Consider the following 114,670-nt stretch of genomic DNA (forward strand, 5'->3'; position numbering starts at 1 on the left):
GCGGCACGGGCTATGTGGAAGAGGCGCCGCTGGCGCGCCTGTACCGAGAATTGCCCGTCAACTCGATCTGGGAAGGCTCGGGCAACGTCATGTGCCTCGACGTCTTGCGCGCCTTCGGCAAGTCGCCGGCCGCGCGCGACGCCCTGGCGGCCGAGCTGGCGCTGGCCGGCGATGATGACGCTTCCTTTGTGGCCTGCCGCGCGCGCCTGCTGGCCGACCTGGATGGAGCGCAAACGGATGAATTTGGCGCACGGCAATTGTCCGAGCGCATCGTACTGGCCGTGCAGGCGGCCTTGCTGCTGCGCCATGCGCCAACGTTCGTCGCGCAAGCTTTCCTGCAGTCGAGGCTGGTGCAGGCGCCGGGCGGGGCGTATGGCCGCTTGCCGGCGGGCACCGATTGCGCGGCCATCCTGGCGCGCGCGCTGCGCGAGTATTGATTTCAATAAATCCGAATATTTCGAAAATTCCGGCCACAGGCGGGCTGCGGACTGGGATAATGCTGCAATCCATGATTTTATCGACACACAGCGCGCTTGCGGTGCATGCTTGCCGCCGCGCCAGAGAGTAGAGAAAGAAAAACAATATGAAACAAGACCCACGCTTCCCGAATTTGTTCATTACCGATCACCCGTTGATCCAGCACAAACTGAGCCACATGCGTGAGCACGACACATCGACGCGCACCTTTCGCGAATTGCTCAAGGAAATCACTTTGCTGATGGGCTATGAAATCACGCGCGATCTGCCGCTGACCACGCGCGAAATCAAGACCCCGCTGGTGACCATCGATGCGCCCGTCATTGCTGGCAAGAAATTGGCCATCGTGCCCATCCTGCGCGCAGGCATCGGCATGAGCGATGGCTTGCTGAACCTGGTGCCGTCGGCGCGCGTGGGCCATATCGGCGTGTACCGCGACCCGGCCACGCACATGCCCGTGGAATACCTGGTGCGCCTGCCGGACCTGAGCGAGCGTACTTTCATCCTGTGCGACCCGATGGTGGCGACCGGCAATTCGGGCGTGTATGCCGTCGATGTGCTGAAAAAACGGGGCGTAACGGACGAGCAGATCATCTTCCTGGCCCTGGTGGCCGCACCGGAAGGCGTGACCGTGTTCCAGAACGCGCACCCGAACGTCAAGATGTTCTGCGCCGCGCTCGACTCGCACCTGGATGACCACGCCTACATCGTGCCGGGCCTGGGCGACGCCGGCGACCGTATCTTCGGCACCAAGTAAGTCATTCAGGCGAGTATTGAGATGGCAACCTTGATCGATCCGGATTTCCGCACGCGTTTGCGTGCGTTGAACGAAAAGTATGCGGCCAGCGTACCGGCCCTGATGCAGGCGATTGCGCAGGCAAGCGGCCGCTGCGACAGCGAAGGCGCCCGTCTGGAACCGTTGACGGAGCTGCACCGCGCGCTGCACGCGGTGGCCGGCTCGGCCGCCACCTTCGGCTTTGCCGCGCTGGGCCAGGAATGCCGGCGCATCGAACAGCTGGTGCGCGCCATGCTCAATACCCCAGCGCAAGCGGTGGCGGAATGGCCCGCCTTGCGGGCGCAAGTGACGGCGCTACTGGACTGGGCAGAACGTGATGCGGGCGCCACCCATTTCACCGCGTGAGCGACAGCACTACAGAGATGTGGTTGCAATGATTCATTTGATGCAACGCAAAGCACCCGCGTCGAAGATTAGGATATAGTGTCTCCATGCCGCTGGTAAAGGGCGCCGCAAGACGGGGATTTGGCTATTAAAGTAGTGTTCGCAAGTTTATTTTGCGAAAGAATGGTTTTTCTCAGTTTTGTTGGTATAATTGGGCATCGTTGGATTCGAGGTAGTAGTGCAGTTTGTCTGTCATTTCTTTCTTGCTTCAAACGATATAACGGGCGCAAGCCCAACTTAACTGAAATAGGAAATTGTAATGGCAACTGGCATCGTAAAATGGTTCAATGATTCGAAGGGTTTCGGCTTTATTACCCCTGACGAAGGCGGCGAAGATCTGTTCGCTCACTTCTCGGCTATCCAGTCGAACGGCTTCAAGTCCCTGCAAGAGAACCAACGCGTTTCTTTTGAAGTGACCGCTGGCCCTAAAGGCAAGCAAGCTTCGAACATTCAGCCAATCTAATACGCTGGATCAAACGAAATAAAGAAATCCTCGGTCTCCGAGGATTTTTTTTCGCCTGAATTTCCGTGAGGTATGGTTTTTGCGCGGGCTGCGCGCTCTTTTGGCGTGCTTGCGTCGCCGTGTAGGTCGGCTTAGCGCTTGCGCGTAAGCCGACAATGGTGGTGCTGGCGAGGTGCATGGGCTGGCGGTGTCGGCTTACGCTGCGCTAAGCCGACTTACGTCGACCTACGCTGACCGATGCCGGCCTGCGTCTGGTACGTCGCGGTGCGCAATCAAGCCGTTGCGAATACCTGTGATTTTTGGCCGGCATGCCTCGCCGGGCAGGCGGGTAGCTGGTAGGTCGGCTTAGCGCTTGCGCGTAAGCCGACAATGGTGGTGCTGGCGAGGTGCATGGGCTGGCGGTGTCGGCTTACGCTGCGCTAAGCCGACCTACGCCGACTTACGTCGACCTACGCTGACCCATGCCGGCCTGCGTCTGGTACGTCGCGGTGCGCAATCAAGCCGTTGCGAACCCCAGTGATTTTTGGCCGGCATGCCTCGCCGGGCAGGCGGGTAGCTGGTAGGTCGGCTTAGCGCTTGCGCGTAAGCCGACAATGGTGGTGCTGGGGAGGTGCATGAGCTGGGGTGTCGGCTTACGCTGCGCTAAGCCGACCTACGCCGACCTTGGCCGACCTACGCACGATCAGGGGGCTGAAGTTGTTCCCTCATGCGTCACGACGGGGGGGCAAAACCGTCGCGCAGCAGTTTGGGTCCGGCATCCTCAGATGGCGCGCTCGCGCCAGTAGTCGGGTTGGGAATATGCATGCCGCAAAAAATCCACAAATGCCCGTATGCGCAGCGGCAAGTGGCGGCGCTGGGCGAAGACGGCATAAATATCGTTGCCCGGCGCGGCGAACTGCTCCAGCACCGTCACCAGCTGGCCCGATTCGATCTCCGCGCCCACTTCCCACATCGAGCGCCACGCCAGGCCCTTGCCTGCCAGGGCCCAGTCGTGCAGCACTTCGCCATCGTTGCACACCATATTACCCGCCACCTTTAAAATCACATTCTTGCCGTTTTCGCGGAAGGTCCAGCCCCGCTGGCTGCCTTCGCTGCTGATCGCCAGGCAATTGTGCTTGGCCAGGTCGGCCGGGATGCGCGGCGTGCCCGCCCGTTTCAGATAGGCGGGCGAGCCGACGAGCACGCGCTGGTTGTCGGCCAGCTTGGTGCTCACGAGCGAGGAATCGGACAGGCTGGCGATGCGGATGGCCACGTCGATGCCTTCGCCGATCAGGTCGACGAGGCGGTCGTTCAGATTCAGCGACACCGTCACGTCGCGGTGCTCGGCGACAAACGAGGGAATCAAAGGCGCCACGTGCTGGCGTCCGAAGCCGGCCGGCGCGGAAATGAGCAGATGGCCGCTGGCTTTGACGCTGCGCTCGGCCACGGCCGCTTCCGCTTCTTCCAGCTCGCCCAGGATGCGCTGGCAATCTTCCAGGAAGGCGGCGCCTTCATTCGTGAGCGCCAGCTTGCGCGTCGTACGTTGCAGCAATTTGACGCCCAGGCGCTGCTCCAGCGCATCGAGGCGGCGGCCTATCATGGCCGGCGCGATGCCTTCCGCGCGTGCGGCGGCCGACAGGCTGCCCTTGGCCACCACTTCCACGAAGGTCGATATTTGTCTGAACTGGCCCATGTGTTGCTCCCGCTATGTCATCACTTGTGATAAAAACGCATAGATGAAGTGATTTTTAATCTCGTTTCCATGCCTTATAGTGCAATACTATAGAACAAACGCGCCGCCTGGCAGAGTGTTTTTGCGCCTCTGTCCAGCTTGCCTGCGCAGTTGTTGCGCTTATACTTGGATCACCAGATTTCCTTTGCTTATATTGACTAAAAACCGGAGAACTTCATGACGCAGAACACGATCGCACTTCCCGATGGCATGCAAATCACGGGTGACATCGCCCCAGGCTACGAACGGATTTTGACGCCGGCCGCGCTGGCGCTGGTGGCCAAGCTGACGCGTGCATTCGAGCCGCGCCGCCAGGAGTTGCTGGCCGTGCGCGTGGAACGGGCCAAGCGCCTCGACGCGGGCGAGCGTCCTGATTTTCTGCCAGAAACCGCGCACATCCGCGACGGCGACTGGAAGATCGCGCCGATTCCGAAGGCGCTGGAATGCCGCCGCGTGGAAATCACCGGTCCCGTCGAGCGCAAGATGGTCATCAACGCCTTCAATTCCGGCGCGGACAGTTACATGACGGACTTCGAGGATTCGAACACGCCGAACTGGGATAACCAGATCACGGGCCAGATCAATATGTATGACGCCGTGCGCAAGACGATTTCGCTCGAGCAAAATGGCAAGTCGTACAAGCTGAACGACAAGATCGCGACCTTGGTTGTGCGTCCGCGCGGCTGGCACCTCGATGAAAAGCACGTGCTGGTCGACGGCAAGCGCATTTCCGGCGGCATTTTTGATTTCGCCCTGTTCATGTTCCATAACGCCAAGGAGCAGCTGGCGCGCGGCGCCGGCCCGTATTTCTACCTGCCGAAGATGGAATCGCACCTGGAAGCGCGCCTGTGGAACGACATCTTCGTCATGACGCAAAACGAACTGGGCTTGCCACAAGGCACGATCAAGGCGACGGTGCTGATCGAAACCATCCTGGCTGCGTTCGAGATGGATGAAATCCTGTACGAACTGAAGGAACACAGCTCGGGCCTGAACGCGGGCCGCTGGGATTACATCTTCTCCTGCATCAAGAAATTCAAGCTGGACAAGGATTTCTGCCTGGCCGACCGCGCGAAAGTCACGATGACGGCGCCGTTCATGCGCGCCTACGCCTTGCTGCTGCTGAAAACCTGCCACAAACGTGGTGCACCGGCCATCGGCGGCATGGCGGCCTTGATCCCGATCAAGAACGATCCGGAAAAGAACGACATCGCCATGGGTGGCGTGCGCAACGACAAGGCGCGCGATGCCACCGACGGCTATGACGGCGGCTGGGTTGCCCATCCGGGTCTGGTGGAACTGGCCATGGGCGAGTTCACGAAAGTATTGGGCGACAAGCCGAACCAGATCGAGAAACAGCGTCCCGACATCGACGTCAAGGCATCGGACTTGCTGAACTTCCAGCCGGAAGCGCCGATTACGGAAGCCGGTTTGCGTTACAACATCAACGTGGGCATCCACTACCTGGGCAGCTGGCTGGCCGGCAACGGTTGTGTGCCCATCCACAACCTGATGGAAGACGCGGCCACGGCCGAGATCAGCCGCTCGCAAGTGTGGCAGTGGATTCGTTCCAGCAAGGGCGTGCTGGAAGACGGCCGCAAGGTGACGGCAGACATGGTGCGCGCCATGATTCCGGAAGAGCTGGCCAAGGTGCAGCGCGATGCGCCGGGCGGCAATGGCCCGACCTATGTGCGCGCCGGCCAGATTTTCGAGGAAATGTCGACGTCGGAATCGTTCGCCGAATTCCTGACCTTGCCGCTGTACGAAGAAATCTGATCCTGATCAAATAACCGTATAAAAAAATCCCGGCGATGCGATCAGCATCTGCCGGGATTTTTTATGGCGAAAGGGTACGTTTAAAAATTATTTTTCCACATCCGCAAAGCTGCAAACGCTTCGACGGGCGAAGCATCGGTGGTCAGCTTGCCTTCCACCTTCAGGCTGCTCAGGATGGCCGGTTCGCGGTAGCGCAGGAAGGGGTTCGTGGCCTTTTCAAGGGCAATGGTCGACGGCACGGTCGCTAAACCCTGCTGGCGCTTTTCCGTGTCGATGGCGATGCGTTCCTGCAAGGCCACATTACCCGGCTCGACGGCGTTAGCGAAGCGCAAATTGGACAAGGTGTACTCATGCGCGCAAAATACCTCGGTATCGTCGGGCAGGGCTGCCAGCTTGCCCAGCGAGTCGGCCATCTGGCCCGGCGTGCCTTCGAACAGGCGGCCGCATCCGCCCGCAAACAGGGTGTCGCCGGAAAACAGCCACGGTGCGCCGCTGCGCTCGTCGCGCTGGCGCACGTAGGCGATATGCCCCTTCGTATGGCCAGGCACGTCGATGACGGTCATTTGCAAGCCCAGTTCGGGCACGTAAGCGACATCGCCTTCGGCAAGCGGTTCCGTGATGGCTGTGATAGCCTCATTGCGAGGGCCGAAGACGGGGACGGCGAAATGCTGCAACAATTCAGGCACGCCACCCGTGTGGTCGGCGTGGTGATGCGTGAGTAAAATGGCGGACAAGGTCAACTGATGGGCTTTGAGCGCATCGAGGATGGCCATCGCATCGCCGGGGTCGACCACGGCGGCGTGGCGGCCGTCATGGATCAGCCACAGGTAATTGTCGGCAAAAGCGGGCACGGCAAGTACCGATAAAGCGTGTTCAGGGGAGTGTGTCATGAGCAAAAGAGAAAACTGAATGGACAGTGTGGCATCCGAAAAATCCATTATAGCGCTTGACGGCTGGCTGCAGACGCCGGCCGGTGTGTACGTGCGCGCCTGGGAACAGCAATGTCTCGACAGTCTGACCGTCGACATCTTCGGTTTTAATGCCGTGCAGATAGGTTTGCCCCAGCTCGACGCACTGGCCGCCAACCGCATGCCGAACAAATGGCTGCTCGATTCGCGCCTGCCATCGCGTCCGCCGCAGGACAGCCGCCTCACCCTCGTGTCGGCTTTTGACGAGCTGCCGTTCGACTCGCAAAGCCTGGACCTCGTGGTCTTGCCGCACGTGCTTGAATTTGCCGCCGAGCCGCACCAGGTCTTGCGCGAAGTCGAGCGCGTGCTGATCCCCGAGGGGCGCGTGATCGTCTGCGGCTTCAATCCGGCCAGCCTGTGGGGCGTGCGCCAGGGGCTGGGGCGGGTCACGGGACGCCACTACCTGCCGCAGGCGGGCGAGCTGATCTCTATGCCGCGCATGAAAGACTGGTTAAAATTGCTGAACATGGGCGTCAGCCAAAGCTACTTCGGCTGCTACGCACCTGCCTGCAGGACAGAAAAATGGCTGCGCCGCAACGCTTTCATGGACAAGGCGGGCGCGCGCTGGTGGCCATATCTGGGCGCAGTGTATATAGTGCAGGCGATCAAGCGCGTCAAAGGGATGCGTTTGATCGGTCCGGCGTGGACCAAGAAACCGGCGACGGCGCCCGCAGGCGCACCGGTCACGAATAAAAGGCGGGAACAGCAAGATGGATAAGGTAGAGATTTACGCCGATGGCGCATGCAAGGGCAATCCCGGCACGGGCGGTTGGGGCGCGCTGATGGTAGCCGATGGCGCCAAGAAAGAAATTTACGGCGGGGAACTCAATACGACGAATAACCGCATGGAATTGAAGGCCGTGATCGAAGCCTTGACGGCGCTCAAACGTCCGTGCCAGGTGGTGCTGTATACCGATAGCCAGTATGTCCAGAAGGGCATCAGCGAATGGATCCACGGCTGGAAGGCGCGCGGCTGGAAAACGGCGGCCAAGGCGCCCGTGAAAAACGTCGACCTGTGGCAGGCGCTCGATACGGCCCAGGCCGTGCATGAAGTGGAATGGCGCTGGGTGCGCGGCCACAATGGCCATCCTGGCAATGAGCGGGCCGATCAGCTGGCCAACCTGGGCGTGGAAACCGTGCGCGCCTAAGAACGCCCAACCCAACCTACTGCGCGGCGCGCTTTGCGGCCTGTGATGCTCACCGTACTAGAGTACGGTTGCGCTTCTCGGCCACAAATCACTGCAGCTCGCTACGGTTTTGTTGGGCGTTCGAACATGTCTGGGTGCGATTGCAGCACACAGGTTTGCTATACTGTGCCCTTCGCTTTTTGCTTTTACGAATGAATCCGCCATGCGTCAAATTGTTCTTGATACTGAAACCACCGGCCTCAACCCGCGCACGGGCGACCGCATCCTGGAGATCGGGGCGGTCGAACTGAACAACCGCATGTTGACGGGGAATAATTTCCACCATTACATCAATCCCGAGCGCGATTCGGAAGAGGGCGCGCTGGCCGTCCACGGATTGACGACGGAATTTCTCAGCGACAAACCGAAATTCGCGGAAATCGCCGACGAATTCCGCGCCTACATCGCCGGCGCCGAACTGATCATCCACAACGCCCCGTTCGATATCGGCTTCCTGAACGCGGAATTCAAGCGCCTGAACCTGCCGCCCGTGCATGAACAAGTGGTTGGCGTGATCGATACCCTGGTGCAGGCGAAGGAAATGCATCCGGGCAAGCGCAACTCGCTCGACGCCCTGTGCGACCGCTACGGCGTCTCGAACGCCCACCGCAAGCTGCACGGCGCGCTGCTCGACTCCGAATTGCTGGCCGACGTCTACCTGGCCATGACGCGCGGGCAAAACAGCCTGAGCATGGAAGAAGAGGTGGAAGTGGCCGCCGACGGCGCCGTGCTGGAAATCGTGCCCCTGGCCGAAGTCATCTTCCAGAGCGCCACGGCCGACGAACTCGCCGCCCACGCAGCCACCATCGCCGGCCTCGACAAGGCCGCCAAAGGCCAGTGCATCTGGACCGCCGTCACGTCGCCGCCAGCGGCCGCCTGAGAAAAAAGCGGGGCATGGTAAATTTCCTCTTGCCAGCCCTTGCAGATGCCGCAACACCTATGCGATAATTCGCCTCGCTTCGGGAGGTTAGCTCAGGGGTAGAGCACTGCATTCACACTGCAGGGGTCGCAAGTTCGAAACTTGCACTTCCCACCAAATTTAAGCTTTGAAATCAAGGTCTTGGCGTTCGCCGGCAGGTTTCAAGGCATCGGCGAATGCCGGCTTGATGGTGAAAAATAGGGGAATTCGACAAACGATTCCACCAACGCCAAAGGCCAATCATGGCATCATCCATTCCTCGCGGCATCCGGGTCATTGACTGGAAAAACGCCGACAAAACAAAATCCATACGTTACAGAGTGCGCGTTGAGCGTGGCGACTTCGTTGTCGACCGCTCGTTCGGGCAAGACGAGCTCGAGCGCGCCAAGATATTTTTGGCAGATACCAAGACTCCGCAGGGCCGGCTCCTGATCGCTCAGGGACGTGACCGCGCGACCCTGATGGTCGACGAGGTTCACCGCGCCGGCGTGGAGTTGATCACGGAAGGGCGCTGCACGCTAGGCCACGCCATCGACAGCTACTTGCGCGCCTACGTCAATCCGCTGCTGGATTGCGGCGTCGACAAGGTCCAGCAAACAGCAAAGGCTGCCAGAGCGCGCTTGCAGAACTGCCGCGACATCGAGATCTCCCACATCAAGAGCGGTTTTTACGTTCCGTCAGGGGCGCTTGCGAGCCTGCGAGAGCATGCCAAGGGCTTTGCCAAGAAAAAGATTGGTGATTTTTATATTGACGACCTGACCGAGCAGGATACGACTGAATACATCAATGTCCGATTGCAGCAGGGCCGGGCCAAGAGCACGGTCAAGCGCGAGATCTACGCGCTGCAAGGCGTTGTCAATAAGCTCCGATTCACGGACAACAAGGCCTGGAAGCGCCTCAACGGCCACAATCCCTTTGCGGAAGCCGACAAGGCCAAGGTGAAGGGCGGCGAACGCCGGCGCCGACGGATCATTTCACCGGACGAAGAGGAAGCGCTGCTTACGGAGCTGCGTAAATGCCGGAACAAGGAAATGCCGCTCATTTTTGCCGTCGCCATATCCACGGGCATGAGAAGAGCTGAAATACTTGGCCTGCTATGGTCGCAAATCGATGTCGAGCGCGGAGTCATCAATCTCGATGCGGACCAGACGAAGGCGGACGAGGAGCGCCTGGTTATTTTGCTGCCGGAGGCCGTGGCAGCCTTTAAGGTTATTCCGCGAGTGGACGAGCGAGTCTTTCACTACAAGATCGAGGGCTTCAAGACAGTATTCCGCCGAGTGCTTGAGCGGGCGAAGCTTGATGGCATTCACATGCATGACACTCGTCGCTCCTTCATTTCCAGAGTGCTCAAAGACATCACCTCGTCGCCAGTGGCCATTGCAGACATGATTGGCGCCCGCAGCGTGGCGAATTTGCAGAAGCGGACCATCGAGCGCATCCGGCAAGGCAACATGATCGATGCTGGCTTCATTCAAACGGAGGAGGAGCTGCGTTCAGTTGTTGGGCACAAGGACGGGCAAACGACCGCGCGTTACGCGAACATGGCGCCGGAGAAGAAGGGCTGACAAACCATGATTTGCAGCGCTTTCTCGGCGCGCTAATGACCTCAATCAGCGTGCCTTATGTAGTTAAGAAGAGTGAGTTTATTAACCATTCACATGATCACGTGACAGAAATCTATATTCAGGCCAAGTGTGAAGTGCTCCGGGAGTGGATGGTGAAAATCGAGCACGTGATCTTGGTCACGACGCCCAACGTTTATAACGCTTTGAAGCCGGCAGACTGGCTGATGCTGCCGGCCTCTGAGGCCCATGTCTGCAAGCCACCAAAGCCATGCAGTGGCCGGCCCCGTAAATCAATGTGACAAGGCATGGCAACCACTAGAACATGATGCCATAAATAGCTATCGTGAGTTATTATGCTGGCATCAATTAATGCAGTAGTGTCACTTTAAATAGGAATTGTATGCCTACATTTGCGGACTCCCATTTGCCCAAGCCGCAGGGATGGGATGAGTTTGAAAAGATCGTTTGCTCGGCCGCGAAGATTCGCTGGAATAACCCAGATTTCACTCGCCATGGAAGACAGGGGCAAGCTCAGTATGGTGTGGACGTATATGGTCGAGATCAGAACGGTGCACTGATTGGGCTTCAATGCAAAAACACGATTGGAAAAGTTTCCGAGACCACTATTCGGGCCGAGGTGGCTGAAGCTGCTAAGTTTAAGCCAGCACTGAGCAGACTTTATATTGCCACCACTGCGGATGCCGATGGCCCAACTCAGGCCGTTGCTCGTGAAATCTCAGAGCAGCAGCGTGAAAATGGCATGTTTGAGGTATCGATGCTTTTTTGGGGCGATATTTGGGAGGAGTTGTCGAGAGACGAGTCAAGGCTCTTCCAGCACTACCCGCAATTGAAGCCGATATCTGTGGTGCAGCTTGCCTCCGCTCCTATGGCTGTGGCATCACAGCCGGCCGGCCCAACACATGATCAGATTCTTTTCGAACGATTCAAAAAAGAGCTGCCGTTCGAGCCGTCGATTCGATTGCTCCGCGAGCAGGATTTTGGAGGGTCATTTAAGCGAATGGCTATCCAGCCATTTTTTCGCTTTGTTGAAGAGTGGGACACGCCAGAACATGAATTCGTGGATGCTGAGTTAAATGACGCTCTACAGCGGTTTTATGGCGAGGCTTGCATTATGGCTAGTTGCATTGTTGAGAGAACCGTTCCGATTGGTTCGTTTGACCTGCTGTCGGTCTTTTCAGATCAGCAGCGAGCGATGGGGGAACGGCCGCCGCATGTTATTCGTGAAGCGAAGGAAATGAATCAGGCCGCCGCGAAATTTGTGCCTATGTATGAAGCTTTTCTGCGGCTATGCCGATCGAAGCTAGCTTCTTGATCGTCTCTTAAAAGATAATTTTTCCATGTCAACTGCAATTCAGTTTTCTCTGATTTGACATTGTTGAATGGCGTTATTACTTTCTTAGCGCGGTGGTTCTTACCCGCGTCGAAGCTGCCCTCTTTCTGCATAGTTCGGTCGGTGCTCTTACCAGTTATTTGTAGCCTAAAACCTTCCGTAGAGTCGTGAAAATGTCGAACTAGGAATCAAAAAAATGCCGAAATCACTTGCATACCACGTTGTAGTCAATGCGCTCGAGGGCAAGGCTGGCTGGACGCCGATGACCATGTTCGTCTCCGCGGTGTCGCACGCCATCAGTGGCCACCTGCCGTATCAACGCTACCATGCCGCCGGCCGTGCCAGAACGGCTGAGGGGGCTGGTGCAGGTGTAGTCGAGCGCATGGTTAACGATTTTCTTTCCACCGACATCAACCCTGGATATCTGCTTCTCTCGTCATTCCAGCGCGAAGCCGACGTGCTTATAGCTTTCAACGCCTATAACCAGTCCGCGAATCTTGGAGTGCAGACCAGTCTCGGCGCCAATGGCTACGCGCGCCGGCCAAGCAGCGCATCTCGTAATAGTCCGGCCAACGGCAATGGCAATGATGGCGGAAATGGCGGAAATGGCGGAAATGGAACGCCCACGGCTGGTCGAGACGATCCTGATATCTGCCGCCAAGGCACGCTAGCGATTGTGGAGACCATGATGGCGACCACGCGGCGCAATGCGCAGTTGCCGAGCGGAGCAGAGAGGCGCAGCTTGACCACCACTGCCAAGATCCTGGGTGTGGAGGCGTCTGCTGCCGGCGAAGTGGCTCTGGTGTTTGAAAGCGAGGGGCACCTTCCCATCGCTAGTGTCACCCGCAAGCTTGGTTGTCACCAGCGGACTTTGGAGCGCCGGTTGAGGGAGTCAAATATAACGGCCGAAGCGCTTAGACAAGCGTCGCGCTTGATTCGCGCATCGCATCGCCTTGCATCCTTGGATAGCCTTACGATGATTGCCTTTGACGAAGGATTTTCTGATTTGGCCCACATGACCAGGGCATTTCAAACCGCATCGGGAATGCCTCCTAGTCTCATACGCAAGTTGATGCGCCTTAGCCAAAATTCCTTGCCAGCGCTAAGCCCCAGCCTTTAACTGCCCGTCGTGTTGCTGAGGGTTTCGAAGGCCTTGGGCTTTGATCGCTATTAACGTGGGCTTTGACAGGCGCTAAAGGCCACATCCTTCTTTATTCCCTTCCATTTTCACTTCCACTTTTTCTTGCTGCCGACATAGTTCTATCTGATGGCGTGTAGAGCGCGCGCCAACGTTCGGACGCGAGCGGTGACTCCGCATGCACGGGTTGCCGCGTTTGTTCGCTGGTTTGCCATTTACGTCCGCCTATATCTACCCCGGATTCAACTCGCGAGCATTCGTGGCTCCTCTTGCGCCACGCCTCGCGCTCCGCAGACATCCCATTTCGCAGTCCCTCGCTTGGGATGGCATCTCGCTCTGAGGCCGATCTGAGTTCAACAGCGTCAATTTCAATATCGTCAATATTGCCAATCTGTTTGCTGGTGTCGCATAGATTCAATCTTTTCGACAGCCGTTGCGTTATTTTTCTGGTTGTCGGAGAGCAATGGAATGCTTAATCACCGGCGCTGGAGTTTGCGTTCTCTATTTCGAGATTTTTTTTGTATTTTTCTTCTGCTGCCCCGTTGAGGGAGTGTCGGGGGAAGAAATGGTTGAGCGAAAGCCGTTGTTAGCCCTACCCCTCAGGTAGCCGGCAGTGGCGCGCGCCTGATCGACGACGAATGCTCGGTCCTCTGGGGAAAGGCCGCTGAGATGGGCTTCAATGGCTGCGGCCTGGTCGGTTTTGCGATCGCTGGATGTCAGCAGCAATTCATTCATTCTGCAATCAAAGAGCTCCGCGAGCTCTGACAGGCGCGGGATCGATGGCAAGACGATGCCGCGCTCAAGTCGCGAGATGGCCTCGTTGCCGATTCCCAAGCGCTCGGCAACATCCTCTTGCGTGAGGCCGACTCGGACTCTGTGGCTCGCGATGGCGGCGCCCACTGTTTGGGAAATTTTTTTGAGTCGTTGAGATTCCATGGGGCGTCCTTGTGATGGTTCAACCCGAATGGTGGCTACTAGGCTTATTTGTTTGAAGGACTTAAAAAGTTGAAACACAACTAAAATAGTTTATTATTCGTTCGCTGCATGTTTTTCTCTCATGCAATGTCCCGGAACCCCTAGGTTTGAACAGGCAACAAATTGAAAGGTGTAAGAATGTCTAATTCCCCGAAAAGCTTGCTCGCTAGCATCATATATTTCGCGATCAAAGTTTTGTGTTCGGTGGTAGCGGTAGTGACCACGCCCAAACCTGCGGTGTTAGCTGCGGTGTTTGTTTTCTGGATTTGGCAATTAGTCGCACACTACCGGCGCGGCCTCGTCGCCCTCAAAGCGGCATTGAAGCGGGGTGAAAGTGTGAATCCCAGAGCGGTGTGGTTCAGTAAATTCAAACACAAATTCGTGCTCTCAATCATGGCGTCGGTGGTCTACCCGATGCTTGGGATTCCCGCGGTGATTATTTTCTGGATCGTGGATTTGGCATTCCTCAACCGGCAAAAAGCTGCGGTTCGCGCCGCCGCGCCGCCCACCTACGCAGACAAGGCCGGCATCGCCAGTGGCGACGTGAACGGAGCGGAGTGGGGCTATTCCTGTTCTCGGTTCGATTTAATGATCAATTTCGAGCGCGACGAGGCAAGGTTGGTATCCCATGTCGACAATGTCGGTGTAACTATCCTGGGTATAAAAGCTGACATTTCGACGCGTTTTGATCGCACTTTCCGGCTGTCAGATTTGGCCTGTGCCGTCGAAGAAAATAGCACTAGCATTTACTTTTTTGCATTCTCTCAAGAGGTTGTGGTTGGAACACCTATCAGCGTGAAATGGCGAGGCGACGAGCTTGTCAGAGAAGGCTCTGCCCGTCTTGAACGAAAATGGCATTCCACGCCTGACTTTGGCGCATCCTTCTACGAGATCGGCCCGATGCTGGCGAGCGACTTCAATCGTTACTGGATGCCGATTCAAAAAAGAATATTTTCAATTGGACACGCGAGAGCGGATGCCTATGTCACCGAGCATCAGGATAGCTTGGCTGCGGTGAGGCTTAGCGCACGCGCTGCATGGAAGGCTGAACGCGAAATCAGCATGGCGCGCGTGAGCGAGCTTAAAGAGCTTGCAGGTCTTGGCGAGGCATTTTTAGAAAATGCCCTGCACGACAACGGCTCGCTAGCATGGAGCATTGCTGCCGACAAGAGTGGCCGCGCTGTCGTTGAGTTGAATGGCGACGTGTGGATCGGGTCACTCAAAGACGCTTGCGCGACGGCGAGCTTGGATGAAATTCCCGCAAAAACCGACGGCGCCGCGCCCACCTTTGCGCTGGGAATAGTCGTCAAGGATGACGAGTTTGAGCGCTCGCAGCTCCGCAAGCGCCGCTTCCAGCTCATGGTTGGCTATCCGAAGGCGCAAATTACAACCTGGATCGATCGAATTGAGATCCTTGCTCGATAGCAGGCGCTGGACTAGGACGCTGGGCAAGGCACACGCCTCGCCCAGTGATCGTTGCCGCTGCTGCGGCCACAGCATTCATCTGTTTTAATTAACTTATAGGAAATACTGATGCGTAAAATTTTATCCGCGCCTTTGATTGCGCTCGTCCCATTTGTGCTGTCCGCATGCGCCAACCCCGGAATGCAGGGCGGCTCGAATGTCCAGCTTCAGCAGGCCATCAACACGGTGGGCGCCATGCTTAATGGGACTGTGCCGACTTCGGCAACTGCCACTAACCCAACTAGCCGGCCAGCAGCCCCCACTATCGCTGCCGGTGAAGGCACTCCCAAGGTAATCAGTGGGTCAAGAATTATCATTGACGGTCCTCGCCCGAAAGATCCTCGCTGGGTAGGGAAGTCGATCGAGAGCACTCCGCTTTACAAGCTGTTTGAGCGCTACCCGTTGGAGAGCTATGGGAATTACTGGCCACGCGTGAGTATCCATGTTGATGACTATTCTGAAACACTAGCGTCAAGCGAGCATTCCAGCACCAGAAATTCGCAATTAGCGAAGGAGGCGCGTCCGTTGGAGTGCATCAAATTCACTGCGATGATATGGACCTCTGAGAAGAAATCGCAAAAAATTGAGGGTGTTGTGATTTGCAGCGTGGATATCAAGCCAGATGACCGATATTTGTCCATTGGCGCCATGAACGCTTATCGCGGACTTATGTCTCCTTCAATGTATTCTTCCCGGCAACTCCGAACAGCAGGGCCACGAATTCCGGCGCAACTTTTGCCGCGGTCAACAGGCGAAGACGCTACATTTTATTCCAATGGGGATTACCTTTTTTCCTCCCTATTCGTCAAAATGGGATATCAGGGAGCCATTGATGGGGATGCGCGGCTCTGGTTCGTCAACCTCACTAATGCCAAGTTCTGATAAAAATGGAAGATTAGTGGGGCTGTCTACCCTGCTCCTATGAGAATGGTCGGTTTCGTCGCCATGACTTTCTCAAATAAGAATTGAGGGAGCCCCTCTGTTTGTCCAGATCACATGCGTGACGTGACGCCTCGCACGTTTCAAGTGGCTCATATCCCATTTTCGCCTTTAATCTGACTCGCACTTGATGTGCGATTGGATTTTTGAGATGCTGGAAATATGAAGAACAGCAAAAAAGTCAACAACAGTTACAGGGGCAAGTGCGGGGGCTCGGAGACCGAGGCCAAGCGGCTCGCTCGCTTGGCGAGCTACGCCATAGAACGTGGCCATGCCCACACACTGCGTCGCCATTTAAACTCTGGATTGGCTGCCGACGCCATGTTTTATCACTGGGGATCAGGTCATGGCCCGTGGACTTTGATTGAGACAGCTGCCCGGCGTGGGCAATTGGAATGCTTTAAGGCGTTGGAAGAGGCCGGAGCTTTGATCTCCGAGAATGCGATTTTGAGCGCTGTCGAAGATAAACTCGATCAAGGTGTGCTCGCTCACCTCCTAGCGCATAGGAAGTTCGATCCTCGGGACATCATGCAGGCTGGCTGCTCTTGGAGTGATTACGCCAACCGATGCTCACTCAGAGCCGCGCCGATCCTAGAAAGAGCCATCAGCGAGTTGGAGCGGGACGAATTGAATTCGGTATCCGCTCCTTCAATATCGAGGCGCTCGTGCCGATTCTTGTAATATTGAGGTTTTATCATAGAATAGCCAGATGGCCTCCCCCAAATACAAACGCACTAATCGCTCCTATTCGCCTACAGGAGGAACAGTTCGAGCTGCGTTGGATTTTGCGACGAGTTCGGCTTGTTTCAAGGGTTTTGGCAGCAATTTACAAGGTCTCTCTGTTGATAAGTTGCAAAAAATAGCCATAGAATTATTCGAGGATAGGAAAGTGGTGACAGCCACTTTTTCGACGATACTTCCTAAAGTGGAAACCGCTCGCCAGCCATTCATCATCACGTTCACACCTATGGAGAACGGATGTGCGAGCACGGTGGAAATCGATATCGAGTCGGTGGACGAGCTGCGAGCTAAGGCCAAAATGTATAAAGCTGATGCCACGGCTTACTCGGGAATTCGCAAGCCCAAGATTAAGCTCCGCAACATCGATAAGGCATTGTGAGCGAAGCATAGAGCCACGGGCGTCCGGGGCGATTCGTAAGTCCATTTTATACACCTGACGCACCGTTGGTATATGCTTTTGCTATGAGTGCTGAGATGGACCTCCCAGCACTCTCTAAGTCATATGTAGCCCCGTTTCTGAGCTGGGCTATGAAGGGGATTGCATGATTGATGATTTGACCGGAGAGCGACTGACAATTCAAAATGGCCATTTGATCCTTGCGGCTGCTCAACGCCCGCGCGTAGATTCTATTTTGAAGGAGCATCGTTGTCCTGCGGTCTGGTCCGCGGGCATATCCGCGGTGGAGCGCTATGTGGACACCTCGCCAGACGATATGCGCAATGTGGCTGTTTGGTCGGTGGCGTTTGACGAGAGCATGGACATTGACACGCTTCAGGCCGCGCTTGACGCTGAATAACAGGATTTGAGAGTGTCCAGCACCCCGCTGACGCTATTGGCGATGCCAAGCGAGTTGCTCGCCGAGCCCAGTTGCATTGTTTCTCCGGAAGGTGGCGATATGCCATCCGCCCTGAGCACTTTTTTTGCAAACAAGAGTAATTGGATCGAACGGGGCCTGCGCTATGCCAGCGGCTAGCGCGCATTGCGGGTCCATATTTTCCAGAACCACTCGCATCTCAGCGCCGTCGTCTACAGCGCATCCATCCACGTGCAAGGCCTCAACACTTAGCTCCAAGGCGATCTTGCCTAGGGCGCTGCCATCCGCCCTGGTGGCAATCCAGCAGGCTTGCAGCAACGCCAAGCTATACACTTCTAGGCCACCTTCCGCCATGGGCGAGTCGAGCCACGCGAGAAGTGATGGGGTCTCATATGACAGAATATCTTCTTTCGTTGGCGCAGCCAGGGCAGACTGCATGCCAGGATTGCTGTTGGCGCTTTCTTTTACCATTACTAAGTGATGAATCTGCCCTATGGATTGTTCCTGCCTGTCGATGCGGCCGCAAAGCAAGGAGCGCAGATCGTCAATGTCGCCGGTAGTGTCGAACTCCGTTGCCTTCAATGATCCGCGCGCGCCGTCCTGCGCCTCGTCAAGGTATGCGGCCAGCGCTTTGAGCGGGGAGTCCTCGATTCCTCTTGAGCGGGCAATTTCAAGAAGCCGCGCCTTTCGTTTGGGATTGAGTTGAAGATAGACGCCTCGGCTTTCCCATAGGTTGGGCTTGCTAGGCTGCTCGGATGCTTCCATAGGCATTTTCATATCGTTCATATGCTCCGCATGGTTTGTCACATTTCTCTCGTTCAACGCATCACCCCGTCATTTACACCAGTCATAGCAGTGCTCCTAGCAGCCATTTCGGTCATTTCGCACTTCCCCCCACAAGTAAAATCTCTATCGACTCAGCCCTAAGTCGTGCTCGCCGAGCAGGGTAGCCGGTGGTCTTTTATATGGAACTTGCCCGTGGACCGAGCCCCGAGAGCCAGTGTTGGAGTGCACAGCTAAACCTATGGGGGAAGAGGGCAGCCAGGTGGACAATGGAGAGAAGCGGATAGAGCATGGCGCTGGGGAGATGGCGCCGACATTGGCCATGATATTGGGACTGGCGATGCCGTTGGCAGTGGGGCCGAAAGGCCGGGAGCCCGAACGCATTCGCCGGATTGCCCTCGAAATGAGATTTCGGAACGATGTTGCCCAGCGTGGGGAAGATGCGCTCGCTGGCGCCTTTGGCGACTCATAATCGAGCGTGGTCCCCTTCGCGCGGCTGCGCCTCATGCCAAAGGCCAGGACATCCATCGCCTTGCTTCGTTCGCTTGGCGCTCCGTCCTGCTGTTGATGGGATTCGGGATCTCCAGCTCCCAAGGCGCCAAGGTTTGCGTAAATGGTGGTGGCGAAGCGGGAGCGGCTGGCGGCAACATAGCTCCATTCGCGATCCGCCATGCCTGGATTCACCAGGACATAGGCCGATTCGAATGTGCGCCCTTGGCTCTTGTGATTCGTCAGACAAAAGGCATGGTCAAAGCGCCCAAACGACGCGGGTATGCGAACAATCTTTTCCTGGCGCTCGTTTGGCTCGTCGAGCTCCACCACGAGCATGACGCCGGCCGCGGCGCGCTCAATTGCCGCAATGCTGGCAGCCACGCCATTTGAAATGCCCAGCGACCTGTCATTTTTGGTAAAGACGATGCGATCGCCAGGCGCGAAGCGCTTGATGTCGGTAGTGTCGTCGCGGTGGATGATCTCGGCCTCAATTCCATACGCATCGCGAACTATGCCCCTTTCGACAAGAGCGGCCCGGGCCTTGGCATTGAGCTCCGCAACCTCTGCCCGCGTGCCGGCGATGATCGCCTTCTGCGGCAAGGCCGCATTGTCTTGGTCCCATGCTGCGATCAGCTGGGCAACGGTCGCAGAGTGGCCTGGGACCAGCTTGAGCCGGCCACGCTCATCGAGCATCTCCAATCCGGCGCGAGCCTCGCCGGTGGCGAAGAGCTCCACGGCCTTGCGCATCCATTCGAAATCGTAACGGTCCCTCCATTTTTCAAAAGCCCGCGCCAGCTTTGCGTCGCCCGAGCAAATCGATTCGAGGGCCAGCAGCCGCGCCTCCTCCGGTGCCTCGCGCAAGGCTTGGCCTTGAAGCTTCGACAGGCTTCCGCGAGCGTCGAGCCATGTGAGCAGGGGAGCGAAGTCCGTCCGCTGTCGCTGAATGTTTGAGATTTCGGCCTTGCCGTGACGGATGGCGAGCGCCCGAAAGATCCCGCCCGCGTCGATGGGCTGAAGCTGCTTTGCGTCGCCGACCGAAACTAGCTTCGCGCCGGCCTTGATAGCCTCCGCTTGCAGGAGGCCAAATTCGCGGGAGCCGACCATGCCAGCCTCGTCGAGGATCAAGATGCTCTTGGAGTCGAGTTTCACTCTGCCCTTTTGAAGCGACAAGAGCAGGCTGGCGATCGTGCGCGAAGGTATGTCCGCCTCTCGCGCCAAGTTCAAGCTTGCTGCGGCCGACTGGCAGCAGCCTGAGACGTTGAACCCTGCGGCCGCATACGCGACACCCAAGGCCTTCAGCAGGGTCGTCTTGCCTGTTCCCGCCCAACCCTCAACGAAGGCATGCCGGCCTGTGTCGCAGGCGATGTGCAGGGCCGCGGCGCGCTGTTGGTCCAGGGAGACGTCGACTCCCAGCTTGGCTTTGAGCTCGTGTTCCAGGCGTTCGAACTCATCACCAACGACGGAGCGGGCGACCTGGTGCGCTCGATCCAGGGAGAGCTGCTCCACCGAGGCGCTGATCGAAGCCTCAAGATTCAATGTGGCCTTCGAAGTGAAGATCTCGGTAAGGTGCTCAGTGCGGCCAAGTTGAACGACATTGGAGTGAGCCAGGAACTTTTCAAGCTCTGCCAGGCATTCCTCCGCGTTCCAGCGGCCCATGGCCTTTTCGCAGATGAGGGCGAGGGCATCTTGGGCGGTCGCGCACGACCGGCTCTCCAAAAGTTCGGCCAGCGCTTCGTCGCGATCGATTTCAAAAGGTGCTTCAATGTCTGGATGCACAGTCTTGTCGCGGCCGGTCCGCATCGAGGCGACGGCTTCTGGCGTCAAGCCCAGCTTTGCGGCCATTTCCTTGAATCTTTCAAGTAGAACCGGCAGCGAGGGCTCGGCCTTGGCGGAGCGGGTGTTGAGGGCGGCAATTTCCCGCGCGACAGCGCCATCCGCTTCAAGCATGCCGCATTCGCGCACATATTCTGCAATTTGCTTGGAGCGCGTCGACAGGGCGTCCCGTTGTGCCTGGTCGATTCCGCGAATTGTAAAGTAGGGGCCTGCTGGCTCCACTTCGAAGCCAAGGCCCCGCAGCCGGCTCGCGAGCTCGACGCGAAAGAGAATGCCGGTGGCAATCTTCGCCTCAAACTGGGCGCGGTGCTCCAAAGCGCTCCACTCCGCGCTATTTTTGCGCTTGGCCAAGTTAAAGAAGAAGCCATGGATGTGCAGTTGGGGCTCTCCGGCGCGGCTGCTGAAATGCGTATAGCAGGCTGAGATCGTGGCGCCCGCCTGCTGCTTTACCCTGCCGCCTTGGCCGTGCCTGGTGATTGAGTTGCTTTCCACATGGGCTAGAGCGCTTTTTGCCGAGTCCTGCAAGCAAGCGATGAGCGCATCGCGCGTGGCTTTGTCTGCGCCGGCAAAGATCGCCGAGACATCTTTGACAGCGGAGAAGGTCATGTCGAGCCCCATGACATGATTGTCGCCGGCACCTTTGACCAAGGCCTCGCCTGATAGAGGATGAAATCCCTTCGCCAAGCGCTCTACATGCTCGCGCTCGGCATGGTCAGAAAGCCCGAGCAGTGCGGCGCCGCCACCAGTCCAGAATGGCGGAGGCCCCAAGTCCCCATCAGGTCCCCGAGCATAGTCGTCAAAGTCTCCTCGCTGGCGCGTCGTGTCCATAGGTCCGCCAAGATAATGCAAGTATCCCTTGGAACTGTGGCCTTTTTTAGCTTGGTTCGATGCAGAATTTATTTTCGTGATTGAAAGCAAATGACACCTCCTTATTGAATAGCAAGCTGGCTCGCTTTTGGCGCTTTGCTTTTCAAATTTCCTTGCCTAGAAAGGGGCGAAAACAAGGGGTGGCTGGGAAACCACCCCAAGCCGAGCGTTAGTCCATCCGTTCGGCCAGCTCATCGCCCCTAAGATTTGCGTATCGGACCAGCATGGATACGTCGCTATGGCCGACAATCGCCATGATTTCAAAGACCGACAACTTGCGCTTGTAGAGCACCATCCGACTGATCGCCTCGTGGCGAAGATCATGGAATCTAAAATCAATCAGTCCGGCCCTAGTCACAAATTTATGGAATCCTGAGGAAACACTGAGCGGAAGGCCTAAGAGATGGAAGACCCGGGAGTTGCCAGCGACTGCCTCTTGCTGAAGATTCTGCATGAAGGCTATGGCCTTGAAAGAAAGCGGCACTGCGCGAACCTTTCTTCCCTTGGTTTTTATCGCGGGAATCGTCCATAACCTTCTATCAAGGTCAAACTCATCCCATTCGGCCAAGACAAGTTCCTGCAAGCGAGCGCCAGTCTCAAGCGCCATTTGCATGAGATGGAACCATTGATTCCGAGATGGCGCCTTGCATGCTTTGAGGACCGCCTCCAAGCGTAGCTGCTCTGGTTCGGAAAGGCGTCGCGTGCGCCTATTTTCCCAATGTTTAGGGAAGTGTTTTTTGGAGAAGTTGAGCTGCTGGGCCGGAAGGTTGAGGGTCTCCGCTCGCCACCTGCAGGCCATCGACATAATTTGCAGATGAACCGCGATGGTTGAATAGCTGAATGTAGTGCCAATCCGGGTTTTTTTTGTCAGCATGCGTGCGATGTAATTTTTATTCCACAATGGCGTCACGTCCTTGAGCGTGATATTGCCAATCACGCGCAAAATCGTCGGCGCTGTTTTTTTATGTCGCGGAATAGATTCATCGCTTTCGCAAAAAGCTTGGACAATGTCTCGCAGGCGCTCATCCATCAGGCCGGCGAGCGTAGCTTGTTTTTTGTCGAGGCGCTTCATTTTTTTCGATCGTTCCTCCGCAAGCTTTTTAAGCTTTGCCTCGATAATCTTCGAAAAATCCTCGGCATCGCATCTTTGCTCAAAGGTTTTCACAACTGAGGTTTGGCCCTTGACTCGAATGGTTGCCTGCCAAGTGCTCGGCTTGTTCTTGCGTGGTCGTTCAACGATGGTAGCCATATTTTTCTCCTGGGTTTGGTTTGAAGGTGCACCGCATACTTCCGATGAATGGGCTTTTCTGCCGGCCGCATGTCGGATCTATAAACGGGGTTTTAGCAGCGCTAATGCCGCGCTACATCCACACACAACAAATCCCGTAAACGAGAAGGCAGCGCAAGGCCTTGCGGGTTATGATTTCGGGCGCGTCTACACAAAAAACCTACCTCGCGGAGCACCAAAAACTCTCTCAAACCACTCTAAATACAGTCGTGTAACGACATAAAATTATCTTTTGAGCCACAAAACATTGCGTAATGTGAGTTTTTTGGGGCATATGAAGCAGATGAATTAAATCGGTGCAGCGCAGTGCAGCGGAGAAGTATCCGATGAGCGGTAATTTTGTTGTGTAGAGGGCTTGATTTAAAAGCGGTGTTCGAGGGATGCCGCAGTTTAGAATTCTGGTCGGTCAACGTCGAAGTAGGCGGAAATGCAAATATTTACTTTTGGATGTGAACTGAAAACGTTCTGCGCCGAAACGACGAACCATGCGAGAAGCATGGTTCGCGAAGAAATCCAGTTTGAGATGAAAGCCCATCAGCTTAATGGCGCGCTGCGTTAAGGATGGCTATAGCCGTATAGAGGTTCGAGAAAACGCTCTCACGGCCAGATGATCACGCCTTCATCTGTCGACGCAACGGCACCATGAGATCCTCGGCGAGCTCTGCAGCTTGGAAGAGCAATGCAGCCCGCGGCCGATCGGTGGACGAGGTCGGCGCCTGTTTCCCGCTGGCCATGCGCATTGTTCCGGAATTCGGACTGGCTTCCTGCTCCGCTCGCGTTCGCCAGCCCATATACTCACTCGCCTCGATCGATGCTGCCAATGCGACGTGCGTAATGCGCTGGGTCGGGTCGATTTTGTCTAAAAGCCATGCTCCGAATGCCAAGGCTGCGCTGAGTTCTCGCAATACGTCCTCTTCGATGACGGCAAAGGCGCCGAATCCGCTGCGATTGTCGAGCTCTGTTCGATCTAGGCAGAGGCGGAGTAAAATCGAGCCGTTTTCTTCAAGTTGGATTTTAGCGCCGCGCTCCTGCTCCAACACGAGAGCAGCGCCTTCGATGCCACAGTCAACCCCCTTCGACCTGACAAACAGTTTTGGCTCGATAAAAAGAGCCTGTTGGTGGAGCGCTTCGGCCAGAGCGGGAGCCTCCAACTCGGCTGGCCGCAGAATTTGTTGGATAGGGCCACCAACGATGCTGACCAAGAGGGTCGGGGAGGCATGGCTGTTTTGCCGAGCCTTGGGCAGCAAGCTTAGAGCCGCAGCCGACAGCGCAGCCTTGTCGAGAGGCCCTGCCGTGTTCGCAAGCTGGTAGTCGTGGAGGGCGCGCGTAACAAGGTCCCGGAGTTCGTCGGCAGTTTTAAAGCCTGCGCGAAAATGTCCAGCCTGCCAAGCACCCACCTCGGAGATAAACTTCGCCTGCTGATCGTCTCGCTCAACACCCTCTTGCACAAACATCAAGATAGGTTTGCTTCCCCGAGCTTCGAGATACTCTTCATGAGTAGGAGAGACTCCTGACGAGCCTTGGATATGTCCGTAACGGGAGCCAAGTATGAGGACTACCAAGTCCGCTGACCGCAATCCCTGCAGACACGCGATTTGGGGCGAAGTGGCCTGCGCGCCGAAGTCTTCCGCAACTACGGGTTCGTGGCGCAGGGCGACAATCGCTGACTGCGCTGCCGCTCGGAACTGCTCGAATCCACCGATTAGTGAACTGATGAAAATTTTCATGCAAAGTCTCCAATGTTTGGCCATCAATCTATATTGTAATCGCTCTCACGTTGGGGCTTTTCACGTTTCGATCTTCGGCTTGCGCAAATAACTCTTAGGCCAAGCCGATAATGAAAAGTCATCTATTCTCACAAAGGATAAGGGCCGATTACGACGAGCACGGCATTTCCGCAGATGGCACGGATTGGAATTCCAATAAGTCCGCGGCGGGAGCGCCGCGGAAGCTTCGAGGTTGGCGTAGGGAGTTGGCGCGGCTTGCCCAAAGGCAAAGCCGCGGTCAACGGTCTTCTATTCTATATCTATTAATAATCTATAGATGTAGGCCCTGCGTCCGGTTCAAACCCGAGGAGCTTCCTACTGGAACCCGAGCATCTTTCCTATTAAACCCGAGTTATTTTGGTGAACTTCCCATTTGCACACGAGCAATTTCCTGATTAAACCCGAGCTGGCGAGCATTCCGGAAATTCATCTGCTCCGTTAAACCCGTCAGCCCGTTTTTTTGATGAACAGATCATCCCAAATCAGGTCGGGACGCTCACAGCGCGACCCTGCGAGTCGTCGGATACGACAGGTCGTTTGGTTCGTCGGAGGATTCATACCAAGACGGGGCAGAGTAGGATGGCTGCTCTGGCCCGTGTGTGATGACAACAGTCCAAGAGTCGCTGGACTTCCCGTTTCTGATAATTTCGAAGTCTGCGACAAGCAAGGTTGCAGAGTTTCTCAACTCTGTCAGAGCGGTAAGTATCATCGCTGGAAACGTCCGTTGCTGTCCCTCGAAGCCGCACAGTTCTCGTATATAGCCGATCGTGAGCCCAGGGAAGCTTTTGTGGGTGGATAGAAAATCATGGAGCCACTGAGCGAGCGAGTAAGCTAGCCCATTGCGGCGGCCACAATTAACTTTGAATTGATAGTCTAGGCTCAAGGCCGCGGCCATCCATGGCATGTCCATCTCAATAAAATACTTCTTTTCTTGGCGATAGGCGGCCGCGACCAGCTTCCCTGTCTGGGCATGGCCGTCGTGAAGCGTCACTTCTATGGTCGCGCGCGACAATCGCTCGACGCTTTGCCAGATCCGTCGCAAGGCGCCGCCGCAGTGGTCCGACGACCCCATCAGCGTTGCAATTGCCGCCAGCTCTATGCGGATAGGAACATTATGGGCAGGCGCTCGCTTGACGATGTTCATGACGGCATGCCAGACCTGTTTGTCCCTCATATACAGCCGTTCGCCACAGAGCGTTAACGCGTATTTTCCCTGTGCCTTTACGGGGCCATCGTGGGGTATGCCTAGCACGGTCCGGCCGGAGCTAAATAGGGCGCTTCTTGCCATAAATGCGGGGCATCGATCAGGGTCAAAGAAGCTCGGCAGGCGCAAAGGGTAATTTTTAGCCGCCGGCAGAGCTATTTTCTCAGTTTCCCGCATGTTCTTAACCGGGACAGACTGAGTTGCAATATAAATGGCTGCACTGCGTGGCCGAGCCGGCTGCGGAAGATCCCAGTCATCTTCTGGCGCCGGAGCCTCTATTGCTACGCCTTCTTGTCCATAGTTTGTCATCATCTTTTCCTCTCGTGGTGATTTCATGTGATCGGCTTCCCGGAATGGAAAACGATTAGGCCGGATGCTTGGCGCCTGCGATGACAGGCGTGCGCCGTCAAGCCCTGACAGGTTTGCTGGGCAGTGTCGGAATATTCCTTTCAATGTATTGGAGCGGCCGAGCGGCGCGGTCCTGCCGTCTGTCGGCGGGGCGGCTGAAGTTCCTAACCGTGGACAGTGCTAAGGCTGGGCCAGTCGGCCACGGCCATTCACCAACGGAGAAAAGATGAACAGCTTTTATGGAAAACAATGCAATTGCGTAGGGGAATGTCGCTGCTCGAAGGATGACGACGCTGGCACTCTCTCTCTTGCGGCCACGGCGCAAGCCGAGCGCATGCGCGTGAAACTCATGCTCGTCAAGGACTTTCAGGTGCAGTCGGCATTCATCAATGTCACTAAACTGGCTAGCATTCTCGGCATTTCCCCCTCGACCATTTGGCGGCAAATGCGGAACAGACAGTTTTTCATTCCCTATCAAATCTTCAATTGCACCCCGATGGTCTGCATAGATGACTTGGTGGAGTGGTATTGCTCACGCGACTGCCTGTCTGCGTTGGAGGCCGCAGAACTCGAAGAGCGCGAAAAAGACGAGAAAGAAAAAACCAATCTTGCCCGCAAGATGAAGGACGAGGCAATGTCGCGGGCGCGAGCCGCAACGATCGTTGAAGACGCCATGGCTGCTTTGGGATTGGCCGGCAATGGCAAACGCGGGACTGGCTTTCGGCCGGGACGCTGACTCGTCAGGTGTGTAGTGGACTAGGCCGCAAGAGCAATGCTCTCGCGGCCTAGTCCATTTATGTTTTGATGTTCAGTGAATGCTGATGGGTGGGATAGCCACGACGCCGAGAATGCGCATGTCCGACTCCTCAAGCACGGGAATGGCTTCAAACGCTGGGTTCGAGGCGACCAAGATATATGCGCCACCGATAATTTTAAGTGTTCTCACCACGCGGCCGACGCCAACGACATCTGCGAACACGATGTCGCCATCCTTGGGCTCTGCATTGAGCTCGATCTCGACCATGTCGCCGTCCTTAATGCCAAGCTGGCGCATCGAATCCCCCTTGATGCGCACTTGCTTTTTTGCATGTGTAATTGCTGAGTCTATGCGCGCATGATGACTTTTCTTCGCTATTTCCTCGGCTGCGTCGACAGCGACGGGTGAGGGGAGTGCGACTGGTGATACTGCTGCGGCAGCGCCGGCGCCAGATGCAGTCGCTGATTTCGCTGACAACTGATTCGGCGCTTGCTTGCGATCGCGGGTTTCTCCGGCGATGCGCCACTTTTCAAAGACCGCCGCGAGCGTCTCGAGAGGCGCATCGTTAAGCGCATCCTTGTTTGTCAAAGCGTCAGTGGCATCCTTCTGGACGAGGTCATAGGAGGAGAACCCGTCGAAAGCAAAAATGTGCGCCTCCAGTGGCGAGAGCCCGGCGCTTGCGGGCTTGGCCTCGGTGGACTTCGATTGAGGCGCGGGCTTCCCCGTGCCATTTTTCTTAGTGTTTCGAATCATTGGAGAGAGCCTCTTCGTTTCGCCATGCGCCGCGATCTCAGCGTGGCATGAGCGGTAGGAAGAGTGCTTCCGCCGTCATAGCCGGATCAGAGTCTCTCCGACTTTTTAAACTTTCGCAAGACCCGTTTTCTTGCCGCGTCGTATGCGGCAACGGTCAGCCCTAGTGAGGATCTAATTTCTCTCGCGGGCATGTCCGACAGAAGGCATGCGAGAACGTCTCCGGCGACAATGTCGGCGCTGGCTCGAAGCTGGCCCAGTATCGTTTTGATGGAGATGCTGTTTGCCAATCGGGCCTCGGCTTGCAAGACCTTCTCCTCGGCGGAGATGTGAAAGTTTTCCCCCTCGAATGACCATTCGATAATGTCCTCGATGGAAATGCCAGAAGCCGTTCGGGTTGATTGCTTGTTTCGATCAGCTCCGGCAATGCTGCGCATGGTCATGACCATGTAGATCTCAAAAATGACGCTCTTGGGCCAGCGGCGGCGCTGATCCAATGTCAGGAATAGGGCTTCATGCATGAGGTCCAGCGGCTCGGAGAAATGGGTTCCCTGTATGTATTTCCGCGCCACCCCTAGCAAGATCTGTTTTTCGCGAGCGCTGATGTTGGCGTAGGCGAGCATTGTTTCTTCCGGTGTTCCATATTGCGTCATTGCTGTCATTTGCTTCCTCCGAGTAGTTGTCTTCCTGCCTTGGTCTGCAAACTGAAAGCGACTTCTGCCTAGCCGGATTTGTTTGGCTGACCAACGGCGGCGCCGGCCGCTCGTCAAGCTGGTCAACGTCCATGTCGGAAGCCAATTCTCCTTCGCAGTGCTGTTATTGGCATAGGGAGAAGCGATGAACAACGACCGTGGTCGGACCGAATTTGACTGGGGCATTTCAGCCCCCGCCGCGCCATCAGTGGGGCGGGTGAATGTGGTGGGATGGATCGGCGCCAGCGCGACGCTTGGAGCTTTTCTCGGGATTTTGGCGCTGATGTTGTCTTGGCGGGCGCTGCCTTGGCTGAATGACCCTCCGGGCTCCATCTCGCTGCACTTCAGCTATCTGATTCGCTCGGCCCTGCATGGCGTTTGGAGCTGGGCATTTTCAGATGCGGCCCGCAGCTATGCCCAATTTCTGGAATCGCTGTCTGCGGGGGAGAGGGTTGCTCTGATCTCTCGCTTGATGTTTGCGCTGTGGGTCGCGTGCCTGCCCGCGGTGTTTCTGGCGAAAATCTACCTCGCTCCGCGCAATGGCCTGCTTGTGCTGAGAGGATCGGCGCGCCATGTTGGCGCCCAAGCGGTCGAGGCGCTGAATCTGATGCTCGCGGACCGGGTCAAGCGCCGGCCTGATCATCCGATTGCCCCGGACGTGCCTTATCCAGCTGACATGTGGACTAGGCACGTCCTGGTGGTGGGAGGCGTGGGCTCTGGCAAATCGACGGTGCTCAAGCCGATGATCCAAGCGGTGATCGAGGCGGGCGAGAGCCTGCTCCTTTTCGATCCGAAGGGAGAGTTCACAAAGGGCTTTGGCGAACCCGAGATCATGGCGCCGTGGGATGCCCGGTCCCTGGCGTGGGACATCGCGAAGGACATGCGGAACATCGGGGACATGCGGCGCTTTGCCGCGGCCATGATCAGGGAGGCCCAAGATCCGATGTGGTCCAACGCGGCGCGGCAGATCGTTGTCGGCTTCATGATCTATTTGAAGACGACGCGAGGGAATGGGTGGGGATGGCGCGAGCTGGCAGAGATGATGTCCATCCCGCAGGCCAATATTCTGCAAATCATGGAGGCGTGCCATCCAGAGGCAATGCGGTCGGTGGAGAGGGCATCCGTCACCACGCAGGGCATTTTGATCAATCTGTCTTCATTTTGTGCGCCGATCTTTGACCTGGCCGAGGCTTGGGGCGAAACACCGGAGGATCGCCGTGTCAGCTTTGTGGAATGGGCGCATGGCGGGATACCAGCCAATGATGTTGGCGAGGCCATTGAAGGTCGCGGCGCCATAGATGATGGTGAGCCCGTTGAGGGAGGTGCGGGCCGGAAAGGTAAAAGGAAGGGCGGGGAGGCAGTTGAAGGGGATGCCCGTCGGAAAGGTAGCTCGAAAGGAGCCGGTGAAGTTGAGCGGGAAGGTGGCCGTAGAAGTAGCGGGAAACATTCCCGGGGCGTGCGCCGGCAAATCATTCTTCAAGGGCATGGCGCCTATCCGGAGCTCACCAAGGGCTATTTGGAGGGAATCATTGGCACCGTCTCTGCGATTGTGAACAGCGTGGAGATGGATGACGACGAGAGCCGCAAGCTGTGGATCATCGCGGACGAGTCGGCGCAGATGGGCAAGGTTCCGATCCGGCCGCTTTTGGAGGTCGGCCGCTCGCGAGGCGTGCGCTGCATCCTGGCCTGCCAAGACTTGGCGCAGCTGGAGGAGATCCATGGCGCGCTCATGGTGAAGGCGATGGTGTCGATGGCCGGCACCGTCCTAGTGGGGCAGCTCATGCAGGGAGACACCGCGGAGCAAATGTGCAAGGCCTTGGGCTCCCGAGAGGTCGAGCGCTCAAATATTTCCTACGGTGGCAGCGGCGCGAGTGGCTCAGGCAGCTCGACGACGCTTTCGTTCGCGCGTGACGAGATTGCAATTTACAAGCCATCGGAGCTGGGTTCCCGCCTCGGCCCAACCCCCGATGGCAAAGGTGTTCGCCTGGCGCTCTTTACCGGTGGCCAAGCATACGAGCTGTTCTGGCCCCATTACAAGATGAAAAAGGCGCGGGCTGCTCACGTGCCGGCTGCATGGACTCAAGATGTCAGCCGAGGTGCGGGCTTTGTTGGCAGCCCTGCGGCGTCCTCCCCGGCCCCGATCGCAGCATCAACCCTAGCCGCAGCTCCAATCCCAGCAGAAACCCTAGCCGCAACCCCAGTTGCAACAATATCGCCAGCCGCAAAGGCAGCTCCAATCTCTAGCACAACCTCAGTGGCAGCTCCTGCATCAGCAGTGCCAGCAGCAAGCACGGCTCTAATTCCAGCCGGGCACACTGAGCCAAACACTTTTTATCCCGATTCGTCTGGCTCGTTCGCTTTTTCCCGTGTTCCACTTGGAGCCAGCGTTGACTCGCCAGCATCGAGGACAGATTTTCGCCCGGAACTTGCGCCATTGACCAAAATTGAGCCGGTGCGCAGTGAGCTGCCCAGCGATTTGCACGACTTGCCCAGCGTGGAGGAGCTGTCAGCAATGCTTAACGAAGCTCTTGAGCTTAAAAAAAAGAAGGCATCCAAAAAGACTGGCGATACGAGGAGCGATGCGCTCAATGATTGATTAATTTGCATCTTTAGTCGAACGATGGCGGCGGCCGTTCGTCGCAGTCTTGCCAATTTCCTAGCAAGCAATCGGCGAATAACCACGCGCCAAAGCAGTCCGTGCATAGCTAAACGGAAGAAGCATCTCCAATGCTGCCGGCAAGGGCCGCAAGGAATGCTGCGGGGACGTGGCCAGCATCAGCGGCGAAGGCGGTGGGAGGGCAGGGACGGAGCAAGAAGCCAGGTGTTGGATGTCGAAAACATGCTGTATGGGAGGTTTGATGAAAAAAATGAACTCAATACGAGAAAACGGTTTCAATTGCTCGGGTTTCATCATCAATAGGCTGTGCCTTACGGAGGTGCGCGAAAGCCCACGAGGTGCCTCATTAGCCACTCAAGCCATTGCTAACGAAGACGTGGTCCTAGCTGATCTGGATGTCGACCTTGTTGGGGACTTGGGCAACGACCAGGATTTGGCGTCTTCAAGTGACCGAGCAGGTATTGGCGCACCCATTGAAGCCCCTATTGAAGAGGAAGCCCCCATTGACGAGCTCAATACTAAATTTCGAAAGATCTGCATTCAAGATCAGCAAGCTGACAAGGAAAAATACGCGGGGATGCTTTTTGTAAAGCTGGAACTTTGCGTTTACTTGCACAGCAGGTTAAAGGAACGTGGCTGTGTGGAGCGAGCCAGCTTGTCGCGGGAACTGGCAAATGTGATCCGAAAAATGCTAACGGACCAGGCGCATATGGATCGAGTTCATCAAAGAATTTGTAGGGCAAGCCTAGCGCCGCGCGCGTTTTCCCAGGACCAGAAGGGTGGCTATCAGGATATTGATCCCCAATAGGTCTTTGTAATGTAGGGGGGGGGGACGAACTGATCAGGTCTTCATAGTGGCAAAAATAAGAGGTTAGACATGCGTGTCGAAAACCCAGCTGTGCAATTTAACGGACATGCTCGCTCTGCAGGCGAAAATGTTGGAAATAAAGCAGACGTGAAATCTGAGATCGCTCTCACACTGATTGAAGCGATGAAGAACGGGAATACCCCCTGGCAAAGACCTTGGGCGGCGCAAGCTCTCAGGCCAGTGAATCTCGCCACGAATAACGGATATCGAGGCATAAATAGGCTGCTGCTTGCTTTGGGGAGCTGTCTTGATGCTGAGGGACGCTCCGATCCTCGGTGGGCAACCTATCAGCAGGCGCAAGCAAATGGCTGGCAGGTCAGGCGTGGCGAGAAAGGGATACCGATCGTGAAGTTGGTTGAAGTCGGGAAATCTGCGAGCCCGGATGCACATCAAAGCTCTTCGGCCGGCAATCGGCAGCATGCCGGCAGCGTCAGATCTAATGCCAATGCTAATGCCAATGCCAATGCCAATGCAAATGCCGGAAGTGGAAGTGGAGGGCGAAGTGGAGGGCGAAGTGGAGGGCGAAGTGGAGGGCGAAGTGGAGGGGCAGGCGGGGGCGGTGGACTTTCAGGCGCGCGGAATGCGCAGGCAGGTGAGGCCGAGCGCAAGGCTTTCGCGCTGCGCCGATACGTCGTTTTCAATGCTCAGCAAATGGATGGCGTGCCATCTCTTGAAGCCCCATCTGAAAAGCTGTTCGATCCTGTCGTCCGTGCGGAGGCGGTGATCCAGGCTCTCAAAGAAAAGACGGGCTTGCTCGTCGTTCATGGTGGCACTGATGCATGCTACGTGCCGGCCTTGGATGAAATACGTCTGCCGGCCAAAAAGTCGTTCCATAGCGTCTATGACTACTATGCGACGGCCCTTCACGAGGGGGCGCACAGCACGCTGCACAAGAAGCGGCTGGACCGGCAGGAAGCGATCGCCAAGCGTTGGGGCGACGAGGCCTATGCCGTGGAAGAGCTGAGGGCGGAGATCTGCTCGGCGATCCTGGCGGCCGAGACAGGCGTGCCAATGTCCCAAAGTCACATCGACAACCACGCGGCCTACCTCAAGCACTGGATCAAGGCTGTGAGCACTGACCCGATGACTATCTTCTCAGCAGCCAAGGATGCCGAGCTAATGGCGGAATACATGCTTGGGTTGGAAAAACAAATGATCTCCATGGAGGTGCACAAGGAATGGATCGTGGAATATGATCGCAATTGTTAGCGGCTGTGCCTTGCTTTCAGGACCCTCATTTGATAAGAACTGAAATGCTAACGACTGTTAAGCTGGCGGTGACGAGCGTGCTATCAGATGTTGCCTCTGTATCTGTGATCACTCATGCAATTTTTAAAGCCTTTTGCCGAGGCTAAAAGTAATACACTTTGTGGCACGTCCTCTTGAGCCCAGCACCCGCATGTCCAAAGCTGCATTTTTGCCTTTAGGTTCAACGGTTCTGCCAGATTCGAAACATTACAACGATAGCATTCTCGCCACAGTATCAAACCACTAGCCAGTTTAGGCGCAGCGATGCGCCGTCAATCACGCTTGTCAATATATGCAAGGCGCCGCTTTGCTCCACCTCGCGACTCTATCGACTGGCTCTGGCATTCTAATTAAGCATCTGGTTGTATGTCGAAAAGATCTTTTCGGCGCGCGCTAGCGTAGTCAAAACCTGCGCTGAGTCGCCATCCAACACGTTGGGATTTTGGAGCAACCAACGCGCGGGACTGAAATGGTCGAACTCAGGAACGCCTTCCGGCATGAGTTTGAACAGCGCTTCCGCTTTTTTGACTGAGCGCGGCGTCGTTTCGTCTGCGGCGGCAAGCGACTCAAATGTCACGGTATGCGTGTGTGGAGGCTTGTATGCTTGATTCAGCAAGTCGACAAAAAGCTCCGTGGCGAAAATATCTTCGATGTCAGCCTCTGCTTGGTCGAGGAAATCCGCGATGGTGAAGAACTGCCCGGCCTTCATGATGTCCGACTTTTTGAGCTTGTCGATCTTGCCCACTTCGCCCTTGCCAATGTCGGACAGCACGGCGACGTTTATTTTGTTTCCACCGAAGAGGCGAATGAATGGCGCGATTTTGTCGATCCCGCCGGTTGGGCACACCACCCACTTCTCGCTCATGCCTTCGCGGTTGCGCTTCTTCAACGCTTGGGACAGAACCTGCAAATAGATGATGTCCGAAGGTCCTTCGACAAGCCAAGTGTTTGGGGCGATGAACAACGTCTGGCTCACCTCGTATCCCAAGGCGCCTTGGAGTGGGAAAAGCGTGTCGCCTGTGACCTCGAGCACATCCGACCGCACTTTGGTTCCCTTCACCAAAGGCCTCGGGCCGTCGCCCTCGACAACGTCCTCGACAATCCGAACATCGGCCAACCGGCCTATTGGAACCATGAACGGCGAATGGGTGGTAAAAATGACCTGGTGTTCGGGAAGAAGCCGTTCGACGATGTAGCGCAGCAGATCCCCTTGGGCTTTGCCATGAAGCGTCAGACCAGGTTCATCAAGCAATATGATGGCGTTGGGGTTGGTCTTTTTGAGTTGCTTGAATTGCGCCAAAAAGGAGAAGAACCAAACGAAGCCAGAGCTACGCTCGGATAACGGCAGCGTCGCTTTGTGATGGGTGTTTTTGATCCGCACCTGCGCCACAGTGCCTGCGTTGAATGGAGGTTTATCACCGGGTCTGCCGGCATCAAAATCAATCACCACCTCCAGCGCGTTGTTCTGACTCCAAAACTGAAATATTTCTTCGGTGATATCGTTGCCTGCGGCCTCACATTGGGCCTTTAACGCTTCCCGCTTGTCCGCCGCCGCGAGCTCTTCGGGCGTCGTCCCCGCATAGGCGAGAAAGTCTAAGAAAATCTGATCGCCAGGCTTCAGCTCTCCTGCCTGGCGATCAAGTTGCAACTGCTCTATTGATATCTCGCCAGACATCCGTTCGAAATGCGACGTGAAGAAAAATTTCGGCATCCTCGGTCCAAGCAAATCGTAGACAGCCAAAGTGAAGTTCAGATCGCGACAGCTTCTGATGTCTTGAAACAGTTCTTCCTGCGCGGCAGTTCGGTCAGGCAAATTGGATAAGACCTCTTCCGCTTGGCGCGCATCTTTCGCATCGAGAAGCACCGCCCGCTCCGTGTCATCAAGGGCATGATGTTTGATGAGATGCGACAGGCACTTGGCGGCGTTGACTTCCAAGGTCCAAGTTCGTCGCTCGTATCCAAATCCAAATTTGACTGTGAAAGTGTTCCCACTCAGCGCTTTCGGGCCGAAACGCTGCTCAACAACATCCAAATCGGTGCGATCGAGAAGCCACAACGTTTCCACCACCTCCGATTTTCCATCAGGATGGCGCTCATCGAATCGCGCTGAGAATCGACGCGGATAATCCGTCACCTTGTCGTAGATAAACGGCTGGGCGGGCTTGATACCTCGTAACGCGTTGAGAAGCGTCGTCTTTCCCGCTTCGTTCTTGCCTACCAAACAGGTCAAGTCCCCGATTTCAAACTCTTCACTGTCTTCAACGGATCGATAATTTTGCACGCGCGCGCGAATCAATTTCATCTGCGGTTCCTTCTCAAATTGTCGACGGGTTGTCGGCCAAAAAAGTTACCAAGGGCGGCCGATGGCGCATGGCGCATCCCCCTGAAACTCTAGCTCACTTGGATTTCGGCAACTACATGACGCTCTTCAACAGTAGTTGCATGAATACACGACTATAAACTACTATTATTTATAAATATATATTGATCAACAACAGTGGGCTTGGCAACATCCAAGTAAATACATGTCATTGCCAATCAACGACGCCATCATTGGGTCTGTATCGAAGCTGATCGACGACTCCAAGAGCGGAGGCGTCTATCGCGAACCCACCCACTCCGACATCGAGTTCTACGTCGGCAGCGCCAGACTGTTGCACGCAGATCCGGCGCGCCAAGGACCCGTGGGCAAGGCCAAGAGGGTCCGCACAATTTTGACGCACGCGCTGGCCGAGGACGAGGCCGCCGGCGCCAAGCTGATTGAAGCGTTAATCTCAAAAGTGCGCTCGTGCGGCGGTTTCCGAGAGGCATCGCCAAATTATGTCGGCAAAGAGGCCATCGCGAATCTCGCCGCCGCCTTCGAGGTTGAGGGCTTCGTGCTGTCTTCGGATGGCACCGTCGCCCCCAAGGTTCTCAGCGCGCTTAAAGGCGCCGAGATGACGGCGGCATTGAAGGCGTATGCTGCGCGCGCGCAGCGAGGTGCGGAGGACGCGGCTTTAGTCGCGGGGACCGGCAAGGATTTGATGGAGGCGACCGCCGCGCACGTTCTGCAAACGATCAATGGAAACTACCCCGCCACCGGCGCAAACTTCCAAATGCTGTTGGGCATGGCATTCATGGCATTGGGAATGGCCGTCCCCGAATTGCCCGCCCAGCCTGGCGAAGAGTCTGTTCGCGGACTTGAGCGCGCCATGTTCCAATCGGCTTGCGCGGTGAACCGCTTGCGCAACAAACAGGGAACGGGCCATGGCCGGCCAGATCCAGCAAGCCTGTCCAAACACGAGGCAAAGGCCAGCATAGAAGTCGTCGGAACGGTTTCGGCCTACATGTTGGCCATGCTTGAAAAGCGCTAGCCAATGACCGCCGACGAATAATAGGTCCTAGCCCGGCCGCCACCCACAGTGGCGTCATCGCCGCCATCCTATCTAGTGGTGGTGAATCGACGCGCGGAGAGAAACGATGGACGACTCAGACTACGACATCAACAAGCGCTCCGACAAAACTTACATGAGTCGAGCCCTGCAAGGCTTTAGCGACAAGGAGCGCAAGGTTCGCATCGCATCGAAGGCTTTCGACGCCTCTGGCAACGAGTTGATCTTTGCCACGGTAAAAAAAGAGATACTCCTTCGGCAGAAGGAGGGCGGGAAGCGGATAGTCAAAGCGACGTTCTTCGAGGACTCTCGCACTGTTAGCGTGCTCAATCTCCAATCCTACACCGAAGCGACTGGCTCTCCGCACAAGTCAAACTTCGCCCTGATCGGCGACGAGATCACCAAATTCTTGGAGTTCGCTAAGCACATCCAAGAATACATTTTCCATCATGACCACGGGGTCAACATCACGGATGACGAGCTTCGTCGATTCATTCTTTCCGAGCGCCAAGCGACCAAACTGCTTACAGACAATCCAGATATACTCGCCGAAGTTCTCCGCACCAAAATAACCAAGGAAGATATTGTCGCCATCGCCTACCGCAAAGAGCAGCTAGCGGCGTATGCGCGTCTGCTCAATGAGCCTGAATATTTCGTGCATGCCGAGGAGTTCAAGGGATGCAATGGAGAGGCTCTTTGGCAAAGGTTCTTTGAGAAGAACACGTGGTTCTTCGGATATGGCCTTGGCTACTTGTTCCTATCGTCGCTCGACGACAAGAAGCTTGAAAGCGTCGTCCAAGGCCACTCGGTCGCCTCGCATGGAAAGAGAGTGGATGCGTTGATGAAGACGCGCGGGTTGATATCAAGCCTTTGCTTTGTAGAGATAAAAATCCACACCACCAAACTGTTGTCCAACAAACCGTATCGCGTTGGATGCTGGGCACCCTCGGCAGAGCTTGTCGGGGCGGTCGCTCAAGTGCAGGGAACAGTCCAAGGGGCCGTCGAGCAGATTGGAAACAAATTTGTCGGCAAGGATGAGCATGGCGCGCCGACGGGCGAAGAGGCTTTCAACTTCCAGCCACGCTCGTTTTTGGTGATAGGTAGCCTGAGCGAATTCATGGGCGAGCACGGGGTCAATGCAGACCAATACCGGTCGTTTGAGCTCTATCGCCGCAACACGGTATGGCCCGAGATCATCACATTCGACGAGCTCTACGAACGGGCCAGTTACATCGTCAACCACAGCGTCTAAGGGGCGCGGCGTCTATCACGGCATTTGTCATTTGACTTGTGGGTGCCTCACGAAAATTGACGTCGCGAGGCCGAACCAACTTCCAGCGATGTTGTTTTCGAAGAACTCCGCTGAGCCGTCCTTGTCCATGCCATCCCTGCGTCTAGTGTTTGGATGCTCATGCGGCAAAAGGCCTGGGATCGGCTACCTCTACGAGCAGTCGCCGCAGCGCCACTACCACAGCGGTGCGCTCGCCTCGCTTGGCATGGAGACGTTCGCCCGCATGGCGATCCCGGCCGACGCGTGTAGGCGTTGACGCCGGCGATCACGACGGCGGGCATTATCAGCCGGCTTATCGTTCCGACGCATGGCGCCAAGCCATTTTTGTCATGACCATCCTTATTAACTCCCCAAATCTATCATGCCTTCTGCACTTTCACTATCCACTCTTAACCTGAACAGAGCCGATGTATTTGTGTTGTTAACCTTATTGAGACCCCTTAGGAACGGTTTAATAACTTAGCGGAAATTTAGTCGACGCAGCAGCAACGAACCCATGGCCAGGTAAATCATATTTTCCGAAACATCAAGGCGCTGCTCGTAGTCGCGCACCAAGCGCCGGTAACGCATCAGCCATGCAAACGTTCGCTCGACCACCCAGCGCCTGGGTTGAACAGCGAAACCTTGCTGCCCTTGCAGGCGCCGCACGACTTCCACCGTGAAGTCAAGAAACGCAGCCTTGTCCATCAACTGTTTGCGGTCATATGCCGCATCCCCAAACAGATGCTTCACCCATGGCCAGCGTTTAATCAGGCCGTCGAGCACCATCTGAGCACCAGTGGAGTCGGCAATATCGGCTGGGGTCAGGTTCATCGCCAGTAAGCGACCGTCCGTGTCGACCGCGATATGGCGTTTGCGCCCGCTGAGTTTCTTGTGGGCGTCATAGCCTCTTGTTCGTGCCCCTGGCGCTTTCACGCTCTGGCTATCGACAACACCGGCACTCGGCAGCACCTCCCGTTCATTGCACATACGATCGAGCATCAGCGCCAAGTCATGAATGGTACGAAACAGCATGCGCCGCATCAGCCGCCGAAACCAGTAATAAACCGTCTGATACGGCGGGAAATCATTTGGCAGCATGCGCCACTCGCATCCGGACCGTACCATGTAACGCAGCGCATTGATCACCGTGCGCAAATCCGTTTTGCGAGGTCTTCCCGTCTTCGCTTGCCTTGGCAGCAGCGGTGCGATCAGACGCCACTCTTCATCTTTCACATCTGTGGGATAGCCACGTTTAAGTGCCGTCCTCACCTGCTGATGCCGGCTTCGATTCTCTTGCGTCCACATCGTCAATCACTCCAAAACATCAAAGATGCTTTGACCTGAAAGTTGCTATAAAGTTTTTAAACCGTTACTTAGCGCCGGTTATGACGGAAGAATGCGCTGGCCAATAGCCATCCAAATAAAAAACGCGACAATTGCCACGCCTTCCAGTGCGAGGATAATCTGATGCGTGCGGATGCCTTTACGCTGCGTTTCGAGAGCTCGTGAAAGTCCGGCTTCGCGCTCGGCCATCATTTCGAGTTTCACATCGAGTTTATGCTGCAAAGCCTCCGCTTCTACAAACTTATCTCGTGCGGTGGTTTCGCTCATGGCCAAACGCTCCGCTACGCGCATTTCGATAGCCATATGGACTTGGTCGAATTGAGCAAGCCGGTTGGCTATAATTTCTGTCCAGTCGCCAGACATAAGTCGCAGCCGCTCCTCGACTTTGTCTATGAGGAGCTCATGGGATTTAATCATAGCCTTCTCGGATTCAGCCAGCTTTTGCGCGCATTTAATAAGGTCGATCGCTTGAGCCTGCGTCAGACTTTTGGTTTCTTTCAATGAGTCGACCACTTTGCTAAATTCGCGTAGCGTGTTCGCATGAAGCTCTTGGTGTTCTTTGATGTTGCTGTTCTGCTTCTTGATGTCGCTGGCTTGGTGGTCTAGCGCAATCTGTTGACCTTGCAATGCCTTTTGCTGACCATTCATGATCTTGGCCATGGCCGTATTAAGTATCAGGAGATTTGAGGAGAGCACGCCGAGCTTTCGGAACTCATTGTTCACGTTGTCCTTGGCGTCGTCGATCTGATCGCTTCGGTCATTCCATATGTTCGAGATGAAATTGCCGTCGTTTTTCTCTCTGCGGAGTTGGCTCAACCTCTCCTCCGAGGTTTCCAAACGCTTTTTCGTGGACCTCATGTCCTCGACCATTTGCGGAACGTTGCTGTTCCTTAAAATATCCTCTGGCACCGTGACATTCGAAAACGCTTCGACGATTTGCATTTCGCTCAGAGCGAGGTCAGTCCTAGGAGTAGTAGATTCATAGGCACTGTCGGACGGTGGCGTGGATGGAGCGGATGATGTTTGCATTGGAGATTTTTTCTGAGGCGTTTCAGTGATTTGGTGACTAGGTAGATCGAATCACATATGTTTCAAGAAGCGTTCGATTTCGAGCTGCGAGGATTCGATGTAAGCCACCGTCGCCGTCGTGCTTTCGATTTGGAGCGCCATCTCCGCATTGCTCGCTTCCAAGCTCAGCCGCATGAGATTAGCGTCGTTGCTTGCGGATCCGAAGGACGCTCCGATATCCTTGTAAAGCTCGATGGATGTCGCGTAGTTGTTGAGGTTCGCTAGCGAGAAGCCGATCTGTTCCTCCATTGCGGTGGCAAACGCTTCCATGCGCTGCGAGTCCTCAATTAACTCATCGAGGCGGCGCTCGTCGCCAGCATTGGTGCACGCGTCGAACAGCCGGTCGATCTGATATGCCACCACGGCTGAAAGCAGGCCCACCATGATCCCGACCAGCACCGGCGCGACAATGTCCGCCAAGGGCTTAAGGAATGGTATCGTGGCCATGAAGGTGATTGCACTTTGTTCGATTATGACGCCCAACGACGTGATGACGACAGTCGTCAAGATCTTCAAACCTTGTTGGGCAGCATCGCTTTGGCTTATGTGCTTGGGAGGAAAAGCGATTAGCTTGAAGGCTTTGAAAAGACCCAGCAGGCCGTCGCGTATCACCCGAACCAGCTTTTCGCCCGTGCTGACGAAGGAGTTGATCACAAAGGTCAGCAGATTGCTCATGAAGCCGCTGGCGCCGCCTTCGAAGAGCGCACTGAATGCGTCTGGCAGCTTCTTCGTTACTGAGCGAGCGACTCGTCCAAGCCGCTCTCCGATGTCCGTTAACATATTCTCCGCGAGCGCGAAGCCTTCCTTAATCATGATTTTGAATTCGTTGAACAGCCCGTTGACTAGCTCAGTTAGCAGGATGCCTAGAGATTGCCTCAGGCCCATGGCCAAGGCTTGCTTGCCCCCAGTTTTGAGAAGCTCGCCACCCTGTTTTTTGAACATGGCGGAGTTTGTCTCACCGTCGAATTTCTCTTTGGATTCGGCGTGCTTCTTAGCCACTGCGTCGGGGTCGATCGCGAAGCGTTCGGCGTTGCTTTTTTCCGCGTCCGCTGTCGACACCTTCTCGCTCCATTCTTTCGCGTCGTGGTCCTTCTTGGAACGATTGATGGATATGTCCGTGACGGCCAAATTCACGTCGTCATTAACCAGTGCCTTGATCTTCTCGACCGAGACCTTGCCGTCTTTGACTTCCCCGAGAGCCAAATGCATTTTTGCGTTCGTTGCTACCTCTTTTATCGGGATGAAATGGTCGAGTTCTGGTTTGGCCGAAAGCGCTTCATTGGTGTATTCATCCACGCCACGCGCGATCCGCTCATCACGCTTTACGGCCCATTCTTTTTGGGACAGCTCATACTTGCTCCGGTCATACGCCTCTGTGAGTGAGTCGTGCAAGGCCTTGTCGCTTTCGGTGGCGACGATGCCTTTCTCGAAATTCTGGACCGTGGTGACATTGCCGCCGGCCTTGTCGACGAACATGGCCGGCGATAGCCCGAATGGGCCGATAATCTGGGAGAAGACGTGCTGTTGGCATTCTTCGAACAACGCGTCGAGTCGTTGTTGCTTGAGCTGCATGTTGGACGGAGCCATGTCTTCCTTCGGGGTTGCACGAATCACAATAGGCGCTCTTAAAAATCGGGACACGATTCGCCAAGCGAAAAGAATGATTTTAACCTACTAATATTGCTCTCATGAAAATATCTATGCGCTAAGAATTCTTGTGGGTATGAATTTTTTCTGCGGTTTCATTCAATGTCCCCCGACAGTCACACGTAGTTGGCCCGGCCCGCGGCGACGCAGTGCAGAGATAGGTGTGCCAATGTCCCAACGTCAAATTGATAACCTCGCGGCCTACTTCCAGCACTGAATCAAGGCTGTGAGCGCTGACCCGATGGCCATCAAGTCAGTGGTGAAGGAAGCTGACTTGATGGCGGAATACATGCTTGGTTTGGATAGGCAGATGACTACCATAGAGAGCCATAAGGAATAGGGCGCCGAATACGACAAAAAATTATAGATCTAATAACTTAAGGCGAGCAAAGGCTACTTTTTTACTTTTGCATATTGGTTATGTTTCTGTGAGGCATCATCGATGTTTTGGCCTCCACATCGTTCGCGACGTTGTGATTGATATGAGATAAAATGATGGGTTTTGAAAAGTTTTGAGTGGTGACGTAGCGGTTGTAGTATTCGCCGTTCTATCGGGGGTCTGAGTGATCCCTGGAATAATGATATGAAGAAAAAATTGATGGCACAGCGTAGCAAAATTCCCGTTATCGACTTGTTTGCCGGTCCGGGTGGTCTTTGTGAGGGATTTTCTTCCATTGTGGACGAAAATGGGTTTCCAAGATTCGGCGTTAAGGTTTCCATCGAAAAAGACCCGGTTGCCCATCGAACTTTGATGTTGAGGGCGTTGTTCCGGAAATTTCCCAAAGGCAATGCGCCTGCTAGCTATTACGAGTATGTCAGTGGGGGCATGACTCGCGAAGAATTTTTGAGCCACCCGGAGATTAAAGACGCTGCGGAAGAAGCCTCGAAAGAGGCTCGCTGTGCAGAGTTAGGCGCGACACCCCATGAAACTATTGATGCTTGGATAAAAGAAGGTATAGGCGGCAAGAGAAATTGGGTGTTGATCGGCGGGCCGCCATGCCAGGCTTACTCGATGGCTGGACGCTCGCGCCTTAGGGGGAAGGACCCGGAAGCGTTTGAGAGCGATAAGAGGCATTTTCTGTATACAGAGTATCTTCGGATCATTCAGGAATTTGAGCCATCGGTCTTTGTCATGGAAAACGTCAAGGGGATGCTTAGTTCCAAGCATGGCGAGTCCAAGATTTTTGAACGCATTTTGGCCGACTTGTCCGCGCCCAAAAATGGTCTCAGCTATCAGATTCGCTCTTTGGTTGTGGATGGCAATGAACTGAAGCCGCGGGATTACGTAATTGAATCGGACGATTATGGCATCCCACAAAGCCGCCACCGTGTGATTCTGTTTGGCATCAGGTCCGATGTTGTTGAGGCTACACCAGAACTTATGAGGAATCCACGACGATTCTTGTTACGAAAAACCTTTCCAAGGCCGAGCGTAAATGCCGCATTGTCGGGTCTGCCGCCACTGCGTAGTCGAATCTCCAAAGAACCGGATTCGCACAAGACGTGGCTCGGGGTTATGAAAGTAGCTCCATTGAGTTTGAATTTGTGGCGCTTGCCTTTACGAACCCAGATTGAAACGCGGATGAAGAACGCAGTCGAGGCCGCAGAGAAATTACCATCCTCGGGAGGAACGTTTATCCCTATGGTAGTGACTCCGGGCGTAGAAATGCCCAAAGAGTTGCGCGCTTGGTATCTGGATAGCCGGCTAGGTGGAGTGCTACAACACGAAACGCGCAGCCATATGCGCTCGGATTTGCATCGCTACCTATTTGCGGCTTGTTTCGCAAAAGAAAGAGGTTATGCGCCTACACTGTATGACTTCCCACCCAAACTTATGCCTGACCATATGAATGCCGAAAAGGAGAGTATTCCTTTTGCAGATCGATTTAGGGTCCAGCTTGGCGGTGCGCCTTCATCTACAGTTGTGGCCCACATCAAAAAGGATGGCCATTACTACATACATCCTGATCCTGCCCAATGCCGAAGCCTCACAGTTCGTGAGGCGGCAAGATTGCAAACATTCCCGGATAATTACTTCTTTGAAGGAAACAGGACAGAGCAGTATGGACAGATCGGAAATGCGGTCCCTCCTTTATTGGCGCGAAAAATAGCAAAGGTTATCTATAAATTCTTAGCTTCCCGTGAAGAGTAAGCCATTGACATAAGAAAAACGATTCGGTGGCTTACTCACCCTCGACCAATTTCCCCGCACGGGGTGTCTTGGTTGATCCATGCTGTGATTCTGTCGGACAATGTTTTGACTGTCTCTCGATCGCGAGTGGCACATTCCCAAACACACAAAACCCGCCAACCCATGGCTGTTAGCGCATCAAAGGCTCGTTGGTCTCGATCGACATTGGCTTGCAGTTTCTCAACCCAGAAGTCAGGCCGCGTAGCCGGAATTTTAAAATACTTGCATTCCTTGTGAGCGTGCCAAAAGCAGCCATGCACAAATATGGCGATCTTTCGGCTTGGCATGACAATGTCGGGCGTGCCTGGCAAATCGCGTCGGTGCAGCCGAAATCTGAATCCAGCGGCAAATAACATACGCCTGACCAGCATCTCGGGCTGAGAGTTCTTACCCTTGATGCCGGACATCATTCGACTTCTGACCGATGGTGGCACGATGTCAGCCATGCGCCGATCCCCACATGCCAATTGCCTCCATCATGGACATCCTACCCCGCCTTGATCTCTGGTATGTTGGACGCGGCTATCGAATAGCTGGCGCTCATCACTGCTTCTTTGCATTCTGGCCGCTTGGCCCATTCAGAAACCATGCGACCACCGGCCGAGGAATGTAGCACATCGTTGACTTCCTTGGACCAAACTGCAATCTGCGAAAGAAGCTCAGAGGAAACTGCTTGCTTTGCCCAAATGCGGTCGAGATCCATGCGGGACCCAAGTTTTTCCGATAGCAGTGAGACCGTATACGCAGTAACGTTGGCCTGAAATGCTTGAAACATTGGGCGCAAAAGTTTTTGGGAGTCTCGGTAAATTTTGGCTTTTGCGATCATGGCCTTGAACTCTGGAACTGTTGGCACAGGCACCTCTTGGCCATCGGAGGAAGTGAGGGCAGCCATGAAGCGGTCGAAGTTCTTTTGAGACCCTAGACTAACGACATCCGGTTTGCGGTCCCACGCAGTGATGTATTTTGCCAAATCGGTTTTGGTGATGCGCCGCGCCGTCGGAATCGCATCCTTTAGCGCTTTTAGTTTTGCTGGTGTTGTGCCTTCACGGGTTAGCAGGGTGTTATAGCTACCAGCCGCGCGCTCGTAGAACCACTGGCCGACACCGTCCGGGCAGTATACCGAACGAGAGAGCTTTTCGATTTCGACGTGGAAGGGCTTGTTCGCCGAGAGATCCGACTGCTTGACTGCATTCTGACTGTTGGCGAAGCGCGATATATCTGAGACCAGCGCCTCCTCTTTGGTTGAGTCCTGGGTCTTCATCACGATAATCTTGGCCGGAACTCTGACATGGCTCAAATCGGTGTCGGGATATTTTTTCTTGGTGAAATAGAGCGAGGCAGTCGTTTGGCCACCGTTGACGATCTGAAGCCCTTTAAGCCACGCTATTCCCGTCGCGCCGTCGCCATTTTTGCCCAAGCGCATTTCATCGGCCACGATTACGATGCCATTGTTATAGGCCATGAACCGCTCAGGCGCTGAACGCAAAGTGGTTTGAATGCCGGCATTGACTCCTTTTCCTTTGACGCTAAGGAATGAGCGGACGTTGGCTTCAAGTAACCGAGCGCCGAACTTCTCATAGAGCAGTCGGAGAGCCTCGCCGGGGACGGCTGTAAGCGCGTAGTCGTAGTCATCGTTTTCACCAGGCACGAAGACGCAGGGAAGAGGCCCGCCGGAGACCTCGTTGAAATCCACGACCAGCTCGTCGCGAGGTTTCCCCTCGGACCAATGGCGATGAAGCCGTTCGATGTCCATGACTTCGAGACGCACGGCCTTGCCGCCTATGTCGCGCGTCTTGAAGCTTTTGGATTTGGCGACCTTATCGGTGATGACGTATACGCGGATTTGCTCCAAGTCGTTGTAGATGCCGTGCAGTGTCTCCGCGAGCGAACGCACGTCGCTTGAGGGATCGAGTTTCGGAGCCATCTTGCCTTCGGCGCATAGTGTCAGAAAGCGCAGACACTGCTCGACAGCGGTCTTCGTCTCGGAATCCGGGATCGGCGTGGGGATATCGACGTTGGCGTATAGGCTGACGAACAGGTCGAGTTGGTCGCTATCTTCCGACACGGAATAGCCGCTGAGCCTTAAATTCGCATTGCCCACTTTGCCTTCAAAATGGCATTCGACAGGTTCGAACGTCATGCCTATTTCCGACATGTGGTCCATTACGATACCCGCGAATACCAATTCTTCGTATAACGCGCCGTCACGCATTTGCGAGCGGACGGTGGCCTGCGTCTCGCACAGGAATTCAGTCAAATTCATACTTAAATTGCTCCCAATTTTCTTAATGCGCCCTCTGTGCCAACGTTTTCGCCAGGCACCTTCTCGAGGTCAATTTCATACATAGCCTTCATGATACCCGCAGGCACATATCCCAAGGTTAGGCGTGGGAAGTCGCTAGTTACTTCGATAATGCGCGTTTCTGCTTGCTCAAATCGCCGTGGATAGCGCTCAGCGTGTGCGTCGATGTAGCCAGCAGCGAGCAGGCGCTCAGTAAAGAGCCGTTCCGCCTCGGCATCGCCCCGTATTGTCAATCGCATAGCATCGACTATCTCCGGCAGGTTCTGGCCGCTCTCGGTTTGCCGGAGCCGAGTGCCGGCCACAAATAGAGGTTGCCGCGTCGAGTCGTCGAGTTGATCGAGCGAGCCGATCTTGGCGGTGAAGCCTGCCGCTGACAGTGTGGTTTTAACCTCCAGCGCGCCGGTGCCCAACTCGAAGTCCTGTATTCCGTCGAGTGGGCCAACCCATGATTCAATGGCTAGCGCCGAAGGGATGCCAGCGTTGACGATGGCGCGTAGTAGCGTGAGCTCGCCAATTAAGCCGATCTCGGATTCTGGGGTGAGAACTTGCGTTCCTTTGCGCATGAATTCCTGCCAAGCCCCTACGCGCCCTGTGAAGACTCGCAGGAGTTTATTTTCGTCGGCACCGGCCATTACAGTGTCATCTAGAGCTCCGACTACATCGCACGCCATGGCCGCGAAGAGCTCCGCGCTACCCGCAGACTTTCGTGTCAAGGCAAGCCAAAGCTTGCCGCTGCCTTCTGGGTCGGCCCGTTCGACCGAGAAGCCTTGGCCTTCGGGGAGTTTATCGGCTGCGGCGAGCCGCACGGTGGGAAATCCTATCAACACTGCCTCAGTGTTGTCAGGCGAGCGGCGGCCGGCACGCACTTGAAGCTGTCCGGCCGAAGGCAAGGAGATAGCCTGCCATCCGGGCTCGATGTCGGCGCCAGTAAGCGACGACCATGCCATGATAAATTCGTTACTCGGTCGGGCCATATTGCTGTGTCCAATAGAGGAGGTTCACTTCATATTCCACGCGAATCCCATTTTCGCTAGCGGGGAACGCGATGGCGAAAGCCATGATGGGTTTGTCCCAGCCAGGCACGATGAGGTTTTCGGGAAGCTTTTCCTTGCCCTTGTAATAGGGAGCAAGTGAGTAGAGCAGTAAAAGGCCGCGATCGATATCGCCCCCAAGCCTGTCTCGCGCCTCGCGAATGCCTTTGCCACTGGGGCTGGATGGTAGCGTAACGCGGCCTCGGGCGGGTTCAGGTTTCCATGCCGCGCGGGTGCGCGCGAGCGCATCTCTCCACGCGTCGTCATCGAGGTCAATGCCCTCGTCCTTTGGATCGATCAGGACGCCGATGCTGAACATGGCCGGGTCCTTAATACTCGGTGGGACTGGATCCTCGGTCTTGCGTGTTTGGAACGAATCGACTACAAAGTCACCAGGGAAAATATGCTTTTCGCCAACACCATCACCGCCGGTTAAAAGCGCGACGCTCCATTGTTTCAATTTGCCAATATCCAGCATCTTGGTGATGAAGTCCCCGAGCACTCCCGCCTTAGCGCTGTTGGCATTTGGATGGGTTATATAGGTGCCCAAGAATGCAAGCACATTTGACGCTTCCACGTTTTTCCACAAGCGGGCTCCCGGCCACGAGTCGGCTTCGCTTTCGCGTGGATATTTCGGTGCAGAGATGAACTCTGTCCCGAGAGAGGCGATCAATGTGTCGGCTGCCGCGAGGTTTGCCTTCTGAATCTTGGCATCCCGATGAAATGTGATAGTTTGAGGCCGGGTGCCACTGTAAGTCAGGGAAAGTGTCTCAGCGTTACGCATTTTCATGGGCGAGGTCACGATGAGCGTTTCATGTGACATGACCTTGAGGCCGTATTGCTCGGGCGTGAGCTTTGCCTTCGCCATAAAGTCGAATTCTTCTCGCAGCTCTTCGGACGCGTCGGCTATGTGGCCGAACCACTTTATCAAATCCGGCGAAGTGTAGAGTCGGCAGAGGTCCAAATAGCCTGGCCTATAGCCGAACCAACGGCCCATTTGCATCAGCGTGTCATACATCTTTGTCGTGCGAACGAAGTAACTAACGCAAAGGCCTTCAAGGGTCAGGCCCCGTGCGAGCTTATCGCCACCGATGGCTATTACCTTGAGCGCTGCGCCTGGCGTTGCATAGTCCAAGGCGTCTTTGGCCGTTCCATTGATGGAGCGAACGGCGATGTCGCCAAGCACATCAGGCAGCTTTGCCACCACTTCACCCCATGAAGGTAGTTCAGGAGGGCGCTCCTCGGCGGGAGAGAGCTCTGCGACCATGTCTCGTGTGGGGATGAAGTCCTCGTCCCAGAGCTTGCGCATTTGCGCTAGCAGTTCATTAGCGTCGCTGCCACGGGTGATCTTCTGGCGCATCCGGCGCACTGTTTCCTCTACTTGCTCGCGCACATGGTCTTGGACGGCTACATATCGAGTGACGTGAATCAGCATGGAGCTGTGATCCGCCCCTTGGCCGCGCAATTCTCGGGCTGCACAGACAAGCACGAAAGAGTGGATGGCATTGCGCAGGGATAGTGGTATCGTCTCCTGGCCATTGTGAAGCGGGATATGCGTCTTCTTGTGTTTAGGTGGCATCCATCCCGATTCAGACTCGGGATCATAGTGGTCCAAGATGGTGCGCGAAAGCGGAAGAGCTCCCAGGCGGCCATCCTTGGTCAGTTTGCCAAACATGCGGGCGGGGCCGACGTAGTTCGATGGAGCGGCTAGATTGATAATGAAAGCTTTTGGAAAGAGGTCGGGTCCTTCCTTGGCTGTGGCGCCCTTGTGGTGAATGTAGATGTTGGCGAATGGCGTGGCTGTGTATCCCACGTAGGCCTTGCGAGTAAAGGAGTGGAGCAGTTGGCGGATCAGGCTGTTGATGGTTTTTGGCTGATGCTCCTCGTCAGGGGTCCCATCATCGTTGAAAGCCTGTTCGCCTGTATCCACCGAGGCGTTGTCAGCTTCGTCGTCGATCATCAGGAGCGGCAGCTTGGTGACCAATTTCCAATTGGGCATTGAGCTTGGTGAATCGGCTACGCGTGCTTGAATCCATTTAAGGAGCTCTGTCAGCACAGTTTTTTGCTTCTTAACCACGAAGATCCAAGGTCGCTCTTCAGGGGAAATACCATTAAAATGTTTTGCGATGGCTTTGCTGAAATCGCCATTTTCTGCCCTGGTCGTCGCTGAGTTTGTTTTCAGGTCCTCTCCATACGCAGCCACGCCGATGGCCGCGCCAGCGTCGCGGTCTGCCGTTGTTTCGTATCCCAGGAAGCCTTCCTCGAGACGCATCTGGGTCTGTGAGCGCAGGTTGTTGTGCATGCCTGCCAGCACAATGATGATCTTGTAGCCGGCGTCTGCAGCCTTATTGATCAAGCCCGTGTAGTTGCTGGTCTTCCCTGATTGCACATGCCCCACGACGAGCCCCCGTCGATCCCAGGAATCGGTTCGCAGAGGATCTTCGAGGAGCCCGAGAATGTCATCAGTCGCTTCGTCTAGTCCATCGACGACCACGTCTGACAATTTGGACTCCTGATAGTCGCGGTAGCGTCGCCAGTAATGCCATTCTTTCTTGCGGGCGGCATTCAACCAATCGAAGTGCCCCGCGATGTCGACGAGGGTAGTTGCCTTGCCCATCCGATGACTGAACCGTTGGATTAGAGTGGCAACTACTTTGGCTTCGTCCAAAGGGATAGGTGGATCGGTAGCGAACATCGCCGCTGCCAACTTCACCTTGGCAGCGATGTAGGAGGGGGTAATCTTCGACGAATCCTTCTCTGCCTTCACTAGTCGCTGCGCGGTGGCGATGACATCTTCGAGTAGCTGTGTCTGCGCGACGGCCTCTTCTGCTGCAATCATTTCTAACTCCCTAGTTTTGCGACGAGCGCAGGATATTTTTGGAATGGTTCTGTGCGCGCCATAGACCTGCGCGCGTCTTCTACGCTAAGGCCCTTGCGCTCGATCAGATCATTGAAGAGCACTCCGGCGACCTCGATTACGGCCGAATTGGGCTCACCTTCGAAGCTTGTTCGTGGTGTCTCTTTGTTTTCAGCAGTGTCCAGCCAGATGCGCTGCACGGGAACAGTCTCTTCGATTACCCGAAGCATTGACTTGATCAGAGGAGCGAGCGTTCCGGCACTTTCCAGGACGGCAGCAACGGAGGGGTGAGTCTCTTCGATCCTATACCGCATGCCCGCTTTGACGCGCTCTACACGCCAAGCCTGTTCAATGGGAATATTGCCTTTCGCGGGCGCTGGCGTGCCACGATAGGCGAATACGCGCCGGGCCCGCTCGCGGGTATTTTCGGCCAAGAGCATAAGCCAAGGGCGAAGCGATACAGGCGGACGGGCTGTCGATTTTCGAACATCGATTTTCCAGTCAGCATCGGCTGTGTTAGGAATATCTAGGCGTATTCGCGCTAGTCGATGGGCTTCTTCCCTGTTCCATGCGCGGGAATTGCCAAGCCCTAACCATCCACCCGCAACCAAGAGCCGCTCGTTTCGGTAGACGTAGAAGCCTTGCTGCGCTGTCCAACCGCCGGGACCGGCGTTAGATTCGAATTCGGCAGCGGTTAGCTTGTCACGGTGCGGCAACACGTGGCATTGCACCGACACGATTCCGTAGCTGGTGGTATGGTTTGTGGTCGGCGATGTCCATGGCTTTGCTGGATGTCCTAACATGAACGGGTCCCAAGGCGAGACGAGACGTCCATTCAAAAAAAGTTTAAGCTTTGGCCGAGGGCCCTGCATTAGCCGATGAAAGACCATCGCCAGATGAGACTCGACGTTGTCAATGAGATCGTGAAAGTCGTCTGATGTGTAGCCGGAAGTGACCACACGGTCCATTGTTTCCCATAGGATCAGTGTGCCGGTCTTATTTCCTTTCAAGCCCGCGAGGAAGGGTTTCGATCCGTGGGCTGAGCCTTCGAAAAGAAGCCAGCCTCCCTCTGGATTCGCGGCGAGCTCGTCTAGGTCCCAGCGTAGGCAACTTGTGACGCCTCCTTTGACTGCAGCCACAGTTAGTCTACGACATTGTGATAACGACGATGTTTTAAGGCCCATGCCAAAACGTCCGAGGTCATGGGCGGAGCGAGCATCGAGTGGGTTTTTGTCGCCAAGGCGCATCGCGCTTTCGAGTTCGGCGTCATCCATGCCACGACCATCGTCGAGAATGGTAACGCGGCTACTCGGCCCGTCCCATGTGAAGTCAATGCGGACTTCTTCTGCATCGGCAGAAATGCTGTTGTCGATGATGTCGGCCAAAGCCGCTGCTGTCGAGTATCCTAATCCGCGTAAAGATTCGAGCATTGCCATCGCGCGTGGGGGCGCGCTTCGTGTTTTTGAACTCATTTCCAATAGCCTTTCCCTAGCATGAACTCGAATCCTAAAGCCATTAGTTTGCGGGTCAATTTTCGATAGCGGTCGTCAGGTATATCAATAAAATTGATCCATATTTTTCCTGTTGTTCCTATACGCTCATCGACAATAGAAATACCTAAGCCCGTGGCCTGCTCTATTAGTCTATCTATGCTTGACGCCTTTGCAGACGAGGTGGTGATCGCAGGCGAATGTATGGCAGAGGCATCTGAATGTATCTGATTGGCTTCTTGTGAGTGCGCGGCCTCGCTAGGCTGGGAAGGAGCGTCTTGAGCAACCTCCTCTTTGGGAAATGGATATCCAAAGAATGCGCTCGATAAAGCATCGATGCGGCTAGGTTGCATCAACTTTCGGATTGCTTTGGCTTCGATCTGGCGAATGCGTTCTCTTGTGACCTCGTATCGCTGGCCAATGTCATCTAGCGTCAATGAGTCGCCGACCCCGATCCCGTAGCGTAGCCGAATAATTTGCTCTTCCCTCGGCTTGAGCGTGGCCAGAACTCTGCCAATTGTTTTGTGCACCTCGGATTTGAGCGCGATGTCAAAAGGGTCAGGCGAAACGAAATCCGACTGTGCATCGACGGCAATCATTTCATCAATAGGTAGATCATGTATTGGTAGCGGTTCAGGAGCTATGCTTAAAAGCGCTGATACTTTCCGGGCAGACATTTCCATGCGGGTCGCGACCTCATTCAGATCAGGCTCTCGTCCAATCTCGGATTCAAGTGCAAGGGTTTCGCGAGCGAGACGTTGAGTCTTCTCATAAACATGGACAGGAACGCGAATCGTTCTGCCTTTGTCGGCGACATGGCGCCCAATTTGCTGGCGTATCCACCAGGTAGCATAAGTGGAAAATTTGAATCCTCGGCGCCAATCGTAGCGTTCAATGGCTTTCAACAGGCCGATGTTTCCCTCTTGCGCCAAGTCGTCCAAGGGTTCGCCACTATAGAGATACTTTTTTGCGAGATGGAAAACGAGCTTTAAATTTGCGGCCGCCATCCGCTCTCGGGCGGCTTGGTAAGCCTCCATAGCGTTGTTATATTCGAATGCCGCAGAGCCTGGATTATCATTGGGTTCAGCGTCGGCCAGCTCCAAGAGAAAGCGGCGGTTCAATCGGAGGGACGATAGCGTGTCGCGGACGGCCTGCCATTGAGTTCCGCGCTGAGCTGGAACTATTGGAAGGCTGGCAAGCCTGTCCACCGCATCTGAGAATTCTGACGCAAAATCCCCAAGTGGGAGGCTGACGACGAATTGCGAGTCTTCATCGGATTCGACTTCTTCATCAGACTGATCTATGCCAGCCATCTCGGCATCGCTTTCGCTATCAGGCTCTGATTCAAGGTCTGGTTGCGTTTCGGTGGGTCCACGCGATAGCCAAGTTAGAGGTTTCTGCTTGGACTTGATCATGCTCCCGGCGGCCAGCGCAAAGCTAATTCCGCGAGGCCAAGTTGCCAAGACGTCAAGCGCTCGTTCGAGTTCGACTTCCATGGCTTTGCCTAGCTCAACCTCTTCGTCGGCCGAAATTAGCCTCTCGCGCTGGAATTCCTTTTGGTATATGCGGAGAGGTTCTGAGTAGCGACTAGTCACGTTGTCAATAAATGCTAACGTATCCGCAACTATTTCTTCCTCATCCGGATTTTCCTCGGGCTTGACGAAGACCTCGAAATTTTCGTTTGAACTGACGTATTCGAGTCGCTCATCGACTTCGGCACCAAGATCGTTGATAACCATGGTTAGCAGCGCCTCAGCTTCGGGGTTTTCCGATTGGTCATCGTTTAGCGACAAGGCTTCGATCGAAGCACGAGGAACGCTGCCTTCTCGAGAAGCTCGAAGCAGCAATGCACGCAGCAGTTCGCGGGTTTCGGCGTCGCCAGTGCGAGCCAACGGCATCGAGCGCTCCGGCAGGTATAGATCAATGTCCTCCCAATCTTCCGACGAATCTATTGGCTCGTGCTTTGAAATGGACTCTTGGAGCGTGCTTGCTGCTTGGGCCACAGACGGATCGACCGCGGGAGGGGGCATGTCCTCCTCCGGCTCCCAGCCGGACAAGTCAAATTCGAGCCCTGTTTCCAGCTCGTCCTCTTTTATGTCGATTTGGATATTGAGTAGAGCGATATCCTCAGCTCTGTTCGTGGCGCCGAAGGTTAGGGGCGGCTCTACGGCTGGATTGCCTGGGGAGGGGCAAGCTTCTCTTGGAGACGGAACCACGTTAGGGAGCGATCCGTCAGATGTATCGATCGGAAAAATCACAGGCATCAATATCGAAGCCGCTTCGTGCGCTCCTGCGTCAACGGCGATGGCATGCGCTGTTTTTCCTGACGGGGCTAGTAAACCTTTGTTCGCTCCTGCGTCGAGCAGGAGTTTACATATAGTAAATTTGTTTCTGGCCGCCGACAGCATCAGGGGCGTGAGTCCATTTCCATCTCGCGCATTGAGATCGTCGCCTCGATCGATGTGAATTCGAACCGCGCTCTCGACTCCTGCCACGACTGCCATTTTTAGGAAACGATTGAGAGGACGCATGTCGGCAATATTCGTGTCGATCATCCGCACGTTTGCGTCCGGGCCTCTGCAGCGAAGTGACTGCGCTCAAAAATGAAACTTTTTAGACACTTTGTTGCTGTCATGTTGCATTGTTTATTTGATATTTCTGATGTTCCGCTGGGCATGTTTTCTCTGCCAAATTGTGTTATAAAACAAATTTCTTGTATTTGAGTAAATTCTACAGCAGATGGCTAGAGACAGCACGCTTCATGTTCATTTTTCAATAAGCTTATTTTGCAATTGTAAACAAGTGCGATAAATGCCGGGGGCTCGGCAGAATCCTTGTGATTGATAAAGTGGAGACTGTTCGGCGTTATCTAAATGGCATCCCTCTTGGGATTTTTCTTTGAACGGGCTCACTGGTGAATGATCCGAAGAAGCTTTTTGTTGATGCGCGTATGACCGGAATGTGCATTTTTTTGCGGAGCCAAGCCTGATACCCGGGATCATTGTCCGTCAAAAGTTTTGCTCGACGAACCCTTTCCATTGAACCTCCCAGTCGTGGCAGCATGTGAACAATGTAATCAGTCGTTTTCAAGTGACGAACGATATTTGGCATGCCTAGTGGAATGCGTGATATGTGAATCGGCAGATCCTGCTTTAGTCCGGCGCGACAATATCCGGCGTATTCTCCTACAGGTTCCACGGCTTGCCGCGCAGATTCAATCGTCGATGTCCTTGGACTTACTTGGAGATAAGACTTGGAGTGTTGAGATGGATCGTGTTAGAAATGTGGTCTTGAAGCTCGCGCGGGGGCATCTTGATTACGAACTCAGCATCCAGGAGTTTGGAGAGCCGGACGTGTTCGAAATCGTCCCGTTTGCCCTTATGGATGAGGCCCAACAGGCGTTTTTCGAGAGTCCTGAGCTTGGTGTGATGGCTGGCTGGCCCGAGTTGGGATCGAGGGCATTCATGAAAGCTTTACCATCCGGAGCGAGGGTCGCAGACGGTTGGATAGAAGTCCAAGATGGGCGATACCGGTATCTTGCCGGGCAGACTGATGGTAATTACGTGCATATTGTGTTCAGCAAATATCTCGCGTGCCGTGTTGTGTGGGCGTAGGGATTTCTATCATAGTGTTTTTATCTTGGGTCAAACGCAGGGCGCGAATGACTGAATTCAACGTATAGTTTAAGCAGATCCATAGCATGCATATTGAGGCAAAATTTTACGAAACCTATTATTTATGTTCCATCGTTGATGAAATATTAAAGAACAGGTTTGAGCATATCGTGGCTTTGGAGGCATTTCATTGCGATGGGCAATGGGCAGGATGGTTTTCTCCCTACAAAAAATATTCCGTATTCCATCAGTTCATTGAATTTGTTGTCCGGAATGTTCACTCCGAACAGGCGGAAGAGGTGGAGTTGCCCTCTTGCTATAGCATGACAGATTTAGGCAGAAAGATAGTCACGAAATTTGGTGATTCTTTTGCTTGCAAGCTTCCAATTGAAAATGCCTTTGATCATCACGGTATTGATTATCAGAGCTTTGCGGATCATTTGGCCGATTTGGGCAAGTCATACCTTGATGCCGATGACGATGATGTATATGATTTCATGAATGAGATATGGTTGTCTGAGTCATATGAAAAGCTTATGGATCAAACGGTTGGAGAGGTCTTCCATGTGTTGTTTCAAAACCGGAAATTGTTATTAAATTTCAATGATTACATGTCGAGTATTCTGAGTGGCGCTACCATCGAGGATGCGGAGGATTTGGATCATACATTGCTTTCTCCTCGCGGAACTTTGCTTCGAGTAAGGCCTCCAAAGTGGGCGCAACGCGCCGTTTTCTATCGAGACCGCGGGCGCTGCGTCTTGTGCGACAGTGATTTATCTGGTTTGGCGAATATCGAGAATGTGGAAAACTATGATCACATTGTTTCTCTCGCGCAGTTCGGACTAAATGACGTCAGCAATTTGCAATTGCTCTGCGTGCATTGCAACCAAATTGAAAAAAAGGACGGGGCCGCCATTACTTCTGGGCGCTATCAATCATGGTATTCCATCGACTAATGTTTGGATGGCTTGATCTGACTCCGCGCCTAGTAGGGCGACAACAATAGCTATTATGGGTTTTCAATCTTGGCTGGCCAACGCGACGCCTATGGGAACTTGGCTGTTTTCGAGCCAACCGGATGGCCGCCCCATGGACATCTGCGGCCATCCTAACGGGCCGGCTTACGGGCGTGTCCGAGCTCCTGACTATCCACGAATTTGGCGGGTGGCCGCAGTTGCGTCGTCCAAAGCTTTCCACTACGCCGAGCGAGCTGAGTTGGATGCCATGGTGCTTTCCCTTAATCATGTCCTAGACCGTAAAGTGAGGAGAGCCGCTGAGACCGGTTTGCCATCCGTGCGTGTGCGAGACCTTTTTCTATCTAATCCACAAAAAAATGAATTCAAAGCAGTGCCTAGACTGACGAATTTAAGAAATGATTGATACGGGCTCGGAAGACTAAATTCAACGAAAAGGAACTGTTGTCATTTAATTTTTCGCGTCCCTCAGTCATGAATTACAATAGGCAATAAATGAAAAATTTTACTGGCTAAAAGCAGATTTTTCTTGGCCCGAGTGGCGTGGAGTGCTTGGTTTGATTAGCAGCCTTTCGCTTAGAAATTAAGAGGGCTAGTATTGTAAATGCGAAACCGAAATTTTAGTTTGCTTCAACGCCGCCGCGACGATTGGCTATCCCTCATTATAATTGGGTAAATATTATTTAAGATGGCTGCAGATGAATAAATTATTTCTGAAGTTTTTTGCCATAGAGGCTCATGTTTTTAAAAGGATTAAATATATATGGGTGTGAAAATGCCAACTATTTTGAAAAATAAAATCCCATTTTTTCTCATAAAAATGTCGCACTATTTAAAATTCAGGGTTGCTCCTATCTCATTGTTGTGGGCTGGTGCAGGATTGGCTTTGGCGAGTTTCAATACATTTTTAGGTTCGATGTCGGAAAATAGTGAGGTGAAGGTCAAGGTTTTAAATATTGCATCACTGGTAGATTACAGATTATTGATTGTGTTGTTTTTCGGAATGCTCGTAATAATTTCACTTGTTTTGATATGCGTAATAAATTTAAGACCTGATGCAACCGATCGTGCGCGTGCGTGGAAAGGGCTGTTTCGGTGTTTAGACGAAATATCTGCGGCATCAACCCATGCTGCAGCAATGCTGATTACCTCTATTGCTATTCAAGAAATCGGCAACTGGCCGGCTGGCTTCGAAAAGTGGGATAGGGTATTAATAATTTCCCTATATTTTCTTTTTGGTGTTTTGACTTATAATGGGGAAGACAGCGTTGGATTGCTTGCTGGGGTAAATAGCCAGTCGCCGACGGCTCGACAGGCTGCCCCACCGGCACCGGCACCGGTTTTGGCGTCTGCACCATCTCCTGCCCCTGTATCCGCAGCGCCTTCATCATTGGCTTCGCCGCACTCAGCAGCAAATCCAGGGGCAGGGGGCGGCGTGAATCCGCCCCCGCCTCCTACTGTTCAGACGCCTACCCCATGAAATTTGGCGATCTGGTAAAACCATATAGCCAACCTAGTTTGTAGAATATGAAAGTCGTGAACCAGGAAATTAGGTATGTCATCGCTCCCGAAAAAATCAGTGCGACTAAAACTGCTACACTGAGTGGCATTTCTCCGCGAAAAAATTTTTTAGTTATTTTTCTCATTCTCACCCCCTCTACATTTTTTACGTCTGCAGCGATCGGAAGTCAAGAGTAGTTTTTTCGCACCGCTGTGCCAATACTGTGATCTATACGAATACGACGAGTGCAACAGATAAGCTTCGATCTTTGTAGCGATTGCAATGGATTACTGTGGTGAGTGGGTGACTTGCATGACTTGTGGTCTATAGTTCAGCAGTCATGTTTTTTAAAGTTATACGGAGGTCGTGGACAAGGTCACGGTATAGCCATGATTGAATGTTTTTGTAAAGAGGGGGGAGTCTTCGTTCAGCGCGGGCAGCTGCTTTGCGAAGATGCTGTTGGCTATGGCGAACAGCCTTAGTAACGGTTTAAAAACTTTATAGCAACTTTCAGGTCAAAGCATCTTTGATGTTTTGGAGTGATTGACGATGTGGACGCAAGAGAATCGAAGCCGGCATCAGCAGGTGAGGACGGCACTTAAACGTGGCTATCCCACAGATGTGAAAGATGAAGAGTGGCGTCTGATCGCACCGCTGCTGCCAAGGCAAGCGAAGACGGGAAGACCTCGCAAAACGGATTTGCGCACGGTGATCAATGCGCTGCGTTACATGGTACGGTCCGGATGCGAGTGGCGCATGCTGCCAAATGATTTCCCGCCGTATCAGACGGTTTATTACTGGTTTCGGCGGCTGATGCGGCGCATGCTGTTTCGTACCATTCATGACTTGGCGCTGATGCTCGATCGTATGTGCAATGAACGGGAGGTGCTGCCGAGTGCCGGTGTTGTCGATAGCCAGAGCGTGAAAGCGCCAGGGGCACGAACAAGAGGCTATGACGCCCACAAGAAACTCAGCGGGCGCAAACGCCATATCGCGGTCGACACGGACGGTCGCTTACTGGCGATGAACCTGACCCCAGCCGATATTGCCGACTCCACTGGTGCTCAGATGGTGCTCGACGGCCTGATTAAACGCTGGCCATGGGTGAAGCATCTGTTTGGGGATGCGGCATATGACCGCAAACAGTTGATGGACAAGGCTGCGTTTCTTGACTTCACGGTGGAAGTCGTGCGGCGCCTGCAAGGGCAGCAAGGTTTCGCTGTTCAACCCAGGCGCTGGGTGGTCGAGCGAACGTTTGCATGGCTGATGCGTTACCGGCGCTTGGTGCGCGACTACGAGCAGCGCCTTGATGTTTCGGAAAATATGATTTACCTGGCCATGGGTTCGTTGCTGCTGCGTCGACTAAATTTCCGCTAAGTTATTAAACCGTTCCTTAGGTAAAGGCTTTCATAGACCTTTACGCAACGAGGTTGGGTCAGGCGAGGGACTGGATGTTCGCACATTACCGTAGACCAACGTTGCCATCGACGCCCGATGGTTTACGTGCAACTCGATGAAGCTTGCGCTAGCTAAAACTTATAGAGGGCACGATGGTCAGCATCAATGACGATAAATCATTCAAGTTAGCTTTGATCACCGAGGACTTGCAAGGCGACCAGTCTAAAGACGGTTTCGCTGCGGTGTGCGAACAAGCGAGGGCGGCTATGGATACGCACGACATCGGCAGCGACTTCCGTCGCGCTTACCTCAATTGCATGAGTAATCCTACGATCCTTGTAAGCCAAGTCCAGGCTGACATGATGGACAACTACATGATCGCCGCCTTCGCATGCATAGAGCTGGGCCTCTCGAAGCATTTTCCATTGATCGCATGGGCCGCGTTGAATAAGATGGACTTCGAGGGATTGCACGGTGAGATTGCTTGTATGCGCGCGCTGATGTGGGGCGGCTTCGACGTGAACGGCCAAACACAGGAAAGCGGCATTTCTGCGCTCCATGCCATGTGCAATTTGAAATGGGGCAAGGGAGCGCATCCAAGGGCTGTGCATCACCTCATTGAGAACGGCGCAAACGTAGATATTCAATCTGCGACGGGCGACACGCCGATGATCACACTGTGCGGCAACGCGACCTGGAACGAGGATATAGACAGAACGTTTTATTTACTCTTCGATGCTGGTGCGGACCTGGAGATGGAGGCCGACGATGGCGCTTCCGCGTGGCTTTTGCTTCAAAGCCAGCAGAAAAAAAAACCACATCCCCTGCGCGAGCAGCTTATTTCTGATTTGTCAGAATAGTTGCAAGCTCAAGCCGCTCGAAAAAATTTGACCTCTGACACTAGGTTAAGCTCGCGTCGATCGACAGTGTGTTCAAACTCTTGGAGATATATCCTGTGCGAGGATGCGGCCGCGATGATTAATGTGGCATTACTAGGAGTTACTAGGCGCTGGCCTCGTCGCGACCATGTCTCATTGAGGGAAATCGCCAAACGCCTCGGCATTACGCGCAACATCGTCCGGCGCTACCTAAGCTCGGAGACAACCGAGCCCACCTATGTGGAGCGCCAATCGGCCAGCGCCATCGATCCATACGCTTTTCACCTCGCAGGCTGGCTCAAGACCGAGGTGGCGAAATCACTCAAGCGACGGTGCAACTTGAAACAGCTTCACGAGGACCTAACGGAATTGGGGTTCAAAGGCTCTTACGACCGAGTGGAGGTGTTCGCCAGGCAATGGAAGTCCGGTCTACGCCATGGACTGCACCAATATCAGTATCTACGCTTGCCGGTTTCCTTTACCAGATTAAGCGAAGTCAAGATTGCACCATCTGGCAGTCGAATCGATTGTGATTGAACCTCTAGGCGATAAGTGTTTGGACCATTTATCCAGCGATTGGCTGGTTCTTTTTTAACCTTGCTCATCGAACCCTTTCCGGAAAAGGCCATCGTGAACCCCTCCGTCTCTTGATGAAGTTGTTTAACGAGATAGAAATCGTAGGGGAATGACGCACTTCGTTGGTGCCAGAGTAGTTTTTTCTGGTCATGGCATGCAAGCGCGGCTGGCTCTGAGGCTCGCTTGACTAACTTGATTGCAGAGGCCGTCAAGCTCGTTCGGAACTCGTGCGCCAAGGTCGCTGCCACCTCCAAAGATACCATCTTCCCGGCGACCCAAGGATCGACTAGGTAGCTTGGTAAGATCAACTGGCTAGCAAACCCGTTAGCTTCGGCCTCCATGGTGCGAGCCTCAGCGTTTTGCGGGCCGATGTCTTCTTGGGCGCACATGAAGGAACCAGCATGCCGGTCGCAAATCCAATGGGCCAATTCGTGGGCTAACGAGAAGCGTTGCCGTCCCTCGGGACTTCCGTTATTTACACTGATCACGGCCTTATCGCCAAAGACGACGAGGCGTGCCTCGCATCCACCCAAAGGACGATATATGACTTGAGCGTTTTGATCATGGGCTATGCCTTCCAGATTGATGTGAGATGGATCAATGACTCCATACCCCCAAAGCAAACGCTCGGCTGGCGAAAAGCGTTCGGGATCAATGTTCATTGTCTTCTGCCTTTATTGCACCCATGGCAACGAGATCGTCATACAACGAATGCCAGTCGGCCTCGGATTGTCTTTTCCCTTCGCGGAAAGCTAAGCCGACGGTCGGCTCTTGAACGAACAGTTGCTGAACCATTTGTTTGATCTTTTCCAAACTTGGCCGAACGGAGACCGCTCGATGAGGTTGAGGCGCACTGTGAGGTGAGCTGACCTTGGATGCATTCAAACGCTGCCTCAGGGCCGCAGCTGCGGCCTCTCTCATGGCTTGACGGGTTGTGGACGCGAACCTCTCCAAGTCGACCTCATCTTCCTTGGCCTCGGCGTGGAGCTCTGCATCGGACATCGCAATAAGATCCGCAATCGCTGCATCTTGAAGCGATGCAATTTCGTCGATCATTTTATTTGAGCTCATTTGCTCCTCCTGCCAGGAAAAATTTTGTCTAGACCTCGACGAAAGCGCCTTTTCGCGGTGTCATACTCTGTCGATGACATTCCAGATATGGCTCTAATTTCTTCCGCTGGCATTTCGTCCTTGTAGCCCATGATAATAAAGCTAACATTTTCATCGTTTTTGAAAAACTGATCGATGGCGTCCGAGTCGGATTTTGCGATGGCTTGGCGCAAACCGATTTCTTGGTTCTCTTCGACTTGATCTTCTGTGCTTCTGTGATTGAATCCTCTGGCCCCCAAGAAATCTTCCCCAGATAGAGTTTCAGTGGCCAGCGCGTCGATGCGCAGGGTGCGCTTTTGTCCCACTGAGTTAGCGGAGTCGCTTGCAATTCCCTTCATGCACATCATCAAAAATGAGAAGAAATCTATGGACGTCTTCCATGCGCGGCCTTGCCCGCCGATTGCCGCATTCATTGCGCGCAAAATAGCTTCGTTTAAGAGTTCGCTCGGTTTTTGATATTCGCTGCCAAAAAGGTAGTAGCCGGCTGCTTTTGCAAGTTTATACAGCTCTTCTGCCGTCAGGCGCTCTATAGCTTGTCGCAGTTCGTCTGGAGATGCTCGTTCTTTATCGTTTTGCTCAGTCGGTTCCAATGGGAGCTCCTTGAATCATTATTGTATATGCGGAACCGAGCCAAAAAACGGACAAAAGCTGCGATCATTGTCCGGTTTGGAAGAGCTCATCCGCATAGCTTAGTGAGCGGCAATCATGCCGTGATAAGGATCATCGAAATGAGCACGAAACGCAATCAACATGTGGTTCCTCGCGCCGATGGCTGGGCGGTGAAGGGTGAAAATACGCAACGGGCTACGGAGCTGTTTGACCGCAAGTCCGACGCGGTGCAACGAGCGCGCGAGATCGCCCAGAACCAAGGAACTGAACTCGTCGTCCATAAACAGGATGGCAAGATCGAATATAAGGATAGCCACGGCAAAGATCCGTTCCCACCGAAGGGCTGAATCCTTTGTGGTGGACCAGCCTGGTCCACCATTTTTAGGAAGCAATAGATGTTCTATGTTTGGCGACACCGACGGAGACAAAGGAGATCACGATGTCTGAGTATCGATTGACAACGGAAATTATAGAGCGGTCCGAAGCGGCGAACTGGGATCAGGCAAAATTGGAATGGGGTCTTGCCGAGGTTTATCAGGCAGACGAACCTGAAACCTGTCTTTGCGGGCATTTTCCGATTGTGGAACTGTGTGTTCTGCGAAATAAGCTAAATGCGAGCATCGCTACTGTTGGCAACTGCTGTGTCAAGAAGTTCCTTGGCCTACCATCAGACCTAATCTTTCAGGCGGTAAAGCGTGTGCGCGCGGATAACGATAAGTCTTTGAATGGTGAGTCCATAGAGCACGCATTCGGCAAGGGGTGGATCAACCAGTGGGAGCGAGACTTCTACTTCCAGGTAATGCGCAAGCGAAAGTTGTCGGACAAGCAGGCATCTACAAAGCGGAGCATAAATTTGAAAATGATGCGGAACATGCGTCGGATTCCACCATCCCCAATTGCGGCTACATGAGAAGGGCGTTAGCCGGCTACTTTCATGCTGTTCAACGGGTTCACAGCGCACGCGGCCTAGAGGACGGTTCTAGAACCTAGGGATCGGGCATGCTTAGGCTGCGTCGGCGACTCGGTGGCATTCGACAAACATTCCACCAAAATGATATTATTCGGACGCGCTCAGCGCATGTTTCCCCTATGAAGGCGACGAATTGGACCCTCGCATTCACACTGCAGGGGTCGCAAGTTCGAAACTTGCACTTCCCACCAAATTTTTCGTTTGTATTCAATGACTCAGGATTTCATCTTTTGTCTGAATACGAACTTGGGGCAAACTTGGGGCAATGGGATTTTCGTCCATTGTCCAGTCCCAAACGATACGGCCGCTTCCTGCGGCCGTTTTCATGTCAAGCAGGCTTACGCCTATCATATCTCTTCCTTGCTCTCAAAGCCTAAGCCACGCATGTCGTCTGCTATCGGCCGGGCGGAAACGGTCGGTCGCGACCTTCAGCAGTCCCTGCAAGTTCATATTTTTATCTGGACGAACAATAAAGTCGGACATCCTAGACGGCACATTTTTCATTGCAGCGCCAGTACCGTCAGAGCCACGCCAGACGGGATATCAATCTGCCCGGCCCAAGGCGCCCCGTTCCACCAAGCGGCGGGCGTCCCCCGTGTTAATCCGTGTCAACTTGCCGGATTGCGCGCCGTGACGATCCATGCCGCGCCGTCGATCATCACCGAGCGCTCGCCGGGGCGGCCCGCGAAGGCGGTACGGACGGCGACTGCCGCGCGGGCACGGATATCATCGGCCTGAGCGGCGAGTACGCGCGACAGCGGGCCGACCTCGAGCGCCATCTTCACCGCGTCGTCGATCGCAGCGTCCCGCGTTCCGCCCTCGCCGAACGGGACGGAAGCATCGAAGGGCGCGATAGCGATATCGGTGAAACCGGCTGCCGTCAGGATGCGCGTCACCCGATCCCGCTCGCCGAACGAAAACGGGCCGGGCGCTTCGGGATCGGGCGGCGCGGTCAGCGCGACGATGCCCTGTATCGCGCCCATCGGCAGGCGCATCCATTCGTTCTCGGCCGCGCCGCGCCAGCAGACGAAAGCGACCCGCCCGCCCGGCCGCAGCGCGCGTCGCATATGGGCGAACGCCCCTGTTGGATCGCCGAAGAACATCACCCCGAAGCGCGAGAACAGGATGTCGAACGCGCCTTCCGGCAACTCGGCACTGCTGGCGTCGGCTACCAGGAACTGGGCCGGCGTATGTTGTGGCGTAAGCGTGCGTGCGCGGCCGATCAGCGATTCGGATATGTCCACGCCCAGCACTTGCCCCTGCGCGCCGACGCGGGCGGCCAGAGCCAGACTCGACGCGCCTGCGCCGCAGCCGACGTCCAGCACGCGCTCGCCCGTCGCGGGCGCGGCGGCTTCGATCGCGGCTTGGCCGAACACCGCCACCATGGCATCAAGCCGGGCCTGGTTTGCGACCCAGCGCTCTCCGCTTTGATCATTCCAGTCGGCGACCTGATAGGCATTTTGCTCTGTCATGCTATCTCCTTGTTCTGATTTGTTCTTGACTAGACCCCTTTTGTCGAGGCAGGGGGGAATGACACGAGTCGGCCCCACGCCGCGATCCATTCCGCGATCGCCTCGGGGGCCTCGATGTGTAGGAAGTGGTCGACGTCGGGGGACGATCCATTGCGTGCCGTGCGGCGAACCGATGGCGGTCCTCGACCTGCGCGGAGAGGATCTCATGAACGTGAGTGGGTGAGGAATTGCGAGCGCGGCCGTGCGTTCGATCTGCTCCGCCGCCAACCCCGACAGCAGCGCTCCCGGATAGATGACGGGCGGAGGGATGCGTACACCGGCGCTGTCGGGTTCGATGGCCATGCTCATCACAAATCTGTGCCCTCAAACCAGCATCGACTGCTGAGCGGAGATACCCGCCGTTGCGCCCTGCGATATTGCCGTGGTGACCGAGGCCATGGCTGGGTTTGCAAGATCGCCGGCGGCGTAGATGCCGGGTATGCTGGTTTCGCGGCGCTCGTCGACCTTGATGGCGATGCCCAGTGGCGTATTGACTGTAGCGAGGCCCAGTGATTCATGCAGGCTTGCGGACGGCTTGTTGCGCGGATGCGCGAACAGGATGTCGACCGCGACATTGGTGGCGGTATCGAGCTTGACAGTGGCATTTTCGCCTCCGTGTCGGGTGATTTCCATGATTCGGCCATCGACGACAGGTATGTTGCGGCGCGCCAGATCGGCCCGGATATCGGGTGGAATGTCGTGCCCATCGGCGAAGACCGTCAGCGTCTCGGTCCAATCGCCGTACAGCCTGACATAATTGTGCGACTGCGGACCAGACCAGACAAGGCCCCAATGCTGGCCGGCGACTTCAAAACCGTCACAATAGGGGCAGGGCACAATGGACGTGCCCCAGCCTTCGGCGAAGCCCGGGATATCAGGCATTTGATCGACGACGCCATAGCTCAGGATCAGGCGACGTGTCCTTAGGCTTTCGTTATCGTCAGTGACGACGCAGAAATCGTCGATCGTACCGGAGATGCATTCGGCACGGGCAGTGACCAGCCTGATCGTTGGATAGCGCGCCAGCTGCTGCCGCGCCTCGACCAGGATGTCCAGCGGCGGCTTGTGATCGTGGCCGAGCAGACCATGCGAATGGCCGGCAAAGCGGTTGCGCGGCCGGCAACTGTCGAGGACCGTGACCTTGCGGCGGGCACGGCCGAGCTGCAGGGCGGCGGCGAGGCCAGCAAAGCTGCCGCCGATAATGATGACGTCATTCATGGTGATGGACTCCGTGTGTGGGTGAGGGCTGGGTAGGGCTTGGCGCGCAATAACCTGTCCATTGGGTTTGCACCTTTTGGATACTATGTGGTATCCTAATTAAAGAATTGGATACTGTCAAGTACTGGAATTTTTATGACTGAAAAAAATCAGGGCCGGCGCGGCCGGCCAACCAACGAGGCGCTTGGCCAAACGATCGCCGACGCGGCGTGCGAGCTTTTTGTGGAATTGGGTTTTCAAGCGACGACAATGGACAAGGTCGCCCAGCGGGCGAAGATATCCAAGCTAAGCATCTATCGGCACTTCGAGAACAAGGAGGCGCTGTTTAGTGCTGCCATCGCGGCCCGCTGCCATCAGTTTGCACCGCAGGCCCTGTTTGAAGGCGTAGACGGTTCGGCCGAGGATCAGCTCATGGCGGTGGGCTCATCCCTGCTTCGCACGTTCTTGAACCCGGACGTCCGTCGTATCGAAGCCATGATCATGGCCGACAAGACGAATCAACAGTCGCTAAGCAAGCTCCAATACGAAGCAGGCCCCGCCCATGTCATCGCCCAAATCGAGGCCCTGTTGCGTCAGTTGCACGCGAAGGAGGTTCTGCATGTGCCCGATCCTCGCCGGTCCGCCCGCTTGTTTGCCGCGCTGTTAAAAGGTTCCGATCTGCTGATCATCGCACGCTTCAATGAAGCGATAGCGGAGGACGACAACGAAATCGAATCCTATTGCCGGTCCGCAGTCGCCATGTTCATCGCCGCGCACGGTGGCAACGACCATGCGGGCGGATGCAGCTGATTGCTCCGGGCAGTTCATAGTAGCGGGAGGGGGGCTTGGTGGTGCGAAAACTTGCCAGACAGTGCCAGGCTGAAAACGAAAACAGCCCGCATTTAGGCGGGCTGAGAGGTGCTTTGGTGCTCTTTGGTGTCGGCTTATGCCTGACGCGGGACCATCCCACTCGATTACTTTTTGACTGACGGGTACATTAAACCACTGCACTGACTCGTTTGCCTCATCCGAAGTCGGGTAACTTATCTGAATGGCTGTTGACGAAGATGAGGCGAGCGAATTCGTTCGACAAATAGACCTAGATCGCGTGCGATCGCAATCGACCGCTCGCATTTCGAGGGTACTCCGATGTACATGTAGTAGTCGTAGCCAAAATGGACATACGCCTTGCCTGGCACGACGAGTTTTCCCCAGGCCTCTTCGCGAAGGACAAGACGCGCGAAATCGAGGCTTTGAGCAATAGATAGGTTCCCCCGGTGCAGAAAGCCATCTGCGGGGGCGTCGCGACATTCCAATGCCGTCAACGCCAATGACTCGATACCTGCCTCATCCAGGAAACTTTTCATAGCGGACAGGTAGCTATTTTCAACATTCAGATACACCGCCTCAGACAGCATCCCACCGTCAAATACCCGTCCGATATCAGATCGCGAAGTCCAATCGCAGCCTGTGTATCCGCCTGTCGCATCTCTCAGCGAGGGGTCATATTTTGTTACACGGTATTGATTCTTCATGGTCGCGATTCAGGCAGAAGGGAACTGAGCAAATCCATCACTGACAAAGGCTGCTTTTGGCTGCGGGTTCAATCGATCAACGCAACACTTTAACTTAAATGCATCATTGCAGAGCTGAATAGATAGGCCAGACCCGATCTCGTCGTTGGAGCGGGCAGCTACGAGATCGCACACCAGGTGCCTGGCAGGACGCCCATGCCAAACACGATCCATCGGTTTTTCATCTTTCAAGAACTATGTCTCAGGAGCGTCTAAGCTACTGGCGCCGATTCATCACTGGAAATTGAGCGAAGAAAAACGTGCTTTTGTTTCCTTCAATGCATTGGATGGCATGCGACAATTTCCATTAGCTCCGCTGCAGCCTTAGAGGCTTGCTCGATCGTCAGTGAGTATTCTTTTCTAAAACTGCGAACCAATTGCATCCTTTCTCCGGCTTTGGCAAAAGAAATCAATTCTGAAGAACCCACAAAAATACCGCCGAGCACTATCGGTTCACCCTTGCGCGAAATCGGAAGGGCTGGAACAATTTCAATCATAGACTGTGCAACACCAGCCTGTATGAGAGCATTTGAAAACTCGCTGCGGACTATCCAACGTACTTCCCCACGTCTTTTCAGCAGATGCTCAACAGGCAGTAGCTGCGTTAGCGCTCCGCAAAATCGCTCCATACCGGACGCATCAACTATCAAGTCACCGTCATCGGCAAGCATCCGCAAATGGCTTTCGACCTCGCACGCGTCATTTGCATGCACCCACGGTGCAAGCCGAAGATGCGTCGGCTTATAGTTGATGATGCTGACGGGCGGCTGCAGGTCTAAATAGCTCCGCACAATCTCGAGCAGTTCGCCAGCAGGCCCGCTGCAACGGTCAAAGGGCAAACATTCAAACACAGCAGCCAGCATCGTGTGTGCAGCGCACCCTTCTTTCGGACTCCACAACGAAAACAACTGAGGCTTCGAACTCGAGGAACCGAAAACTCCGTTAATGCTAATTCCATCCAAGCCAAGCTGATTCCACTGTTCATCCCACTCCATTAACATGGCGGAAGAACTTCTATGGAGTGTCGCCATTTGTTCACTTTCGACTGGCAAACTATATGTAATGCGCGGAAGAAGGCCTGTCTGAAGGGCTTCAAATGTGGCCAGTCCCGTGGCCTCACCTTCAATCCGAATTGAACATTGGCGATGGAAGGAGGGAGAGATATTGAGGACGAGATCGAAAATGGACATATCTTTTTAATATTTTTAATGAAAGTTCAGTCTTGCCCGCTGATGCTTCAGTACTTGTCAATAGTTCACTGACGAGATTAGACAATGGAAAAATTTGATTTTGCTTGCTCATTTTAGCCGTTCTGATTATTCAGCGGCATCGCCATCGGGACGGTCGTTTCCGTACCGCTGGGCAGTTACTTAGGGGGCATATATGGCTGGCGCAGTGCATTTATAGCAGCCGCGGCTGTCGGAGGGCTAACACTTTTGTTTCAATTGTTCACGCCGCCCCGTATGGCGCCGCGCACGATGACGCGCACCACATCGGTGCTGCGATTGCTCCGTCGCCCGGGGATCGGGATCGGGATGTTGGGCTGCGTACTGGCCCATACCGGGCAATATGCATTGTTCACCTATATTCGCCCCGCTCTTGAAAGCGTTGTCCATATAGATGTAAACGGTTTGTCTCTGATGCTCCTGGGTTTTGGTGTCGCCAACTTCGTTGGCACGCTGCTGGCCGGCTGGCTAATGGAGCGTAGCCTGCGTGCCACTTTAGTGCTCATGCCTGCGCTGGCGGGCTTGGCGGCACTCGGCAAGATCCTGCTGCCAGTCCAAGGAACAGGCCTGATGTTTTTGGTCGCTCTGTGGGGCCTGGCGCTTTGGTCATGGCGCAAGCTCGTCGCCGCCTTCGCGCAGCATCTTGCAACAGCCTTGCAGCAGCCTCCAGCGAAACTTGATGCCCGTGTCGTACCAGATGAAATACACCCAGAGATCTTTGTCCGACAGCGCGTTGGGCGCTCTTTGCCTGTTCGATGCCAGTACTTCGTCGATGACGTCTTGCGGCACGCGTGACTGGACGGCGACGCGGGCACGTTTGTGCGGCAAAGTCCGGGTCAGCAAGTCCACACGGTCGTTCCATGCCTGTAGGGCGCTTGGCTCTGTTGGTGGAGGCGGTGCTGGATAGGGCCATTCGGTCCATTCGAACTCCACCCATTGCGGCAGTGCGCGGCCATCGGGAGCGGCGCCCATGGTTTTGCCGCCTGTCATCGGATTCTTGTCGGGACCAAGGGAGCCGGGGGTCGGAAAAAACGTGCTGTTCGCCGTTCTCGCACGTATAACGTAGACTTTTTTGCCTTGGATGCCGTTGCTGAAGGTTACGATCATGCCGGGGCCTTGCTGCGAGTGTGGTGCGGCACAGGCAGTGCAGAGGGCGATGGCCGCCAGGAAGCAGATCGTCTGAAGCAGATATTTTTGCATGATGGCGCCTTGCAGGAAGTGTTGAAGGTGGGGGGGGACGGCCACGGCGGGCGCGCCGGCCGGTGCTGGTTGCCTGGCGCTTTGATCATGGCGCAAGCTCGTCGCCGCCTTCGCGCAGCATCTTGCAACAGCCTTGCAGCAGCCTCCAGCGAAACTTGATGCCCGTGTCGTACCAGATGAAATACACCCAGAGATCCTTGTCCGACAGCGCGTTGGGCGCTCTTTGCCTATTTGACGCCAGCACTTCGTCAATGACGTCTTGCGGCACGCGCGACCGGACGGCGACGCGGGCTGTCTGGATGGGCAGCGCGCGGGACATGGCATGCACGCCGTCGCTCCATGCCTGCAGTGCTACCGGCTCGGCAGGCATGTCCGGGTAGGGATAGGGCCATTCCTTCCATTCGAACTCCACCCATTGCGGCAGTGCGCGGCCATCGGGCGCGGCACCCATGGTCTTGCCGCCAGTCATGGGATTCTTGTCGGGTCCCAGGGAGCCAGGGGTCGGAAAAAATATGCTGTTCGCGGTTCGCGCACGCAGCACGTCGACCTTCTTGCCTTTGATGCCGTTGCTGAACGTTACGATCATGCCGGGGCCTTGCTGCGAGTGTGGTGCGGCACAGGCAGTGCAGAGGGCGATGGCCGCCAGGAAGCAAATTGCCTGGAGCAGATATGTTTTCATGATGGCGCCTTGCAGGAAGCGTTGAAGGTGGGGGTGACGGCCACGGCGGGCGCGCCGGCCGGTGCTGGTTGCCTGGGGCTTTGGTCATGGCGCAAGCTCGTCGCCGCCTTCGCGCAGCATCTTGCAACAGCCTTGCAGCAGCCTCCAGCGAAACTTGATGCCCGTGTCGTACCAGATGAAATACACCCAGAGATCCTTGTCCGACAGCGCGTTGGGCGCTCTTTGCCTGTTTGATACCAGCACTTCGTCGATGACGTCTTGCGGCACGCGCGACCGGACGGCGACACGGGCCGTCTGGATGGGCAGTGAGCGGGACATGGCGTGCACGCCGTCACTCCATGCCTGCAGTGCTACCGGCTCGGCAGGCATGTCCGGGTAGGGATAGGGCCATACCTTCCATTCGAACTCCACCCATTGCGGCAGCTCGCGGCCGTCCGGCGCGGCGCCCATGGTGGCGCCGCCATCTTTCATGGGGTTCTTGGCGGGACCTAGTGAACCAGGGGTCGGAAAAAATACGCTGTTCGCCGTTCGTGCGCGCAGCACGTCGACCTTCTTGCCTTTGATGCCGTTGCTGAAGGTCACGATCATGCCGGGGCCGTCCTGCGACCGTGTTACAGAGCAGGCAGTGCAGAGGGCGATGGCCGCCAGGAAGCAAATTGCCTGGAGCAGATATGTTTTCATGATGGCGCCTTGCAGGAAGCGTTGAAGGTGGGGGGGGGACGGCCACGGCGGGCGCGCCGGCCGGTGCTGGTTGCCTGGGGTTTTGGTCATGGCGCAAGCTCGTCGCCGCCTTCGCGCAACAAGCCACAGCAGCTGCTTTTCAGTTTCCAGCGGAGTTTGATGCCCGTCTCGTACCAGATGAAATACACCCACAGCATCTTGTCCGGCAGCGCCCGCGGCGCTCTTTGCCTGTTCGACGCCAGTACTTCGTCGATGACGTCTTGCGGCACGCGTGACTGGACGGCGACGCGGGCCGTCTGGATGGGCAGCGAGCGGGACATGGCATGCACGCCGTCACTCCAGACTTGCCGCGCTACAGGATCAGAAGGCCTGTCCGGGTAGGGATAGGGCCATACCTGCCATTCGAACTCCACCCAATGCGGCAGTTCGCGGCCATCCGGCGCGGCACCCATGGTCTTGCCGCCAGTCATGGGATTCTTGTCGGGTCCCAGGGAGCCAGGGGTCGGAAAAAATACGCCGTTCGCCGTTCGCGCACGCAGCACGTCGACCTCTTTTCCTTTGATGCCGTTGCTGAAGGTCACGATCATGCCGGGGCCTTGCTGCGAGTGTGGTGCGGCACAGGCAGTGCAGAGGGCGATGGCCGCCAGGAAGCAAACTGCCTGGAGCAGATATGTTTTCATGATGGTGCCTTACAGGAAGCGTTGACGATGGGGCCGGTGGTGATGCTTAAGCCATAACTGGCCAGCCAGAGCTTGTATTTGTTCATGTCCACCAGCCCGATATCGGGATTGGCCATCGTGCCGCACTTGTAAGCATCGGGAAAAAAATTGATGAAATCGTTGGTGTCCGAGGTTCGCTTGCCATCGAAGACCGCGTCCGTCTGCGATACTTCCTTGCCGTTTTCATAGCCGACGTATCTGGTGACGGTAATGTCGTCGCTGTTGAACCTGTTGCCGCTCCGGTCATGCAAGATGGGATTAGTGATAATGTCCCATCCATTTTTTTCTAGTTTTTTTTCGCTTATGGCGATTCCCTGTCCCTTCGCCTGTTCAACCATCCACATCAGCGCCACATCGGACAGGTCGCCGGTGCCGAAGCCGCCGCCGATGTCGGAATGGCTGCCAATGAACGCCTTTTCGAGGCGGTTCGCCGAACTGGTCTGGCCGGGTCTGTCCATGATGGAGCGCAGATCGAAGTCATCCCCTCCGCCCCGGTGTTCGTTCAGCGCCACGGCGTGCACCGCGTATTTGACGGCGGCCGGTACTGAAAAGAAGTATTGTTTTTCATCTTCATGGAGTATGCCGAGATGCGGCACGGTATCCCACAGGCCTTCAAAGCGCAGATTCAGGCAGCGGCTCTTGCCATCGATGACATAGGCGCCGTTATTTTTCTTAAGGTTGTCGGCAACGACATTGAGAAAAAAGCGTGCCTCTGCTGCACCTCGGCTAAAACCCACCACGTCAATATCCAGGAGACCAGTGTTCGCGCTTTCTTTGATGTAGTCGTTGAGAAAGGTAAGCCCCAGGCTCACGCGCTGGTCGAAGCCTTCGCCCGTAATGGCGCTGCCGGCGTAGGGCATATCCGGGTTGGTGGTGCCGATGCCGGTGATATAAAAAGCCTTTCCATTTTTGATCTGGTCATAGACCTCGTAGAACTTCAGCACATTGGAAATCGAACTGTCCGGCTTCGGATGTTCGCTATTGCCCGTGCCATCAAACGCAAACAGGATCAGCCCGTTCGGATCGACATACTTGAGCGGATTGCCCGCGACATAGGCATAGCTGTTGGCGCCGGCGCGCAGGCCCAGCGGGTCGGGCGTCAGGTAACGGCCCTGGGCCGGGTCGTAATAGCGCTGGTCGTTGTAGTACAAGCCCGTTTCCTGGTCGGCATACTGGCCCGGCAGGCGCAGCTTGAGCTGGAAGGCGTACTGGGTGTTTGTTTTTCTTAACTTGCCAAATGGCGCATATGCGGCTTGCCACACGGGCTTGCCATGGGCGTCGGTAGCCAGCTCGGGCGCCCCCAGATGGTTGTTGTGCAGGAAGGCGATGCTCTCGCCGTGACTGAACCAGGCTTGCCAGATGGCCGAGATGTCGGCCATGGCTTGCGCCAGCGGCCCACGCTGTTCCCGTAATTCGGCGGCGGCGTCGGCCGCCGTGTCGATCAGCGCCAGCGGCTGGCCGGCAAGATAGATGTATTGCCGGCTGACCTTGCCGTCGGCATCGACTTCCGCCAGCAGCTTTCTGTCGTCGTCGTACAGATAATAAGTACGCATCCCGCGCACTTCCTTGGCCATGCGCAGCCCGCGATGGTTGTAGCGGTAGCGCGCCAGCAGGTCCAGGCCCTGATGCACTGCCAGCAGCCGGCCCAGCGCATCCCATGCATAGCGGCGCTGGCCGATGCGCTGCGGCTGGCCGGCCGCGTCGTAGCGGGCGTCTTTCGTATCGCTGGCGCGGACGGTGTTGCGCCGCAGTTCATCCTGGCTGGCGATCTCTTCCTGGCTGATAAGGCGGTTGCCGCCGCTGTCGTAGTGGTAGCGGTCGAAGCTTGCCGCCGTTGACGGGGCCAGGGAGGCCGTTGCCGCTGCAATCAGGCGGTCGTGGGCATCGTAGGCGTAGCTGCTGGCAGCGTCCCTGTCCTTCGTATACAGCAAGTTGCCCTGCACGTCCCACAGGTAGCGGTGATCGAGCAGGGCGGCCAGATCGGGTGGCAGGCCCAACGCGCCAGCCTGAGCGGCGTGCTGCGCATTTTCGGCTGGCAGCGCGGATTCCGGCGCGGCCACGGCCTGGCCGATGCCCAGCACGGCTTGCAACGCCAAGACGGCTTGCTGCCCGGATTGGTCCCCCCGCGCGTTGCGGTAGACGATGCGCGCCAGCGCCCCTTCCTTGCTGCGCTGGTAAAGGGCCTCGATGCCGTTGCCATAGGTGTAGCGCTTGAGTCCCATCACGTCGCGCTCCAGGTCCTTGACGATGCTTGTCCCTGGCAGCAGCCAGCGCAGCCAGGGACTGTGGACGAGCTGGCGCTCAAGCGCGACTACTTGCTGCTGGCCGTTGCGCCGGTATTCGAGCAGGCTGCCGTCCGGCAAGCTGATGCCGCTCAGCTGCCCCAGGCTGTCGTAGCGGTAACGGGTGTGATAGCTGGCCTGCCTGCCGCCGTGGAGCGTGATGATGACGGTCTTGACGGACAGGCGCCCATGCGCGTCATGGCTGTAGCGCTCGGATTGTAGCGGGTGATCGATGGCGACCAAGTGTGCGCCCGCGTAGCGCCACGTGGTGACGGTCTGGCGCTGGCCGGCCGGAGCGCCGACATCGGTGATGACCTGGCGCACGATGCGCCCGGCGCCATCGTAGGCATAGCTGGCCTGGTTACCCATGGCGTCGGTGCCCGCTATCAGCCTGCCGGCGGCGTCGAATTGCCGGCGTGTCATGCCGCTGTCGGGGCTGATGGTGGCGATGACCTGGCCGAAATCATCGCGCAGATAGCGGGTAGTGGCGCCGCTTGGCGCTGTCACGGCCGTGGGCTGGCCGTCGATATCGCGTTCGAAGCGGGTTTCCGTGTTTTGTCCCAATGCCTCCGGCGTGTTCGCCCACTGCGTCACGCCGACGATATTGCCCATGGCGTCATGGCGCAAACGCGTGACGCGCCCCAGCGCATCGGCCACCGTATCAGGCAGGCCGCGTGCGTTCCACCTGATCGTCGAGCGCGCGCCATTCGCATCGGTCATGGCCAGCAGATGGCCCAACGGGTCGTAGCGGTAGCCAAGGGTTTGCTTGATGGTACTCGATTGCGTGGTGGTGTCGAGCAGGCGGTTTTCCGTGTCGTAGCGATGGCGCGTCACGATGCCCAGGTGTGAGGCGTTCCAGATGCGGCGGCCGGCGGCGTCGTACCCCAGGCGGGCAAGCGACTGCTGGCCTGCCTGGTCGCTGTATGCGATTTCGAACGGATTACCCAGGCCGTCGTAACGCGCCGCATACGTCGCGCCGTCGCGCGTCTGGCGCATTAACTGGCCGCGCGGCGTGTAGGCGTACTGCGTGATCTGACCGAGCGCATCGGAGATGGTGGCGATGCGGCCGGCGCCGTCATAGGTGAACGCGCGCTTGAGATTGCCAGGCGCGATGATGGCGGTCAGGGGGACGTCGTTTGTTCCATGTTCGTCATACCGCGCCAGCTTGCCCGCGTCGCTCTTGTCCGCCGGCTGGCCATATTCAAACACGGTGACGTCGGAGTCCGACGGCGTGCCCGTCTTGCCGTTGGGCAGGGGGCCGTCGATACGGGTCAGCAGGCTGTGGCCGGCGATGATGGCGTACTGGTAACTGGTGGTGCGCGCGATGGCGGTCGTTGCCTGCTGGCCGTCGTGGCCTGGCACCCATCCCGTCTGCGTCACGCGCAGGACCTGGCCCATGGCGTTGTAATCGATGCGCGTTTGCCGCTCCTTGCCCGGCACGACGCTGGGGCGGGCGATCAGCGTGGGCGCGGGATCGTCGCCCGCGTATTCCAGGCGTAGCCGCCATTGCGCGGCGCCCCGCTTGCCGTGCTGGTATGTCACGCTGCCGGCGCGGACGGTGCGGCCCAGCGGATCCAGTTCGCGCCAGTTGGCACTGACGGGCTCGCCCTTGTCGTCCAGGCGGGTCGTTTCCAGCAGTTGCCCCAGCTTGTCGTAGGCGTAGCGCACATTGCTTTCGCCGCAGCTGGCGCAGCCGGCGCCGCGTACTTCCAGCAGGCGCTGCTGGCCCCCGACGATGGCGTGGCGGTAGACGGTGCGCTGGCCCAGGCTGTTGGTGAGCACGGTTTTTCCCCCCTCGCTGGTATCGAGCGTGACCTTGCCGACATTGCCGGCATGCGTGCTGAGGTTGGCGCGGCCGTTGCTGTCGTAGCCGAAGGTGGCGTAGCGCGTGGCCACGGGCGGGCCGCCGGCGCTGCCGGTTTCGATGCTGATGCCCGTCAGCAGCCAGGGCAGGCGCGGGTCTTCGTGGTGGTAGCGGCGGCTGACAGCGGGCTGCGCCTTGTCGCCCGCCGGCAAGTGCACGCGCAGCAGGTTGGCCAGCAGGATGCGCCGCTCGAAGGACAGTGCTCCCGGTGGCGGCGCGCCGCCGTAGTCGTAGGAAAAGCGTCCCACGGGGCTGTCGATGTGTTGCACGCCGCGAAATTGCGTGCCGGCCCTGGCGCCTGCCGAGGTGGGCGCCAGGTAGCGCAGGTGCAGGCTGCGGCCTTGCGGGTCGGTCACTTGCACCAGCAGATGTTTGTCGTCATACAGCAGCCTGAGCATTTCGCCCGTGGCGGCCGTGATGCTGTCGAGCTTGCCCAAGGTATTGAAATGCAGGCGGCGCCCGTCGGGCAGGGTCCAGGTGTAGTCGCTGGCGCCGTTGGCCTGGGGCGCCAGCGTCAGGCGGCCGTGGGCCGGCAGCGCCGTGCTGCACAGGTCCGGATGCCGTCGATCGCGGTCAAAGATGACGCGGGCGCCGTCGGCCTGCAGTATCTGGATGCGGCCATCCTTGTCGATCAGTTCGGTTTCATACGACAGTTTCCATTCGCGTCCCATGGGACCGTTGGGGCTGCCTGGCTTGCTGTAGGCGCTGTTGTAGTGACGTACGATTTCCACTCCCAGCACGCCGGGCAGGGCGGGCAAGTCTTCCTCGCGCTGGTATTTATTGCCGGTGATGACGTTGATGGGATTGCCCGCGCCCGCATCGGGACCGCCGCTGCCGCCCACGCCGGCGACGGCGCCGCTGCAGGGGGACGGGGGGCCGCCCGGTTCGGGGCCGCAGGCGCGCGCGGGCAAGGTAAAAGATAGCATGCAGGATAACAAGAACCAGGCCGGCAGGCTGATACTGCGGGGACGCAGACGATGAATATATAGAGATGGCAACATGGTTTACCTCAGCTCGGTTCGCAGCAGACGATGGAGCACGGTTCCGGCACGCAATGCCGCGGGTCCGTGAACGGGTTGCAAGGGGGCGGCGTCACGGGCGGATCGGTGCAACTGAGGTTGTCGCACGCGGGCGGCGGCAGGTCTGTGACGGGCGGGTTGCCGGGGTTGACGGGCGCTCCGCCGTTGCCCGGCCCCGGCGTGGAAACGGGGCTGTTGCCCTCGATGGCGTCGGACTGCATGTGTACGGTGACGTGCGTGACCACGGGTATGCGGCCGCTGGCCAGCAGTTTGGTATGAAAGGCGTCCGTGTGCGGGTCCAGCCATTTCAGGTAGGTGGCATACAGGTTCTTGACCAGGGGAACTTTTGGCAGGTAGCCATGCGTGATGCGCAGCTTGATGAGGTTGGCGTCCTGGATGGTTTGGCCGGAAGTGGCGCCCACTTTCTGCTCCTTCAGGCTCTGGCCGCTGTACGGGATGACGCGGCGGTTGCCCGTATGCAGCGCGATTTGCCTGTGCACGTCGTTCCAGTCATCAAAACTTTGCCGGGTCGGGTTGAGCAGCTCGATGCTGGCGTTACCGGTGCCGTTGGCGCCGAGGTCTGCGTTCGCTTTGGCCAGCGAAGCGGCGAGCTGGGCTGGCGTCTGGCCGCCGCCGTACAGGGGGATCAGCGCGCGCGTGTACGCCGCGTAGGCGCTGCTGACGCTGGCATGGGCGACGGCCCCTTCGCGCGCGGCCATGAAGGCCGCGTAGTTGATTTCTGTCCTGGCAAAAAACAACATGCCGTATTGCAGGATCGACAGCCCGAGCAGGGTGATGATGGGGCCGACCACGGTGAATTCGATCATCGCCGAGCCGCGCTGGGTCTTGTCCCGCTTGCCGGCCACCGTTGCGGGCGGTGGCTTCAGCCGTGGATGCTGCAGGCGGTCGCCAGGGCGAATACGCAGGGCCGCGATGGCGCCGGCGGCCAGTTCCAGCGTGTGCGCCGTGCGCGGCGCACGCCAGCCGAGGCCGCCGAAGCTGGCGCGCCACGGGCGCAGGCCGGCGGCGCAGCGGGTGACGACGCCGTGGCGGTCCAGGTAGACCACGTCGATGGGATAGCGCATGCAGGCCGCATGCACGCTGGTGCAGTGCGTGATCAGCAAGCCTTGCGCACCATGCAGCGGGGCGGCCAGCATCAGGCCGCGCAGGCGCGTGAGAAAGCTGTCCGCCAGGCGCAGGTCCAGCGCGTGCGCACCGCTGGCCGTGTGCAGGATGCTGGAATGGCGTGTCGGCATGGCGGCTCCTTATAGGCCCGACTGCATGAATTGCACGACGATGGGAAAGAACAGGACGATGAAGGTGCAGGGAAAGATGAAGGCGATGAGGGGAAACAGCAGCTTGACGGGCGCTTCCATGGCCAGTTTTTCGGCGCGCAGAAAGCGCTCGGAGCGCCGCTGATCCGCTTGTGCCCGCAGCACGGGTCCCAGGTTCATGCCCATGCGTTCAGCCTGGATCAGCGCCGTGACGAAATTGGTCACGGCCGGTTCCTGCACCCGTTCGCTCATGGCGCGCAGCGCGTCGGCACGCGCCTTGCCGCTACGCACATCGCGCAGCACGCGCTTGATTTCGTCGCACAGCGCGCCTTTCGGCCCTTTCAGCGCCGCCTGTTGCAGCGCGCCCTGCAGATTGAGTCCCGCCTCCACGCACAGGGTGATGAGGTCGAGGTAAAAGGGCAGGGACTTGTTCAGCGCGCTCCTGCGCAGCGCCATGCGGTCGCGCAGCCAGATACCCGGGTAGCACCAGCCGGATCCGGCGCCGGCAAGCCCTGCCTGCCAGTAGCGGGCGGCGCCGACGCCGCTGCGGCTGCCCTGGCCCAGCGAATCGAGCACCCAGCACGAAAAGGCGGCGACGATCAGCGCGCACAGCAGCCGCGCCGCGACGAATTGCGAGGGGCTGAGACTGTAGTCCAGGCCCGCCTTGCGCAAGCGCACGGGCAGCGAGGCCGTGGGCGCCCTGGCAATGAAAGGGCGCAGCGCATGGCCGCCCCAGTGGATGGGCCACCACAGCAGGCGGAAGGCGAGGGGCGGCGCGTCCTTGTAGCTGCGGTCCTCGGCCGGGATGGCGGCCACCGTCCTGGCCAGCAAAGTCGCCAGCAGTGCCATGGCCAGGCCGGACAGCATGGCCAGGGCAGTGATGGTGAGTTCGATGCGGGTGGGAGACATGGCGGCGCCTAGACATCGATGGCGACGATGCGCCGGATGACGTGGATGCCCAGCACTTCCAGGGTGGCGATGACGGCCAGCGCCCCCCAGCCCATGCGCGTGTGCCACAGCTGGTCCATCGCCTGCGGCTCCATGTGGTCGAGCACGAGCATCAGGGTGACGGGCAAGAGGCCGACTATCCACGCCTGCAACTTGCCCTGCGACGTCAGCGCGCGGATCTTGCCTTCGATGTGCAATCGGTTGCGCACCGTGCTGGCCGTGCGTTCGAGCATTTCCGCCAGCCCGCCGCCCGTTTCCGTGGCGATGCGCATGGCCGACACCACGAGGATCGTGGTCTGGGTGGGAATGCGCCGCACCAGGCCGTTCAAGCTTTGCTCCAGGGTCACGCCCAGGCGCTGCTCGCGCAGCAGCAGGGTAAATTCCTGGCCCAGCGGCGCCTGCGCCTCGAGGACCAGCTGCGACATCGCCAGGTTCAGGCTCAGGCCCGCGCGCAGGGCACCGGCCAGCATCATCAGCGCGTCCGGCAACTGCTCTTCGAACTTGCGCAGGCGCCGCCGGCGCAGCCAGGCATACACGGCGCGCGGCAGCAGGGCCAGGCCGAGGAAGGCCAGGGCGGCCACCAGCATGCTGCCGCTGGCCAGCCCGGCGATGATGGCGCCCAGGGTTATGGTGGCCGCGTGGGCCAGGAAGATGCGCGCGGGATCGACGAACAGGAAGAATTCGCGCACCTGGAAACGCGTGCGTTCCGTGAAGTGGGCGCGGTAGCGCAGCATGGTGGCGATACCGATATCGATCACCAGCCAGGCGAGGATGGCCGCCGCCAGGGCGGCGATGGCGGTGATGAACAGCAGCATGTGGGCGGCGTTCATGGCGCTGTTCATGTCGCCTCCCGCTGGCGGAAGATCGTCGTGTCGAGCGGCTGGCCCTGGCTGCGCAAGGCCTCGTAAAAGCCCGGCAGCAGGTCGCAGCCGCTGAAATAGCCGCGTACGGTAGCGCCTTCGCCTTCGCCTTGGCTTTCGCCAGCGCCGCCGTAGCCGAGGTGGACGAAACGGAACAGTTCCTGCATCTGGAACTTGCCGCTTTCCATGCCCGTGATTTCCGTGATGCTGCTGACCAGGCGCGTTCCGCAGGCAAAGCGCGTCTGCTGCACGATCAGGTGGATGGCGGAGGCGACCTGGTCGCGGATGGCGGACAGGGGCAATTCCATACCGGCCATCAAGACCATGGTTTCCAGGCGCGCCAGGGCGTCGCGCGGGCTGTTGGCGTGCAGGGTGGTCAGCGAACCGTCGTGGCCCGTGTTCATCGCCTGCAGCATGTCGAGCGCCTCGCCGCCCCGGCATTCGCCGACGACGATGCGGTCGGGGCGCATGCGCAGGGTGTTGCGCACCAGTTCGCGGATGGAAACGGCGCCCTTGCCCTCGACATTGGCGGGGCGCGCCTCCAGGCTGACCCAGTGTTCATGGTGCAGTTGCAGCTCGGCCGCGTCTTCCACCGTGATGATGCGCTCGCCCGCGGGAATGAAGTTGGACAGGATGTTGAGCAAGGTCGTCTTGCCGGAACCGGTGCCGCCCGAGACGACGATATTCTTGCGCGCCGCCACGCACACTTGCAGGAAAGCGGCCATGTCGGCGCTGAGGGCGCCCAATTGCACGAGATTGTCCGCCGTCATCTTGTATCTGGCGAACTTGCGGATCGTCAATGCCGGGCCTTTCAATGCCAGGGGCGCGATGATGGCATTGACGCGCGAGCCATCCTTCAGGCGCGCGTCGACCATGGGAGAGGATTCATCGATGCGCCTGCCCAGCGGCGCGACGATACGCTCGATGACGCCCAGCACGGCCCGTTCGCTGGTAAACGTCAGCGGATGCCTTTCCAGCTTGCCGTCGCGCTCGATATAAATCCGGTCGAACTGGTTGACCATGATTTCCGTGACGCCTGCATCGTCGAGCAATTCCTCCAGCGGTCCCAGGCCCACGGCTTCGTCGAGCACTTGCCTGGCCAGCAGTTCATAGTCGAGTTCCTCGGGGATCTCGGCCCGCTGCGCCCGCATGATGTCGTGGATGTAGCGCCGCGCTTCCGCGCGCAATTGCTCATCGCTCATTTTCGATACGTCGTGGCGGCGCAAATCCATGGTTTCGAGCAAGATCGCATGCAGGCGCTGACGCCATTCGAATTCCAGCTGCTGGCGTGCCTGCGGCGCCAGGATGATGGCAAAGTCCTCTTCCGGCGCGGCGCCGTCGCCCGCTTGCCGCTGCATGTGCTGCTGCATTTTTTCCGCCGCCAGGCGCGAGGCGTGGATTTCCGCCGTGGCGCGCTGGTTGCGCGTGGCGGCGCTGCTCGAGCGCGAGTGGAAAGCGGCCGCCTGCACGGGCCGTGCCGTGCCGGCCAGTTCCTGCACCTGCAGCTTGTAGGGGCCGATGGCGATCACGTCGCCCGGCGCCAGCGGGCCATGCTGGCTGCGGATGCGCACGCCGTTGACGCTGGTGCCCGCATAAGAGCCCATGTCTTCCAGCAAAACGCCGGAAGGCGTCCTGAGCAGGCGCGCGTGTTCCTTGCCGATGCGCCAGCTGTCGAGCCAGATGTCGTTGCTGGTCTTGCTGCCGACCATGCAATCGTCGGGCACGCTCATTTGCCTGGCGCTGCCGTCGGGGTGGAGGATGTCGACCTGGAACATGATGGCCTTCATTGCGCCGGCACGGACGGCGGCGCCTGGTTGAAGCGGGCCGCATCCGCGCCGGGCTGCAAGGCGTCGCTGAGGTGGGGCGGCTGGCCCAGCTGCTGCTCCAGCCGTTGCGTGGCGCTGCGTACCCGGTCCGCCAGGCCGGCGCTGCGGCTGTCGACGATGCTGGGCGTGACGAATACCACCAGCTCCGTTTCCTTGTTCTGGTAGCGCTTCGAGCGGAACAGAGTGCCCAGGATGGGGATGTCGCCCAGCAGGGGCACTTTGTCGACGTCGCTGCTGCTATTGCGTTGCAGCAGTCCGGCAAGGACGATGGTTTCGCCCTGCCGCACATTGAACTCCGTACGCGTGCGCCGCGTCAGCAGGGCCGGGCCGCTGCTGGTGGACAGCGAGGCGTCGATGGAACTGACTTCCGACTCGATGACGGCGCGGATGACGCCATTGCTGCCCACCTTGGGTTCGATGTCGAGCTTGATGCCGTAGGGCTTGAACTGTACCGTCACGCCGTTGACGGAGGCGACGGAATACGGAATCTCGCCGCCGGCCAGGAAGCTGGCCTTGTAGCCGCTGCGCGTCGACAATTGGGGCTCGGCAAGGATGCTGGCAGTGCCGTTTTGTTGTAGTGCAAGTAACTGCGCGTTCAGCCCCAGGTTGATGGCGCTGAGGATGGTGAGGTTCGAGGGCAGGGGCACGAAACCGCCGTTGCCGCCATTCGGCACGGTGATCGGCGGCGCATTGGCCTCGCCCGTGCGCACGTTGATCGCATAGCGGCCCGCATCGCCGCGGCTGGACGGCGCCCAGATGCCGCCGATGGCCGCGCCGCCCGTGGCGCTCCATTTCAGGCCCAGCTCGCGCAGTTCCGTGCGGGGGAACTCGACCACCTTGACGTCCATCATGACCATCTGTTCCCAGCCGATGGGGCTGGTGAAATTGACGATTTGCGGATAGCGCCTGGCCAGTTCCGCCACCTTGTCGCGGTCCGCGTCGGACAATTCATCGCCTTCGACGACGACCTTGTCGCCCACCACGCTGGCCTTCGCTTTCGGGATGGCCGACAAAAAGCTGGCGATATCGCGCGCATAGCGGCGCATGTCGAGCGGCAGCACCGTGACTTTTACGCGCTGGTAGCGGCCATCCTGGTGCCAGACGAACAACGAGGAGTTGCCGGCGCCGTTGGCGAAAATGATGACATCCCTGTCGTCGAGCGCGTTGGCGGTGATGACCTGGCCATTGCCCACGGCAATGCGCGCCACGCCCGGCGTGGGGAAGACGCGTGATTCGCCCAGGTACAGCTCCAGTTCGGGCTCCGATTCGGCATCGTCCTGTTTGGCGATGGGCTGGTAGCGCGCTGCCGCGCTGCTGGTATTGGCGGTCTTTGGCATGCTGCCGGCCCTGGCTGCGAGCGGCGCCTTGCCTTCGATCACGCCCTGGGACGCCGTTTGGGCGCGGGCGCAGGCCGGTGCCGCCAGGCTCGCGCCCAGCACGAGCGTTACGCAAAGGGCTGACAGCAGGGTGAGGAAGTAGCGTTTCATGGGACTGTGTCCATACAAAGGGCGTGCGGTGGCTTGCGCGCTGGCGCAAGGCAGGCTGTCGCCGGTACGCCTCAGGGCGGCGCGGCGGCAGCGTTGATGAGCGGAATGGGCGGTGGGGCGGCCACTGGCGCTGGCGGCATCGCCACTGGCGGATCGGTACCGCTGCGATGCCCCTGCAGGCGCAGGGCGTCGGGCGGCGCCGGCATGCCGCTGCCGCCATACAGCACGGGGATGCCGCGCCGCTGCGGCAGGGGAAGGCTATCCGGCCGGGTGTCGAACAGCAACGACAGGTCATAGTCTTGCTGGCCAGGCGCGGCCTTGTCCGCCGGATTGCGCAGCAAGGCCGTCAGCTTGCCGCTTTCGCGCGCGATGATGAGGTTACGCGCTTGCGCGGGCGTGGTGTCGAGGGTGACGGTGGCAAATTGCGCGGCCTCGCCGTTTTTCGCGTCATCCACCGAGCGCTGGCCCGTGGCCATGACTTGCATGCTTTGCAACAGCGGCAGCACGACCTTCCTGCCGTTCTGGTCGATGGTCAGCATCAGGTCGATCAGGTCGCCTGGTTCCAGCATGCCGGAGATCGAATTGATTTCATCGACCACCACCGTGATGGCGCGCCGCCCCGCCGCCAGGCGCGCGGAAAAGGTGGGCACGCGCTTGCCCGCCATCTGGCTCCACATGATCATTTCGCCCGCCTTGACGGGAAACGCGATGGCGTTGCCGGCGATGCGCTCGAAATCGCCCGGCTGCACGGCGCCCGAGTGGGCATATTCGACGGGAATCTTGCGCACGGCCGCGTTGTCGTTCGACAAGATCGTGTTTTGCGCCAGATCCGTCTTGGCGACGACGACGCTGAGCGTCTGATGCACATTGCGCGCCTCGATTTCGGCCACCCGGGAGCTGAGGAAGCTGCGCGTGGCGACGGCGGCGAGCAGGCCGATGGCGAGTGCGGCGCCCAGTACCACCCAGGTCTTGTTGATCTTCGAAAACGGGGGAAAGGAAATTTTCATGATGCTCAGCCGGGCAGGGAAATGGCGTAGCTGAAGTCCTGGTACACGGACTTGAAGGCGGCCAGCAGTTGCCTGAGCACGCTGGTCTCGCCGCTCATGCCCACGCCCAGGGCGATGGCCAGCGCGGCGCAGACGATGGCGTACTCGACGCTGGATTGGCCCTCTTGCGGCCGGCGGCGGAAGCGGGGCCTCATCTGGCGGACTCCAGGCGCGTGATGGTGTTCAGGGCGATGGCCGTGTGGCCCTGGCTGTCGCGGTAAATCACCGCGAGCGCTTCACTGGCGGAGGTCTTGAAAAACAGCGAGGTGGCGCCGCCGGGCGCACTGGCAGCCGAGTCCGCACGCTCGAGCGTGTAGCCTTGCGCTTCGAGGGCGCGCCGCAAGTGACGGACATTGCTCTCGACGCCCATGGCGTTGCTGACAGTGAGCAACTCGGCGCGGCGCGGGCCATCCACCGAACGCGTTTGCGTCAGCAAGCGCGAGCCGGCAGGAAAGCGCGACAGCAGCCTGTCCGTGGCGCTATCGTGCGGCCCCGGCGCGGCGCCCAGGTGGCTGACGGCAAGCAGGCCGCGCGTACCGCTTCCCGCTGGCTGCAGCTGCACCGTGGCGTAAAATTCGCCCAGCGCCCGTCCCAGCACCAGCGTACCGTCCCGCGTGTGTTCCGCCAGCGGTTGTCCCAGGCTGGCGCGGAACAGCGCCGCCACCTGGACCGGCGTCCTGGCCGACAGCACGCCGCGCATGTGCAGCGGCAGGCCATTGACGCGCATCTCGCCACCCGTGGCAAAGGTTTCAATGCCGGCGGGAACAGCGATCACGGGCCAGGCTGTCGGCGCCGACACAGCGGCACCGCAGGGCAGCAACAGCGCCAGTGCCGCGCCTGATAGACGCCGAAGATATTGTTTTGCTGTCATTTCTGCAATCTCCCCTGATGCGGATAAGCTGGATGGCGCAATGCCTACCTGAGTCGGTCGGGCGGCACGACATCGCGCCAGAAGTCGAGCTGCCCCAGCTTCGGACCTTGGATGTGCCCCATTTCCACCAGGGTCACGCTGGCATTGACCACGCCCGCCGCATCGCGCAGCGCCGTGGCGGGAACCAGCAGCTTGCTGTCGAGACGGGACTGCACCTGGGCCGGTCCCCCGGCTGCCCAGCCATCGATGGCGACGCTCGTATGGCGGTGGATGGCCAGCTCGAGGCTGTCAAACGGCTGATAGGCGACGATGCCTGACGGCAACCTGGCCAGGCGCACGCTGACGTTGCCCCGGTAAATGCCGCGGCTTGGCAAGCCCAGTTCGTCGGCGGTGTGCAGGCCTGCGGAGGTGCCCGGCAAGCCGTTGAAAGGTGCGCCGTCGCTGGCGGGCGTGAAAGCGCCGGCATGGCTGGCCGCGTTGCCGGGGCCAAAACTGACGGCCACGTCGCTGTCGAAGTCCGCGATCAGGGCGATGCCGGCAGGCCCGCGCCAGAACAGGTTCTGGTGCGCGAGAAAATTACCGGCCGTATCGCCCGTCTTGATGGGGGCGTCCGCATTGCTGAAAAAGCGCCGGCGCACTTCGCCGGCCAGGGCTGCCGGCGGCTTCCAGGCACTCTGCGCATCGTTGTGCGTGATCGCCTCGAAGGTGACGTAGCGGCTGGCCATGCCGGCCTGCGTGGCGATGTCCTGGTATTTGGCGATCAGGGGCAGCAGCAGGTACAGCGGCAACAGGGCGGCGGCGAGCACGAGAAACTCCGTCAGCGCCTGCCCGCGGTCGTGCCTGGGGCGAAAGCTGTGCCGTTTCATGGCCGGTTCTCCGGGCGCGTGATGCGAAAGCCGCCCTCGAGGTAGGGCGCGAAAACGGCGTTCGGCACCAGGGTGTCGAGCATGGCCTGCGTGGCGCGCAGCTCGATGCCGTTGGACGAGCTCATTTCCAAGGTCATGCCGGACATGCCTGCTTCGCCGATGGCGTCCAGCGAGGAAAAGGAGCCGCCGCGCGACACGCAGTTCTTGCCTTCCGGGTCGAGCGGATTGGGCCGGACCTCGCATTCCAGGCCGAGGATGACCTTGCGTTCGCCCATGTCCGCCTGCGGGTGCGCTTGCATGGCGGCAGCGAATGCGGCCATGGCCGGGCTGCCGGCCGCCAGGCGCACGATGTCGGCCTTTTGCGCCGCCGTCATCGGCGGCTGGCGGCGCGGCGGCGCGGCGCGCGCCTGCCCCGTGGCATCGCAATGACCGTGCGCCGTCTTTGCCAGCAAATCGACTTCGCAGGTCCCCAGGCTCGATGACAGGCTGGCCTTGCTGGTACGCGCTTCCATCAGACTGCAATCGCGCGGATCGATGGCATAGGACAGGCCGGCGGCGTACACGATGCTGCGGTTGACGGCAGCATAGGTGTCCAGACGCATGCTGATGACATGTTCGGGCCAGGCGTGTGGCGGCTTCGAGGCGATGCCCCGTTCGCTGTTGCGCTGGACGCAAGCCTGTACTTCCGCGTGCAGGCGGGCCAGGCCGGCCGCGTCGCCGGGCTTGCCGTTCAGGTAGCCGCGCGCGCTGACCAGGTGCACCTTGACGGTGGCGTCGCGCGCCGCCAGCGCTTCGTGGACCATGGGCATTTGACGCACGGCATCTTCGGCCTGCGTGCTGGCCCTGGCCGGCAGCAGGATGCAAAGCAGGAGCAACAAGGACAGGCCAAACGGCTTCATCGCGCGCCTCCCATTGCTGTGGCGGCCGCCAGATCGGCCGCCGAGGTCGGCACGAGGCGCACTTGCCAATAAGGGTTGAACAGGCTGGCCAATTCCGTCATGCCATCGTCGCGCCCGCTTGGCCGTTCGAAATACACTTGCGCGGAGGACACTGCCGCCAGTACGTCGTGGGACGGCTTGCCGTCGATGAGGGCCAGGCGGCCGCCCGGCTTGATGCCGGAGCTGCCATCGGATGTCCTGAGCTGGTCTTTCGCCCGCGTCAGGCGGATGGCGAAGGTCAGGCGCGGCTGCGGGTCCGTCGACGCGTAGGCCAGGGCCGGCACGGCGATGTCGTAAAAGGTGGGCAAACCGCTGTAATGCCAGTCGCTGCTGCTGGCCAGGGCGCTGGCGCGGGGATTGCCAGGGCGCGACTGGCCGTAAGCGGCGCCGCTGTCGTCGGGCGTGCCGTGGGCCGCCGCCTGCGTGCCGTAGCCGAGCGGCATTTCATCGTCGTCGCAGGTGGGCAGGCGAAACAGGCCGTGCGTATGCCAGGACCAGTGGTGCAGCGACGCCGTGTCCATGGCTTTCCACTCGTCGAAGTCGACGAGCTCCGTACCGCCGCGCCGGCGGAACTCCGCCTTGTTGCCCAACAGGCAAGGCAGGTGATTGGCCGAGGTCCAGGAGCGCTGCCGGACGAAGGCATCGCGCTGGGCGGCCGCGAGCGCCGCCTGCTTGAAGCGGCCCCGTTCGGCGCCCGCATACGCGCGGATGAAGCTGCTTCCCTCGAACTGCGTGAACGTATCGGTGATGGGCATGCTGTCGACATGTACGCTGCCGTCGCCCGCATAGTTGGCGTCGGCCACCTGCTGCATCAGCGTTTTACGGGCAGGCAGGATGGTGGCCGCCATGTTCGCCTGCGCGCCCTGCAGGACGGCCTTGGCCGCTTCGGAGGCCAGCACGCTGGCCTGCGCTGCTTGCTGCGCCACCTGGTCGACGGCTTGCGCGGTATTCCTGGCGGTAGGCAAGCTGAGCAGGTAGCAGACGGGGATGTAATCGATCAGCAGCAGCGCCGCCGGCACGGAGTAATAGCTGCGGCAGTTGAGGGGCGTGACGTTTTCCGTATGTTTGACGACATGGGCGGACCACGCGGCGATGCTGACGGCTTGCGCGATCATGACCTCGTTGGCCATCAGCGCGCGGTTGGTGTAGGCGTCGAAATTGAGGGCGCGCGCCTGCATGACAGCGGCGCTGTAGGCGACGGCGTCGGCCGTATTGACGAGCTTGGTTTTTTCCGCCGTGAGCTGGCCCGTATTGAAAACGAAGAGCAGGGCGGCCAGGCCGCCCATGAGAACGACGATGCCATAGATGAGCGCCTGGCCTTGCTGGCGGCGTTGCGCGAAGGGGGGCAGGCGGACTGCCTGTAGCGGTGTCATGATGATGTGGATGAGGCGCTCATTGGCTCGGGGGCTCGCTGGCGGCGGCAGCCTAGTCCTGCTTGCCGGTGGTGGCCTGGTCGCCGTACGTGGACAGGCTGTTCTTCGCCGTGTCCTTGGCGGCGGTCTCGGCCTTGGTGGCGGCCCCGCCGGCCTTGGCGATGGCGGCTGTGCCGTTCTTGCCCGACACCTCCATGGCGATGCCGGCCGTCTGGTTGCGTATGGTGGCGCCGAACAATTGATATACGCCGATGGCGGCGACGGCGATCAGGGCCACGATGACGATGTATTCCGTCATGCCCTGTCCCAATTGTTGCCGTATTGACTTGATTTTCCGCATAGCAGGTTTCATTTGAAATACCTTTCAGTTGAGAAAAGACAAACAATGGATGAATAAAAGAAGCAAGCACGCTCATCGTATGGCTGTTTTAATAAGCTGGCTTAATCGACATCAAGCCGACTGAGGATTTACGGGGAAGTGGGGCGGGATGGGCAGGCGTGCGCTGATAAAACAACAGACAATATTGCCAACTGAACGATGCACAGGAGGCGCCATGTCGGACATTATCGAACTGTTGCAATGGCCCGCCATGGCCGCTTCGCTGCTGGCGGCCTGGCTGGTGGGCTCGCGCATGGCCGCGCGGCGCCTTGCCGGGTTCTGGGTTTTCCTGTTCAGCAACGTGCTGTGGGTGTGCTGGGGCTGGCAAGACGAAGCCTGGGCCTTGATCGTGCTGAACGTTTGCCTGGCGCTGACGAATGTGCGCGGCATCGTCAAGAACGAGGGACCGTGACGTCGCTTCCACTTGGATATTGTCAATATGGAATGTTTTTTCGAGGCGGCATACATGCCGTGCCGCCGCCCCGCATCCATTTCAAGGCGGAAAATGGCCATTCTGGCCCGGTAGTTCCGGATATTTGCTGTCTTATATAAGATTCGTCGCCATCGGATACACAAACAGCGGCAGGACAGTCTAAAATACGCGGTGGGCAAGCACGGCGTCACCGCCGGCACACTAGCCGTCCAAAGCAAGGCTAACCGTCCTGTGTTTGGAATGAAGAAAGTTAACCACCAGGCATCACCGCATACAAGGGAATGAACATGGCAACACAAAAATCCAAAATCATCTACACGCTGACTGACGAGGCGCCGCTGCTCGCGACGTATTCCCTGCTGCCGATTATCAAAAAATTCACCGCGCCGGCTGGCGTGGACGTGGTGTCCAGCGATATTTCGGTGGCGGCACGTGTACTGGCTGAATTTCCCGAATTCCTGACGGACGCGCAAAAAGTCCCGAATACCCTGGCTGAACTGGGCAAATTGACCCAGAATCCGGACACCAACATCATCAAGCTGCCGAACATCAGCGCCTCGCAAGGCCAGTTGATCGCTTGCGTGCGCGAACTGCAAGGCCGTGGCTACAAGCTGCCCGACTATCCGGAAGATGCGAAGACCGAAGAAGAAAAAGCCTTGAAGGCCCGCTACGGCAAATGCATCGGCAGCTCGGTCAACCCGGTCCTGCGTGAAGGCAATTCCGACCGCCGCGCACCGAAAGCCGTCAAAGAGTATGCGCGCAAGCACCCGCACTCGATGGGCGAGTGGAGCCAGTCGTCGCAAACCCACGTCTCGCACATGCACCATGGCGACTTCTACCACGGCGAAAAATCGCTGACCCTGGAAAAAGCGCGCGATGTCAAGATGGAACTGGTCACAGCCTCGGGCAAGACCATCGTGCTGAAACCGAAGGTTTCGCTGCAAGCGGGCGAGATCATCGACAGCATGTTCATGAGCAAGAAAGCACTGCTGGAGTTCTACGAGAAGGAAATCGACGACGCCTTCAAGACGGGCGTGATGTTCTCGCTGCACGTCAAGGCCACCATGATGAAGGTCTCGCACCCGATCGTCTTCGGCCACTGCGTGCGTATCTTCTACAAGGACGCGTTTGCCAAGCACGCCGAACTGTTCGACAAGCTGGGCGTGAATGTCAACAATGGCATGAGCAACCTGTACGACAAGATCGACACGTTGCCAGCGTCGCAAAAGGATGAAATCCTCAAGGACCTGCACGCCTGCCACGCGCATCGTCCGGAACTGGCCATGGTCGATTCGGCCAAGGGCATCACCAACTTCCATTCGCCGAACGACATCATCGTCGACGCGTCGATGCCGGCCATGATCCGTATCGGCGGCAAGATGTGGGGTGCCGACGGCCGTCCGAAAGACGTCAAGGCAGTCATGCCGGAATCGACTTTCGCACGCATCTACCAGGAAATGATCGGCTTCTGCAAATGGCATGGCAACTTCGATCCGAAGACCATGGGCACCGTGCCGAACGTAGGCCTGATGGCGCAGCAAGCGGAAGAATACGGTTCGCACGACAAGACGTTTGAAGTGCCTGAAGGCGGCACCGCCAACATCACCGACCTGGAAACGGGCGAAGTGCTGCTGACGCAAACGGTGGAAGAGGGCGATATCTGGCGCATGTGCCAGGTCAAGGACGCCCCGATCCGCGACTGGGTCAAGCTGGCCGTCACGCGCGCGCGCAACTCGGGCATGCCTGCCGTGTTCTGGCTCGATTCCTACCGTCCGCACGAGAACGAAGTCATCAAGAAGGTACAGGTTTACCTGAAGGAGCACGACACCAAGGGTCTGGACATCCAGATCATGTCGCAGACGCGCGCCATGCGCTACACGCTGGAACGCGCCTTCCGCGGCCTGGACACCATCTCGGTGACCGGCAACATCCTGCGCGACTACCTGACCGATCTGTTCCCGATCCTGGAACTGGGCACGTCCGCCAAGATGCTGTCGATCGTGCCATTGATGGCCGGTGGCGGCATGTACGAAACGGGCGCCGGCGGTTCGGCACCGAAACACGTCAAGCAGCTGGTGGAAGAAAACCATCTGCGCTGGGATTCGCTGGGCGAGTTCCTGGCGCTGGCCGTGTCGCTGGAAGACATGGGCATCAAGACGGGCAATGCGAAGGCCAAGATCCTGGCGAAAACCCTCGATGAAGCCACCGGAAAATTGCTGGACAACAACAAGTCGCCATCGCCACGCACGGGCGAGCTGGACAACCGCGGCAGCCATTTCTACCTGGCCATGTACTGGGCGCAAGCCCTGGCAGCGCAGAAGGACGATGCGGAACTGGCAGCGCATTTTGCGCCAGTGGCAAAAGCCCTGGCAGACAACGAAGAAAAGATCGTTGCCGAGCTGAAAGCAGTCCAAGGCAAGGAAACGGATATCGGCGGCTACTACCTGCCGGATCCCGCGAAGACGGAAGCGGTCATGCGTCCTAGCGCCAGCCTGAATGCCGTGCTCGACACTATCTGATGCAGTCCTGACAGGCAGTAAGTTCTTTACTGCCTGACAAAAAACGCCGCCGGAAGCGATTCCGGCGGCGTTTTTCATTTTCCCTGCATCTTACTGGCCCTGCATCTTACTGGTAGTGCTTGTAAACACTGGTGCTGCCATTGCTCTTGACCAGCAAGACGTCGTATGCATCCTTGCGCGGCCCTTCCATGCCTGGAGAACCCATCGGCATTGCCGGCACGGCCAGGCCTTTCGCCTTGGGTTTTTCGCGCAGCAGCTGCTTGATGTCGCTGGCCGGCACATGGCCTTCGATGGCGTAGCCGTTGACGAGGCCCGTGTGGCAGGAGCCGAGCGCGTCGGGAATGCCGGCCAGCTTGCGGTATTGCGCCGGCATCTCGACGTTTTTCGCGCGCACCGTGAAACCGTTCGCTTCCAGGTGCTTGATCCATTCGGAACAGCAGCCGCACGAGGCGCTCTTGTAGACTTCAATGACGGGCAGGGCCGCCATGGCGAACGTGGGCAAGCCCAGCATGGCGGCGAAGGCGCCGCGCAGTATGTAATGTTTGATCATGTGTCGCTTTCAGACGGAATAGGGCTATCGTGGCCACCGCAGTGGCCTGCTTGGGACGAGCTTGGAATTTAAGCGGAAAGCGGCCGCGGGGGCCGGCGCGGGCCGTCGGGAATGAATCCCGGCAGCAAGGTATCCGTTGCAGCGGCGACGCGTTGCGCACCCGTGCCGGCGGCGGCAGGCAGGGAGAGGCCGGGCGGCATCAGTGCGCCCAGGCAAAAGAGGGAACAGGCGCCGCACGCGGCATGCTTGGCAGGGGTCTTGTTTTCTTTCGGCGTGCCGGCGCTGTCCGTGATGGCGGATGACTGCACGGCGTGATGCTGGCAAGCCCCTGCCATCGCGGCGGCAGGCGATGCCGCAAGCGGCGCGCACGCCCGCATGGCGCCCGCCGCCTGCAGCGGCACCGCCGCGATCAGCAGCAGGATCAGCCATGTTTTGAAGAGTCTTAGCATTGCCGGAAAGTATAGCATGCGGGTACTGTCGCCAGGCAGGCTAGCGCGAGGCGGCGGCAAGCATCTTCGATGCATACATGGCCCGGTCCGCATGGCGCAACAGCAGTTGCATGGTATCGCCGTCTTCCGGATAGTGGGCCACGCCGATGCTGACGGTGATCCGCAATTGCTGTCCGTTGCCCAGGTGCAGCGGCGCGGCCAGGGCCGCGTGGATCTTTTGCTCGATCAGGCTGACATCGGCCGGTGTGACATTGCTTTCCAGGAGCACGACGAATTCATCGCCGCCCATCCTGGCCAAGGTGTCGGTTTCGCGCATGCAATCGCGCAGGCGGTTCGCCACCGTTTGCAGCAGCAGGTCGCCACAGGCATGGCCGTGGTCATCGTTGACGCGTTTGAAGTTGTTCAAGTCCAGGAACAGCAGCGACAGCCGGCCTTCCTGGCGGTGTGCGCGGGCGAACGCCGTGTGCAGGCGGTCGTGGAACAGGCGGCGGTTCGGCAAACGGGTCAGTTCATCGTGCATGGCCATGAACTGCATTTGCGTCTGCAACTGCCGGCGCTCGATGGCGGTCGCTAGTTGCTTTGCGACAAATTGCAGCAAATCCTGGTCTTGCGCCGTGCCGATGACGGCATCCTGGCCGCCTTGCAAGGCCAGCGCGCCGATGCTGCCCAGCGAGGAATACAGGGGCACGGCAAGCCAGCACGAGGACAGGGCGCCAGCCGCCGTTTGCAGCGCCGGCGGCAGGCCGGCCAGTTGTCCCGCCTGCAGCAGCAAGGGGCGGCCGCTGCGCAGGACTTCGTCGCACAGCAGGCTGGCCAGGGACGGCGTCGGCTGCGGCCCGCTGTCGCCGGCATGGCAGGTCATCAAAGGCTGTGCGCCGTGTTCGTCCTGCAGCAGCAAGGTCAGGCTGCGCGCAGGCAAGTGCTCGCCGATGATGTGCTGTATGCGGTACAGCAAGGCGGGCAAATCCTGCGTCGCCTGCATGGCTTCGGAAATGGCGTACAGCGCTGCCTGCTTTGCCTGCGCCTGTTTCAGCAAGGTGATGTCGCGCGCCACGGCCACGCGCAGCTGGTCGGCGGCGGACCAGCGGGCCGACCACATGATGTGGGCCAGGCTGCCATCCTTGCGCAGGTAGCGGTTTTCAAAGTGCGTCTGCGCATGCCCATCCATGATGGCGCGCGCGGCCGCCAGGGTGCGGGCGCGGTCGGCGGGGGCGACCATGTCGAGCATGAGCTTGCCGATCATTTCCTGCTGCGTGTAGCCGAAGATGCGTTCGCAAGCGGCGCTGACGAACACGAAGCGCCCGTCCACGTCAACCATGCACACGGCATCAAGCAGCAAATCGGTGAAACTGGCGACCGGCGCGCTAATCATATGTTTCATATGCCCACCATTCTAGTGGACATTGCCGATCGATATTGAAATTGTTGTTTTTAGAAAACAAAGAGCATTGATCATGGTTTGTCGGGCCGGCAGCGGCGGCATGCTGATGCTTGTCGTTGCGGGGAAGGTATCCGGTCAAAAAGTCGCATTCAGACGCAGGAGCGCAGCCTGGGGCAGGCGATGGCCAGGCGCTTACAACACCTGACAAAACCGTAGCGAGCGGAAGGAAGTTGTGGTTGAGAAGCGCAACTGTACGAAGTACGGGGCCGCCGAGGCAGTGAGCATCGCAGACCGCAAATTACGACGCGCAGTAGGTTTTGATAGGTGTTAGTCGCTGACGACAAACGCGCCCTGGTCGAGTTGATCCAGCGTGACGATGGTGCTGCTGCCCTGCGCGCCGCTGGCCTGGCTGAGCCGTGCATGCAGCTGGGCCAGATAGTCGGCGCGGCAGCGGCGCAGCACGTAATCGCGGAAGTTATCCTGTTCCAAGGCGTGCCAGGCGCGTTCGCGTCCTTGCGCCGAGCGCTTGCCGGCCAGCTCGATCAGCGCCGGCGTGATGTTGGCGTCGCCGCGGCTCAGGCGCGCGTAGCCGTAGCGGTCCATATACGGGCCAGTGAGCGTTTCGATGAGGTTGATGTCATCGTCCGATAGTTGCTGCCTGAATTTGTCGATGTTGGTCGCGATCGGCGCATGGCAGTTGGCCGACCAGAGCGATGACAACTGCGCGATTTGCCGCGCCTCCGCCGACGCGGCCACGTCCAGCATTTGCGGCAGGAAGGCGATGCCGAGAAAATCACATACCGTTTCCAGCGTCTCTTGTTGCCGCGACAGGAAATCTTCATAGCGTATCGTCAGCACGCGCCGCGGATAGCGTTGCACGCCATGGTCGGCTGCCGCATGGGCGGCCAGCCAGGTCCTGGCATTGAGCAGCGTGTCGAAATCGTGGATGATGGCGCGGTTCATCGACGCCACTTGCGCGCGCGGATCGCGCACCACGTTCAGGAACAGCATGTCGGGATATAGCCGCACGATGTCGTCGGCGTAGTGCACGCTGTCGAGCGACTTGTCCATCACCACCTGCGCCTGGCGGCGTTCGCCCGCGCGCAGCAGCAGCTCCCACGCCACGCGGTGGATGCTGCGCGGCTGGCCGCGCAGCGTCTCGAACACTTCCACCGGATCGAAGACGACCCCCGGCCACTTGACCATGCTGGCCGCCGCCAGGCCCACCACATCGACCACCAGGCGAAAGTAGGCGCGGTCATCGCGCAAGTCGCCGTACAGGGGCAGCAGCGGCATCATGTCAACCAGGTGCAGTGGATACGGCGAATAAAACTGCGGCGACAGGTTCAGGCGCAGGCGCAGGGCATGGCTGCCGCAGCGGCGCAAGGGGATCATCATGACGGGGCGCGGGCGCGCGCCTTGGCCGGGATGGTGGCTGCTGATCATCTCATCATTCCTCGAAAAGGTGGCCGCGCGGCATCAGATGAAGTGCGGGCACAGTTGCTGGAACAGCCGCTCGCAGGCCTGTTCCAGCGACAGCACGCCCGTGTCCAGCATAAGCGCCGGCGCCAGCGGTGCCTCGTAGGGCGCGGAGACGCCCGTAAATGCAGGGATCAGTCCGGCTCGCGCTTTTTTGTACAGTCCCTTGGGGTCGCGTTCCTCGCATAGCGCGCTCGGCGTGCTGATATAGGCTTCGATAAAATTGTCACTGCCGATGATCTGGCGCGCCATCTCGCGGTCGCTGCGCAGCGGCGAGATGAAGGCGCAGATGACCATCATGCCGGCATCGTTCATCAGCCTGGCCACGACGGCGCTGCGGCGGATGTTTTCCTGGCGATCGCGGGGAGAGAAACCGAGGTCTCCATTCAGGTGGTGCCGCATATTGTCGCCGTCGAGCACGCAGCTCAGGTGACCCTCGGCCAGCAGCCGCCTTTCCAGCGCGTACGCCAGCGTCGACTTGCCTGCGCCGCTCAGGCCGGTCAGCCACAGCGTCGCGCCTTGCTGACCGGCCAGCAGGCCCCGTTGCTCCTTGCCGATATGGCTTGCATGCGGGAAGATGTGCGTCGCTACCACTTCGCCCGCAGCGGCGATCTGTTCCAGTTTACCCACGTGTGCCACTCCCCCGTTGCCGGCTCAAAACTGTTCCCACTCGATTTCGCTGGGCTTGGCGACGGCCGGACGAGCCGGCATTGCCGTGGCGGGCGCGCGCCGTACCGCCGGCGGCGGTGGCTGACGGCTGACCAGGCGCAGTCCCGCATCGCGGCCGCCAGCGATGTTGCCCACGCGGAAGACGCTGACGACATCGTTCAGGCTGTTGACCTGTTCCTGCATCGCTTGCGCTGCGGCGGCGGCTTCTTCGACCAGTGCCGCATTTTGCTGCGTCACATTGTCCATTTGCGTCACGGCCATATTGATTTGCTCGATGCCAGCGGATTGTTCCTGGCTGGCGGACATCATTTCAGACATGATGCCGGTGACGCGCTTGACGCTGGCGACCACCTCGTGCATGGTCGATCCTGCCTGTTCGACCAGCCGGTTGCCGGCCTGGACCTTGTCGACCGAGTCGCCGATCAGGTCCTTGATTTCCTTGGCTGCGGCGGCCGAGCGCTGCGCCAGATTGCGCACCTCGGTGGCCACCACGGCAAAGCCGCGCCCCTGTTCCCCGGCACGGGCCGCCTCGACCGCCGCGTTCAGCGCCAGGATATTCGTCTGGAAGGCGATGCCGTCGATGACGGCGATGATGTCGACGATCTTGCGCGCCGAGACATCGATGGCCGCCATGGTGTCGACCACCTGCGCCACCACGGCGCCGCCCTTGGTGGCGACATTGGAGGCCGATTCGACCAGCCCGTTGGCCTGGCGTGCATGGTCGGTGTTGATGCGCACGGTGCTGGTTAGTTCTTCCATGGATGAAGCGGTTTGCTCCAGCGTACTGGCCTGCTGTTCCGTGCGCGAAGACAAGTCCAGGTTGCCCATGGCGATCTGGCCTGCCGCCGTGGCGATGGTCTCGGTGCTGGCGTGAACTTGCTGGACGATCTGCGCCAGGCTGTCGCGCATCGATTGCATGGCGTGCAGCAGGCTGTGCGTGTCGCCGGGGCGGGTATGAATGGGCACGGCCAGGTTGCCGCTGGCAATCTGCCCGGCGATCGCCGCCGCTTCGTCGGGCTCGCAGCCGAGTTGGCGCGTCACGCTGCGCGTGATCAGCACGGCGGCCAGCAGGCTGGTGATGAGGGCCAGCGAGCCGATGCTCAGCATCACCAGGCGCGCCTGGCTGTAGGCCGCCTCGGCCATGCTGGAAGCATCGTTATTCTGCTTTTCCTCGACGGCGATCAAGGTGCGCAGCAATTCCCACCAGCGCTTTTGCACGGGGCGGAATTCATAGCGCAGCAGTTTGTAGGCATCGTCCTGCTTGTGCTCCAGCGCCAGCGCGGCGGCCCGCTGAATGAAGGGCGCCGCCAGGTCGCTTTGTGTGCGGATCTGTTCGAGCAGGCTTTTTTCTTCGCTCGAGGTGCCTTCCAGCTTGGCGAACATTTCCCCCAGCTTTTGCTGGGCAGCGGCGTATTTTTTTTCCTGCTCCGCGATGCGCGCGACCTCGATCTGGATCTCCTTCTCCTCCTTCAGCAAAATCAGATTGCGCAGCGCCAGCGCCCGCTCGGTCACTGTCAAGTCCATAGTCTGGGCCAGCCTGGTTTCGACGTTGTTGACCTTGGTTGCTTCATCCATGCGGTCCTGGATTTGTCGCATGCTGGTCAGCCCCAGCGCGATGACCAGCAACAGGAACAGGGCGACCAGGCCAAAGCCCATGCCGAGCCGCTTGGCGATGGTTAAGTGCATAAATTTCATATTGCCTCCTTAAGGCCGTGCTTGCGGTTCCGAATAAGCATATGCAGCTTTATTACGAAGCACTCAGCGATCATATTGATTGCGGGCCGGCGAAATATCACACTTAGTCACTTTCATCATTTGAGCAACAGTAGAAATTTACTTGTGGCAACTGTTCAAATTGAGTTAGATGGCGAACACCTGCGAACGCTGGCATGGCGGCGGAGCATGATTTGTATCAAGAATGAAAAATTTTCATGCTCCCTTGCGCTCATGATTTCACATTTCACGTCGTTATAGCAGTGTCTGCTTAGCGCTTGAGATGCGACCCATCCCATGCTCTGAGAAAACATGGCAGTACTCGACGGCTACCAGTTATCAAAAAATGAAAGTTATGCATACTTTACCTAACCACCCATCTTCGTTTAGCAAGGCATAAGACCCATGACCTCCGTCTCCTCGATCCCGAGCTGGAATCCAAGTCCCTCACGCGCGCCCAATGCCGCTGCCACCAAGGCGGATGCCGCGCCGTCTCCGGCGCCGAGCCCGTCCTCCATTGTTGACATCGGGGCGACGCAAGCCGTCGCGCAGCTGCTGCCTTCGCCGACGATATGGGAAAGCGCGACGCGCAACAAGGTGAGTGAGGCGATGACAAAGAGTTTTTCTTCGCATGCGTTTGGCGGCCGCTTCAGCGGCCTGGGCGCGGCCATGCTGGGGCAGGCCAAGCTGGGCAACTACAATTTCTCGCAGGCGATGCGGCAGCCGCCGCCGAGCACCACGCCGAATGTCTATGCGGCGTCCGGCATCGCGCCGGGCAGCCTGCATGGCAATGGCGAAGACAAGGTTACCCTCAGCATCACGACCAAAAGCGGTGTGGAAGTCAAGCTGTCGCTCGACAGTCAGGGCGACGGCCTGGCCGTGAGCATGACGACCAGTGGCGACCTCAGCGACGCTGAAGCCAGCGCCCTGGGCGACCTGGCGAAGGGTTTTCAGGACGCCATCGATGGCATGGGACGGGATACGCCGAAAATCAAGCTGGAAGGCTTGATGCAGTTCGACCAGCAGTTGCTGGCGTCGGTGAAACTGCATGCGGAAGTCAAGGTGCGCGGCGAGATAGAGGGCGTGCAAACCCTGGATTTCCAGGCCGATGGCGCGCAGCGCCAGGTCAGCTTCAGCGGCGAGGCCGGCTCCCTGGACCTGAAGGTCGACGCCAGCCAACTCAATACCCTGGGCAGTCGCGAACGGCAAGCCAAGGCGCTGGGCAGCTACATGAAGCAGTTCGACCAGGCGGCGTCGCGCGGTCATGGCGACGCGGGCCTGGTGGCCATGCTCAAGGATAGCTTTACGGCCTTGCACAGCAATACCGCCGCGCCGCAAGCGGCCACGGACACACCCGAGACGGGCAAGTGGCGCCTGGCGGCCGAGGACAAGTCCATCCTGACGGGGCTGGCCGATTTCAGCGCCTCCGTATCGCAGGCCGTGAAATTCAGCAATCCCATGCGCAGTTCGGAAAAGGATGGCTTCAATTATGAAGTGTCGCAAAAGACGCTGCAGGCCGGCGCCAGCCAGGACGAGCGGTCAGTCAGGCAGCAGCAGCAATCGAAGCTGAGCGCCAGCTTCCATGAGACCCTCGTCCCCGGCGTGCCGCTGCGCCTGACGGACAGCACGGAATCGCAGAACTATACGTATCATCAGATCGAGGATACGGCCAGCAGCGATGCGCAGGTGGCCTACAAGGATGGCAAGATGGTGAAGGCGAGCTTGCGGCAGGAGGGCAAGCAGTCCGAGCATGTCATGAAGTATTTCCTGGCCAAGCTGGAATCGGACAAGACCATACCAGGCAATTATTCTGTGCTGCGCGATTTGCTGCCCGTGCTGGGACCGTACCGGACCGGAGAGCTCGGCATGACGCCCGAGAAGAAGGCGGAGCAGCGCCAGCAGGCGATGCTGACCTTGAGCGACGATGTGCTGCTGCAATCGTATGCGGGCCAGACCGTCAGCATGTGGCGAACCGATGCACAGCCGGAAGAGGGCGGAGCCGCCGTCGCGTAGACATGACCGCGCGTCCATGCAAAAAGCCCGTCTGCGAAGACGGGCTTTTTGCTTGCTTGTTGCTTGGCTGGATGCGGCGCAAAACAGCCTATGCCTTGGCCTTGTTTTGCTTGATCCAGTAGCCGACGCCCAGCGCGGCCAGCCACACGGGAATCAGGTAGACGGAGATGCGCAGGCCCGGCGTCAGGTACATGATCACCAGGATGCCGGCCAGGAACACCAGGCACAGGTAGTTGGTGAACGGGTAGCCCAGGCTCTGGAACAGGGTCGTCTTGCCCTCGGCCTTCTTTTGCGCGCGGAAACGCAAATGGATCCAGCTGATCATGGCCCAGTTGATGATCAGCGCCGACACGACAAGGCCCATCAGCACTTCGAACGCTTCGCCCGGCATGAAGTAATTGACCACCACGCAGGCGCCCGTCGCCAGCGCGGACACGCCCAGCGCCACCAGCGGCACGCCGCGGCGGTTCAGGTGCAGCAGCGCGCGCGGCGCATTGCCTTGCTTGGCCAGGCCGAACAGCATGCGCGTGTTGCAGTACACGCCGCTGTTGTAGACGGAGAGTGCCGCCGTCAGCACCACCACGTTCAGGGCCGTGGCCACCAGGTTGCTGTCGAGCGCATGGAAGATCAGGACAAAAGGGCTGCCGCCGGTGACGACGTTTTGCCACGGGTACAGCGACAGCAGGATGCCGAGCGCGCCGATGTAAAAGATCAGGATACGGTAGATGGCCTGGTTGGTGGCGCGCGGAATCGTCGTGCTCGGATCATCCGCCTCGGCCGCCGTGATGCCTACCAGCTCCAGGCCGCCGAACGAGAACATGATGACGGCCATGGCCATCACCAGCCCCTGCCAGCCATTCGGGAAAAAGCCGCCGTGCTGCCACAGGTTGGCCACGGACGCCTGCGGCCCCGCGTCGCCGGAAGCGAGCAGATACGCGCCGAAGACGATCATGCCGATGATGGCGACCACCTTGATGATGGCGAACCAGAATTCCATCTCGCCAAAGGCTTTGACATTGAGCAAACTGATGGCGTTGATCGCGCAGAAGAAGATCAGTGCCGAGACCCAGGTCGGCACGCCGGGCCACCAGTACTGCACGTAGATGCCGACGGCCGTCAGCTCGGCCATGCTGACGAGCACATACAGTACCCAGTAATTCCAGCCCGACAAAAAGCCGGGCAGGTGGCCGCAGTATTTGTCGGCGAAATAGCTGAAGGAGCCGGCGACGGGTTCGTCGACCACCATCTCGCCCAGCTGGCGCATGATCAGAAAGGCGATGACGCCGGCAATGCCATAGCCGAGCAGCACGGAAGGGCCGGCCATCTTGATGGTTTGCGCGATGCCCAGAAACAGGCCGGTGCCGATGGCGCCGCCCAGGGCGATGAGCTGGATGTGGCGGCTTTTCAGGCCGCGCTTGAGCTCTTGTGGTTCGGTATTCCCGACTGCCGTCATATGTTTTATCCTGTTTTTACGGGGCTGAGGTCGCTGATTCTAAAGCATGCACGGGCAAAGCAGGAGCGAAATGCATGTTGCACTGCGGAGGCGCAAGAAACGCCCCGCATCTTCGCCGAACGGCGCGCAAAACGGCGGCCTAGTCCTGCCCGCGCGGCGCGCCGGCCGCGACGATGGCCGGTTCATACACGGCCAGGAACTCGGGCGGCAGGCGGCGCGCGCGGCCGCTGCTCAATTCGATGCAGATCAAGTCCCAGCGTCCGCGCACGACGGTGGCGCCGTCGCTGTCGCGGATCAGCTGGAAGCGCCGTTCCATGCTGGAGCGCCCATCGCTGGCGCACAGCCAGGTGGCCAGGGTCAGCGCTTCGCCGGCCCGCGTCGGCAGCAGGTAGTCGTATTCGCCGCGGCGTATCGCCATGGCCCGGTCCAGGCGCCGGTAATCGTCGAGGTCCAGCCCCAGTGTGGCCGAGTGGTGCCAGGCGATATGCTCGCACCAGCGCACGTAGACGGCGTTGTTGGTGTGCTGCAAGCCGTCGATGTCGCCCGGTTCGGGCGTGACGGGCAGGGTGTGGGCGTGCGGATAATCCCAGTTCAAGAGCGCTCCTTTCGATGCGGTGGCGGCTGATTGTACGTGCTTGCGGTGTTTACTTGTTTCCTGTCTGCGGCGCACGTCTGGAAAAACACTGTTTTTCACATTGATGTATGATGCATCATAATTTCAAAAGATCAAAAATACGCATGAAGCACCAATTGGACAGTCTGCAACACGTCAACCTGGGCAAGTCCGTGTACGCGATGCTGCGCGAGGCGCTGGCGGCAGGACGCTACCAGCCGAATGAGCGGCTGCGCATCCGCGAGCTGGCGCTGCAGCTCGGCACCAGCGTCACGCCCGTGCGCGACGCCATGCTGCAGCTGGTGCAGGAAGAGGCGCTGGTGCTGCGCTCGCCGCGCGATTTCCGCGTGCCCGTGCTCAGCGTGGCGCGCTACCTGGAAATCCGCGCGCTGCGGCTGGAACTGGAAGGGCTGGGCGCATTCGAGGCGGCGCAGCGCATCGACGCCGCCACCCTGGCCGACCTCGAACGCCTGCTGCAGGCGAACGAAGAGGCGATTGCGCGGCACGACTTGCCGGCGGCCCTGCAATGCAACCAGGCGTTTCACCTGGGCCTGGCGCAGGCGGCCGGCATGCCGACGTTAAAACGCTTCGTCGACCACCTGTGGATGCAGACGGCGCCCCTGATCGCCGCCGGCTACGCCAGCTTTTCGCCCGACATGCGCGTCGGCCACCACCACGCCATCATCGCCGCGCTGCGCCAGCGCGACGGGGCGGCTGCGCGGCGCGCCATCGAACAGGACATTCTCGACGGCGGCACGCAGATGCTGGCGTATGTGATGCGCCAGGAGCGCATCCACGCCGGCGCAACACAACTAGACAAGGAAGCACATGACGCAGAACACGTACCAGACTGAACAGAAGATTGAACAGAAAACGGCCATCGTCACGGGCGCCAGCCGCGGCATCGGCCACGCCGTGGCCGAGCGCTTCCGCAGCCTGGGCTGGCGCGTGATCACCGTCTCGCGCAGCCCGATTCCGGGCGGCTGCCCGCGCAGCCAGGAGCACAACACGCATGTGTGCATGGATCTGTCGGACCTGAGCCAGATCGGGCAGATGGTCGACACCCTGCGCCCCATGCTGGGCGACGCCAAATTGCACGCGCTGGTGAACAACGCGGGCGTGTCGCCGAAGGGGGCGGGCGGCTCGCGCGTCAATTCGCTGACGACCGACATGCAGACGTGGCAGGAAATGTACAACACGAATTTCTTTGCGCCGCTGGCCCTGACGCGCGGTTTTGCGCAGGAATTGTCGAACGCGCACGGCGCCGTCGTGAATCTGTGCTCGATCGCCGGCTACCGCGTGCACCCGTTCGCCGGCTCCGCCTACGCCAGCTCGAAGGCGGCGCTGGCGTCGCTGACGCGTGAGATGGCCAACGACATGGCGCCGCTGAACGTGCGCGTGAATGCCATCGCGCCGGGCGAGATCGACACGGCGATTCTGTCGCCGGGCACCTCGCACATCGTCGACACGCAAATCCCCCTGCGCCGCCTGGGCACGACGGCCGAAGTGGCGGATCTGGTGGAGTTCCTGTGCAGCGAGCGCGCCTCGTACATCACGGGCGCGGAAATTCCCATCGACGGCGGCCAGCGTATTTAATCCAGGAGGAAGATCATGAGCAAACATATCGGCATCGTCGGCTGCTCGGCCGAAGGCGCGGCCCTGTGCTACCGCACGATTTGCGAAGAGGGCGCGCATGCGCTGGGAGCGTATGAACATCCGGAAGTGACGCTGCATACGCCGCCGCTGGCGCGCTATGTGGCTTGCCTGAATGCAGGCGACCTGGCCGGCGTGGCCGAACTGATGCTGGCGTCGGCGCTCGATTCCACGCGCTTGCTGGCGCGCGCCGCCCTGCGCCGGGCGCTGGACGCCTGACTATTTGTCCAGCTGTGCCTGCAGGGCCGCCACCACCAGCGCGTGATCGTCCGCCTGCGCCAGGCCGGACACGGTGACCGTGCCGACCAGTCCCACGCCGCGTATCAGCAGGGGAAAGGCGCCGCCGTGGCCCGCGTACTCGACGTCGTCGAGGTACTTCACGTCTTCGAAGGTGCTGCCGCGGCTTTTATACGAGATGCCCATGTAGTAGGAGCTGCGGCAAAAGCGCTGCACCGTGTTGTTTTTGCGGCGTATCCAGTCCGCCTGGTCCGCCGTGGCGCCCGTCATGGCGTGGTGGAACAGGACCTGGCCGTTGCGCGTGATGTTGACGGTGACGGCCTTGCCCCGCTTGCGCACTTCCTCGACGATCCACAGGCCCACAGCCAGCGCCGCATCGTTGTCGAAGCGTTCGAATTGCAGGGATTCTTCCTGCTGCGCCAGGGTGTGCAGCAAATCGGCGTAATGATCCATCGTGGAGGCGGGTGGTAGTGGCTGGAAGCGCTACTGTAGCGCACCGTGGGGGCTTTTTGTGTAATGCGGCTAAAATAGGCGGCATGAACCTGTCCCTGTTTGCCGATGAAGACGACGTCCCGGCCGGACCGGTGCCGCTGGTGCACGGCTCGTCCGCGTCTGTCCTGCTGCGCCGTTTTGCGCTGCCGTATCTGCCCGAGCTGCTGCCGGCGCTGGACGCCATCGTGCTGGCCGCGCCCCTGCGCCACATGGCCACGCCGGGCGGTTTGCGCATGTCCGTGGCCATGAGCAATTGCGGCCCCCTGGGCTGGGTCACGGATGGGCGCGGCTACCGCTATGCGCGGCTCGATCCCGCCAGCGGTGTACCCTGGCCGCCCATGCCGCCCGTGTTCCTGCGCCTGGCGCAGCAAGCGGCGCTGGCGGCCGGCTATCCGGGCTTCACGCCCGACGCCTGCCTGGTCAACCGCTATGCGCCCGGCGCGCGCATGGCCCTGCACCAGGACCGCGACGAATGCGATTTCAACGCGCCCATCGTTTCCGTCTCGCTCGGTTTGCCCGCCACCTTTTTGTTCGGCGGCGCCGAGCGCAGCGACAAGGCGGCCCGCATCGCGCTGCTGCATGGCGACGTGGTGGTGTGGGGCGGCGCCGACCGCCTGCGCTTCCACGGCGTGGCGCCGCTGAAGGAGGGCGAGCACGCGGTGCTGGGCGCGCAGCGCATCAATTTGACGTTTCGCAAGGCTGCCTGAGCTGGCGCCACGGCGTGGCCGGCTTGACGATGTAATGCGCATGCACATGGCGCCACGGAATGGCCAGGTAGACCAGCACCACGAACGCGCATTCAAACGCGGTTGCCGCGGTGGCGGGATCGATCTGGCCGTTCAGCCATTGCGGCAGCGGCACGAGCAGCAGCCAGATGGTCTTCCACAGCGCCTCCCACAGCAGCAGGGGCAGCATCTGCAGCGGATAGCGCAAGCCCAGCAGACATAGCAGCGAAAACGCGGCCAGCATGCAGTTGACGGTGCCCCGCGCCAGTTCCCACGGCGCGTGCGGCGTGACGACGCCGGGCCACAGCACGCTGCCCAGCCCCAGGACAACCAGCAGATACATGGCGCGCAGCGCATACAGACGGGCGGTCGATACGGTATTCATGGTGCTCTCCTGCTTGTGGGTTGGCAGCGTCAGGGTTTACTCGACTTCCTTGAGGATGGTCTCCAGGCTGCCCAGGCGCGCCTGGATCTGCGCCACGGAGGCGTTCAATACGGCCAGCGACGCTGCCGTTTCCGCCTGCGCGGCGGCCATGGACCTGGCCAGTTCCTGGTAGGCGCCGTCCTGCGCCAGCCGGGCGCGCGCCTGCACGATACCGGACGTATATTTGAAGGCGAAGATGATGACGGCGGCCGTGCAGGGGAAGAAGAAGGCGGCGAAAAAGATATTTTCAGACATGATGACCTCTACAGTTCAGGATTAATCGGCATTGGGAGTGAGCGAGGACGCCGCGGCGGCGATGCTGGCGGGCGTCAGCAGCAATTCAAATGGGCTGGCCTCGAAGTAATTAAGGGCCTTGCCGTCATGCGACAGTTCCAGCTGGCTGGTGACGAGTCCCGCGTGTTCCAGCTTTTGCAGGTGCAAATGCAGCAAGGGCCGGCTGATGCCCAGGTCGCGCGCCAGCTGGCTGATGTAGTTGCGCCCGCCGCTGGCCAGCGCCGCGATGATGCGCAGCCGGTGCGGATTGTCGAGCGCCGCCAGCATGGCCAGCAAGCGGTCGCCGGTGGGGCGGGGTGTATTTGTATCTGTCATGTGTCAACATTATCTGACATGTGTTAGCGAGTCAAGATAAATCATTCGCCGCATTAATGCAGGATACTTGCAAATACGGCGCTTTTTCTCCATGATATGCAACTTATTTGCATATGGAGCCTTGATCATGAAGCGCGATTCCCTTTCTTCGCCCCTGCCCGACGTGGCGGCCGGCCCCCATCTTGGTCACCCCTTGCCATTGGAATGGGTCGGCATGCAGGGCATCGCCTTGCCGCTGTGGCTGGAAGAGGGCGGGCAGGCGCAGCAAGTGCATGCCTGGGCCGACGTGCACGTCGATCTGCCCGATCCGCGTGTGAAGGGCATCCATATGTCGCGCCTGTATCTGCTGCTCGACGCGTTTGCCGCCGCGCAGCCGCTCGATGCGGGCGCCCTGGCCGCCGTGCTGCGGCGCATGGTGGACAGTCACGCCGACTGCGGCAGCACGCAGGCGCGCATCGCGCTGGCGTTTCCCGTGCTGCGGCGCCAGCCGGCGCTGCTGACGGCGGGGCTGGCGGGATGGAAATCGTATCCCGTGCGGCTGCAGGCCAGTATTTCTCCGCAGGGTTTTGCCCTGTCCCTGACGGTGGAGATCGGCTACTCGTCGACCTGTCCCTGTTCGGCGGCGCTGGCGCGGCAATTGCTGGCCGAGGCCTTTGCGGCGCAGTTCGGCAAAGGCGGCATCGACGGCGCAGCCGCCAGCGACTGGCTGCAGGAACACGCGAGCCTGGCCACGCCGCACAGCCAGCGCAGCACGGCGACGGTGACCGTGCCATTGACGCAGCAGGCGGAGCTGGACTTGTTTCCCCTGATCGACTGGGTGGAAGCGGCGCTGGCGACACCCTTGCAGACGGCCGTGAAGCGGGCGGACGAACAGGCGTTTGCGCGCCTGAATGGTGCTAATCTGATGTATGTGGAAGACGCGGCCCGCCGCGTGCAGGCGGCGCTGGCGCCGCATCATGCGCAGGCGCGTGTTACCGTACGGCATATGGAAAGCCTGCATCCGCACGATGCCGTGGCACAGGCGGGCCAGCTTGCCTGAACTTTTCACTCAACCACCGTGGAGGAAGACCGCATGCCGGAGAACATCACGCAGGAGCCGGGCGAAGACAGCCTGGAAGAGGAACTGGAGCGCGAGCGGCGCGAGCATGCGCTGATCGACGAGGAGAAGCTGGGCATGGACGAGCTGGAAGAGGAACACTTGAAGCGGGAACGCCAGCCGGGCGCGCCGGCGGGGCGCTAATGCGCATGCACTGCATCAGCGCTGGCATCGCGCCGCGCCGCCCGGTACAATTTCGCTTTGTCATTCTCCCTCAGCCCCGGAGTCCCATGAAATATCGCGCATTGTTCCAGTTTATCCTCGGCCTGACAGGCGCCGTCCTGGCCGGCTCGCAAGCCCATTCCGCCACCATCTGCACCGCCATGGCCGACGCCAGGACAGGCGCCGTCCTGCTGCAGGAGGGCAATTGCATCGACCGCGTTACCCCCGCGTCCACGTTCAAGATCGCGCTCAGCCTGATGGGCTATGACGCCGGCTTCCTCAAGGACGAGCACAAGCCCAGCCTGCCATTCCGCCAGGGCTATGTGGACTGGGGTGGCGAAGCGTGGCGCCAGGATACGGACCCGTCGCGCTGGATGCAGTACTCGGTGGTCTGGTATTCGCAGCAGATCACGCAGGCGCTGGGCGCCGAGCGCTTCCAGAAATACGCCAAGGCTTTGCGCTACGGCAATGCGGACGTCTCGGGCGACCCGGGCAAGGATAACAGCCTGGAACGCTCGTGGATCAGCTCTTCGCTGAAGATCTCTCCGCTGGAACAGCTGGGTTTCCTGCGCAAACTGGTCAACGATCAATTGCCCGTCACCAAGCAGGCCATGGAGCAGACGCGACGCCTGACGCGCCTGGCGGACGTGGGCGGCTGGCAAGTGCATGGCAAGACGGGCGCCGCCTTCCCGCGCAAACCTGACGGCAGCTTCGACGAAGCGCATGGCTACGGCTGGTTCGTGGGATGGGCCAGCAAGGGCGGGCGCAGCATCGTGTTCGCGCGCCTGGTGCAGGATGAGCAGAAGGGCCAGCAGTCCGCAGGCTTGCGCACGCGCGAGGCCATGCTGAAGGAATTGCCGGCCCTGCTGGAGCAGGCGCAGAAGTGACGGCCAGCATCGTCGCCGCCACCTTCATCGCTACCGAGGGCGAGTACCTGGAAGCCGTCATCGAGGTGGGCGGCCAGCGCCTGCACGTGATGGACGAGTTCGGCGGCGGGCAACTGGCCGCCGGCACGCAAGTCCAGCTCGAACTGTGGCCCATGGCCAGCGAAATCGATGACTGGGACGCCATCTTCCGCGCCAATCCTGGCCGGGAAAAGCGCCTGGTGCGCCTCGATGGCTGGCGCTACCTGGCGCTCGGCATCGTGACCCAGGTCGATCCCGTCGTCTGCGATTGCGGCCTGCTACAGCTGGAAAACCCGTTTACGACGCATGACGGGCGCTGCGTGGGCGCGTATGTCGGCGTCACCTTGGCGCGCCTCGATGCTTGCCTGGCGTAAATTCCGGCCCGCTTTGTTGCCCGCCCTATATACTTGCTGAAACGGATTCCCCGGCATCAGACAAGGTTACAAGCATGGCATCAGGCATGGAGCAGTTTCAGGAAAAAGCACGGCAGGCGTTCATACGGGCGCGCGCGCAGGCAGTGCGCGTGGCGGGAGTGGCGTGGATCAAGGCAGTGGCGCTGTACCGGCGCGGCCACGCGCACCTGATGACCTTGCCGCCCGTGCGGCGTGCGCTGGTGCTGGCCTTATGGTCGTTTCTGGCCCTGCTGGCGCTGGTGATCCTGTACATGCTGTTGCTGATCCCCCTGACACCGAGCATCCACGACTTGCGCCAGGCGCGCGCGGCCGCGCCGACCACCATGGTCAGCGCCGATGGCAAGGAACTTGCCCGCTTCGACCAGGGCTTGCAGGAGCGGGTCACGTTAAAGCAGATTTCGCCGAACGTGATCAGTGCGCTGATCTCGACGGAAGACCACCGTTTCTACGAACACCACGGCATCGACTTCACGCGCACGGCCGGCGCCATTCTGCATACGGCAGGGGGCAACCCGCAAGGCGGTTCCACCATCACGCAGCAGCTGGCGCGCAATATGTTTCCCGAGGAAATCGGCCGCTCGCGCAACCTGAACCGCAAGCTCAAGGAATTGATCACGGCCCTGAAAATCGAGGCCACCTACAGCAAGACGGAAATCCTGGAAGCCTACCTGAACACGGTTCCCTTCCTGTACAACACCTACGGCATCGAAATGGCGGCCCGCACCTATTTCGACAAACCCGCCGCGCGCCTCGACATCCTGGAAAGCGCCACCCTTGTCGGCATGCTCAAGGGGACGAATTACTACAATCCCGTCGGCAATCCCGAACGCTCCCTGCAGCGGCGCAACGTGGTGCTGGGCCAGATGCGCAAGCACGACGTCATCGACGAGGCGCGCTACAAGCAGCTGATCAAGCGACCATTGCGCCTGCATTTCGAGCGCCAGAGCGAGCGGGCGCAGTCGGACAGCCATTTCACGGCCTATGTGCGCAAGTGGCTGATCGACTGGGCCGACGAGAACGACTACAACCTGGAACTCGATGCGCTGGTGGTGCACACCACGCTCGACCATGATTTGCAGCAGGCGGCCGAACGCGCCGTCGAGCGCCAGGCGAATGCCTTGCAGGCGATCGCCGACGTGGAATGGAGCCGCGCCGGCGTGCCGTCGTCCACGTCGACGGGCATGTACGCGGGCATGCAGGGCGGCAGCGTGCCCTTCGATTATTTCTGGAAATCGCATCCGGCGCTGCTGGACGCCTTCGTGCGCGAGTCGGGCGACTACCGCAAGCTGACGGCGGCCGGCGGCACGCCCGAAGCGGCGCTGGCGCAGCTGAAGGGCGACCGCGCCTTCATGGCGGCCCTGCGCAAGTCGAAGACGCGGCTGGAAGCGGGCTTTGCGGCCATGGACCCGGCCACGGGCGCCGTGCGCGCCTGGGTGGGCAGCCGAGACTTTGCGCGCGAACAGTTCGACCACGTGTCGCAGGCGGCGCGCCAGCCCGGTTCCACCTTCAAACCCATCGTGTATGGCGCGGCGCTGGAAAAGGGCTTAAGCCCTGAGCACGTCTACCGCGATGCCGTGATGGACATCAAGGCGGCCGACGGCACCAAATGGCGCCCGACGGACATGAGCGGCACGACGGGCCGCGACATGACCATGCGCGACGGCCTCGTCTACTCGAAAAACACCATCACGGCGCAAGTGATGCAGGACGTGGGCTTGCCGCCCATCATCAAGCTGGCGCGCGCGCTGGGTATCCGCGACAGCAAGCTGGAAAAAGTGCCGTCGCTGGCGCTGGGTACCAGTCCCGTCACCTTATTGGAAATGGTCAACGCCTACGCCAGCATCGCGGCCCAGGGCGAAGCCCGTCTGCCGTTCGTCGTCACGCACATCACGGACCGCGAAGGCAAGGTCATCGCCCGCTTCGGCGAAGACAAGCCCAAGCGCGCCATGCAGGCCGAATCGGCCGCCACCCTGACGGACATGATGCGCGGCGTCATCGACCGGGGCACGGGCACGGCCATCCGCAGCCGCTTCGGCATCCGCTCCGACGTGGCCGGCAAGAGCGGCACCACGCAAAACAATGCGGACGGCTGGTTCATCCTGATGCACCCGCAACTCGTCGGCGGCGCCTGGGTCGGTTTCAACGACGCGCGCGTCACCATGCGCAGCAATTACTGGGGCCAGGGTGGCCACAACGCCGTGCTGGTGGTGGGCGACTTCTTCAAGACGGCGCTCGACACGGGCAAAATCGCGCGCGACGCCATCTTCCCTGGTGGCAAGCCACCGCCGCCGCTGCGCCACGTGGAACCGGTCGAGGAGCCGCAGGATGAACCGGTGGAAGAGCCGGGCGATCTGCTGCAGGAAGGCGCGCCGCCCGCGCCGCTGGCCGTGCCGGCGGAAGAGGGCGGGCAGGAAGCGCATGGCAAGGCGGTGCCGGAACCGGCTCCCGCGCCCGTCCCGGCGCCGCAGCCAATGCCGCAAGGCTAGCGGCCACGATGTTATTTGATACAGGACAATAATGACAGCGAAGCCCACCTTGCGCCTGATCCTTGGTGACCAGCTCAATACGCAGCACCGCTGGTTTACCGACGTCGACGACGCCACCATCTACGTCTTGATGGAAGTGCGGCAAGAAACCGATTATGTGCTGCATCACGCGCAGAAAATCCTGGCGATCTTCGCTGCCATGCGCGACTTTGCGCGCCAGCTGCGCGAGGATGGCCACGCCGTGCATTACATCGCCATCGGCGACGCGGAAAGCAGGCGCTCGATACCGGAGAATATCGAAGCGCTGATTCGCCACTATGACGCCGGCGCCGTCGAGTACCAGGCGCCCGACGAGTGGCGCCTCGACCAGCAGCTGTATGAGGCCGGGCGACGCTCGGCCATCCCGTGGTTGATGGTCGACAGCGAGCATTTCTATACGGCCCGCAACGAGGCGGCCGATATTTTCGCCGGGCGCAAGCAATGGCTGATGGAGTTTTTCTACCGCCAGATGCGCGGCACGCATCAGGTGTTGATGGAAGACGCGAAAAAACCCGTCGGCGGCCAGTGGAATTTCGATCACGATAACCGCAAGCCCTGGCGCGGCACGCCCGCCGAGCCGCAAGACCCGCGCACCGTGCATGACCATACCCGTCTATGGGAAAGCATCGTCGCCGCCGGCGTGAAAAGCTTCGGCGCGCCCCATGCGGACCGGCTGGCGTGGGCGCTAAACCGGGATGAGGCGCTGCAGCAGCTCGATGCCTTCATCGAGCGGGCCTTGCCGCATTTTGGCGATTTCCAGGATGCCATGAGCAGCAAGGCCTGGCGCTTGTTCCACTCCCTGCTGTCGTTCGCGCTGAACGTGAAAATGCTGAACCCGCGCGAAGTCGTCGACAGGGCGCAGGCCGCCTATCACGCCGGCCATGCTCCCCTGGCCGCGGTCGAGGGCTTCATCCGCCAGATACTGGGCTGGCGCGAATATGTGCGCGGCGTCTACTGGGCGCAGATGCCCGGTTATGCGGAAAAGAATTTCTTTGGCCATGCGCGCCCGCTGCCCTCCTGGTTCTGGGACGGCAAGACGAAGATGCATTGTTTGTCGCAGGCGATCACGCAGTCGCTGGAACAGGCGCACTCGCACCACATCCAGCGCCTGATGGTAATCGGCAACTTCGCGCTGCTCGCCGGCCTCGATCCCGCCGAAGTGCATGGCTGGTACCTGGGCATCTACATCGATGCCTTCGAATGGGTGGAACTGCCCAATACCGTCGGCATGAGCCAGTTCGCCGACGGCGGCCTGCTGGCCACGAAGCCATATGTCTCCAGCGCTGCGTATATCGACCGCATGGGCGATTATTGCAAGGGATGCCATTACGACAAGAAGGCGCGCATCGGCGAGCGCGCCTGCCCCTTCAATGCCCTGTACTGGGATTTTTTCCACCGCAACGCGGCCACGCTGGAGCACAATCCCCGCATCGGCATGGCGTATCGCCAGCTGGAAAAAATGGACGAGGAAACAGTCGCCGCTTTCCGGCAGCAGGCGGCCACGATGCTGGCCAGGCTCGATTCCTTGTAACGCAGGGCAATGTGGTCTGTTTCCCACGGTGGATGTCCAACCGGACGATGGAGCCGGGACTCAGGATTTCCTCATGTTATGGGAAACGGTAGCGGGCAAGGCCCGAAAAACTGCCGAGCGGTGGCGGCAGGCTGCCTACCATTTTGGTTGACGTGACCAGCGCAGCACTGTGGCAAGCCTGATTCTCACCGTATAGTCTTCTCCCGTTTCATGCTCCAGCCACAGGACTCCGTCTTCGATGCTGACCCAGGCATCGACTATTCGCGTGTCGAACGGCATCGCCGTATCTTTGATATCAATCTTCACTCTTCCAGACTTCACATTGAGCGACCTCAACACTCGCGTCGTTCGTTGCGTAAACTCGATGACGTATGAAGTGCTTGTCTTTTTTGTCATTGGAAATGCTCACCCAAAATGCTTTGAAATTTTTTTAAATATTACTACATAAAAAATTTCCATCGCGCACGAAGGCGAATGTAACAAAGAAGACGGCATTATAAAAATTTTCCCGAAAGAAATATTTATTATTTTTAATAAATTAAAGCTCAACTATGGAGCGGCGTTATTTTTGCACATCGCAGAAACAGTTTCAGGTTAATTGTTTCTCGATGGGTATATGTTTATATGTTTTGCAATATTTATTATCTTGTATTTCTTATATTGATATAAATCAATGTTTTCTGTGTATTAATTTGAGGAGGTACTCTTGCTGTTAGGATATGGCTCAACTCTGGCTTCGGTGAGTGATGCATGCTCATGGGAAATGAAAGTTATTTTTGGAAAATTTTTTGTGCGGGTGCCGAAGAGATATTTGAGGTGCCGTAAAGCAGATGGCGTATCCGCATACGATATTTTCCGCGCCAATATATTCATCGTGAGAAATATATTGATGGTATGGTTCAGATTGTTAATGGCCGTGAATGCTATAAAGCCCATTATTGTAATGCCGGCAGAATTAAATCAGGTTCTGATGGTTTAATTGGTGGCGTAGATTGTGCAATTGATGCGTTGAATATTTTTCATGAAGAAGAGATTTTCGGTGCAATGGAAACTGGAATGAACATTGTTCTTTTTATCGCCCATTTCCTGCCTTCCCTGGGAAAGGCATTATTGTTGCGTGAGAATGAAGGTATGGGCGATGGCGAAATTGCGATAAAGATGGCATACCGAATGGGATCAGTGCGAAGCCGTATGCACAGAGTAAGGGCGGAGATACGCAAGAGACCGGAAGAGTATCAATAAAGGCGGCCTGCCGAATTGCGGTAGCCCGAAGCGGGAGCATGCGGTGCTTGTCCCCCTACTTGACATGAATTGACATGGTGACTAAAAATTACATCGGCGGCCCCGTGCAGGTGGAGCCGGATCATCCCAGGCGGATCGATGCATTGACAGCACAAAAAATTGATGTGGCGATTATTTT

General features: G+C 58.3%; 102 protein-coding genes, 1 tRNA gene and 2 pseudogenes (2 of these 105 cut by a window edge). 48 read left to right on the forward strand and 57 right to left on the reverse strand.

What is annotated here, in order from left to right:
• The 4 genes from OX462_RS12045 to OX462_RS12060 all read left to right on the forward strand — a co-directional run.
• Positions 1-437 carry the 3' end of an isovaleryl-CoA dehydrogenase gene (locus OX462_RS12045; RefSeq protein ID WP_409028499.1) on the forward strand. 1,246 nt of this gene lie to the left of the window's left edge, so the window shows 437 of its 1,683 coding nt (coding positions 1,247-1,683); its start codon lies off the left edge, out of view; its stop codon occupies positions 435-437.
• Positions 438-583: 146 nt separating this feature from the next.
• Entirely contained in the window at positions 584-1,234 is a 651-nt protein-coding gene (gene upp, locus OX462_RS12050) for a uracil phosphoribosyltransferase (RefSeq protein ID WP_409028500.1), read from the forward strand.
• Between the two features lie 21 nt (positions 1,235-1,255).
• Entirely contained in the window at positions 1,256-1,618 is a 363-nt protein-coding gene (locus OX462_RS12055; RefSeq protein ID WP_070224424.1) for an Hpt domain-containing protein, read from the forward strand.
• 298 nt (positions 1,619-1,916) lie between these two features.
• A complete protein-coding gene (locus tag OX462_RS12060) occupies positions 1,917-2,120 on the forward strand; it encodes a cold-shock protein (RefSeq protein ID WP_010398811.1) in 204 nt (67 codons plus the stop codon).
• A gap of 760 nt (positions 2,121-2,880) precedes the next feature.
• On the opposite strand, the gene OX462_RS12065 is transcribed toward OX462_RS12060, so the two are convergent.
• On the reverse strand, positions 2,881-3,792 hold the full coding sequence (locus tag OX462_RS12065; RefSeq protein ID WP_409028501.1) for a LysR family transcriptional regulator: 912 nt from the start codon (positions 3,790-3,792) through the stop codon (positions 2,881-2,883).
• A 216-nt stretch (positions 3,793-4,008) separates the two neighbouring features.
• Between OX462_RS12065 and aceB the strand changes: the two genes are divergently transcribed.
• On the forward strand, positions 4,009-5,607 hold the full coding sequence (gene aceB / locus OX462_RS12070; protein WP_121669760.1) for a malate synthase A: 1,599 nt from the start codon (positions 4,009-4,011) through the stop codon (positions 5,605-5,607).
• An 80-nt stretch (positions 5,608-5,687) separates the two neighbouring features.
• Here the strand turns inward: aceB and gloB are convergent, their stop codons facing one another.
• Positions 5,688-6,497, reverse strand: a complete 810-nt coding sequence (gloB, locus tag OX462_RS12075; protein ID WP_409028502.1) for a hydroxyacylglutathione hydrolase — start codon at positions 6,495-6,497, stop codon at positions 5,688-5,690.
• Between the two features lie 19 nt (positions 6,498-6,516).
• On the opposite strand from gloB, the gene OX462_RS12080 reads away from it, so the two are divergent.
• The 7 genes from OX462_RS12080 (at position 6,517) to OX462_RS12110 (ending at position 12,717) form a co-directional block, all read left to right on the forward strand.
• Positions 6,517-7,293 (forward strand): class I SAM-dependent methyltransferase, encoded by a 777-nt coding sequence (locus OX462_RS12080; protein ID WP_070223474.1) that lies wholly within the window; start codon positions 6,517-6,519, stop codon positions 7,291-7,293.
• Positions 7,286-7,723, forward strand: coding sequence for a ribonuclease HI (gene rnhA, locus OX462_RS12085; RefSeq protein ID WP_034784447.1), 438 nt, complete (start codon positions 7,286-7,288; stop codon positions 7,721-7,723). Before OX462_RS12080 ends, rnhA begins: the two co-directional genes overlap by 8 nt.
• A gap of 202 nt (positions 7,724-7,925) precedes the next feature.
• Complete coding sequence (gene dnaQ / locus OX462_RS12090; RefSeq protein ID WP_070288822.1) at positions 7,926-8,642, forward strand: DNA polymerase III subunit epsilon; 717 nt, start codon at positions 7,926-7,928, stop codon at positions 8,640-8,642.
• 81 nt (positions 8,643-8,723) lie between these two features.
• Positions 8,724-8,798 (forward strand) — tRNA-Val (locus OX462_RS12095).
• 125 nt (positions 8,799-8,923) lie between these two features.
• A complete protein-coding gene (locus OX462_RS12100; RefSeq protein WP_409028503.1) occupies positions 8,924-10,246 on the forward strand; it encodes a site-specific integrase in 1,323 nt (440 codons plus the stop codon).
• Between the two features lie 400 nt (positions 10,247-10,646).
• A complete protein-coding gene (locus OX462_RS12105; RefSeq protein WP_409028504.1) occupies positions 10,647-11,579 on the forward strand; it encodes a hypothetical protein in 933 nt (310 codons plus the stop codon).
• Between the two features lie 214 nt (positions 11,580-11,793).
• On the forward strand, positions 11,794-12,717 hold the full coding sequence (locus tag OX462_RS12110) for a helix-turn-helix domain-containing protein (RefSeq protein ID WP_409028505.1): 924 nt from the start codon (positions 11,794-11,796) through the stop codon (positions 12,715-12,717).
• Between the two features lie 519 nt (positions 12,718-13,236).
• On the opposite strand, the gene OX462_RS12115 is transcribed toward OX462_RS12110, so the two are convergent.
• Positions 13,237-13,671 (reverse strand): helix-turn-helix domain-containing protein, encoded by a 435-nt coding sequence (locus OX462_RS12115; RefSeq protein ID WP_409028506.1) that lies wholly within the window; start codon positions 13,669-13,671, stop codon positions 13,237-13,239.
• 177 nt (positions 13,672-13,848) lie between these two features.
• On the opposite strand from OX462_RS12115, the gene OX462_RS12120 reads away from it, so the two are divergent.
• From OX462_RS12120 to OX462_RS12140, 5 genes are all read left to right on the forward strand, one after another.
• Positions 13,849-15,135 (forward strand): hypothetical protein, encoded by a 1,287-nt coding sequence (locus OX462_RS12120; protein ID WP_409028507.1) that lies wholly within the window; start codon positions 13,849-13,851, stop codon positions 15,133-15,135.
• 108 nt (positions 15,136-15,243) lie between these two features.
• Positions 15,244-16,056, forward strand: coding sequence for a hypothetical protein (locus OX462_RS12125; RefSeq protein WP_409028508.1), 813 nt, complete (start codon positions 15,244-15,246; stop codon positions 16,054-16,056).
• A 219-nt stretch (positions 16,057-16,275) separates the two neighbouring features.
• Positions 16,276-16,794 carry a hypothetical protein gene (locus OX462_RS12130; protein ID WP_086146501.1) on the forward strand — a complete coding sequence of 173 codons (519 nt, stop codon included), beginning with the start codon at positions 16,276-16,278 and terminating at the stop codon, positions 16,792-16,794.
• A 28-nt stretch (positions 16,795-16,822) separates the two neighbouring features.
• Positions 16,823-17,233: a hypothetical protein gene (locus tag OX462_RS12135; RefSeq protein ID WP_139842535.1), complete on the forward strand. Its 411-nt coding sequence runs from the start codon at positions 16,823-16,825 to the stop codon at positions 17,231-17,233.
• 163 nt (positions 17,234-17,396) lie between these two features.
• On the forward strand, positions 17,397-17,651 hold the full coding sequence (locus OX462_RS12140) for a hypothetical protein (protein WP_086146503.1): 255 nt from the start codon (positions 17,397-17,399) through the stop codon (positions 17,649-17,651).
• A 33-nt stretch (positions 17,652-17,684) separates the two neighbouring features.
• Here OX462_RS12140 and OX462_RS12145 read toward each other — a convergent pair whose 3' ends face one another.
• From OX462_RS12145 to OX462_RS12165, 5 genes are all read right to left on the reverse strand, one after another.
• Positions 17,685-18,455, reverse strand: coding sequence for a hypothetical protein (locus OX462_RS12145; protein WP_409028509.1), 771 nt, complete (start codon positions 18,453-18,455; stop codon positions 17,685-17,687).
• Positions 18,456-18,578: 123 nt separating this feature from the next.
• Positions 18,579-21,605: a MobF family relaxase gene (mobF, locus tag OX462_RS12150; RefSeq protein ID WP_409028510.1), complete on the reverse strand. Its 3,027-nt coding sequence runs from the start codon at positions 21,603-21,605 to the stop codon at positions 18,579-18,581.
• Between the two features lie 208 nt (positions 21,606-21,813).
• The gene (locus OX462_RS12155; RefSeq protein WP_409028511.1) at positions 21,814-22,893 is read right to left on the reverse strand and encodes a site-specific integrase; all 1,080 of its coding nucleotides are present in this window, start codon (positions 22,891-22,893) and stop codon (positions 21,814-21,816) included.
• Between the two features lie 650 nt (positions 22,894-23,543).
• A complete protein-coding gene (locus OX462_RS12160) occupies positions 23,544-24,659 on the reverse strand; it encodes a DUF4062 domain-containing protein (RefSeq protein ID WP_409028512.1) in 1,116 nt (371 codons plus the stop codon).
• Between the two features lie 535 nt (positions 24,660-25,194).
• A complete protein-coding gene (locus OX462_RS12165; protein ID WP_409028513.1) occupies positions 25,195-26,238 on the reverse strand; it encodes a hypothetical protein in 1,044 nt (347 codons plus the stop codon).
• A gap of 238 nt (positions 26,239-26,476) precedes the next feature.
• Between OX462_RS12165 and OX462_RS12170 the strand changes: the two genes are divergently transcribed.
• Positions 26,477-26,986: a hypothetical protein gene (locus OX462_RS12170; RefSeq protein ID WP_409028514.1), complete on the forward strand. Its 510-nt coding sequence runs from the start codon at positions 26,477-26,479 to the stop codon at positions 26,984-26,986.
• Between the two features lie 72 nt (positions 26,987-27,058).
• On the opposite strand, the gene OX462_RS12175 is transcribed toward OX462_RS12170, so the two are convergent.
• Positions 27,059-27,760 carry a LexA family protein gene (locus OX462_RS12175; protein ID WP_409028515.1) on the reverse strand — a complete coding sequence of 234 codons (702 nt, stop codon included), beginning with the start codon at positions 27,758-27,760 and terminating at the stop codon, positions 27,059-27,061.
• Positions 27,761-27,846: 86 nt separating this feature from the next.
• The gene (locus tag OX462_RS12180) at positions 27,847-28,419 is read right to left on the reverse strand and encodes a hypothetical protein (protein WP_409028516.1); all 573 of its coding nucleotides are present in this window, start codon (positions 28,417-28,419) and stop codon (positions 27,847-27,849) included.
• Between the two features lie 175 nt (positions 28,420-28,594).
• Here OX462_RS12180 and OX462_RS12185 point away from each other — a divergent pair, with 175 nt between their 5' ends.
• The 3 genes from OX462_RS12185 to OX462_RS12195 all read left to right on the forward strand — a co-directional run bounded on the left by OX462_RS12185 (position 28,595) and on the right by OX462_RS12195 (position 33,143).
• Positions 28,595-31,045, forward strand: coding sequence for a type IV secretion system DNA-binding domain-containing protein (locus tag OX462_RS12185; RefSeq protein ID WP_409028517.1), 2,451 nt, complete (start codon positions 28,595-28,597; stop codon positions 31,043-31,045).
• 262 nt (positions 31,046-31,307) lie between these two features.
• Positions 31,308-31,874 (forward strand): hypothetical protein, encoded by a 567-nt coding sequence (locus tag OX462_RS12190; protein WP_409028518.1) that lies wholly within the window; start codon positions 31,308-31,310, stop codon positions 31,872-31,874.
• A 69-nt stretch (positions 31,875-31,943) separates the two neighbouring features.
• The gene (locus OX462_RS12195) at positions 31,944-33,143 is read left to right on the forward strand and encodes an ArdC family protein (RefSeq protein WP_409028519.1); all 1,200 of its coding nucleotides are present in this window, start codon (positions 31,944-31,946) and stop codon (positions 33,141-33,143) included.
• A 385-nt stretch (positions 33,144-33,528) separates the two neighbouring features.
• Here OX462_RS12195 and OX462_RS12200 read toward each other — a convergent pair whose 3' ends face one another.
• Positions 33,529-35,484 (reverse strand): AAA family ATPase, encoded by a 1,956-nt coding sequence (locus tag OX462_RS12200; RefSeq protein WP_409028520.1) that lies wholly within the window; start codon positions 35,482-35,484, stop codon positions 33,529-33,531.
• A gap of 223 nt (positions 35,485-35,707) precedes the next feature.
• Between OX462_RS12200 and OX462_RS12205 the strand changes: the two genes are divergently transcribed.
• Both OX462_RS12205 and OX462_RS12210 read left to right on the forward strand, forming a co-directional pair.
• Positions 35,708-36,535, forward strand: coding sequence for an abortive infection family protein (locus tag OX462_RS12205; protein WP_101481605.1), 828 nt, complete (start codon positions 35,708-35,710; stop codon positions 36,533-36,535).
• Between the two features lie 106 nt (positions 36,536-36,641).
• Positions 36,642-37,805, forward strand: coding sequence for a Shedu immune nuclease family protein (locus tag OX462_RS12210; protein WP_409028521.1), 1,164 nt, complete (start codon positions 36,642-36,644; stop codon positions 37,803-37,805).
• Between the two features lie 498 nt (positions 37,806-38,303).
• On the opposite strand, the gene OX462_RS12215 is transcribed toward OX462_RS12210, so the two are convergent.
• From OX462_RS12215 to OX462_RS12225, 3 genes are all read right to left on the reverse strand, one after another.
• A complete protein-coding gene (locus tag OX462_RS12215; RefSeq protein ID WP_070308615.1) occupies positions 38,304-39,131 on the reverse strand; it encodes an IS5 family transposase in 828 nt (275 codons plus the stop codon).
• A gap of 78 nt (positions 39,132-39,209) precedes the next feature.
• Positions 39,210-40,112 carry a hypothetical protein gene (locus OX462_RS12220; RefSeq protein ID WP_101481603.1) on the reverse strand — a complete coding sequence of 301 codons (903 nt, stop codon included), beginning with the start codon at positions 40,110-40,112 and terminating at the stop codon, positions 39,210-39,212.
• A 138-nt stretch (positions 40,113-40,250) separates the two neighbouring features.
• Entirely contained in the window at positions 40,251-41,825 is a 1,575-nt protein-coding gene (locus tag OX462_RS12225; protein ID WP_409028522.1) for a hypothetical protein, read from the reverse strand.
• 643 nt (positions 41,826-42,468) lie between these two features.
• On the opposite strand from OX462_RS12225, the gene OX462_RS12230 reads away from it, so the two are divergent.
• Complete coding sequence (locus tag OX462_RS12230; protein WP_409028523.1) at positions 42,469-44,037, forward strand: DNA cytosine methyltransferase; 1,569 nt, start codon at positions 42,469-42,471, stop codon at positions 44,035-44,037.
• 35 nt (positions 44,038-44,072) lie between these two features.
• Here the strand turns inward: OX462_RS12230 and OX462_RS12235 are convergent, their stop codons facing one another.
• The 6 genes from OX462_RS12235 to OX462_RS12260 are packed head-to-tail and all read right to left on the reverse strand — an operon-like array spanning position 44,073 to position 54,311.
• The gene (locus tag OX462_RS12235; protein ID WP_101481601.1) at positions 44,073-44,522 is read right to left on the reverse strand and encodes a very short patch repair endonuclease; all 450 of its coding nucleotides are present in this window, start codon (positions 44,520-44,522) and stop codon (positions 44,073-44,075) included.
• 41 nt (positions 44,523-44,563) lie between these two features.
• A complete protein-coding gene (locus OX462_RS12240; protein WP_409028524.1) occupies positions 44,564-46,339 on the reverse strand; it encodes an AIPR family protein in 1,776 nt (591 codons plus the stop codon).
• 2 nt (positions 46,340-46,341) lie between these two features.
• Complete coding sequence (locus OX462_RS12245; protein WP_409028525.1) at positions 46,342-47,325, reverse strand: PD-(D/E)XK motif protein; 984 nt, start codon at positions 47,323-47,325, stop codon at positions 46,342-46,344.
• A 10-nt stretch (positions 47,326-47,335) separates the two neighbouring features.
• Positions 47,336-50,248 (reverse strand): Z1 domain-containing protein, encoded by a 2,913-nt coding sequence (locus OX462_RS12250; protein ID WP_409028526.1) that lies wholly within the window; start codon positions 50,246-50,248, stop codon positions 47,336-47,338.
• A gap of 2 nt (positions 50,249-50,250) precedes the next feature.
• Positions 50,251-51,738 (reverse strand): ATP-binding protein, encoded by a 1,488-nt coding sequence (locus OX462_RS12255; RefSeq protein ID WP_409028527.1) that lies wholly within the window; start codon positions 51,736-51,738, stop codon positions 50,251-50,253.
• Positions 51,735-54,311, reverse strand: a complete 2,577-nt coding sequence (locus OX462_RS12260; RefSeq protein WP_409028528.1) for a sigma-70 family RNA polymerase sigma factor — start codon at positions 54,309-54,311, stop codon at positions 51,735-51,737. The genes OX462_RS12255 and OX462_RS12260 overlap by 4 nt, the downstream gene beginning before the upstream one ends.
• 711 nt (positions 54,312-55,022) lie before the next feature.
• On the opposite strand from OX462_RS12260, the gene OX462_RS12265 reads away from it, so the two are divergent.
• The 5 genes from OX462_RS12265 (at position 55,023) to OX462_RS12285 (ending at position 60,103) form a co-directional block, all read left to right on the forward strand.
• Positions 55,023-55,370 carry a hypothetical protein gene (locus tag OX462_RS12265; protein WP_409028529.1) on the forward strand — a complete coding sequence of 116 codons (348 nt, stop codon included), beginning with the start codon at positions 55,023-55,025 and terminating at the stop codon, positions 55,368-55,370.
• 86 nt (positions 55,371-55,456) lie between these two features.
• Positions 55,457-56,326, forward strand: a complete 870-nt coding sequence (locus OX462_RS12270; RefSeq protein WP_409028530.1) for an HNH endonuclease — start codon at positions 55,457-55,459, stop codon at positions 56,324-56,326.
• Between the two features lie 781 nt (positions 56,327-57,107).
• Positions 57,108-57,824 carry a hypothetical protein gene (locus OX462_RS12275; protein WP_409028531.1) on the forward strand — a complete coding sequence of 239 codons (717 nt, stop codon included), beginning with the start codon at positions 57,108-57,110 and terminating at the stop codon, positions 57,822-57,824.
• 570 nt (positions 57,825-58,394) lie between these two features.
• Positions 58,395-59,222 (forward strand): IS5 family transposase, encoded by an 828-nt coding sequence (locus OX462_RS12280; RefSeq protein ID WP_070308615.1) that lies wholly within the window; start codon positions 58,395-58,397, stop codon positions 59,220-59,222.
• A gap of 173 nt (positions 59,223-59,395) precedes the next feature.
• Complete coding sequence (locus OX462_RS12285) at positions 59,396-60,103, forward strand: ankyrin repeat domain-containing protein (protein ID WP_409028532.1); 708 nt, start codon at positions 59,396-59,398, stop codon at positions 60,101-60,103.
• Positions 60,104-60,573: 470 nt separating this feature from the next.
• On the opposite strand, the gene OX462_RS12290 is transcribed toward OX462_RS12285, so the two are convergent.
• Genes OX462_RS12290 through OX462_RS12300 form a run of 3 tightly spaced genes read right to left on the reverse strand, consistent with a single transcriptional unit; the run spans position 60,574 to position 62,397 of the window.
• The gene (locus OX462_RS12290) at positions 60,574-61,359 is read right to left on the reverse strand and encodes an ImmA/IrrE family metallo-endopeptidase (protein WP_409028533.1); all 786 of its coding nucleotides are present in this window, start codon (positions 61,357-61,359) and stop codon (positions 60,574-60,576) included.
• Positions 61,349-61,768, reverse strand: a complete 420-nt coding sequence (locus OX462_RS12295) for a hypothetical protein (protein ID WP_409028534.1) — start codon at positions 61,766-61,768, stop codon at positions 61,349-61,351. Before OX462_RS12295 ends, OX462_RS12290 begins: the two co-directional genes overlap by 11 nt.
• The gene (locus OX462_RS12300; protein ID WP_409028535.1) at positions 61,765-62,397 is read right to left on the reverse strand and encodes a hypothetical protein; all 633 of its coding nucleotides are present in this window, start codon (positions 62,395-62,397) and stop codon (positions 61,765-61,767) included. The genes OX462_RS12295 and OX462_RS12300 overlap by 4 nt, the downstream gene beginning before the upstream one ends.
• A gap of 138 nt (positions 62,398-62,535) precedes the next feature.
• Between OX462_RS12300 and OX462_RS12305 the strand changes: the two genes are divergently transcribed.
• Positions 62,536-62,763, forward strand: coding sequence for a DUF2188 domain-containing protein (locus OX462_RS12305; protein ID WP_409028536.1), 228 nt, complete (start codon positions 62,536-62,538; stop codon positions 62,761-62,763).
• 92 nt (positions 62,764-62,855) lie between these two features.
• Positions 62,856-63,326 carry a hypothetical protein gene (locus OX462_RS12310; RefSeq protein ID WP_409028537.1) on the forward strand — a complete coding sequence of 157 codons (471 nt, stop codon included), beginning with the start codon at positions 62,856-62,858 and terminating at the stop codon, positions 63,324-63,326.
• A gap of 668 nt (positions 63,327-63,994) precedes the next feature.
• On the opposite strand, the gene OX462_RS12315 is transcribed toward OX462_RS12310, so the two are convergent.
• Complete coding sequence (locus OX462_RS12315; protein WP_409028538.1) at positions 63,995-64,858, reverse strand: class I SAM-dependent methyltransferase; 864 nt, start codon at positions 64,856-64,858, stop codon at positions 63,995-63,997.
• Positions 64,859-65,221: 363 nt separating this feature from the next.
• The gene (locus tag OX462_RS12320) at positions 65,222-66,115 is read right to left on the reverse strand and encodes an NAD(P)/FAD-dependent oxidoreductase (RefSeq protein WP_409028539.1); all 894 of its coding nucleotides are present in this window, start codon (positions 66,113-66,115) and stop codon (positions 65,222-65,224) included.
• A gap of 135 nt (positions 66,116-66,250) precedes the next feature.
• On the opposite strand from OX462_RS12320, the gene OX462_RS12325 reads away from it, so the two are divergent.
• Positions 66,251-66,904: a TetR/AcrR family transcriptional regulator gene (locus OX462_RS12325; protein ID WP_409028540.1), complete on the forward strand. Its 654-nt coding sequence runs from the start codon at positions 66,251-66,253 to the stop codon at positions 66,902-66,904.
• Positions 66,905-67,137: 233 nt separating this feature from the next.
• Here the strand turns inward: OX462_RS12325 and OX462_RS12330 are convergent, their stop codons facing one another.
• Together OX462_RS12330 and OX462_RS12335 are read right to left on the reverse strand one after the other, a co-directional pair.
• Positions 67,138-67,629, reverse strand: coding sequence for a hypothetical protein (locus OX462_RS12330; protein WP_070223482.1), 492 nt, complete (start codon positions 67,627-67,629; stop codon positions 67,138-67,140).
• A 314-nt stretch (positions 67,630-67,943) separates the two neighbouring features.
• The gene (locus OX462_RS12335; RefSeq protein WP_409028541.1) at positions 67,944-68,858 is read right to left on the reverse strand and encodes a hypothetical protein; all 915 of its coding nucleotides are present in this window, start codon (positions 68,856-68,858) and stop codon (positions 67,944-67,946) included.
• A 189-nt stretch (positions 68,859-69,047) separates the two neighbouring features.
• On the opposite strand from OX462_RS12335, the pseudogene OX462_RS12340 reads away from it, so the two are divergent.
• Positions 69,048-69,482, forward strand: a pseudogene (locus OX462_RS12340) (MFS transporter); the annotation flags it as partial.
• An 18-nt stretch (positions 69,483-69,500) separates the two neighbouring features.
• On the opposite strand, the gene OX462_RS12345 reads toward OX462_RS12340, so the two are convergent.
• From OX462_RS12345 to OX462_RS12425, 17 genes are all read right to left on the reverse strand, one after another.
• On the reverse strand, positions 69,501-70,094 hold the full coding sequence (locus tag OX462_RS12345) for a hypothetical protein (protein ID WP_409028542.1): 594 nt from the start codon (positions 70,092-70,094) through the stop codon (positions 69,501-69,503).
• An 85-nt stretch (positions 70,095-70,179) separates the two neighbouring features.
• A complete protein-coding gene (locus OX462_RS12350; RefSeq protein WP_409028543.1) occupies positions 70,180-70,773 on the reverse strand; it encodes a hypothetical protein in 594 nt (197 codons plus the stop codon).
• Between the two features lie 84 nt (positions 70,774-70,857).
• Complete coding sequence (locus OX462_RS12355; protein ID WP_409028544.1) at positions 70,858-71,454, reverse strand: hypothetical protein; 597 nt, start codon at positions 71,452-71,454, stop codon at positions 70,858-70,860.
• Between the two features lie 86 nt (positions 71,455-71,540).
• The gene (locus tag OX462_RS12360; RefSeq protein WP_070218537.1) at positions 71,541-72,134 is read right to left on the reverse strand and encodes a hypothetical protein; all 594 of its coding nucleotides are present in this window, start codon (positions 72,132-72,134) and stop codon (positions 71,541-71,543) included.
• Positions 72,131-77,245 carry a phospholipase effector Tle1 domain-containing protein gene (locus OX462_RS12365; RefSeq protein ID WP_409028545.1) on the reverse strand — a complete coding sequence of 1,705 codons (5,115 nt, stop codon included), beginning with the start codon at positions 77,243-77,245 and terminating at the stop codon, positions 72,131-72,133. The genes OX462_RS12360 and OX462_RS12365 overlap by 4 nt, the downstream gene beginning before the upstream one ends.
• An 83-nt stretch (positions 77,246-77,328) precedes the next feature.
• Entirely contained in the window at positions 77,329-78,594 is a 1,266-nt protein-coding gene (locus OX462_RS12370) for a DUF192 domain-containing protein (protein WP_409028546.1), read from the reverse strand.
• A 9-nt stretch (positions 78,595-78,603) separates the two neighbouring features.
• Positions 78,604-79,521 carry a type II secretion system F family protein gene (locus OX462_RS12375; RefSeq protein ID WP_070218534.1) on the reverse strand — a complete coding sequence of 306 codons (918 nt, stop codon included), beginning with the start codon at positions 79,519-79,521 and terminating at the stop codon, positions 78,604-78,606.
• Positions 79,522-79,529: 8 nt separating this feature from the next.
• A complete protein-coding gene (locus OX462_RS12380; RefSeq protein ID WP_409028547.1) occupies positions 79,530-80,402 on the reverse strand; it encodes a type II secretion system F family protein in 873 nt (290 codons plus the stop codon).
• Positions 80,399-82,195, reverse strand: coding sequence for a TadA family conjugal transfer-associated ATPase (locus OX462_RS12385; protein ID WP_409028745.1), 1,797 nt, complete (start codon positions 82,193-82,195; stop codon positions 80,399-80,401). The genes OX462_RS12380 and OX462_RS12385 overlap by 4 nt, the downstream gene beginning before the upstream one ends.
• A gap of 8 nt (positions 82,196-82,203) precedes the next feature.
• Positions 82,204-83,733: a type II and III secretion system protein family protein gene (locus OX462_RS12390; RefSeq protein WP_409028548.1), complete on the reverse strand. Its 1,530-nt coding sequence runs from the start codon at positions 83,731-83,733 to the stop codon at positions 82,204-82,206.
• A 71-nt stretch (positions 83,734-83,804) separates the two neighbouring features.
• Complete coding sequence (gene cpaB / locus OX462_RS12395; RefSeq protein ID WP_409028549.1) at positions 83,805-84,740, reverse strand: Flp pilus assembly protein CpaB; 936 nt, start codon at positions 84,738-84,740, stop codon at positions 83,805-83,807.
• A 5-nt stretch (positions 84,741-84,745) separates the two neighbouring features.
• Complete coding sequence (locus OX462_RS12400) at positions 84,746-84,934, reverse strand: Flp family type IVb pilin (protein ID WP_070291499.1); 189 nt, start codon at positions 84,932-84,934, stop codon at positions 84,746-84,748.
• Complete coding sequence (locus tag OX462_RS12405; RefSeq protein ID WP_409028550.1) at positions 84,931-85,578, reverse strand: hypothetical protein; 648 nt, start codon at positions 85,576-85,578, stop codon at positions 84,931-84,933. The genes OX462_RS12400 and OX462_RS12405 overlap by 4 nt, the downstream gene beginning before the upstream one ends.
• 116 nt (positions 85,579-85,694) lie before the next feature.
• Positions 85,695-86,516 (reverse strand): hypothetical protein, encoded by an 822-nt coding sequence (locus tag OX462_RS12410; RefSeq protein WP_409028551.1) that lies wholly within the window; start codon positions 86,514-86,516, stop codon positions 85,695-85,697.
• Positions 86,513-87,415 carry a hypothetical protein gene (locus OX462_RS12415; RefSeq protein ID WP_409028552.1) on the reverse strand — a complete coding sequence of 301 codons (903 nt, stop codon included), beginning with the start codon at positions 87,413-87,415 and terminating at the stop codon, positions 86,513-86,515. The genes OX462_RS12410 and OX462_RS12415 overlap by 4 nt, the downstream gene beginning before the upstream one ends.
• Positions 87,412-88,827 (reverse strand): pilus assembly protein TadG-related protein, encoded by a 1,416-nt coding sequence (locus tag OX462_RS12420; RefSeq protein WP_409028553.1) that lies wholly within the window; start codon positions 88,825-88,827, stop codon positions 87,412-87,414. The genes OX462_RS12415 and OX462_RS12420 overlap by 4 nt, the downstream gene beginning before the upstream one ends.
• Before the next feature lie 52 nt (positions 88,828-88,879).
• Entirely contained in the window at positions 88,880-89,125 is a 246-nt protein-coding gene (locus OX462_RS12425) for a Flp family type IVb pilin (RefSeq protein WP_070218525.1), read from the reverse strand.
• A 256-nt stretch (positions 89,126-89,381) separates the two neighbouring features.
• Here OX462_RS12425 and OX462_RS12430 point away from each other — a divergent pair, with 256 nt between their 5' ends.
• Complete coding sequence (locus OX462_RS12430; protein WP_070218524.1) at positions 89,382-89,618, forward strand: hypothetical protein; 237 nt, start codon at positions 89,382-89,384, stop codon at positions 89,616-89,618.
• Positions 89,619-89,926: 308 nt separating this feature from the next.
• Complete coding sequence (locus tag OX462_RS12435; RefSeq protein WP_070218577.1) at positions 89,927-92,158, forward strand: NADP-dependent isocitrate dehydrogenase; 2,232 nt, start codon at positions 89,927-89,929, stop codon at positions 92,156-92,158.
• 106 nt (positions 92,159-92,264) lie between these two features.
• On the opposite strand, the gene OX462_RS12440 is transcribed toward OX462_RS12435, so the two are convergent.
• From OX462_RS12440 to OX462_RS12465, 6 genes are all read right to left on the reverse strand, one after another.
• Positions 92,265-92,708, reverse strand: a complete 444-nt coding sequence (locus tag OX462_RS12440) for a DUF411 domain-containing protein (RefSeq protein WP_070218523.1) — start codon at positions 92,706-92,708, stop codon at positions 92,265-92,267.
• Between the two features lie 68 nt (positions 92,709-92,776).
• On the reverse strand, positions 92,777-93,157 hold the full coding sequence (locus OX462_RS12445; RefSeq protein WP_409028554.1) for a hypothetical protein: 381 nt from the start codon (positions 93,155-93,157) through the stop codon (positions 92,777-92,779).
• 40 nt (positions 93,158-93,197) lie between these two features.
• Positions 93,198-94,538 (reverse strand): sensor domain-containing protein, encoded by a 1,341-nt coding sequence (locus tag OX462_RS12450; RefSeq protein ID WP_409028555.1) that lies wholly within the window; start codon positions 94,536-94,538, stop codon positions 93,198-93,200.
• A 327-nt stretch (positions 94,539-94,865) separates the two neighbouring features.
• Positions 94,866-95,984, reverse strand: a complete 1,119-nt coding sequence (locus OX462_RS12455) for a sulfotransferase family protein (RefSeq protein ID WP_409028556.1) — start codon at positions 95,982-95,984, stop codon at positions 94,866-94,868.
• A 33-nt stretch (positions 95,985-96,017) separates the two neighbouring features.
• On the reverse strand, positions 96,018-96,647 hold the full coding sequence (gene cysC, locus OX462_RS12460) for an adenylyl-sulfate kinase (RefSeq protein WP_070218576.1): 630 nt from the start codon (positions 96,645-96,647) through the stop codon (positions 96,018-96,020).
• 24 nt (positions 96,648-96,671) lie between these two features.
• Complete coding sequence (locus tag OX462_RS12465) at positions 96,672-98,381, reverse strand: methyl-accepting chemotaxis protein (protein WP_409028557.1); 1,710 nt, start codon at positions 98,379-98,381, stop codon at positions 96,672-96,674.
• Between the two features lie 423 nt (positions 98,382-98,804).
• Here OX462_RS12465 and OX462_RS12470 point away from each other — a divergent pair, with 423 nt between their 5' ends.
• Complete coding sequence (locus OX462_RS12470) at positions 98,805-100,412, forward strand: hypothetical protein (RefSeq protein ID WP_139143838.1); 1,608 nt, start codon at positions 98,805-98,807, stop codon at positions 100,410-100,412.
• Positions 100,413-100,500: 88 nt separating this feature from the next.
• Here OX462_RS12470 and OX462_RS12475 read toward each other — a convergent pair whose 3' ends face one another.
• Both OX462_RS12475 and OX462_RS12480 read right to left on the reverse strand, forming a co-directional pair.
• Positions 100,501-101,865: an amino acid permease gene (locus tag OX462_RS12475; RefSeq protein ID WP_070291489.1), complete on the reverse strand. Its 1,365-nt coding sequence runs from the start codon at positions 101,863-101,865 to the stop codon at positions 100,501-100,503.
• A gap of 139 nt (positions 101,866-102,004) precedes the next feature.
• On the reverse strand, positions 102,005-102,460 hold the full coding sequence (locus OX462_RS12480; RefSeq protein ID WP_409028558.1) for an acyl-CoA thioesterase: 456 nt from the start codon (positions 102,458-102,460) through the stop codon (positions 102,005-102,007).
• A 143-nt stretch (positions 102,461-102,603) separates the two neighbouring features.
• Here OX462_RS12480 and OX462_RS12485 point away from each other — a divergent pair, with 143 nt between their 5' ends.
• The 3 genes and pseudogenes from OX462_RS12485 to OX462_RS12495 all read left to right on the forward strand — a co-directional run.
• Complete coding sequence (locus OX462_RS12485; protein ID WP_409028559.1) at positions 102,604-103,332, forward strand: GntR family transcriptional regulator; 729 nt, start codon at positions 102,604-102,606, stop codon at positions 103,330-103,332.
• Entirely contained in the window at positions 103,307-104,074 is a 768-nt protein-coding gene (locus tag OX462_RS12490) for an SDR family NAD(P)-dependent oxidoreductase (protein ID WP_409028560.1), read from the forward strand. The genes OX462_RS12485 and OX462_RS12490 overlap by 26 nt, the downstream gene beginning before the upstream one ends.
• A gap of 15 nt (positions 104,075-104,089) precedes the next feature.
• Positions 104,090-104,293 (forward strand): annotated as a pseudogene (locus OX462_RS12495) (aspartate racemase); the annotation flags it as partial.
• Between the two features lie 57 nt (positions 104,294-104,350).
• Here the strand turns inward: OX462_RS12495 and OX462_RS12500 are convergent.
• The gene (locus tag OX462_RS12500) at positions 104,351-104,821 is read right to left on the reverse strand and encodes a heme-degrading domain-containing protein (RefSeq protein WP_409028561.1); all 471 of its coding nucleotides are present in this window, start codon (positions 104,819-104,821) and stop codon (positions 104,351-104,353) included.
• Between the two features lie 83 nt (positions 104,822-104,904).
• Here OX462_RS12500 and alkB point away from each other — a divergent pair, with 83 nt between their 5' ends.
• Positions 104,905-105,567, forward strand: coding sequence for a DNA oxidative demethylase AlkB (alkB, locus tag OX462_RS12505; RefSeq protein ID WP_409028562.1), 663 nt, complete (start codon positions 104,905-104,907; stop codon positions 105,565-105,567).
• On the opposite strand, the gene OX462_RS12510 is transcribed toward alkB, so the two are convergent.
• The 3 genes from OX462_RS12510 to OX462_RS12520 are packed head-to-tail and all read right to left on the reverse strand — an operon-like array spanning position 105,539 to position 106,618.
• Positions 105,539-105,970 (reverse strand): hypothetical protein, encoded by a 432-nt coding sequence (locus OX462_RS12510; protein WP_180279018.1) that lies wholly within the window; start codon positions 105,968-105,970, stop codon positions 105,539-105,541. The two genes, alkB and OX462_RS12510, sit on opposite strands and share 29 nt — an antisense overlap.
• A gap of 36 nt (positions 105,971-106,006) precedes the next feature.
• Positions 106,007-106,264, reverse strand: a complete 258-nt coding sequence (locus OX462_RS12515; protein ID WP_070291483.1) for a hypothetical protein — start codon at positions 106,262-106,264, stop codon at positions 106,007-106,009.
• 21 nt (positions 106,265-106,285) lie between these two features.
• Positions 106,286-106,618, reverse strand: coding sequence for an ArsR/SmtB family transcription factor (locus OX462_RS12520; protein WP_070312472.1), 333 nt, complete (start codon positions 106,616-106,618; stop codon positions 106,286-106,288).
• Between the two features lie 127 nt (positions 106,619-106,745).
• On the opposite strand from OX462_RS12520, the gene folE2 reads away from it, so the two are divergent.
• The 6 genes from folE2 (at position 106,746) to OX462_RS12550 (ending at position 113,250) form a co-directional block, all read left to right on the forward strand.
• Complete coding sequence (gene folE2 / locus OX462_RS12525) at positions 106,746-107,657, forward strand: GTP cyclohydrolase FolE2 (protein WP_409028563.1); 912 nt, start codon at positions 106,746-106,748, stop codon at positions 107,655-107,657.
• A 33-nt stretch (positions 107,658-107,690) separates the two neighbouring features.
• A complete protein-coding gene (locus tag OX462_RS12530) occupies positions 107,691-107,858 on the forward strand; it encodes a hypothetical protein (RefSeq protein WP_175445233.1) in 168 nt (55 codons plus the stop codon).
• Positions 107,859-107,944: 86 nt separating this feature from the next.
• Complete coding sequence (gene blaOXA / locus OX462_RS12535) at positions 107,945-108,763, forward strand: class D beta-lactamase (protein ID WP_070312470.1); 819 nt, start codon at positions 107,945-107,947, stop codon at positions 108,761-108,763.
• Entirely contained in the window at positions 108,760-109,155 is a 396-nt protein-coding gene (locus tag OX462_RS12540) for a hypothetical protein (protein WP_083287869.1), read from the forward strand. The genes blaOXA and OX462_RS12540 overlap by 4 nt, the downstream gene beginning before the upstream one ends.
• Positions 109,156-109,229: 74 nt before the next feature.
• Positions 109,230-111,680, forward strand: coding sequence for a penicillin-binding protein 1A (locus tag OX462_RS12545; RefSeq protein WP_409028564.1), 2,451 nt, complete (start codon positions 109,230-109,232; stop codon positions 111,678-111,680).
• Between the two features lie 31 nt (positions 111,681-111,711).
• Positions 111,712-113,250, forward strand: a complete 1,539-nt coding sequence (locus OX462_RS12550; RefSeq protein WP_409028565.1) for a cryptochrome/photolyase family protein — start codon at positions 111,712-111,714, stop codon at positions 113,248-113,250.
• A gap of 135 nt (positions 113,251-113,385) precedes the next feature.
• Here OX462_RS12550 and OX462_RS12555 read toward each other — a convergent pair whose 3' ends face one another.
• The gene (locus OX462_RS12555) at positions 113,386-113,646 is read right to left on the reverse strand and encodes a hypothetical protein (protein WP_070312467.1); all 261 of its coding nucleotides are present in this window, start codon (positions 113,644-113,646) and stop codon (positions 113,386-113,388) included.
• A 498-nt stretch (positions 113,647-114,144) separates the two neighbouring features.
• Here OX462_RS12555 and OX462_RS12560 point away from each other — a divergent pair, with 498 nt between their 5' ends.
• Entirely contained in the window at positions 114,145-114,492 is a 348-nt protein-coding gene (locus tag OX462_RS12560) for a hypothetical protein (RefSeq protein ID WP_409028566.1), read from the forward strand.
• Between the two features lie 74 nt (positions 114,493-114,566).
• Positions 114,567-114,670, forward strand: the start of a protein-coding gene (locus OX462_RS12565) for a hypothetical protein (RefSeq protein ID WP_070218501.1). Its footprint extends 193 nt past the window's final position; the window shows 104 of its 297 coding nt (coding positions 1-104); its start codon is at positions 114,567-114,569; the stop codon falls past the right edge of the window.

The sequence above is a fragment of the Janthinobacterium aestuarii genome (assembly GCF_046113285.1).
Taxonomy (GTDB): Bacteria; Pseudomonadota; Gammaproteobacteria; order Burkholderiales; family Burkholderiaceae_D; genus Janthinobacterium.

Excerpts from the sequence above, each read along its gene's own strand:
- OX462_RS12305 (WP_409028536.1), top strand. The coding sequence starts at position 62,536 with ATGAGCACGAAACGCAATCAACATGTGGTTCCTCGCGCCGATGGCTGG.
- OX462_RS12130 (WP_086146501.1), top strand. The coding sequence starts at position 16,276 with ATGAAGAACAGCAAAAAAGTCAACAACAGTTACAGGGGCAAGTGCGGG.
- OX462_RS12445 (WP_409028554.1), bottom strand. The coding sequence starts at position 93,157 with ATGCTAAGACTCTTCAAAACATGGCTGATCCTGCTGCTGATCGCGGCG.
- OX462_RS12140 (WP_086146503.1), top strand. The coding sequence starts at position 17,397 with ATGATTGATGATTTGACCGGAGAGCGACTGACAATTCAAAATGGCCAT.
- OX462_RS12515 (WP_070291483.1), bottom strand. The coding sequence starts at position 106,264 with ATGTCTGAAAATATCTTTTTCGCCGCCTTCTTCTTCCCCTGCACGGCC.
- OX462_RS12240 (WP_409028524.1), bottom strand. The coding sequence starts at position 46,339 with ATGAATTTGACTGAATTCCTGTGCGAGACGCAGGCCACCGTCCGCTCG.
- OX462_RS12250 (WP_409028526.1), bottom strand. The coding sequence starts at position 50,248 with ATGATTGCAGCAGAAGAGGCCGTCGCGCAGACACAGCTACTCGAAGAT.
- OX462_RS12440 (WP_070218523.1), bottom strand. The coding sequence starts at position 92,708 with ATGATCAAACATTACATACTGCGCGGCGCCTTCGCCGCCATGCTGGGC.
- OX462_RS12165 (WP_409028513.1), bottom strand. The coding sequence starts at position 26,238 with ATGAAATCACCACGAGAGGAAAAGATGATGACAAACTATGGACAAGAA.
- OX462_RS12550 (WP_409028565.1), top strand. The coding sequence starts at position 111,712 with ATGACAGCGAAGCCCACCTTGCGCCTGATCCTTGGTGACCAGCTCAAT.
- OX462_RS12185 (WP_409028517.1), top strand. The coding sequence starts at position 28,595 with ATGAACAACGACCGTGGTCGGACCGAATTTGACTGGGGCATTTCAGCC.
- OX462_RS12275 (WP_409028531.1), top strand. The coding sequence starts at position 57,108 with ATGGGTGTGAAAATGCCAACTATTTTGAAAAATAAAATCCCATTTTTT.
- OX462_RS12060 (WP_010398811.1), top strand. The coding sequence starts at position 1,917 with ATGGCAACTGGCATCGTAAAATGGTTCAATGATTCGAAGGGTTTCGGC.
- OX462_RS12370 (WP_409028546.1), bottom strand. The coding sequence starts at position 78,594 with ATGCCGACACGCCATTCCAGCATCCTGCACACGGCCAGCGGTGCGCAC.
- OX462_RS12335 (WP_409028541.1), bottom strand. The coding sequence starts at position 68,858 with ATGTCCATTTTCGATCTCGTCCTCAATATCTCTCCCTCCTTCCATCGC.
- OX462_RS12560 (WP_409028566.1), top strand. The coding sequence starts at position 114,145 with ATGGTTCAGATTGTTAATGGCCGTGAATGCTATAAAGCCCATTATTGT.
- OX462_RS12280 (WP_070308615.1), top strand. The coding sequence starts at position 58,395 with ATGTGGACGCAAGAGAATCGAAGCCGGCATCAGCAGGTGAGGACGGCA.
- OX462_RS12365 (WP_409028545.1), bottom strand. The coding sequence starts at position 77,245 with ATGCTATCTTTTACCTTGCCCGCGCGCGCCTGCGGCCCCGAACCGGGC.
- OX462_RS12190 (WP_409028518.1), top strand. The coding sequence starts at position 31,308 with ATGAAAAAAATGAACTCAATACGAGAAAACGGTTTCAATTGCTCGGGT.
- OX462_RS12430 (WP_070218524.1), top strand. The coding sequence starts at position 89,382 with ATGTCGGACATTATCGAACTGTTGCAATGGCCCGCCATGGCCGCTTCG.
- OX462_RS12200 (WP_409028520.1), bottom strand. The coding sequence starts at position 35,484 with ATGAAATTGATTCGCGCGCGCGTGCAAAATTATCGATCCGTTGAAGAC.
- OX462_RS12420 (WP_409028553.1), bottom strand. The coding sequence starts at position 88,827 with ATGACACCGCTACAGGCAGTCCGCCTGCCCCCCTTCGCGCAACGCCGC.
- OX462_RS12295 (WP_409028534.1), bottom strand. The coding sequence starts at position 61,768 with ATGAGCTCAAATAAAATGATCGACGAAATTGCATCGCTTCAAGATGCA.
- OX462_RS12385 (WP_409028745.1), bottom strand. The coding sequence starts at position 82,195 with ATGTTCCAGGTCGACATCCTCCACCCCGACGGCAGCGCCAGGCAAATG.
- OX462_RS12080 (WP_070223474.1), top strand. The coding sequence starts at position 6,517 with ATGGACAGTGTGGCATCCGAAAAATCCATTATAGCGCTTGACGGCTGG.
- OX462_RS12170 (WP_409028514.1), top strand. The coding sequence starts at position 26,477 with ATGAACAGCTTTTATGGAAAACAATGCAATTGCGTAGGGGAATGTCGC.
- OX462_RS12475 (WP_070291489.1), bottom strand. The coding sequence starts at position 101,865 with ATGACGGCAGTCGGGAATACCGAACCACAAGAGCTCAAGCGCGGCCTG.
- OX462_RS12230 (WP_409028523.1), top strand. The coding sequence starts at position 42,469 with ATGAAGAAAAAATTGATGGCACAGCGTAGCAAAATTCCCGTTATCGAC.
- upp (WP_409028500.1), top strand. The coding sequence starts at position 584 with ATGAAACAAGACCCACGCTTCCCGAATTTGTTCATTACCGATCACCCG.
- OX462_RS12455 (WP_409028556.1), bottom strand. The coding sequence starts at position 95,984 with ATGATCAGCAGCCACCATCCCGGCCAAGGCGCGCGCCCGCGCCCCGTC.
- OX462_RS12160 (WP_409028512.1), bottom strand. The coding sequence starts at position 24,659 with ATGAAAATTTTCATCAGTTCACTAATCGGTGGATTCGAGCAGTTCCGA.
- OX462_RS12290 (WP_409028533.1), bottom strand. The coding sequence starts at position 61,359 with ATGAACATTGATCCCGAACGCTTTTCGCCAGCCGAGCGTTTGCTTTGG.
- OX462_RS12360 (WP_070218537.1), bottom strand. The coding sequence starts at position 72,134 with ATGAAAACATATCTGCTCCAGGCAGTTTGCTTCCTGGCGGCCATCGCC.
- OX462_RS12400 (WP_070291499.1), bottom strand. The coding sequence starts at position 84,934 with ATGAGGCCCCGCTTCCGCCGCCGGCCGCAAGAGGGCCAATCCAGCGTC.
- OX462_RS12530 (WP_175445233.1), top strand. The coding sequence starts at position 107,691 with ATGCCGGAGAACATCACGCAGGAGCCGGGCGAAGACAGCCTGGAAGAG.
- OX462_RS12225 (WP_409028522.1), bottom strand. The coding sequence starts at position 41,825 with ATGGCTCCGTCCAACATGCAGCTCAAGCAACAACGACTCGACGCGTTG.
- OX462_RS12345 (WP_409028542.1), bottom strand. The coding sequence starts at position 70,094 with ATGCAAAAATATCTGCTTCAGACGATCTGCTTCCTGGCGGCCATCGCC.
- OX462_RS12125 (WP_409028508.1), top strand. The coding sequence starts at position 15,244 with ATGCGTAAAATTTTATCCGCGCCTTTGATTGCGCTCGTCCCATTTGTG.
- OX462_RS12100 (WP_409028503.1), top strand. The coding sequence starts at position 8,924 with ATGGCATCATCCATTCCTCGCGGCATCCGGGTCATTGACTGGAAAAAC.
- OX462_RS12110 (WP_409028505.1), top strand. The coding sequence starts at position 11,794 with ATGCCGAAATCACTTGCATACCACGTTGTAGTCAATGCGCTCGAGGGC.
- OX462_RS12175 (WP_409028515.1), bottom strand. The coding sequence starts at position 27,760 with ATGATTCGAAACACTAAGAAAAATGGCACGGGGAAGCCCGCGCCTCAA.
- OX462_RS12055 (WP_070224424.1), top strand. The coding sequence starts at position 1,256 with ATGGCAACCTTGATCGATCCGGATTTCCGCACGCGTTTGCGTGCGTTG.
- OX462_RS12120 (WP_409028507.1), top strand. The coding sequence starts at position 13,849 with ATGTCTAATTCCCCGAAAAGCTTGCTCGCTAGCATCATATATTTCGCG.
- dnaQ (WP_070288822.1), top strand. The coding sequence starts at position 7,926 with ATGCGTCAAATTGTTCTTGATACTGAAACCACCGGCCTCAACCCGCGC.
- OX462_RS12155 (WP_409028511.1), bottom strand. The coding sequence starts at position 22,893 with ATGGCTACCATCGTTGAACGACCACGCAAGAACAAGCCGAGCACTTGG.
- OX462_RS12390 (WP_409028548.1), bottom strand. The coding sequence starts at position 83,733 with ATGAAACGCTACTTCCTCACCCTGCTGTCAGCCCTTTGCGTAACGCTC.
- folE2 (WP_409028563.1), top strand. The coding sequence starts at position 106,746 with ATGAAGCGCGATTCCCTTTCTTCGCCCCTGCCCGACGTGGCGGCCGGC.
- OX462_RS12425 (WP_070218525.1), bottom strand. The coding sequence starts at position 89,125 with ATGACGGAATACATCGTCATCGTGGCCCTGATCGCCGTCGCCGCCATC.
- OX462_RS12330 (WP_070223482.1), bottom strand. The coding sequence starts at position 67,629 with ATGAAGAATCAATACCGTGTAACAAAATATGACCCCTCGCTGAGAGAT.
- OX462_RS12500 (WP_409028561.1), bottom strand. The coding sequence starts at position 104,821 with ATGGATCATTACGCCGATTTGCTGCACACCCTGGCGCAGCAGGAAGAA.
- OX462_RS12115 (WP_409028506.1), bottom strand. The coding sequence starts at position 13,671 with ATGGAATCTCAACGACTCAAAAAAATTTCCCAAACAGTGGGCGCCGCC.
- OX462_RS12470 (WP_139143838.1), top strand. The coding sequence starts at position 98,805 with ATGACCTCCGTCTCCTCGATCCCGAGCTGGAATCCAAGTCCCTCACGC.
- OX462_RS12380 (WP_409028547.1), bottom strand. The coding sequence starts at position 80,402 with ATGAACAGCGCCATGAACGCCGCCCACATGCTGCTGTTCATCACCGCC.
- OX462_RS12145 (WP_409028509.1), bottom strand. The coding sequence starts at position 18,455 with ATGAACGATATGAAAATGCCTATGGAAGCATCCGAGCAGCCTAGCAAG.
- OX462_RS12270 (WP_409028530.1), top strand. The coding sequence starts at position 55,457 with ATGCATATTGAGGCAAAATTTTACGAAACCTATTATTTATGTTCCATC.
- OX462_RS12465 (WP_409028557.1), bottom strand. The coding sequence starts at position 98,381 with ATGAAATTTATGCACTTAACCATCGCCAAGCGGCTCGGCATGGGCTTT.
- OX462_RS12415 (WP_409028552.1), bottom strand. The coding sequence starts at position 87,415 with ATGAAGCCGTTTGGCCTGTCCTTGTTGCTCCTGCTTTGCATCCTGCTG.
- alkB (WP_409028562.1), top strand. The coding sequence starts at position 104,905 with ATGAACCTGTCCCTGTTTGCCGATGAAGACGACGTCCCGGCCGGACCG.
- OX462_RS12490 (WP_409028560.1), top strand. The coding sequence starts at position 103,307 with ATGACGCAGAACACGTACCAGACTGAACAGAAGATTGAACAGAAAACG.
- OX462_RS12205 (WP_101481605.1), top strand. The coding sequence starts at position 35,708 with ATGTCATTGCCAATCAACGACGCCATCATTGGGTCTGTATCGAAGCTG.
- OX462_RS12320 (WP_409028539.1), bottom strand. The coding sequence starts at position 66,115 with ATGAATGACGTCATCATTATCGGCGGCAGCTTTGCTGGCCTCGCCGCC.
- OX462_RS12435 (WP_070218577.1), top strand. The coding sequence starts at position 89,927 with ATGGCAACACAAAAATCCAAAATCATCTACACGCTGACTGACGAGGCG.
- OX462_RS12310 (WP_409028537.1), top strand. The coding sequence starts at position 62,856 with ATGTCTGAGTATCGATTGACAACGGAAATTATAGAGCGGTCCGAAGCG.
- OX462_RS12285 (WP_409028532.1), top strand. The coding sequence starts at position 59,396 with ATGGTCAGCATCAATGACGATAAATCATTCAAGTTAGCTTTGATCACC.
- OX462_RS12325 (WP_409028540.1), top strand. The coding sequence starts at position 66,251 with ATGACTGAAAAAAATCAGGGCCGGCGCGGCCGGCCAACCAACGAGGCG.
- aceB (WP_121669760.1), top strand. The coding sequence starts at position 4,009 with ATGACGCAGAACACGATCGCACTTCCCGATGGCATGCAAATCACGGGT.
- OX462_RS12410 (WP_409028551.1), bottom strand. The coding sequence starts at position 86,516 with ATGAAACGGCACAGCTTTCGCCCCAGGCACGACCGCGGGCAGGCGCTG.
- OX462_RS12520 (WP_070312472.1), bottom strand. The coding sequence starts at position 106,618 with ATGACAGATACAAATACACCCCGCCCCACCGGCGACCGCTTGCTGGCC.
- OX462_RS12510 (WP_180279018.1), bottom strand. The coding sequence starts at position 105,970 with ATGAATACCGTATCGACCGCCCGTCTGTATGCGCTGCGCGCCATGTAT.
- blaOXA (WP_070312470.1), top strand. The coding sequence starts at position 107,945 with ATGAAATATCGCGCATTGTTCCAGTTTATCCTCGGCCTGACAGGCGCC.
- mobF (WP_409028510.1), bottom strand. The coding sequence starts at position 21,605 with ATGGACACGACGCGCCAGCGAGGAGACTTTGACGACTATGCTCGGGGA.
- OX462_RS12235 (WP_101481601.1), bottom strand. The coding sequence starts at position 44,522 with ATGGCTGACATCGTGCCACCATCGGTCAGAAGTCGAATGATGTCCGGC.
- OX462_RS12350 (WP_409028543.1), bottom strand. The coding sequence starts at position 70,773 with ATGAAAACATATCTGCTCCAGGCAATTTGCTTCCTGGCGGCCATCGCC.
- OX462_RS12195 (WP_409028519.1), top strand. The coding sequence starts at position 31,944 with ATGCGTGTCGAAAACCCAGCTGTGCAATTTAACGGACATGCTCGCTCT.
- OX462_RS12255 (WP_409028527.1), bottom strand. The coding sequence starts at position 51,738 with ATGAGTTCAAAAACACGAAGCGCGCCCCCACGCGCGATGGCAATGCTC.
- OX462_RS12215 (WP_070308615.1), bottom strand. The coding sequence starts at position 39,131 with ATGTGGACGCAAGAGAATCGAAGCCGGCATCAGCAGGTGAGGACGGCA.
- OX462_RS12265 (WP_409028529.1), top strand. The coding sequence starts at position 55,023 with ATGGATCGTGTTAGAAATGTGGTCTTGAAGCTCGCGCGGGGGCATCTT.
- OX462_RS12220 (WP_101481603.1), bottom strand. The coding sequence starts at position 40,112 with ATGCAAATCGTCGAAGCGTTTTCGAATGTCACGGTGCCAGAGGATATT.
- OX462_RS12245 (WP_409028525.1), bottom strand. The coding sequence starts at position 47,325 with ATGGCATGGTCGTCGCTTACTGGCGCCGACATCGAGCCCGGATGGCAG.
- rnhA (WP_034784447.1), top strand. The coding sequence starts at position 7,286 with ATGGATAAGGTAGAGATTTACGCCGATGGCGCATGCAAGGGCAATCCC.
- OX462_RS12555 (WP_070312467.1), bottom strand. The coding sequence starts at position 113,646 with ATGACAAAAAAGACAAGCACTTCATACGTCATCGAGTTTACGCAACGA.
- OX462_RS12260 (WP_409028528.1), bottom strand. The coding sequence starts at position 54,311 with ATGATCGACACGAATATTGCCGACATGCGTCCTCTCAATCGTTTCCTA.
- OX462_RS12485 (WP_409028559.1), top strand. The coding sequence starts at position 102,604 with ATGAAGCACCAATTGGACAGTCTGCAACACGTCAACCTGGGCAAGTCC.
- OX462_RS12545 (WP_409028564.1), top strand. The coding sequence starts at position 109,230 with ATGGCATCAGGCATGGAGCAGTTTCAGGAAAAAGCACGGCAGGCGTTC.
- OX462_RS12315 (WP_409028538.1), bottom strand. The coding sequence starts at position 64,858 with ATGACAGAGCAAAATGCCTATCAGGTCGCCGACTGGAATGATCAAAGC.
- OX462_RS12450 (WP_409028555.1), bottom strand. The coding sequence starts at position 94,538 with ATGAAACATATGATTAGCGCGCCGGTCGCCAGTTTCACCGATTTGCTG.
- OX462_RS12355 (WP_409028544.1), bottom strand. The coding sequence starts at position 71,454 with ATGAAAACATATCTGCTCCAGGCAATTTGCTTCCTGGCGGCCATCGCC.
- OX462_RS12375 (WP_070218534.1), bottom strand. The coding sequence starts at position 79,521 with ATGTCTCCCACCCGCATCGAACTCACCATCACTGCCCTGGCCATGCTG.
- cpaB (WP_409028549.1), bottom strand. The coding sequence starts at position 84,740 with ATGAAAATTTCCTTTCCCCCGTTTTCGAAGATCAACAAGACCTGGGTG.
- OX462_RS12105 (WP_409028504.1), top strand. The coding sequence starts at position 10,647 with ATGCCTACATTTGCGGACTCCCATTTGCCCAAGCCGCAGGGATGGGAT.
- gloB (WP_409028502.1), bottom strand. The coding sequence starts at position 6,497 with ATGACACACTCCCCTGAACACGCTTTATCGGTACTTGCCGTGCCCGCT.
- OX462_RS12210 (WP_409028521.1), top strand. The coding sequence starts at position 36,642 with ATGGACGACTCAGACTACGACATCAACAAGCGCTCCGACAAAACTTAC.
- OX462_RS12135 (WP_139842535.1), top strand. The coding sequence starts at position 16,823 with ATGGCCTCCCCCAAATACAAACGCACTAATCGCTCCTATTCGCCTACA.
- OX462_RS12065 (WP_409028501.1), bottom strand. The coding sequence starts at position 3,792 with ATGGGCCAGTTCAGACAAATATCGACCTTCGTGGAAGTGGTGGCCAAG.
- OX462_RS12180 (WP_409028516.1), bottom strand. The coding sequence starts at position 28,419 with ATGACAGCAATGACGCAATATGGAACACCGGAAGAAACAATGCTCGCC.